The sequence below is a fragment of the Chryseobacterium lathyri genome, from assembly GCF_019970085.1.
GTDB classification, from domain to species: domain Bacteria; phylum Bacteroidota; class Bacteroidia; order Flavobacteriales; family Weeksellaceae; genus Chryseobacterium; species Chryseobacterium lathyri.
Map to the genome: position 1 here is coordinate 346,029 of NZ_JAHXYG010000001.1, position 115,343 is coordinate 461,371.

The following is a 115,343-nucleotide window of genomic DNA, read 5'->3' on the forward strand; positions in this document are numbered from 1 at the left end:
TGAGGAAACGGATAACCTGAGAAGATTCGCTCCAGCCGTCAACATAATCTCCCAGGAAAATAAGTCTATCTTCCTTTGTGATTTCCGCTCTTTCAAACACCTGTTTCAATGCTTTAAACCCTCCGTGGATGTCACCTATTACTAATGTTCTGCCCATCTTTACTTTGAAATATATTTGGCATCCACAAAATCTGTCAGCCACACTCCGTTTGCCGAAAGATAAAACGGTATTCCGTCTTCATGCATTGTATTTGTTCTTATAGTCAGAATCACAGGTTTTCCATGGCGCATTCCCACTTTTGCAGCTGTTTCCTTGTCTGAGCTTAAATGAACATGTTGGCGGCTCCTTTTATCAATTCCTTTTGCCAGAATAGAAGAAATATTGGTTTCTGCTGTTCCGTGATACAGAAAATCGGGTGGCTGTGCCGGTTTCAGGGCCAGGTCTATATCAATGGAATGTCCCTGACTGGCTCTGATCCTGGTTTTATCTTCATTAAAAGCAAAGCGTTTTTTATTATTGGTTTCCACCACTTCTTCCAGCTCTTCAAAACTGAAATGCATTCTGCCTTTTGCAGATTTTGTAATGAGTTCATCAACATCTGCCCATCCGTTTTCATCCAGTGTCAGCTGAATGGTCTCGGGCTGATGCCTCAGAATAAGGCTTAGAAATTTGCTTATTCTTTTGTTTTGTATTTCATTCATGATTTTTGTCTTTAATTCATTAATTTTTTCTGAAGCTTTTCACATAAAACTTCAATATCTCCTTTTCTTACAAGTTCGGAAACCCATTCTTCCGGAATATTTTCAAATCCGTAGTAAATGCCTGCAATTCCTCCTGTGATAGCTCCGGTTGTATCGGTATCTTCTCCCAGGTTCACTGCTTTTAATACAGCTTCGGAATAGGTTTCAGAGTTGAGAAAACACCAAAGCGAGGCTTCTAAACTATGGAGGACATAGCCGCCACTTTTGATCTCTTCTTCCGGATAGGCTGAAATATCATTTTTTAAAACTCTATAAAAAAGCCCTATCTCTTTAGGGTTAAAACCTTGAATTTCTGAATATTCCAAGGCTACCTTCTGCATATGCATATAAGCTTCTTTCCTTTTCTTTCCTTTGATTAGCTCAATGGCTAAAATAACATAAATGAAACATGCAAAAACAGAACGGAAATGCCCATGGGTAATGGCGGAAACCTCTTTTACCGTTTGATACAGTTTTTCGATATTTTCTTCATCTTTAAGATAAAAAGCTAAGGGAAGAATTCTCATCAAGGAACCATTCCCATTATCTTCCTCAAAAATATTTCCGGAAAACTTTGCACTTTCTCCTTTGATCAATCGTGCAATGGAGTATCTTGTGGTTCCACCAATATCAAAAAGTCTTCCGTGAGCTGTCCAGTGTCCATATTTGTTCCATTTTACAAAGCTTTGTCCAATTTTTTCTAAATCATAGCCTTTCGTGAGCTCTTCTGCAAGACAAAGAGTTAACGAACTGTCATCACTCCATGTTCCTTTGGGCTGGTTCCATGACATAAATTCCAGATAACCCGTAACGGGAAATCTTTTTAAATCCTCTCTTTTCTTAAATTCAACCGGAACTCCCAGCGCATCCCCAATGCACACTCCAAAAATTCCGGCTTTTACCATATTTTCCATCAGGCAAGGTTTACCAGTTTATCAAATAGCAGCTGCATACCTCTTGTTGCGGATTCTTTCATCACTACGGCTCTTTGTCCATATCCGAATCCTGTTTCGTTAGGATTGATAACTACCAGCAGACAGTCGTCTTTGATGTCATGGATCAGTCCGGCTGCCGGATACACCTGCAGAGAGGTTCCTATAACGACCAAAATATCGGCCTCTTTTACCTTTTCCTGCGCAGTCTTGTACAAAGGAACATCCTCCCCAAACCACACGATAAAAGGTCTTAACTGAGCTCCATCTTCAGCTTTGTCGCCAATTCGTATATCTCCTTTCTGTTCGTAGATCAGGTTTTTATTATTACAAGAGCAAGATTTGAACAATTCTCCGTGAATATGAAGAATATTGGTTGATCCGGCTCTTTCATGCAGATCATCTATATTTTGGGTAATAATCTGAACGTCAAAATGTTTTTCCAGTTCTGCAACCAATAGATGGGCTTCATTAGGTTCAACTTCATGAAGCTGTCTTCTTCTCTGGTTGTAAAATTCCAGAACCAACTCCCTGTCTTTTCTCCATCCTTCAGGACTTGCCACATCGGTTATATTATGATTTTCCCAGAGACCATCCCCGTCTCTGAATGTTTTTATTCCGCTTTCGGCGCTGATTCCCGCACCGCTTAATATGGTTAGTTTTTTCATGTTTTTAAAATTTCAGAATTTTTACCATAAATGATTTTGATAATTGAATTTTCATATTGAGTGTTTTGTTCTTCATTAAAAGGATAGATATCTAGTAAAGGCAAGATTTCTTTATTATTAAACAGATATAAAGTGTTTTCTTTAAAGCAATACTTCTCTTTAAAAGCTTCAATAAATTCGTTTATTTCAAATTCGTTATTGCTATTTCCTTTGTAATATATATCAAAAATTTGTTCCCATTGATTTTCTCTTGGTGACCTGAGCATTTCAAAGTCAAACTTATTTAGATCAAATTTCAGCTTTCTTTTTGTTTCATAAATGAGCTTATAATCTAGCTTGAAATTGGATGGAAATATTTCATAGAATTTTACGTCTTCATTTTGAAAATGATTATAAAAAGCTTCCTTTACAATTTCTTCAGTTTTATGTCCAAAGTATATTCCCGTAATTGCTGATGGATGAAATTTTTTAAATCCATAATCATTAAAAATTAATCTTATTTCATCTTCATGTTTCCAATTTGATTTTTTTACAGCATACATTTTTCTAATTAAACTATTTTGATTTTTTATATCTCCAATGTCTATTATTGGAATAACATCCTCATAATTAATCTCCAATTTATATTCAAAATCTGAGTTTTGGCTTTTATCAACTAATTTATCCAAATCATATTCAATACAATAACCTGAATACGAACTTGCATAATATGCCCAAAGTTGTTCATTTAAAAAATCTTTACTTAAACAATAAATACCTACTTTTTCTTTATAATTTAAAACCGTTTTGAGTTGTTTTTCAAAATTTGATGAATCATTACTAGGAAACATTTTGTTTAAATTTTTTATTAAAGGTGATATTTGTTCACTAAAATAAATGTCAAATGGATCATTAAGTGTAGTGTAATTAGGAGAATAAAAAGTATTGTTAACTAGTGTTTTAAAATCTCTTTTAAAAAGATTCTCTTCAATCGATCTATACTTGTATGCTTTCATATGATTATTTTGGATTTTTTATACTAATTTATAATCTCCTCAAATGGCTTTAGCATTTCTTCTTTCTTCGTCAAAATTGCAAAAACCACTCTTTTAAATTTATTTTTATATTTCCCATGAAGATGCTTTTTAAATAACCCTGCAATCTCTTCTGGATCATTTCTGAAGACTCCACATCCCCAGGCACCTAAAATTAGGGTTTCATTTGCATGATTCAGGGCCAAAGCAAGCATTTTATCCATTCTAATATCCATGGCATCACATATCTCATCTGCTCTTTCCGGTTCCTGCCGCTTTACCACTCCGGCATTGACCGCAGGAGAAGTAATAAAATTACACAAAACAGGTTTCGGTAATAATTCTCCTTTATCTTTTCTGAAAACAGGAACTTTAGGACTGTAAATCATCATGTCGGTATAAAAACAAGACTCCATTGCTCTGTGAATCTTATAATAATCTTCCGCCTGAAGCTGAGTTTCATACAATGCTGATGTTCTGGCCAGACTTTCTTCCTGTGCTTCAGCACCGTTGATAAATCCACCGCCCGGATTTTTGGCTGACGCAAAATTCAGACACATTAATTTTTTCTGATTTTCTTCATCTGCTAATTTTAATATTGCTTTCAAGGAACTGCAATTCCAAATTTCAATCTTTGTTTCAAAATCGAGTTCCGGAAGTTCATTTTTTGCCATTTCAGCAAGTTCTTCGGGTGAAAATAAAACGGTTTCTTTTTTACAGATTTCAAGTTATTTTTCTATCGTTATTTTTTCGTTTTCTTCGTTTATATAATATGTCTTGGCTAAGATCTCTAAGGTATCTTTTGCCATCCCTTTATTTGTCATGGTAATTTTTTAATATTTAATATCAGGCTTTCCAATTCAGGACTTGTCTCTTTTGTAAACTCGTCTCCTATGAATACTTTAATCACCTCAATATTCCCAACAATCGCATCATTAAAGCTTTCCAGCTCTTCCGCCGGAACCCACAATTCATTATGGTTTCTCGCACCCACATTCTGAGCTGGATATTGATTCATGATTTCTTCCGGAACCTCAAATTTTGTAACAAATCCGAGATAATTTCCAGCTTCATCCCTTGTATTCCATTTTTCAGCAATTTCTGAAGCATAGCTTTCATCTAGTACAGGGTAAAATATAGGCTGCCATTCCAGTCTTGGTGGAAATTTTTTATATCCGCTTTCTACAATCAGGATCATTTCTTTTTCTCCTACCGGTCTGTAAAGACTTATTGTTTTCATTTCTTTTGTTTTTTTTAAATACTTGCCCCTATTGTAAGAGCAAGCTCAGCCGGCAACGGATACAATTTTTCAATGGGTAACAGCTTTTTTGCCTTATCATATTCTCCCAACTTTGTAAGGTTTAAGATCTTTTTTATCAAAGGCGTATAATCTTCTATTTTAACGATCCATTCATTATTAAATTCTTCAATCAGGTACCGGCTGATTCCAACCTGAATAGAACGGTACGCCAGTTTGTTACCTTTAATATTCCTTTCCGGATCCCACTGCACATGGACTTCTGCTTTTTTAAATTCTTTTTCCCAGGTTCCCGGATTAGGATATGCCCTTTTTTCGGGAGAAGTTAAAACCGCTTTACTCAATGCTTTTTCCCAGGCCTCTCTCTTAATATGGATGGCTAAAGTACATTCCTGCCCGGATTTTTGTCCGTAATTACTCCTTTCCATCATCCAGAGGAAAGAAGGTTTGATCCATGTCATCCTGTTGAATGAAAAAGGAGCAGAAAACTTCTGATTCATCACGGCAGGTTTTGCAATCTGCTCATTGTATGACTGGTATATCACAATCGTATCTCTGCCGTAATCTGCTCTTATTTCAAATTCTTTCATCATTGTATTGTATTCGGCTCTGTTTTTATCACTAAATATAAAGCCATTATTTGGTTTATAAAATTTGTTTAAAGTCTTTTGAATATGGGGAATATGATCCGTAGACTTCATCAAATTTCACTTTTAAATTCTCTGTTTTAATTTGTTCATCTGTTTGATCAAGACACGTCACAATCAAGTTTTTTTTGCTTGCTGAAACATAAGCTCCATCCAAAAGAAGGGCATAATTCAGCAGATCATAATCCAGTTCTCCAAAACGGAGTTCCTTCTGATAATCATTAAAGACACATGTTTCCTCTTCATTATTTTTCAGCACCAATTCTTTTTCATTACTCATCCAGCCATTTCCGTGACGTGTGGAATAAATCCTTGTCACGTAATACATTTCAATATCCTCAATGTTCAACAGCTTGCAGATCTCAAAAGCATTTTTTGAAGTGGTATGGGCATAGGTTACATTGGGAAATACTCCGTGATCCATATCCAATAAAATTCCTTGGCTTCCCTCAAAAATTAAGTTTTCAAATGAATTCAGATAAGTATAATCATCTATTTTCCAATCGATCCGGTCTACGGCACCCAGAAAATCCTGAAGCGCTTTTTCCAGCTGATCCTCTTCCATAAAACCATAATAATAGGCTATTCCTTTTAACTTTTCGATCAGCATTCCTCTTGGAGCTATTAAATCCGCGGCAAATAGTTTGTAAGGACTTTCCTGTCTTTTCATCGTTGCTCCAATACCTTTTCCGCAGGTTCCGTGTTCCAGGTTTTTTACATTGGTTCTGTTTTGCCAGACATCAAACGGAGTGGTTACTTTTGCCAATGGGTGAATATGCAGTTCAATATTTCCGTTTTTCTCCAATAATTCCTTTCTTTCATTCAGTAAAAATACCGGATGAATCGTACAATGTTCTGTAAAATAAGAGGGCAGACCCCGAAGTGCTCCACTTGCAAAACTGGAATGGATATGCTTTTTACCATCAATCATTACGGTATGTGCGGCCTGCTGGCCTCCGGAAAACCTGATGACAACAGACTCCGGGTTTTGTTGTGCCAGAAAATCAGTAGTGATCCCCTTTCCTTCATCACCAAAACCCAGACCTATTACTATTTGTGCCTTTTTCATGACTTAAAACATTTGAATATCATCAAAACCGTGTTTATCTGCAGATCTGAACGTTTTATTTTTAAATGTGTTACAGATAACTTCTTTAATTACATTCGGAATTTCTCTGTGATCGGCTATTGATAAACAGTTTTGTCCTAATAATTCCTTCCAGCCTCTATCTGCTCTCATAGCCTGATCAGAATGCAGAACATTAATGTGATACACTTCATATCTCTTTTTCGCTTCTTCCAGTAATTCGTGATGCGTATAAGTCTGCTGCCCTGTCCCCATAATTTCCCTGATTGCTGATGCCGGAAGCGTTTTTAAGCAAGGTTCGTCACCTACTGTAAACAAAATCCCTTTCTGATTTCTCTTTTCAAACGCATCGGTTCTCGTATGGAAAGCGGCAAAGTACCACGCCAACAGATAACTTTCTCCAGCATTTCCGCCACCTCCGGATTCAATATAAGTACGTGTCAGCCACATATCCAGCTCCTCATCTCCGGATTCAAACTGGCCAATCTGTAAAGGGTACGCGTCACATTCATGATCACCTATTCCCAGAAATAATAATGCCGGATCCGGAACGCTGCCCTGGATAATTCCGCCCATTAATTTTGGAAGTCCTTCTTTAATGAGCTCGTGCGGAATATGTCCCATACTGCCCGTTACATCCAGTCCCAAAATAATGGGAACAGAGTTCGGGTGCACTTCAGAATCTCTGGATTCTCTGAAAGAAATACCTTTGGGATTCATAGATTCATGAGCCATTCTTTTGGCATTCTGAGTGAAAATTTCACCTGCGGATTTAGATCCGTAACCTGCTTTTCTTGCCCTGTCAAAACGAGCATCTATATCGTATTTTGTACTTCCCATAACTAAAATGTTTTACCGAATAAATATTCAAATCTCTTTACGGCGACTTCTAACTGAATATTTAAATTTCTGATTGTTAATGAATATTCTATATCTTTCTGAACAAACGCTTCCGGCTGAAAGTCTGCAAATGTGAGGCTGTTCCTGTCTAAAGGACTGATATCAATGAGGCCTTCCTGTTCTCTCTCCAGTCTCTTTATTTTCAGTTCTATATCCTCAACCCTGCGCCTGTAGATCAATTCGGAATCTGCTCCGATGGTGCGTGCACGGTCTTCTCTTATCTGGTCATTATTTCTCTGTAACGACTCTATGAATCTTGGTTTTAGTCCGCTTTCCATTTTTTATTTATTTTGTGTTGTTTTTACGCTAAATAGAACGGGCATAGTAATGCATATCCTATTACATATTGTCAATTATTGGAATACATTACATCAGTTCTCAAAACATATTTCTGCCCGCTGATCAGGGTTTTCCCTTCGTGTCTCAGCGGATGGTAAAAAACCAGAGCAGATCCTTTCTTTGGGGCTACTGTGAACAAACTTTCAAATTCTGTTTCTCCTCCTTCAAAATCATCATTCAGATAGATTAGAAAAGTATAGAAACTTTTTTCTTTTTCATTCCGGATGTAGCTTCCGTCCCGATGCATTTTGAATCGCTGCCCCGGAGAATATTTATAAACTCTGAACATTTCATTAAAATTCTGAAGCTTATAATTTTCATGTTCCTGAGGAAGAAATTCTGCTGCTTTTCTGAAAAGATCTTCTGCCAAATCGTTATCAAAAATCATCAGTCGGTCGTTATTCCTGATGCCTTTGCTCATCATCTGGCGCCCATTCATATTGATTTTCGCTTCTTCAAATACTTTTCCCTGTGCCATAACAATATATTCATCACATTCATCGGAGGTCAGGAAATCTTCAATTAGAAATATCTGCGGGTGAAGTTCTGTTTTTTCCATGATATTATTTTGTGTTTGGTAATTGTGTTATTCTTACACAAATGTAAAACAATATAATTCTATGAACAAAATTTATTTGTGTTATTTTAACGCTAAATATTTAACTTATTGATTATCAATATTAAAAATTAAGAATTTTAAACACAAATGACACTAATGTTTTCACGAAATATAACAAAAATACATCAAACTAAAATTTAAGTTTAATGATTTTAAAATGGTAAATGATAAGTTTTTTATGTAAATTCGTACTTGATTCGTCTGAAGTAAAGATTATTTGAGTTCGAAATAGAAGCCTTCTTTTTCAAGTTCTTCATACTTCTCCTTATTGAAAGTAAAAAGTTTTCCGGGCCTGCCGCTGCCTTCTTTTTTAACATTATTGGTTTCGTTAAGCAGACCATAGCTCATGATCTTTTTGCGAAAATTTCTGCGGTCTATCTCACGCCCAACAATAGTTCTGTAAAGATTTTCAAGGTCAGAAAAAGGAAATTCTTCATTCAAGAGATTAAAACCAATAGGCTGATACTGAAGCTTGGTACGGAGTCTGTTTAACGCAATATCAATAATGGATTTATGATCGAAGGCAAGTGATGGAAGTTTATTTACGCTGAACCACTGGGCATCTTCTGCATCAGAATCTGCAAACAGTTCATGATAGGATGGGTTGACAAGGCCTAAATAAGCCACAGAAATTACTCTATTCCGTGGATCGCGGCCAACGTTACCAAAAGTATAGAGTTGTTCCAAAAAATCGGGCTTTATGCCTGCTTCTTCGTGAAGTTCTCTTTTCACTGCATCATCCAGGTTTTCATCATCCAGAACAAGACCGCCCGGAAGCGCCCAGCCTCCTTTGAAAGGGTCAATTTTTCTTTTGATCAAAAGAAGCTGAAGATCCTGCTTATCAAAGTATCCGAAAATAACGGCATCAACAGCCACTTTAATATCCTGAATTTTTTTTGAAGATCCCATAATTCTAATTTGCGTTACCAATACACAAAGGTAAGATTAATAAACGAAATCAAAAAAGAATTGACAGAATAATAAAATTAACTAACTTTATTTTATAATAACCCACTTAAAATTAACTGATTATGAAAAATCTATTGTTATTATTTGCAATAGTCTTTCTTTTGACCGCTTGTGAAAAAGGAAAGCCTGTAACTGAAAAAGGCTTAGCTAAAACAGATTCTGCAGAATGGAAACCCGTAGATTCTGCTGCTGCGACAAAAGCCTGGATGGACTACGCCACACCCGGTGAGATGCACAAAACGCTGGCATTATATGACGGAAACTGGACCGGAGCAACTACTTCCTGGATGGAGAAAGATTCAAAACCTGTAACCAGCCAATCTGAATGTACTAATAAAATGATCTTTGAAGGAAGATATCAGCACAGTACTTACAAAGGAAACTTTATGGGAATGCCGTTTGAAGGAATGAGCATAATGGGCTACGACAACGCTAAGAAAAAGTTTGTAAGTACCTGGGTCGATAACATGGGAACGGGAATCATGCATGCGGAAGGAGACTGGAACCCTTCCAAGAAATCTATTGAACTTAAAGGTAAGATGACTGATCCGGCAAGACCTGGACAAGATTGTGATTTCAGAGAGGTTTACACATTTACGGATGCCAACAATCACACCATGGAAATGTATGGTCCTGATTCTAAGACAGGGAAAGAATATAAAACCATGGAAATAAAATTCACCAGAAAGAAATAAAAACAAGTGAAATCACCGCAGTGAAACAGTGATTTTCCTTATAAATTTCATGACAGATATGCTCAACTTTGGTATAGAAAATAAAAAATTATACCATCATGAAAACATTATTAAGAGCCTTTATCGTGGTCATTATTATCATAGGAGGAGTTTTGATCATTGTTGTAGGGAAAAAACCTTTCCCGGAACCTGAATGTCTCGTATGCGGGATCAATCTTGTAAGAACTTTGGGAATTGCTGAAGTCATCCTCGGCCTAGGTGCTTTGGTAATACAGGCCAACCTTATCGAAAAACAGCGAAATTTCTAAAAAAATAAAAGACCGGTAAAATTACCGGTCTTTTTATATTAATCGTTTAGTTTTAATACAGCCATGAAAGCTGATTGCGGTACTTCTACTCTACCAATCTGCTTCATTTTCTTCTTACCTTCCTTCTGTTTTTCAAGAAGCTTACGTTTTCTGGAAATATCTCCTCCGTAACATTTTGCGGTAACGTCTTTTCTTAATGCTTTAATGGTTTCCCTGGCAATAACTTTCGCTCCCAGCGCTGCCTGAACTGCAATGTCAAACTGCTGTCTAGGGATCAGCTCACGAAGCTTTTCACACATCTTTTTACCGATATAATAAGCGTTGCTATCGTGAATCAGCGAAGAAAGAGCGTCTACCATATCCCCATTGATCAGAATATCCATTTTAACCAATTTAGAGGAACGCATTCCTATTGGTGAATAATCGAATGACGCATATCCTTTGGAAATAGATTTCAGTCTGTCATAAAAGTCAAAAACAACCTCTGCCAAAGGCATATTAAATGTTAATTCTACCCTGTCTGCCGTTAAATAACTTTGGTTGACAATCTCCCCTCTCTTTTCAATACAAAGCGTCATTACAGCACCCACAAAATCGGATTTAGTAATGATAGAAGCTTTTATATACGGTTCTTCAACTCTATCTAAAAGATTGGGATCAATCATTTCTGATGGGTTGTTGATTAAAATTGCAGTTTCAGGATCTTTTTTAGAAAACCCGTGATATGAAACGTTGGGAACCGTAGTAATTACGTTCATATCAAACTCTCTCTCAAGACGTTCCTGTACGATTTCCATATGAAGCATTCCTAAGAATCCGCAACGGAAACCAAAACCAAGTGCTGCAGAACTTTCAGGTTCGAAAACCAAAGAAGCATCATTCAGTCTTAATTTTTCTAATGAAAATCTTAACTCTTCAAAATCTTCCGATTCAATAGGATAAATCCCTGCAAATACCATTGGCTTTACTTCTTCAAAACCGTCAATCGCAGCAGCGGCTGGGTTTACGAAAGAGGTAATGGTATCACCTACTTTTACTTCTCTTGCATCTTTAATTCCGGAAATAATGTAGCCTACATCACCGCATTCAATAGTCTTTTTCGGAACCTGCTTTAGTTTTAATGTTCCTACTTCATCAGCACCATATTCTTTTCCCGTAGCGAAAAATTTGATTTTCTCGTTTTTAGAAATACTTCCGTTTACTACTTTGAAATAAGCCTCAATCCCTCTGAACGGGTTGTAAACAGAGTCAAAGATCAGTGCCTGTAACGGAGCATTCGGGTCTCCAACCGGGGCAGGAATTCTATTGACAATCTGTTCGAGCAAATCATGAACTCCCTCTCCTGTCTTTCCGGAAACCCTAAGGACATCTTCATATTTACAGCCCAAAAGTCCCATAATTTCATCGGTTACTTCTTCAGGGTTTGCTGACGGAAGATCTATTTTATTAAGAATTGGAATAATTTCCAAATCATTTTCTAATGCCAGATAAAGATTACTGATGGTCTGAGCCTGAATACTCTGTGCCGCATCTACTATAAGAAGGGCACCTTCGCAGGCAGCAATAGAACGGGAAACTTCATAAGAAAAGTCTACGTGTCCCGGGGTATCAATAAGATTTAAGATATATTTTTCTCCTTTATACTCATAATCCATCTGGATCGCGTGAGACTTGATCGTAATCCCGCGTTCTTTCTCCAAATCCATATCATCCAGCGTCTGAGACTGCAGTTCTCTCTGAGTAACTGTATTGGTATACTCCAAAAGACGGTCTGCCAAAGTACTTTTACCGTGGTCAATATGAGCGATTATGCAAAAATTTCGTATGTTTTTCATTTAAGAACGTTGTAATTTGCAAAGATAAAAAAATGCAGGAGAAATTCATTTTTAATTTTTAGTCGCCTCTCTATGTATTATTTAGATTTACCAAAATTTTCAGGCAATATATAATTGCCGGTCAAAGGATCAAGTGAGACTTCCGTTCCCGCCATTGCTTTTCTTTTTTTCGCTGCATTGGCATCAATCGCTACAATAGCTGCATTGGCTACTATACTTCCTATCAAACCACCTATACCGCCGCCTAACATTATCATCGTAGAATTAGATTCAGGAAAAAGCTCTTCTTTCTTAACTTCAATGAAAAGTCCCATTTCATCTCTGAAAATTTCAACATAACCCACCGGAATTATTTTATATGGAACTCCGTTATGAACAAATGCATAAAAATTTCTGATTGGCTTTTTATCATCGCCCTTCGCTGCTTTTGTTGCAACACCTTTGCTGTTGGTTTCAATCGTATAACCTGGTTCTGGATTGTGGGTAAAAAAACTGTAGGAATCTTTATAAACCCCTTCTTTTAATGTATCTGATTTTAAAATATCAAGCTTATCCATCAAAATAGAATTATAGCTGGCAAGATCATTTTCCGAAATACCAAATTCCCAAGTAGTTTTACTGTAAGAATCTTTCAGCAAATCTGCTAAAGACAATGTAATTTTCTTTGCTAAACTTTGTGATAAATAAGGTGTATTTCGTGATGAAATTGTTGTAACGGTATCTATTCTGTTAACAAAATGATAACCGTCATCTTTCTTTTTAAAAGTACTCGCCCGTAATTCAAGCTTTCCGATAGAATATTTTTCTTTTATATCTTCAGAAATAACTATATTTTCCAATAAAAGTACTAATTCATCATTTCCTCTAGCCGTATTGTATTTATAAAACCAATCTGAAATGTCTTTACTCGGGTCATTTTCAAAAACAATATTCACTTGATTTTTATGAAATAATATGCTTCCAATTTCTTTATTGGGTCGCTGATCAATTACACTGAAGCTTTTGTACGTATTTTTACTGTCTTTTATAGACTTTGACAGGTCAATTACTTCCGTTTTCTGCGCGAAAAATAAGCCGGAAAATAATAGAAAGAAAAATATTTTTTTCATACTGATAATTTTACGAACCTGGGATCTGTTTTAAACAAAAACTTTGAATTTAATTGAACTTACTTCACAAAAATAAGAATTAGCTCACTATGTATTGAAATTAAATCATTTTATACATCTTTTAAAACTAAACGGCTCTCACAAACAATTGTCTGTAAGAGCCGTCCAACATTAAAAAAATAAACTATTATGGGTTTTGTTTGGGCTTTGCCATACTATTATTGCGTCCGCTGTGAGGTTTTCTCTCATTCATTTTATCTCTCATCATTCCTTCAGACTGGAACAGCTTCAATACTTTCTGGCAAGGAATCACCTGCTGCATCTTGTCAGCATATTTCTTTCTGTTATCAAGCAGTTTCTGTCCTACTTCGAAACTCTGCTGAAGCTTTGCTTTGGCTTCATCGTCAGATAATGTTTCAGGGTTGAAGTCAGGGTTAAACTGGCTTTTTATCTGCTTCTGGTTATCTAAATACTCATTATAAAGCTGAGTAAATTCTGTTTTATCGCTGGCATCAATTTCGAGATTTTCTACCACCATATTATTCCTAAACTTTTTAAGAAGTTCTTTTCTCTCTTCAGGAGAAAGATTGTTTATTACCTCTTTTCGTTGTTTAGGGTCCATTTTTTTCCAGTCATAATCTGTAGTCTGTGCATTTTGTGCATTCAGGCCAAAACCATAAATAATAAAAAGTGTAAATAATATCTTTTTCATCTTTCTTAATTATATAAATCTAAATAAACGTCCTGAGTCGAATTGCTTGCCAGTTCTGATATTTCGGAATTGGAAAAAGAATCCAGATATTCATTCATTTTAATTTCTTCTTTTTTAGTGGCAGCTTTTACAGGCTGCGAAGCTGTTGCGCTTTCAACATCCTTTTTAGGAGTGTATGAAATAGCTTTAGTTCCCTGACTACTAACTGTTTGATTATTATTTTCAACAGAAGTTAAATCTGCTTCCAAAGTTTCATAAGCCCGTTCGCTTTCTGTTTTTGGTTCCTGAATGTTGACTGCTAATGTTTTTGAATTCGCCACATCTGCCGCCGTATCATTGTCAGAATTAAAAACATACGTTGCTCCGAATATTAAAGCAAGCGATGCCGCAGCAGCATACATCCAGTTTAATTTGAAAACCGGTGCTTTTTTATTCGCTTTCACTTCGTTCATTACATTATCCTGGATATTTTCAAATAAATGATCCGGAATTTTGTAAATATTCTTACGTTCTAGTTTTTCTATGTCGAACTCTTTCATCTTTGTTTGTTCAAAAAATTATCTCTCGTAATTTTCTTTAATATACTCTTCTATTTTCTGTTTGGCATAATGATAATTCGTCTTTAAAGTCCCCACAGACATATCTACAATTTTAGAAATCTCTTCATAGGGTAAATCATCATAATACCGCATCATAAATACCAGTTTCTGCTTTTCGGGCAGGCTTTGTATGGCGTTCTGGAGCAGCAGCTGTATTTCTTCCGCATCTCCTTCCGTATTGTCGGCCACCAGGTTCTGCATATAATACTCAGGATCTTCATCCGTTTTCTGCATTTTTTTCAACTTGTTGACCTGCTGTAATGCTTCGTTGGTAGCAATCCTGTAAAGCCAGGTATACAGCTGACTGTCATTTTTGAACTGGTGAAAATTCTGGTAAGCTTTAATAAAAGTCTCCTGTAGCGTATCCTGAGCAAGATCTCCATCCACAATAATTCTTCTGATATGCCAGTACAATCTGCTTTGATAAGCATCCATCAAGGCACGGACTCCTTTTTCCTGGGTCCGTGGATTCTGCATCAACGAAATAATTTCCGCGTCCTTAATCTTCATAAGATGCTTTCACTGTTTTGGATTACAAAAATAGCCGAAAGTTAAATTACTTATTCAATTTTCGGTCCAAATATTTAAAATAATATCAGATCATTACTTCATGTGCCTTACATAATAGGAACAGAGATATTCCACCATAAACTTCAGGGAGCTCTGCCTCCGTCTTCCTTTAAAATCTTATCTTTGTTAGATGCAAACTGTAATTATAGGTTCCGGAAATGTGGCTTATCACATGGCAAAGGCGTTTAGCCTGAAAAATATTCCATTAATGCAAGTTTTTGGAAGGAACGACGAAGAATTAAAGAAGATTTCCGGGGAATTGAATGTTCCTTATTCTACGGAGCAACTTCAAGATGCAGACCTGTATATCATCTGTGTAAGCGATAACTCCGTTGAAAATGTTTCTCAGCTTATCACCAAAAAAGACTGTCTGGTTGCCCATACTTCGGGATCTCTTCCCAAAGAAATTCTGAAAGGCGCGTACCGAAAAGCGAGTTTTTATCCTTTGCAGACATTTTCAAAATCAAAAGAACTGGATTATGAGAAGATTCCGTTATTTATTGAAGCTGAAAATGAACAGGATAAACAGCTTCTTTTTGAAATTGCTTCCAAAATCTCAGAAAATGTGATGGAAAGCAGCCACGAGAAAAGAAAATATATCCACCTTACCGCAGTTTTTGCCTGCAATTTTGTCAATCATCTTTTCGCAAAGGCAAAGGAGATTTCAGATTCGCAGGAAATTCCATTTAATTATTTTCTGCCTTTGATTGATGAAACAGTACAGAAAATTCATGAGATCGAGCCTAAAGCCGCCCAAACCGGCCCAGCCGTAAGAAATGATGTGAGGATACTGGAATTACATGAACGGTTATTAAAAGACGAAAGTCTTGAAATTTATAAAACAATGAATCATTCTATTCAAAAAATGTATGAGCTATAAAGAGAAATTAAAAGATATTAAGGCATTTGTATTTGATGTAGACGGAGTTTTTACAGATGGAAGTGTTTATCTGATGCCCGGTGGAAATATGTGCAGGGTAATGAATGTTCTGGATGGTTATGCAGTAGTTAAAGCACTAAAAAACAATTATTTAATCGGTGTAATCACTGGCGGAAATGATGAAATGGTAAAGCACAGGATCAATTATCTTGGAATAGAGGACTATTATCCAAAGTCACACGATAAAATGGTTGACTTTGAAGATTTTAAAAAGAAATACAATCTTAAAAATGAGGAGATCCTGACAATGGGAGATGATCTTCCTGATATTCACATTATGGAAAATTCTGCTATTTCAGCCTGTCCTGAAAATGCCGTTCCTGAAGTAAAGGGAATATCTGATTATATTTCTGCCAAAAAAGGAGGAAGCGGGGCAGTACGTGATGTAATAGAGCAGGTCATGAAGGTTCAGGGGAACTGGCATGATGATAATACGCAATCTGTATAAAAACTTATGAAATTACTTTTAGCATCCCAGTCACCAAGAAGAAAAGAACTGCTTTCAAGCTTAGGCTTCGATTTCGAAGTTGTAAAAATAGATTGTGAAGAAATTCTTCCCAAGGATATCAAAATAGGAGAGGCAGCAGCTTATCTGTCTGAATTAAAGGCAGCAGCATTCAGAAAACTGTCTGATGATGAAGTACTGTTAACTGCTGATACTGTAGTTGCAATAGATAATAAGGTCCTTGGAAAACCGAAAGACGGGAATGAAGCAAAGCATATGCTGCGGTTGCTTTCTGGAAAAACTCATCAGGTTTATACGGGAATTACCATAAAATCCGTTAATAAAACATGGACTGAAACTGATGTTGCGGATGTAGAATTTGATGAAATTACCGATGATGAAATAGAATATTACGTTCAAAATTTCAAACCTTTCGACAAAGCAGGCAGCTATGGCATCCAGGAATGGCTGGGCATGGCCAAGATCAACAGGATGAATGGAAGCTTTTATACGATCATGGGACTTCCTACTCATTTGGTTTATAAAATTTTGAAAGAAATATAAATATTATTCATTACAAAATTTTGTTATTTTTACAAAATCATCAGCTGCTCATAATAAAAAGCAGATAAGAGAGTTATATTGAATAATGAAAAAGAATATATTATTCCTTTTAATCATGTGCATCGTTGCTTCCTGTGCTACCAAGACCAAAAAGCCGGAACAGCGATCAAAATTCATGAAAGGATTCAACACATATTACAATACCCTTTTTAATGCAAAAGATGCGTTAAACAGCGAATTCACGAGCAGAGACAAGGGACACAAGGACAATTTTTATGCGCCTTATATTCCTATTCTTACTATTGAAGATCAGCCTTTGGGAAGTGATCTGGGCCAATCTGCCGCCTTCGCTGAAAATTCCATGAAAATGGCTGAAGTAAACAGACCTTCTTCTGAAAGAGGAGCTCCGGGGATGCCATCCGGAATGCCCGATGCACAGGGAAATACAACTCCCGGAATGCCTGATGAGCTCCAGAACAAGGGAGCAACTACGTTAGAAATTGCTGAAGCAAAGGCTCAGAAAGCCATCAACAAATATTCTGTTATCAGAAACGGTGAAGAAAAGAATAAAAAGATTTTTGACGCTTACATGATTCTTGTACAGTCCAGAATCTACCAGAACAAGGCTGTACAGGCCCTGGATGCCCTGAACTATGTTTTCACCCACATGAAGGATGATAAAAGGCTTCCTCTCGCGAGAATCTACCAGGGTGTAGCCTATGCGCAGATCAAAGATTATCATAAAGCCAACGAAACTTTTGCCAAACTACAGGGTGAGGATATTAATAAAAGCTATGCTAAACTGCTGAGCATTTATCATTCTGAGGCTCTTTTGGACGCAGGAAAGCTGGAGGAAGCCGGAGCCGAACTGGACAGGGCTTTTGAACTGAATTCTGACAGAAAACTGAAAAGCAGGATAGCCTATCTGAGAGGACAGGTTTCTGAAAACCTGGGACAAAATGATAAAGCCCGTGAAAGCTTTACCCAGGCTTATAAATATGCCAATGATTTTGAGTTTGAAGTAAAATCCCAAATTGCCATTGCTAAAACCTTCAATGGAAAAGGGGATTATAACGGAGCCAAAAACTATCTGGAAGGGATCAGTAAGAAAGGAACTTACGGCTCCAGAAAGAATGAATTTTACTATGCTTTAGGTTTAATGGCCAACAAAGCCGGAAAGAAAGACGAAGCTCAGGAATTCTTTAAAAAATCTCTTTTTGAAAAGGTCTCAGATCCACAGGTAAGAGGTCTTACGTATTATGAAATAGGGAAGAGCTACCTGGAAAAAAATGATTATATCGGCGCCGGAACTTATTATGATTCTGCCCTTACGGTAATGACTTACGAGCCTTCTAAGGTCCTTTTAAAAGACCAGTCTGAATATATTAAGAAGATCTCTAAAAACTATTATCTGATCAAGAAAAACGACAGTATTCTTTCTTTAGCGAAGATGAATGATGCTCAGAAAACAGATTTTTTCTCGAAGTATATCGCCAAACTGAAAGTTAAGGAAGAAAAAGAAGAACAGGAGAGAAGACGTGCAGAAAGAAGCAAAGGTTTTGATTCGGGGGATTATAGCGCTAATTCAATTTTTGCCAATAACACCAATTCTTTTGAAGATTTTGGGGTTACCACCAAAGGTTTTTATTTCAGCAATACAGGAACAATAAGCAAAGGATCATCTTCCTTTAAGCAGATCTGGGGAGACAGGGCATTAGCTGATAACTGGCGTTATTCTAAAAAGATGGCGACTATTGAAGATATGAAAAATGAAGCTCTTGGCGTGACTTCGGCACCTAATCCAAGACGTTTTGAGCCGACTTACTATATTGAGCAGATTCCTACTGATCAGGAAAAACTGAGCCAGTTAAAGAAAGACAGAGACACCGCTTCATTAGGTTTGGGCGTCATGTATCAGAATTATTTTACGAATACCCCTTTGGCAACAAAGACATTATATGATCTCGTAGATGTAAAACCTGAGGAAAAAGTAATGCTTCAGGCTCTTTATGAAATCTTTGCAATGAATTACCAAAAGAATCCTCAGGTCTCTGAAAGAGCAAAACAGATTCTTTTGACCGATTATCCTTATACTTCTTATGCTGAATTTGCAAGAAACCCTAAGAATAATTCATTTGTGAAATCATCAGCAGATGTTGAAAATGAATACAAAAAGGCTTACGCTCTTTATGAAGCTGAAAAGTTCGGGGAAAGCCGTGACATCATAGATCAGACGATACAGAAGTATCCCAAAGATGCCCTTGTTCCGAAATTCCACCTATTGAATGCATTCAACACCGGGAAAATGAGCGGAAAAGAGGTAATGATTCTGCAGCTTGAACAGATCGCACTGAACTATTCTAAAACTCCGGAAGGCATAAAAGCGAAAGAAATGCTAAATTATCTGAAAAGTGAGCTTTCTTTCCAGGCAACGGATAATAAAGGAAATTCTCTTCCACAGCAGCCACAAATGCCGGCACAACCTGTACAGAATATGAATAATGGTATTCCTCAGAATCCAGCCGGAAATGATAAAAACAGCCAGCTTCAGCAGGTTGTACAGGACGCAGATACAGAGCCCAAAAAGCCTAAACAGAAACTGAAAAAGGATAGAGATAAGGATAAAGAAAAAAATCCTGATGGTATTCCGGAAATGCCCAAATAAATAAAAAGCGAAGAATTACTCTTCGCTTTTTTATGTAACTGCTTATTTTTTTATAGTCATACAGAATCTGAAGATTTCTTTTTCTTCACCCCATGGAAATCTTTGAGATAGAACGGTTCAAAGTAGGCAATATCTTCAAACTCTTTTTTATCTATCATTTCTATGGTCTTTCTGATCAGGTATTGTGCAGAAGGGTAGATATCATTCCTAAATTCTGCATCCGGAAGGTTCAGAATTTCTTCGGCCTTCTTAGCACCGTCGCCTACAAAAATCACCCTTTTATCTTTAAATTCCCCGAAAGAGGTTTCATCTAAAATTTTGGCTTCGGTCGGTGAAAGTTCTTTTCCTGTTTTGCCGTCATAAGCAGCCGTATAAACCTCCATTCTCCTCGCATCGACTAATGGCACTATATAATCGTAGTTTTTGCCTAAAAAAGGCTCTATCATGCTTTCTAGAGAATTTACTGCGATTAAGGGAACCTTCAGTCCATAGCAGAAACCTTTTGCAGAGGCAGCCCCAATCCTTAATCCGGTGTAGGAACCAGGCCCTTTACCTAATGAAACGGCTTCTATATCTTTCATGGTAAGCCCTGCTCCTTCCAGCGCCCACTCCACAAAGCTATGTAGGCTTTCAGATTGTTTATAGTTTTCAGAAACTTCTTCGCACAGGCATAGGAGCTTTTCATCGTCTGAAATAGCTACCGAACAGTTTTTGGAAGAGGTTTCGAGGTATAATACTCTCATTTTCTTAATTTAAAAATTGCAGAAAGCGAAATTGCTTTAATTTATGCAAATTTATGGCTTTATTTCTATCTATGCCAGCTCCATAGTTTTTGCCCATTCCAAAAAAGTAAATGAGAAAAGGAGGATAAAAAGTGATATTTTTTCACCTTATTTTCTGTAAATCGTTCTCGGCTCGCTCTGTGCACTAGGATAAATGGTCATATCCGAAACCATCACATGTTTTGGAGCATTAATGCAGTAAGCAATAGCATCAGCAATATCTTCCGCCTTTAAAGCTTCATATCCTGCATATACAGTAGAAGCTCTTTCACTGTCTCCTTTAAACCTTACGAGAGAGAAGTCTGTTTCCACAGCACCCGGCTGGATATTGGTCACTTTGATCCCGAATTCAGTAAGTTCCAGACGCATTCCTTCAGAAATCACATCAACTGCTTTTTTAGTTGCACAGTAAACAGTTCCGTTGGCATAAGTCTGTCTTGCCGCCACTGAACTAATGTTTACAATATGTCCTGAATTACGGTCTTTCATGGAAGGGATGATCATTTTGGAAACATATAAAAGCCCTTTTACATTCCCATCGATCATAGAATCCCAATCATCTGTCTTTCCGGCAGAAAGAGGATCTAAACCGTGTGCATTTCCTGCATTATTAATAAGAACATCAATAGCTTTCCATTCTTCAGGCAGTGAACTTATTGCTTTTTCAACTTCTTCAAGATTCCTTACATCAAAACTTAAACTAAATATTTCGGTAAATTGAGAAAGCTCAGTCCTTAAAGATTCCAAAACTTCATTTCTTCTTCCACAGATAATAATTCTGTTTCCCTGTCTGGCCAAAAGCTCTGCAGTAGATTTTCCTATTCCGGAAGTAGCTCCGGTGATGAGTATTGTTTTCATTGTATTGTAAAATGTATAGTTGTATAGTGTGCAAAGTATTTAGTGACTTTAATTTGCATCTAATGCTTCAAAAGCACTTTCAATATGTTCTATATCTAAATTTCCTTTTCCGTCGGCAAGAACAGAAATAATATCAAATCTTACTTCACTGCTTTTGTTAAATTCTTCAAGATAATGATTGGCCGCAATAACTATGGATTTGATTTTTGTTTTGGTTACCGCCTCCTGAGGCAGCATAAAGGCATCTGTGGAACGTGCTTTTACTTCTACGATGATAATTAAACCTTCTTTTTCAGCAATAATATCGATTTCAGCTTTCTGAAACCGGAAATTTCTGGTAACAATCTTATAGCCGTTCTTCTGCAGATATTCTGCTGCAAGGTCTTCCGCTATTTTACCAAAATCATTATGTGTTGCCATTATTTAAAAGATAATTTATGGTGTGTTGATATCCACACTTCTCTGTTTTTGCAGTCCCAGTAAAATCGTTTTGAAAACAAATCAAACTCACTTTTTTCTGAGGGTTTGAACAGGGTATCATTCAATTTATAAAAATCAATATTTTCAAGCTTATCAAGTGTAAAACCCATTCTGTTCTTGAGTTTAAATGTTTTAAAATCGGGTTTAGAAGCATAGTTCCTTCTTTCCCAAATCTTTCCTCTCTGATCATACTGAGAAAGGGTGTACTCAGCATTACAGGGACATTTCTCTTTATATTCAAACTTTAGTCCTTTGTAAAAGAATAGAAAATAAGAGACTACACTAACTAAAAACAGAATATAAAGCATGCTTTTCACCAGATCCGGAGTGATTTTTATGGGCTCAAAATTTTCAGTAAGCTTCATCCGGAATCATCTTTTTTCTAAAACTCAATCTTAACCTTATCTCCGACCTTCATATTAACTTTCCCTCCAATGATTAAAGGTCTGTTATCTTTAATATGTCCATTCGGAAATCCGAAAACAGTTGGGAATTTATATTTTGAAATTCTGTCAGAAATTAGCTTGTAGGCAAATTCATCGAAGCTTTCTTCGTAGCTTTTATTTTCTTTTTCATCGCCCATATTGGTCATCCCACCAACGATTAATCCTTTTATTTTATTGAAAACTCCGGCTAATTCCAGGGTCATGATCATTCTATCCAAAGCGTAAAAATTTTCCCCTATATCTTCAATGAATAAAATCTTATCCCTGAAGTCAAAAGAATACTTGGTTCCTAAAAGCGCATAGATCAAAGCTAAATTACCTCCGACCAGCTCTCCTTCAATATTCCCTGCCTTATTAAACTTATGTGATTTTAAAGCATATTCAGGCCTTTTCCCTTTTAAAATATCAAAAACCAGATCATAGCTTTCATCTGTAACTCCAAAGCTGGAAGTTTTAATGGTTTGTCCATGAATAGATGCAAAACCTTTTTTCAATAAATAGCTTTGAATAACAGTATTATCGGAATAACCGATATACCATTTCGGATTATTTGTAAAGTTTTTCAGCTTTAAGTGCTGAACCAGATGCTGGCAGCCATAACCTCCTCGAGAGGCCCAGATTGCTGAAATATCCTGATCATTTAAAGCCCAGTTGATGTCTTTAATTCTTTCCTGTTCTGTACCGGCGTAATTATAGCCGTTTGAATATTTAGTATAAAGGTGTTCGCCCAGAACGGGTTCAAAACCTTTGTTTTTAATCATTTCTATTCCCTTTTCGAGCTGAGAAACATCTACAGCTCCGGCAGGGGAAATAACAGCTATTTTAGAACCCTTTTTAAGGGCCTTGGGAAATATTATTTTTTTCATTCTGTTTTTTGATACTTGATTTCTTTTTTCTCAGCTTCTTCTAAACGCCTGTCGAACTGATTAAATTTCTTAAAGCTCTGCAGAAAGATGAAGAAACTGAAAACAATAAGAATCCCACCAACGATTCTTCTGATCTGGTTGGCAAGCTTCTGGGTAAGTTTATCGTGAAATTGTTTTGCTAAGAATATTTTGGCCAGGTCGATACACAAATAGGTACCAATAACGATACTCACATACAGTATAAAACTGCTGGTATCAGGGTACTGGTTTCTTACAGAGATTACTGTAACCAGCCAGAAAAGAATAACCCCCACATTTAAAAGATTGAAGAAAAAACCATTGAAAAACGTTTTAAAATAGTTCTGGCCAATGATTTTTTCTTCACCGGGCATATGCATTTTGGTCCTGGTGACCATCATGACAATCCCATATACAAAAATAAGTATGGAAGTGATCCTGTAAAATCCGGGATGCTTATCTATTAATGTTACAATATCCGCACTTGCATAATATGCAGCAACAATGCATAATAAATCTGCCGTAATGACTCCGAGATCCAGTGCCAGAGCATGTCTTGGCCCTCTGGTGAAGCTGGTCTCAATTAAAAGGAAAAAAATAGGTCCTATAAAAACCAGGCTCAGCATAAATCCTAAGACAATAGCAGATAGTACAAGTTCAAACATTCAATAGTATTTTAAATGAAAAAAAATTTCATCCCATTAATACAAAGTTAGACTTTATGATTTAATTAATCAACAATCTTAAAGTCTAACTGTTTTTGAATAAGGTTGGCTTTTACCACTTTGATCTGAACCTGATCTCCTAACTGATATTTTTTACCGGTCCTGTTGCCATACACTGCATGAGTCTTCGCGTCGTAAGAATATGAATCATCTACCAGATCCCTTAATTTGATTAATCCTTCAGCTCCGTTTTCAGGAATTTCAACCCAGAAACCGAATTCTGCAACACCTGAAATAACTCCTGTAAATGTTTCTCCAAGATGTTTTTCCATAAACTTCACCTGCATGAACTTGATGGAATCTCTTTCTGCGTCGGCAGCCAGTCTTTCCATAGAACTGCAGTGTTTTGCTTTGTCTTCCAGCTCCTGCTTGCTTGGAGATTTTCCTCCGTCAAGATAGTGCTGTAAAAGGCGGTGGGCAAGAAGGTCTGGATAACGTCGGATAGGAGAGGTAAAGTGGCTGTAGTATTCGAAGCCTAGACCGTAATGGCCGATAGACTCTGTAGAGTATACCGCTTTGCTCATACTTCTCATGGCCAACGTTTCGATCATATTTTCTTCTCCTTTTCCTTTGACATCGGAAAGAAGCTTGTTTAAAGATTCTGCAACTTTCTTGGTATTGTCAAGATTCATTTTGTACCCGAAAGTAGAAACAAAATCTCTCAATGCTTCCAGTTTTGCAGGATTCGGATCATCGTGGACCCTGTAAATAAAGGTATTGTTTGTTACTCCACCTTTACTGTTCAATGATACAAATTCAGATACTTTTTTATTGGCTAAAAGCATGAATTCTTCGATCAGGTGATTGGAATCTTTACTTATTTTAAAGTATACCCCGATAGGCGAGTTGTTTTCATCCAGATTGAATCTTACTTCACTTCTGTCAAATGTAATAGCTCCGTTTCTTACACGTTCGTCACGCATGATTTTGGCTAACCTGTCAAGGGTATTGATTTCCTCTGCAAGGTCTCCCTGGCCTGTTTCTATACGTTCCTGAGCTTCTTCGTAAGTAAATCTTCTATCTGAATGAATCACTGTTCTTCCAAACCATTGTTTCTTGATCTCAGCTTTATCATTCAACTCGAAAACTGCAGAGAATGTATATTTATCTTCATTAGGACGAAGTGAACATACATCGTTACTCAAAACTTCGGGAAGCATTGGAACCACACGGTCTACAAGGTATACTGAAGTTGCCCTTTTGTAAGCCTCATCATCCAGGATAGTTCCCGGAACTACATAATGTGAAACGTCTGCAATATGCACACCGATCTCCCAGTTTCCGTTTTCCAATTTTCTTATTGAAAGCGCATCATCAAAGTCTTTTGCATCCTTAGGGTCAATGGTGAAGGTACAGATATCACGCATATCCCAACGCTTTGCAGCTTCTTCATCGGTAATCCTTCTGTCAATTTTATCCGCATCGATCTCAACTTCCTGTGGAAAATCGTAGGGAAGGCCATATTCCGCAAGAATAGAGTGGATCTCAGTTTCATGCTCACCCGGTGCTCCCAATACCTGGATGATTTCTCCTTCAGGATTCTTATCACCTGGCTTCCATTCTATCATTTTTACCACAACTTTATCGCCATTTTCAGCACCTCCGAATTTAGATCTTGGAATAAAGATATCTGTATGGATGGATTTTTTATCACAAACCACAAATCCAAAATCTTTATGGGCAACCACCTGGAATGTTCCTACAAATTCAGTTCTTGCTCTTTCCAGAACTTCCAGTACGGAACCTTCCAGTTTTTTTCCTTTGAAATGATACGTCACGATCAGGACTTTATCGCCCTGTAATGCATCTTTCACATTTTTGGAATGAATAAAGATATCATCTTCCACACCTTCTACATTAACATAGGCATTTCCGGATTGGTTAAAATCAATAACTCCTGTCAAAGTTCCTGCAATCTTCAGATTAACGATATATTTTCCTTTTTCTACTTCTTTGATCTTTTCAGAGCCCTGAAGTTTGTGAAGGGCCTGGATCACCAGCTCTCTCTGGCGGGGATTTTTATACTCTATTCCGTCTGCAATCTGCTTATAATTATAGATCTTCGATGAATTGGTATTCATGAAACGCAGGATCAGTCTTCCGATCTCTATGAGTTTCTGTTCGTTTTTATGGCTTATATATTTACCTTTTCTTGGCATTTTTAATATTATTTAATTGTTATTATTGTAATAATCCGTTTTTGAAATCTCTGAACTGCAGAGTTTTTAAATTCAAAATAAATAAGATTACGAATTAAAACTTTCTATTTATTACTTTTTTCCTCCATAATAAGAGACATTTCAATAAAATCACTTTCAGGAATTATTACCTCTTTATGGATACTGTTTTTATATTTTCTTATTAATTCAACAGCATCAATTTTCTTTCCAATTTATTTACAATGGAACTTAGTCTGTTAAAATTACTACAAATATGGAGAAGAGGGGAGAAAAACCTGTGAATAAATATCTTTTAGGTATCAGGTTTGGGATGGAAATAATAGACTGGTAATTTCTATTAACTGCTGCAAAGATACAAAATAAAAAATAAATAAGGCCTGCAATTTGATTTACAGGCCTTTATATATTTTAGCAAACAGCAATTTTATCTACTCTGTTCTGGTGTCTTCCTCCTTCAAATTCTGTAGAAAGAAATTTTTCAGCAATTTCTATGGCTAATTCTTTAGAGATAAACCTTGCCGGTATTGAGATCATATTGGCATCATTATGCTGTCTTGCCAGCACTGCAATCTCCGGCATCCAGCAAAGTGCGCATCTGATCTTCTGGTGTTTGTTCGCTGTGATCTGAACTCCGTTTCCGCTTCCGCAGATCAATATTCCCAATTCGTTCTCACCATTTTCAACAGATGTTGCGGCAGGGTGAACAAAGTCCGGATAATCCACACTGTCTGTGGAAAACGTGCCAAAATCCTGAACATCAAATTGTTCTGAAAGATAGTTCTTAACAATCTCCTTGTATTCATAGCCTGCATGGTCTGCAGCAATAGCTATTTTTCTTTTCATAATACCTGTATTAAGTCTTTTTAGATTTTATTTCATGACAAAGGTAAGAATAATAACAAAGTCTGTTAGTTAATCCATGGTAATTTGTGAAAAGGTATGTGAATAACTGTGGAAAACTTTTTCCAACTTTCTGTTTTTAAAGATGGATTTATTTCGTAATGGGAAATGTATTTGAAAATTTTAACCACAACTTTCAAAATGTTTTCTCCACTTAATCCAAAGTTTTTCCATAATCAAATAACTAATAATGGATTTGTGGCAAACTTACTCACATCTGTTAATAAGTCTGTGAAAAGACAGATTTACAAGATATTACAATGTGAATTAAATATGAATTGAATAAAAATTATTTGTTACCAATTATTTTGATAAAACTTATCCCCGAAACTAACAATACTCAACAACAACTACATTATTCTTTTCTTTTAAAGAGAAAAAATTGTTGATTAGTGGGTGATTGGGTTGGGGGAAAGTTTTCAAAAAGTTTTGTTTTATTGGTTCTCTTGAAAATGTTTAAAAGCTTACATTTGTGAAACGAAAATTCAAAGATACTTATGAAAACAATCAATGATTTCAATTTTAAAGACAAGAAAGCTCTGGTAAGAGTGGACTTCAATGTTCCGCAGGATGATCAGTTAAAAGTAACAGATAATACAAGAATCGTAGCTGTAAAACCTACAGTAGAAAAAATTATTAATGACGGGGGCTCTGTAATCTTAATGACCCATCTTGGGAGACCTAAAGGCGAAGTAAAAGATGAATTCTCTCTTAAGCATATCGTAGATGAAGTTTCTGCTGTTCTTGGAAAGGAAGTTAAGTTTGTGGATGAATGTATCGGGGAAAAGGCTGAAAAGGCTGCTTCTGAGCTTCAGCCTGGTGAGATCTTATTGTTGGAAAATCTTCGTTTTCATAGTGAAGAGGAAAAGGGGGATGCAGGATTCGCTGAAAAGCTTTCAAAACTTGGAGATGCATTTGTAAATGATGCATTCGGGACAGCTCACAGAGCACATGCTTCTACAGCAGTTATTGCTCAATATTTTGAATCAACTAAGTTTTTCGGTTTATTAATGGCTAAAGAACTTCAGGCTATTGATAAAGTGTTGAGAAAAGGAGAGAAGCCTGTAACTGCAATACTTGGAGGTTCTAAGGTTTCAACTAAAATTACCATTATAGAAAATATACTTCCGGCAATTGATAATCTGATCATTGGAGGAGGTATGGCATTTACTTTTATTAAAGCTTTAGGCGGAAAAATAGGAAACTCATTAGTAGAAGAGGATAAACTTCCTTTAGCTCTTGAGATTTTAGGAAAAGCCAAGGAAAATAAAGTTAAAGTATATCTTCCTTCTGATGTTATTATTGCGGAAGCTTTTAATAATGATGCGGAAAGAAAAGAAGCAGATATCTATGCAATTCCTGAAGGGTGGATGGGACTTGATGCAGGTCATAAATCAAGAGACCAGTTCAATGATGTATTGCTGAATTCAAGAACAATCCTTTGGAACGGGCCGATCGGAGTTTTTGAAATGTCAAATTTTGCGGGCGGGACAGTTGCTTTGGGAGACAGCATTGCTGAAGCTACAAAATTAGGAGCTTTCTCTTTAGTGGGAGGAGGTGACAGTGTTGCTTTTGTGAAGCAGTTCGGTTATGATGATAAAGTGAGCTATGTTTCTACAGGTGGAGGAGCGATGCTGGAAAGTCTGGAAGGTTTGGAACTTCCTGGAGTTGCTGCTATCAATAAATAATATTTTATTTTTATATATAGGAGACCGTCAGATATGGCGGTCTTTTTTTGTTTTGCTTTTAAATTAAGAGTGAGTTGAGGCTAGTTTTCGAAAATGAGTGGTAAATTTCCAATTTTGTTAAAAAGATGTGGATATCTACATCTTTTTATAAAATTTATTTTCTGATGAAAATATGCTATTGGCGAATATTTTTTAAGGTTATTTTTTTTCACATGATCAAATTTTTAACCTTCATTCAAAATTTTGTAAAATAATTTGTTAGCTCAATTTTATTTTCAACAGCTTTTTTATTTGGATAATTTTTCTAACCTGAAATTGGTCAATCAATAATCTTTAGAAATTTACAGCTTGCTATAAATTGATATACTCCTTTTTTACATTTTCTAAATTGTTAAAGGAATCGAGTAGGGGAGTTTTTAAATTTACTTTTTAATTTGACTTATATATTGATCAAAAAATAAACCCGGAATATTCTCCAGGTTTTGTTTTTTTTGTTGAAATTGGTGAAAATTGACCTTCAGAAATGGCTCAAAAATCGATTTTCTGTCTTTTTTCGATAATGTATATCAAACTTGAAAATTCGTTCGAAAAAAGAGCCTTTACGTTAGAAATCGTTCCGTAAATAACTGCTTTTAGCCAAAAAAGAGGTGATTTTTTGTATTTTTCGCTCAGCATGGAGATGTAAAAAGAGTCAAGGACCAAAGGTTTGATTTTTCTCATTTTCCAGTTTGGTTTCTTGGAAATTAAATTTTCCATACCATTTTTGGAGAAATGATAAATATGTCTCGGTACATCATAAGCTGCCCAATATTCTTTGTAATGTTTTGCATCATAAGAAGTAGGGTTGGGAACAGCTATAATGAGGAGTCCTTTATCTTTTAGTTTTCTGTGAAAAATTTCAAGCATCTCATCCTGGTTCTCTACATGTTCAAAAACGTGCCATAATGTAATAGCATCTAAACTGTAGTCCTGAATAATATTGATATTATCAATTACCGTTGCTTTGGATATTTTATTAAGTGCAGCTTTTCTGGCATCGGCATCAGGTTCAAAACCGAAAGTTTCAAAATCGTTTTCTATATATTTTACAAATTCTCCGGCACCGCAACCGTAATCAAGAACTTTAGATCCCTTTTTTATCCTGTCTGCGAGGATATTTTTTTTGTATTGTAGATTAAAAGACTGTAAGAATTTATAAAGCTTTTCTTTAAAACTTCCTGAATCCTGATGATGGGAAATATAATCTTCGCTTTCATAATATTTGGAAATATTGGATGGAATAGGAGAGGTCTTGAAAACCCCTTTTGTTTCTGTTTCTTTTATTTCAAATATTTCCTGTGAAAGAAAATGATCCTTTATTCTCATTGAATTAATTACTTGATATTTAAAAATAAGGTATTTACTGCTTGAAAACTTAAAGGCTATAAATACCTTAATTTTTGCTTTTAATTTATAAATGTTTCACGTGAAACATTTTTGCTTTAACGTCCTAAATAGACCAGTAAAACGTTTATATCGGCTGGAGAAACACCACTGATTCTGCCTGCCTGTGCAATAGTTTTCGGTCTTACATTTGACATTTTCTGTTTTGCTTCTGAAGAAAGGCTGGAAAGGCTTTTATAATCAAAATCTTCCGGAATTTTTATATTTTCCAGACGGTTAAGTTTCGCTACATTTTCTTTTTCCTTTTCAATATAACCTTTGTATTTGATATTAATTTCAGCCTGTTCTCTTACTTCATCATCATATTTTGATGAAAATTCTTTAATAACATCAATAGTATCAAGCTTTTCCAGTGTAATATTAGGTCTGGTAAGAAACTGCGATGCTCTGTAAGCCTGATCTACGGGATTACTTTCAATAGTTTCTAGTATTGGATTAATAATACCTGGCTTTAAAGAAGTTTCTCTTAAGAACTCTTCAAGTTCCTGACTCTTAGCTACTTTTGTTTCAACTTTTCTTAACCGGTCTTCTTTAGCAAGACCTAGATGGTAAGCTTTTTCAGTCAATCTGATATCAGCATTATCTTGTCTTAATAAAAGTCTGTATTCTGCACGGGAAGTGAACATTCTGTATGGTTCTTCCGTTCCTTTTGTGATCAAATCATCAATTAATACTCCGATATAAGCTTCATCTCTGTTCAGAATAAAATCTTCTTTTCCGTGTACTTTATTGTGGGCATTAATACCAGCGATTAATCCTTGTCCTGCAGCTTCTTCATATCCTGTGGTTCCGTTGATCTGGCCCGCAAAATATAAATTGTCGATTAGTTTTGTTTCTAATGTATGCTTTAATTGGGTAGGAGGGAAGTAGTCATACTCAATAGCATAGCCGGGACGGAATACTTTTACATTTTCAAAACCGGGAATATGCTTCATGGCTTTGATCTGTACGTCTTCCGGAAGAGAAGAGCTGAATCCATTTACATAGATTTCAACCGTTTTCCATCCTTCCGGTTCTACGAAAAGCTGGTGTCTGGTTCTTTCCGCAAAACGGTTGATCTTATCCTCAATACTTGGACAATATCTTGGGCCTAAACTTTGAATTGTACCATTAAACATTGGGCTTCTGTCAAAACCTTCACGTAAAATATCATGTACTGTCTCGTTGGTGTAAACGATATGACAGCTTAATTGTTTTGTTAATTTCGGAGTATCTGTGTAGCTGAACTTTTGAGGATTTTCATCGCCTTTCTGCTCTTCCATTTTAGAATAATCAAGGCTTCTTCCGTCTACTCGGGGAGGAGTACCTGTTTTCATTCTACCCGCTTCGAAACCTAAGCTTACCAATTGCTCGGTAATACCGAATGCTCTAGGTTCGCCCATTCTTCCACCGCCTAATTGTTTGTCTCCAACGTGAATCAATCCGTTAAGGAATGTTCCGTTGGTAAGAACTACAGATTTACTTTTTATCTCAATTCCTAAAGAAGTAATAACTCCGGTTACCTTATTGTTTTCTACAATAAGCTGTTTTACCATATCCTGAAAGAAATCAAGATTGGGTGTGTTTTCTAATGCTAATCTCCATTCTTCTGCAAAAAGCATTCTGTCATTTTGCGTTCTTGGAGACCACATCGCAGGGCCTTTTGAAAGGTTCAGCATTTTAAACTGTATCGCGGATTTATCTGCTACGATTCCGGAGTATCCTCCCATAGCATCAATCTCTCTTACGATCTGTCCTTTTGCGATTCCTCCCATGGCCGGGTTGCAGCTCATCTGTCCGATGGTCTGCATATTCATTGTAACAAGCAGGGTTTTTGAACCTAGGTTCGCTGCAGCGGCTGCAGCTTCACAACCTGCATGTCCGGCGCCTACTACGATTACGTCATATGTATCTGAAATCATTTTTATATTGCTTATTTAAAGCCTTTAATTTTACTGTTTTCTATGAATGTTTCACGTGAAACATTTTTAGAGAATGTGCTCCAGGTGAGCTTTTATTGTGGCTATAATTGAACACTTTACGGATTATTCTTTAAGTGATTCTTCAATTTATTAAGGATTTAATTCCTTAAACTTAGCCAGGTATAAATCTTCCATTCTCCGCATTTCTTTCTCTTCTTCTTCTGTCTTATCCTTGTATCCCGCAAGATGAAGGATGCCATGAGCCAAAACCCTTTTTAATTCTTCTTCGTAATCTCTGGATAGGGCAGAAGCATTGTCTGAAATTCGCTGCAAAGATACGAAAATCTCTCCGCTTATTGTTTTCCCTTTTACATAATCAAAAGTGATGATGTCGGTATAATAATCATGCTGCAGATAATCCTGATTAATCTTAAGCAGATATTCATCATCGCAGAAAATATAATTGATTTCGCCTAGTTTTTTTCCTTCTGAAAGAATAATATCTTCCAGCCATTTTTGATAATCTGTATTTACAGATTCCTCTAAATTTTCGTAAAAGAATTGTATCATTGTATTAAAACCAGTGTCCTAAAATAACACTGAATATGCCTTTTTGATTGTTTTTAAGTGAGTGGCTAAAATTGACCTTAATTTGTCCAAACGGAGATTTATATCCGGCAGTAAGTCCTACTGAACTATAATTTACTTTAACTGCATCTTCAAAATTGATATCATCCGAAAGATTGGCAAAGCTAAAATTCCCACTTAAGAAATAGTTTTTATTGAATTTGAACTGAAGATCATTGGAAATAAGAATGACATTATTGGTATTGAGCTGAGCAAAATAAAATCCTCCGAAGCTTCTGAAATTGATCATATTCTGTTCAAAAATTCCGCCAAGTCTATATTGGTAAAATTCCGGAAGATTATCGCCGATGGTAATTCCGCCATACAAATTAAGACGGTAGGAAAATTGCTTTGAAATTGGAACATTAATCCTGATATCTGCTTTAACCTGTATAATTCTCTTTTCAACCTCGGATTTCAAAAGATCAATTACTTTACCTTCTGCGTTGATATAAATGCCTCTAGAAGGGAAGTCTTTGTCGTTCTGGGTATCACTTTTCAGGAAAACATAAGGATTTAAAAAACGCATATACCTTTCATGTTCACCATTTATTTCAGCTCCGAAATAATCATGACTGATTCCGCCTCCGATTGCAAATTTATCCTTCCATACAGACTGTATAAAGGCTTCATTCCTGAACCATTCCCATTTATCCACTACATTATTGTCAATATTCTTTAGATCAAAGCTCATTCCGGAAGAGTAGATACCGAAGCCAGGGATATATCCGTTATCAATAAAATAGTTTAGATAATATCTTGGTTTATCGCCTACGATAACATCAAGGGACAAATTTGAATTTTTAAATAGAAGACGTTTTCCTGAATAATTCAGAAGAAGACCGGTTTTGAAGACTTCATCATAATGCAGTCCAACTTTTAAAAAATGGCGGGCTTCATCCTCTGTAACGTAAAGCTTAAGATAATTGGCATCATTTTCTGGAATAATATCATAATTGATGAAACGGTAGTTATTGGTAGCAACCAGTTTATCGATTTTTTTGTTGATAGAACCATAGGTTTGCATGGATGGCAGACGTAGGCCCATTTTACCTAAGACGTAGTTTTTACCATAAATACGGCCTCCATCCAGCGAAATACTGTCAATCTTATACACATTGGAATAGATTGGGTTTACACGCTCTCTAAGGCGGTCAAACTCTCGTTTGGGAAGCTGATCCAACACTGCGGTGTATTTCATACCTTCCGCATAGCCACTGTCGAGAATTTTTTTCTTCTCATCATAACTGGTGGCAGTCATTCCTTTCAGATTGGGCTTGATATTAATATCTGTGTATTTATATTGTTTTCTGGTATCTCTTTTAATTCCGAAATCAATAACCTGATTAAGGATTGATATAATATTGTTTAAATCTTCTCTTTTCGATAAATCCTGGTTTAGGTCCACACCGATTACGATATCGATTCCTTTGTCCTTTAATGGCTTTGAAGGATAATTTACCGTCATCGCTCCGTCTATATAAATGCTGTCACCAATTTTTACAGGATCCATGAGAGAAGGAAAGGCAGAACTGGCCATTATTGACTGTACAAGATCGCCTTTTTCGAAAATTTCCATATTGCCGCTTTCCAGATTGGTAGCAACACACATAAAAGGAATTGGCAGTTTGGAAAAATCATCAATATTGGAAACATTTTTAAAAAGTTCCTTAAGTAGGTAAACATTTCTCTGTCCTGAGCTTATGGAGGAGGGAAGGGATATCTTCCCGTTTTTTAAAGGAATGGATAAAAGGTATTTATCGACGGATTTATTAAAGAAAGAAGTTTCCTGTCTGGATTTAGGATCCATTATAAGAGAATAGAAATCGGTGTCCATTACAATCTTTTCTATTTCTTTCCCGGAATATCCCGAGGCATATAGGCCTCCAACAATGGCTCCCATACTGGTTCCGGAAATATAATCGACCTTTACTCCTAGTGAATCCAGTACTTTCAGTACTCCGACGTGTGAAAAACCTTTGGCACCACCACCGGCAAGCGAAAGGCCGATTCTTGGATTTTTTGGTATGACCAGATCCTTTTTCACTTGAGAATGGATCATCAGGAGTTGGAATGCGAAGAGAAGGATCAGGAGTTTTCTCATAACTAGTCTTTTATATAAATCCGTTTCACCCGGGGCGAAATGGAGGTTAACACTTCATAGGTTATTGTTTTGCAGTAGCCTGCAAATTCTTTTAAACTTGGTTTTGCATTAAAAACGGTGACTGTATCACCTTCTTTTACATTGGGAATCTGATCTACATTAATCATCATCATGTCCATGCAGATGTTTCCGACAATCGGAGCCAATATTTTGTTAACGCCTACATTTCCAACCTGGTTTCCAATCAGTCTTGGGATTCCATCGGCATAGCCGACAGGAATAGTAGCGATCTTTACTGCATGATCAGCCTTATATTTTCTGCTGTAGCCAACAGATTCACCGGTATCAACCGTTGATATCTGTGAAATTACGGTTTTAAAACTTACCACAGACTGAAGCTGTTTCTGTATTTCACTACAAGGTGATTCTCCAATCATTCCAATGCCAATTCTTACCATTTCATACTGATGTTCCGTATAACTTGTTATCCCGGAAGAATTCAGGATGTGTCTGAGAGGAGTGTAACCCAGTTTCTCGATCAGATAACTGGAATTCTTTTCAAAAACTTCAAGCTGTCTGAATGTAAATTGTTTTTCTTCAGGCAAATCAGAAGATGATAAATGGCTGAATAAGCTCTGGACCTTTACATTTTTATGACTTAAAGTTTCGCTTAGCTGATCCAGCTCAAAATCTTTAAAACCAAGGCGGTGCATTCCCGTCTCCAGTTTGATATGAATAGGATATTTTTTGTCGTAACCGGATTTCTGTACGGCATCGTAAAACAATTCCAATACTCTGAAACTGTAAATCTCAGGCTCAAGGTTATATTCAATGATGGTTTCGTAGCTGTGCTGTTCCGGATTCATGACCACAATAGGAGTGGTTATTCCTTTTTTTCGAAGCTCTACTCCTTCATCGGCATAAGCAACACCCAGATAATCAATATGATGATGCTGTAAAAATTCGGAAATTTCATAGCTGCCCAGCCCATAAGCATTTGCTTTTACCATCGCCATCATTTTCGTTCCCGGTTTTAGGAGGGATTTGTGATAGTTGATATTGTGAAGAATAGCATTCAGATTGATCTCTAGAACGGTATCATGCTTTCTGAGTTCAAGAATATCCTTAAGCTTTTCGATCTCAAATTTTCTTGCTCCCTTAAGCAGGATAATCTGGTTTTCAATTTCGGTAAGATGCTTGCTGTCAATTAATTCCTGAGTATTAACGAAAGTAGAAGTTTTAGATTTAAATAATTCACTAAATTTTGATATTTCGTCACCGATAAGAAATACAGAATCGAAATTCTGGTCATTCACCAGTTCAGAAACTTCTTCATAAAGTTCTTTGGAATTAGAATTAACCCCTACAATATCCGTTAAAACCAAAGATTTTTTAGTTTTTTTATATTCATTCAGGAACTGAAGGGCAGTTTTAAGGGAATCTAAATCCAGATTAAAAGAATCGTTAATAACGATATTATTTTTTATACCTTCAATAGCTTCCAGACGCATTTCCACTGCCTTTAAAGCGTTGATTTTTTCGACAATTTTCTGATTATCGATATTTAATTCTTTTAAAACGGTGATCAAAGCCAGAGCGTTCGTTAAGGTAGCTTCGTCTCTTTGATGGACAGGGAAGGAGATTTCTTCATCGAAATAAACAACCGTAATTTTTTCATCCTTGGAAATATTTTCTTTTATGAAAACCTGGTTGCCTTTCTTAAGGCCGTAGGAAATTAATTTTTTACTAGAATATAATTCCTTTATCTTTTTGTCAACCAATGTATTATCGCCATTATAGATAATGGTTTCAGAACCTTTAAAAAGTATGACCTTTTCATTGATCAGCTCTTCTTCGGATTCAAAATTGGCTGCATGAGCAGTTCCGATATGGGTAAGCAGCCCGATCTGGGGATGGAATATATTTTCCAGTTTTTCCATCTCGTGTGGCTTTGAAATTCCTACTTCAAAAATTCCAAGCTGATGGGAATTGTTGATCTGAAGTAAGGAAAGCGGAAGACCGATCTGGGAATTAAAACTCTTCGGACTTTTTACAGTCGGGAATTCATTCCACAGACATTGATAAAGCCATTCCTTCAAAATGGTTTTTCCATTACTTCCTGTAATTCCGATGGACTTAAGGTGAGAATTTTCGAAATGATATTTTGCCAGTTTCTGAAGGAATTCCACCGAATTTTCAACAATGACCCATGTTATAGTATCAAACTGCGGAAGCTGATGCTCAGAAATGATCACACCAATACCACGATCTATGGCAGCTTCAATGAATTTTTCACCGGAATTCTTATGCGTATTGATTGCTACAAATGCCGTATTCTTCGTTGAATAAATAATTCTGCTGTCGAACGCTATATTTCTGATCACTAAATCCTGATCTCCAATGATCTGTGCATTGGTGATGTCTGCAATTTGTTTTACTGTATAATTCATTGGTACCCCTTCTGCTATATTTTGAGCTAATAATGGTAAATGGAGGGAATTTGAAATATAGTTCAAACCAGGCTTTTATTTCAAAGTTTTGCTCTTTTACCTTTACAAGTTAATTTATTTTTTCTTTTTTAAAAGTACTTCATCAATAAAAACACGCCGGCTTACTGCTTCGTAACTTTCCGTTTCGCCAAGCTCCACAAGATCATTTCCCTGGGAAGTTCTCATAGAATAGTTGGCCAGATTACCCGTTCTCTTGCAAATAGCATGCACTTTAGTAACGTATTCTGCAGTAGCCATTAAATTGGGCATCGGTCCGAACGGACGTCCAAGGAAATCCATATCGAGACCTGCCACAACCACTCGTACGCCGCTGTTGGCAAGCTGGTTGGCAATATCAACAATGCTTTCATCAAAAAACTGAGCTTCATCTATTCCCACTACATCACAGTTAGAGGCCAGCAGAAGAATTTCATTGGGATTATCTACTGCTGTGCTGCGTATTTTATTCTGATTATGAGAAACAACGTCCTCGTCAGAATATCGTGTATCCAGTCTCGGTTTAAAAATTTCCACGTTCTGGCCCGCCATTTCTGCTCTTCGCAATCTTCGGATCAGCTCTTCGGTTTTTCCCGAAAACATAGAGCCACAAATAACTTCCATCCAACCACTTTGTTTGGAATGATTAATTGTATTTTCTAAAAACATTTGTTAAATTAGCCGTATATTTTTAAGATCAAAAGTAAGCAATTTTAATAAGATTCTTATTATGCAGAACATCCAAGATTTAAAGGAAAAAATTTTTTTTGAATCCAAGAATATCATTGATATTCTGGAGAAAATAAACAACGTAGATGAATTACTTTCCAAGCAGGATCTTGTAGATGAGCTTGCAAACAGGATCTCTTTTTTGAGACTTCTGGAAAAGAATATCGAATATTTTATTACAGATAATTCGCAGCAAAATTCAGAAAACCAATACACTTCATTAAACACTGATGATGTACATGAATCTCATCATGAGGTAACGGAAGAAGAAGCGATCTTCAATAATGAGTTTAATGAAATTGATGAAAATGAAGGAGAGGAATATGCAGTTGCCTCAGGAGATGAGGAGGAAAAATTTAACCATCAGCTTGATGATATCGCAGAAAATGAGTTCCATGAAAATATTGTAAGTTTTGTAGAAGAAAATTATAATCAGGATCCGGCTAAAAATGCTAATGAAAAACTTTCTCAAGGTGATCTTACAGAAGAGGAGGCTGTTTATAATAATCAGCTGAACGAAATCGATGAAAATGAAGCATTCAACGTTAACGAAAAAGTCTTTAGTTTTGTGGATGAGGAAAGAATCCTTGCTGATGCTGAACCGGATAATGATGAAGGTCTCAATGAGGATTTATTCATCAATGAAATTACAGAAGAGGAGGCTGTTTTCAACAATCAATTGAACGAAATTGACGAAGATGAAGACAATGTTTCACATGAAACGGATGCTTCAAATGACATTGGAAACAAAGAAGCAGATAATAATACTGAAGCTAAAGACAAAAAACAGACAGAAATAATTCCAAGCATCTTTGATACGGAAATGCTGGAAGACGAAATCCTGATTGAAGAAAACGAAGAACAGTTCAGTGTATCCAATGTAACTGTTGAACAGGGTGAAATGCTGACAGAAACTTCTAATGTCGAAAGTATTCTGAGTGAAATAAAAAATGATTTTCCTTCAGAAGAAAAAGAAGAAACTATCCTTGCAGAGGTGTATGACAGAAGGAAAATTGTTGAAATAGAAAAGCCTGTTCCCGGGACAGAAAAAACAAAACCGGCTTCTGATGAGAGCTTCGAAGATTTGGATGCCTATCAGCAGGAGAAAAAGATAAAACTGGCTAATATCAAAGGATTGAAGGCTGTGCAGACGCTTTTTGATGATGATCCTCTGGAAAGAGAAGTGCCGAAAGAAAAACCTTCTGAAAGAAAAGAAGATCAGGGAAGCATTCTTAAAACAAATATTCCGACTAACTTTATGGAGGCTGATAAGGTGAAGCCTGAATTCAGACTCGATCTGAACGATAGAATTGCCTTTTCAAAAATGCTTTTTAGCGGAAGCCAGACAGATCTGAATGAAACAGTAGCCCAACTGAACAGTTTCAGAAACCTGGAAGAAGCAAAAGAATATCTCAGCGATCTTTATTACGAAAGAAAGTGGAGTAAAGTAGATGAATATGCCCAGAGACTCTGGATATTGGTAGAAAATAAATTCTTATAATTTTGAGCGGAATCTTATATTTTGTTCCCACACCGGTCGGGAACTTAGAAGACATGACCTTCAGGGCTGTAAAAGTCCTTAAGGAAGTTGATTACATTTTATGTGAAGATACAAGGACATCAGGAATACTTTTAAAGCATTATGAGATTTCCAAGCCTTTAAAATCTTATCATCTTCATAACGAGCATCAGGCTACTGAAAAAGTGATTGCTGATCTTAAAAGCGGACAGAATATTGCCATTATTACCGATGCGGGAACCCCGGGAATTTCAGATCCCGGTTATCTGCTGGCAAAAGCAGGCTCAGACAATAATATCGAAATGATATGTCTGCCCGGAGCCACAGCTCTAATTCCGGCCCTTGTAGTGTCCGGACTTCCGAATAATGAATTTTTGTTTGCAGGATTTCTGCCTCAGAAAAAAGGAAGGCAGACGAAGCTGAAACAGCTTGCAGAAGAGAAAAAAACGATCGTTCTATACGAAAGCCCACATAAGATTAATACCACTCTGGAGCAGATCAAAGAATTTTTCGGAGAAGAAACAAAAGCCAGTCTAAGTAGAGAAATTTCGAAAAAATTTGAAGAAACCAAACGCGGGACAATCAATGAATTAATTGAATTTTCTAAAAGCAAAACTTTAAAAGGAGAGATCGTTCTTATTGTCAATAATTCTATTTAAATTCATTGAGAAATTTAGTTTTCGCACTGTGTTCGTCAATGTGTATGGCCCAGACCAATCAGTATACCAAAATTCTTTTATCAAAAAAGATCGGAAAAGAAGTCAATTCCTATTCCGGCGGATACGGAACCGTTTATGATTCAAAAACAAAGACCAGAAGCATCGTAGATTCATTAGGAAATATAACCTTTGAATCAAAACACAGCATTTCACATATATTCAAAAACAGGTTCATTCTTACTACTGAAGAATCCAATTATAAGACAAAATCTGCCATTATCGACGAAAAGGGAAATCAGTTGCTCTCTCTGGATGACCAGAGTTTTAATACTCCCTGGCTCAGCGAAAAATGCATCATTTCTTCAAAACAGGAGAAAGAAACCGTGTATGATTACAATGGAAAACAGATTATTCCTTATTCTGACAGGATCAGGTTCGTAGCAGAAGACCGACTTTTCGTATTGAAAGATAAAACTTGGTATTTATACGATCTGGAAGGGAAACAGGTCAGCAGCAGGGAGTTTAAAGAAGATTATCAGTTTGAAAATGATAAAGCGTTGATTATTAATGAAGATAATCAGAGTGAAATCATTGGAAAAGACGGGCAGACGCTGCACAAATTTTCGGCCCAGATCTACAGTTTTACTTCATACCCTTTTCTGATCACTAAAAACCGGGCTACAGGAAAATACGGCTTAATTGATATCGAAGGAAATATCCTCGCTGATGAGATCTTTGATGATGCTTCGCCGGAATATTTTGGAACAAAAGAATATGTTTATCTCAGAAAAAAAGGAAAAATAACTGTTTTTGATAAGAAAGACAAAAAGCTTTATCCTGGCAACTTTAAGTTTTTAACGCCATTGTTCAATGATCTCTTTAGTGTTTACAGTGATCAATCAAAGAAATCGGGAATTGTGAATCTTCAAGGAGATATTATTGCTCCTCAGGAATATGATTTTATACAGAGCTTCAGTATTTCAGGGAAAGATTTCATTTATCTTAAAAAAGGAAATGAAGACAAATTTCTGGATAAAGACCTGAAGAACATCTTAGAGGAAAATACCCGGATCATAGCTTTCTATCCGGATCAGCTCATCATTAAAAAACAGAACAGTTATTATAGATTCTCTGTGCTTGATAAGTCAGTTTCTGTTTTGAAAGACATTGATTTTATCAAAGAGCAGGAACCTGATTTTTTCAATATTTTTAATCTGTATTCAAAACCGGTAGTCTGCAGAAACAGCAATAATTTGTACGGAATAATTAATGAAAAAGGAAAAGAGATTGTTCCTTTTATCTACGATGATATCATTGTATTTGAAAATTCTGAGAATGAAATTGTCGTAAAAAAGCAGGATAAATATGGTGTTGTGAATTTTCAGAACGAGCCTTTGAAAGATGTTATTTATGATAAGTATTACTGGCAAAAGGAAGTTTTGAAACTGGAGAAAGATAAAAAAACAGATATTCTTTATTTTACAAGATTTAAAAACAGTGGCAGCCGTCTGTAGAATATGATAAAAAACAGCGAAAAAATTTCACTAATTTGATGATTTGAAATGCATTGAATAACAATTTATAATATCTTTGCGGACTGCTTAATTAGTATAAAATTAAATATGCTAAATTGCCGTTTTTTAAAAGACGGTAGTATTTACCAAGAATATAATTATCAAGAGATATGATGAAACTATTAGAAGGAAAGGTAGCACTAATTACCGGAGCTACAAGAGGAATCGGAAAAAAAATTGCTGAAATGTACGCTGAACAGGGTGCAAAAGTAGCATTTACCTATGCCGGTTCTGTAGACAAAGCTCAAGCATTAGAGGCGGCTTTAAGTTCTGTAACCCAGATCAAAGGATATCAGTCTGACGCATCAGATTACGATGCAGCTCAAAAATTAATCGACGATGTAATGGAAGAGTTCGGAAAGATCGATATTCTGATCAACAATGCCGGAATCACCAGAGATAACCTGCTGTTGAGAATGTCTAAAGAAGACTGGGACCAGGTAATGAGAATCAATCTGGATTCTGTATTTAACCTTACGAAAGCGGTGATTAAGCCGATGATGAAAGCTAAATCAGGATCTATTATCAATATGACTTCAGTAGTTGGAATCAGCGGAAATCCGGGACAGTCCAATTATGCAGCTTCTAAAGCCGGAGTAATAGGATTTACAAAATCTATCGCACTGGAGCTGGGATCAAGAAATATAAGATGTAACGCGGTTGCTCCAGGATTTACTGAAACTGAAATGACAGCAGATCTGGATGAGAAAACCCTTCAGGCATGGAGAGACAGAATTCCGATGAAGAGAGCAGGACAGACCAAAGATGTTGCCAATGCATGTGTATTCTTAGGAAGCGAAATGTCTTCTTATATCACAGGACAAACTTTAAACGTAGACGGCGGAATGCTGACTTAATACTAAAACAAACAAAACCGGCTGTACATCACTTATACAGCCGGTTTTTATTTCTACTGGGATCAAAAATAAAAAATCTGCTCCATCTGCAAAATCAGTGAGAGCTTATTTTCTTTTCAGATATCAGTCTTTAAATATCTGGTTCTCCTGTTCCTGAACCCTGATAAAAGTAGTCCTCTTAGACAATTCTTTCAGTTTGGAAGCTCCTACATAAGTACACGTAGAGCGTACGCCGCCTAAAATATCTTTCACCGTTTCCGAAACAGGGCCTTTATAAGCTGCTTTCACGGTTTTCCCTTCCGAAGCACGGTATTCTGCCACGCCTCCGGAATGCTTATCCATCGCTGTTTTGGAACTCATGCCATAGAACAAACGGTATTTTTTTCCGTTTTCTTCAATGATTTCGCCGCCGCTTTCATCATGACCGGCAAACATTCCGCCAAGCATTACAAAATCTGCACCTCCTCCGAAAGCTTTGGCTACATCCCCGGGAACTTTACAACCCCCGTCGGCGATAATATGCCCTCCAAGACCGTGAGCAGCATCAGAACACTCAATAATCGCAGAAAGTTGAGGATAGCCTACTCCTGTTTTCACCCTTGTTGTACATACTGAACCAGGTCCGATGCCGACTTTAATAATATCAGCGCCCACAAGAAGAAGCTCTTCCACCATTTCTCCGGTGACTACATTTCCTGCCATAATAATTTTATCAGGAAAATTGGCCCTTGCCTTCTTCACAAATCCAACGAAATGCTCGGAATACCCATTCGCTACATCGATGCACAGAAACTCAATTTTTGGGTGCTTTTCGAGGATCGTTTTAAGTTTTTCTTCATCAGCCTGGCCGGTACCGGTACTCAATGCGATATACTGGTAAATACTTTCGGGCTGGCTGTCCAGAAACTGGCTCCATTCCTCGGGAGTATAATGTTTGTGAACGGCAGTAATGATTTTGTCTTTGGCCAGCTCTACGGCCATTTCAAAAGTTCCTACCGTATCCATATTAGCTGCAATCAGGGGAACACCGCTCCATTTCTTTTTGGTATGTCTGAAAGTGAATTCCCTTTCGAGGCTCACTTCTGAACGGGATTTTAAAGTAGAGCGCTTTGGTCTGAACATCACATCTTTAAAACCCAGTTTTATATCATTTTCTATTCGCATTTTGATGAATTTATTTGTTGTTTAAAAATTAAAATTAGTAATTTACCTTAAATATACTACTTTTGACAGGATGGATTTTCCTGTTACTTTTCAGATTTTCGGTAAAACAGTTCTTGCACATCCTGTATTTGAAACCCTGGGTATTTTTCTCGGGATGCGTTTTTATTTTTATTTAAAAAGAAAATCAGCCGAAAAACTGTCTTTCAATACTTCCGCAGCGGTACTCATTGGGGCAACGGCAGGAGCTTTAATCGGTTCAAAGCTTATTGGTAACCTTGAAAATCCTTATGTTTTATTCGAAAATTTTAGCTTTAAAAGATTTTGGACCAATAACACCATTGTTGGTGGTTTAGCTTTTGGACTGATTGGAGTTGAATGGGCAAAAAAGATAGTCGGTCACAAAGAAAGTACCGGTGATTTGATTGTTTACCCTTTAATATTAGCTATAATCATCGGCAGAATCGGCTGTTTTCTCACGGGAGTTCACGAAGAGACTTACGGGTTACCCACTGATTCAATGTTCGGAATGCATCTTGGTGATGAATATTTAAGACATCCGGTAGCGCTTTATGAAATTGCTTTTCTGATTGTTTTATGGGCCTGTTTAAAAATAATTGAGAAAAAAAGAAAATATCCTTCAGGCTTTATTTTTCAGGCATTTATGCTCAGTTATTTTACATTCAGGTTCTTTTTAGATTTTATTAAACCTAAAATTGATATCATTGGAAATTTAGGAACCATTCAACTGGTCTGTCTTTCAGTAATAATTTATTACATTTATAAGATTAAAAACACCATAAAACTTAAATTATGAAAATGCTGACACTTCTGGAAGTTGGTAACCTTGGCGGCCTGGTCGTCATGATTATAGGAATAATCATAGTAATTGGCCTGGTAGTTTCACTAGTTATAACCTTGATCGCAAAAGTTATTTATGAGTGGAATAATGACAGGAAATTTACAAAAAAGCAGTTTTGGCAGACGATGCTGATTTCGTTGTTGATTTGTGGCCTGATCAGCGGCTTTGTGTGTGGAGGAATGTAAAAAATTGAAATTATGCCGGTAAGAAATTATAAGTACTACGATTATACCATCAGTCTTTGTCCAGAATGCCTGAAAAGGGTAGGCGCGAAGATCATTATTGAGGATGAGGCGGTCTTTATGACCAAAAGATGTCCGGACCATGGCTTTTTTAAGACCATGATTGCTTCAGATGTTCAGTATTATAAAAATATCAGGAACTACAATAAAGCCTCTGAAATGCCCGTTCATTTCGGAACTAATGTGGAATATGGCTGTCCTTACGATTGCGGTTTATGCGTAGATCATGAGCAGCACAGCTGTCTTTCTATTGTGGAAGTTACCGACCGCTGTAATTTGACTTGTCCTACCTGTTATGCAATGTCTTCACCGCATTATGGAAGTCACAGAACTTTGGAACAGATTGAAGCCATGTTTGATACTATCGTTAAAAACGAGGGTGAGCCGGATGTTGTACAGATCAGTGGTGGCGAGCCGACCATTCATCCCGAGTTTTTTAAGATTATGGATATCGCCAAATCCAAACCGATTAAACATCTGATGCTCAATACCAACGGAATCCGTATTGCCAATGATCCCGGTTTTGCAGAAAAACTGGCGACTTATGCTCCGGAATTTGAAATTTACCTTCAGTTTGATTCTTTTAAACCTGAAGTTTTGGAAGATTTCAGAGGAAAAGATTTGACGGATGTACGCATGAAAGCCTTGGAAAAATTAAATGAATTAAATCTTTCCACGACTTTGGTGATCGTTCTTCAGAAAGGAAAAAATATCGACGAGATCGGGAAATTGATTGATTTTGCCTTAAAACAGAAATGTGTCCGTGGAATTACCTTTCAGCCCGTTGAAGTAGCCGGAAGGAACAGGGAAGATTCTGCACACGAAAAAATTACCTTAACAGAAGTAAGACAGGAAATTTTAAATCAGTTTCCGCTTCTGAACGGTGATGATATTATTCCCGTTCCATGTAACCCTGATGCTTTGGCGATGGGCTATATTCTGAAGCTCGAAGGGGAAACCATACCTCTTACACGGTATATCAACCCTGCCGACTTGCTGAATAATGAAACGAAAAATACGATCGTTTACGAACAGGATAAGGGATTGCAAATGCAGCTTTTAGATATTTTCAGCACCGGGATTTCTGTAGATAAAGTTCAGCCTAAAGTAAACCAGCTATTATGCTGTCTTCCGGAAGTTTCGGCTCCGAATTTAGACTATGACAATCTCTTCAGAATTATCATTATGAATTTTATGGATGCCCACGATTTTGACGTGCGCGCCATCAAAAAATCTTGTGTTCACATCGTCAATAAAGATTTAAAAATGATTCCTTTCGAGACAATGAATTTGTTTTACAGGGATGATAAAATCAAATACCTTGAAGAGTTGAGAAAAGAGGATAAGGTTTTGTTTTAAAATGATTTACCGTAGATCCTCTCAGATCGTTCAAATTTTTATCTTAATCATCTGTTAAATTTGAAAAGCCTGTGGATAATAATAAAAGGGCGGGAAAATTATCTTTTCACGCCCCATAAGTTTATTTTTCCTCTATGCTTGAAGCCTAGCTTTTCATAAAGTATTTTGGCTCCTGTATTGCTTTCTGCAACATGCAGGAAAGGTGTTTTTCCATCTTCAAAGATCTTTCCGGAAACAAAAGTGACCAGCTGTTTGGCCAAACCTTTCCCCAGATGATCCGTATCTGTAATCACAGCGCTTACCTCCGTCATATCATTCATCTGCATCCTTTCGCCCGTTACAGCAACCAATTGATCATCTTTAAAAATTCCAAAATAGCGCCCTAATTCAGGGGTCCTTGCTTTAAAGTAATAAGGATAGAATTTCATTACAAATGCCAGAAGCTCGCCATAATGATCTTCTTTCAGTTCAATAATTTCCTCAGTCAGATCACTCTGAATGGGATTTTCCAGAACATACTGATCACAGACAAGTTGCGACAGATCCGTTTTTAAGTTTCCCAGATCAGGGCGGGTCCCGAAAATAAGAAAATCATCACAGATCTTTGCGTATTCTGTAATGTCTTCTGCTGTTGAAATCTCTGCTGCGCCACCAAAAGAGGCTACTTCAGGGTTGTAAAATTTCGTGTCCCCAAAATTAAAGCAGAACTTTTCGTGATATTCATTAAGTGAATGATAAACAGGATTATCTAGCTTTCCGTACATCAGTTGAAATTCATTACTTCTTCAAGGGTTTTCATGTATTCATAAGCCGTAAGGTCGAACTTTACAGGAACAATTGAAATATATCCGTTGGCCAATGCCGTTTCATCAGCATCTTCAGAATCATCCATATTGTTGAAATAACCCGTTAGCCAGTAATATTTCTTTCCGTGTGGATTCACTCTTTCGTCAAAGCTTTCTTCCCATTTGGCGTTGGCCTGTTTGCAGACCTTTATGCCTTTTATTTCTCCTGCAGTTAATTTCGGGATGTTGACGTTCAGTACAATTCCTCTTGGCATTGGGTTTTCAAGAGTTCTTCTTACTATATTCTGAATATATTCTTTAGCCTGGGTAAAATCAGCTTCCCAGCTGAAGTCTAGAAGCGAGAATCCAATAGCGGGAATACCTTCCACACCTGCTTCTACAGCGGCGGACATCGTTCCGGAATAGATCACATTGATTGAAGAATTGGCGCCATGATTGATTCCTGAAACTACAATATCCGGTCTTCTTGTAAGAATTTTATCAAGAGCCATTTTTACACAGTCTACAGGAGTTCCACTACAAGAATAATCTGTTTGTGGTCCTTCAAGTGTTACTTCTTCGTAGCTTAAGGTAGAATTAATTGTAATAGCGTGGCCTTTTCCACTTTGGGGAGAGTTGGGGGCAACAACAATAACTTCTCCAATTTCGTTCATGAATTGTATAAGGTTTCTGATACCAGGCGCTGTGATTCCGTCATCATTAGTTACCAGAATAAGTGGTCTTTCCATAAAAAAATTAAATTTTAACAAAAATACTCAAAACTATCCGATAATTATAAATAAGGTATTAAATTTGATAGTTTGTAACAGCGAATTAATTGCTGCTACTAATTGTAGTACATATTTTAAAAAAATTAATAAATAAAGACAGTTTATGTGGAAAAATTTCAAACTGAATAAATTTTTACTCCTAATTCCATTGACAAGTCTAATGTTTTGTTTCAACTCGCCAAAGAATGACGATGAAAAGATGCAGACGATTATGGTGAGCGTAAAGAATACCCTTTCTTATTTACATTACAGCCCGAAACCCATCAATGATGCCTATTCAAAGGACGTTTATAAACATTATTTCGAACTGGTAGACCCTGCTAAAAGATATTTTCTGCAGTCTGATATGGACGAATTCAGCAAGCATGAAGCAAAGCTGGACGATTATATCAGCCAGGGCGACCTGATCTTCTACAAACTTACCATCGACAGACTTTATCAGAGAGTGGATGAAATAGATAAGATTACTCAGGATATCTTCAGCAAGCCGATTAATCTTCAGGAAGATGAATCATTGACTCTTGAACCTAAGCTTAAGAAAGTACCTGTCAACAAACAGGAACAGTATAACGAGTGGAGAAAGTATATCAAATACAATATCCTTCAGGAGATTGAGTCTATGAACAGTAAAGAAGAAGCTCAGAAAGAGAAGAAAGACTCTGTTCAGAAGTACAAGCTGAAAGATACCATCAAATATCAGCCGCTTAATCAGGATCAGAAAATCAAAAAAGCGACCGATGAAGTGAAAGATCTTGTAAAAGATACCTTCACCAGATTCAAAAAGAGAAAGAAAATGGATTGGTTTACCGTGTATATGAATGCATATACTGAAGTATTCGATCCGCATACCAATTACTATTCTCCAAAAGATAAAGAAGATTTTGATACCCAGTTCACCGGAAAAGTGATCGGTATCGGAGCTCTTATCCAGGAGAAAAAAGGGAATCTTTTCCTTGGTGCTTTAACGATTGGTGCACCGGCCTGGAAGTCCAAGCAGCTTTCAGAAGGTGACAAGATCCTGAAAGTAAAATCTAAACCGAAAGAAGATGCAGTAAATGTAGTGGGAATGCTTTCTGATGAAGCCGTAAGACTCATCAGAGGTGAAAAAGGAACGCCGGTAACACTGACGGTTCAGAAAAAAGACGGAACGATTAAGGACGTAACGATGATCCGTGAAGAAGTAGCTATTGAAGATACATTCGCAAGAAGTATCGTAGTGAATTCTCCAAACGGAAAGAAATATGGATTCATTAACCTTCCAAGCTTTAATGCTGATTTTGAGGATGCTAAAGGAAGAAATGCTTCTGACGACATCAAAAATGAGATCCTCAAGCTTAAACAACAGAACATTGAAGGAATCGTTCTTGATCTTAGAAACAACGGTGGCGGATCATTAACTGAAGTAGGGGATATCATGGGACTTTTCATGGATGCAGGACCATACGTACAGGTGAAAGACGGAAACGGAAAGATCCAGACTTTAAAGAACAAAAATGAAACCCCAATCTGGACAGGTCCGTTAGTGATCATGCAGAACGAACTTTCGGCTTCGGCTTCCGAGATTTTGGCCGGTGTAATGCAGGATTACGGAAGAGCAATGATCATTGGTTCTCCACAGTCTTTCGGAAAAGGAACAGTACAGACTTTTGTAGACCTGAACAGATTCCTAAATACAGAAGATGATTTCGGATCTTTGAAACTGACCATCCAGAAATTCTACAGAATCACAGGAGAATCTACCCAGAGAAAAGGAATTGTTTCTGATATCCAGATGAAAGACTTTTTTACTTATGCTGAGGTAGGAGAGCGATATGATGATTATGCTTTGGCCTGGGATAAAATTCCAGGGACTAATTTCCAGAAACTGAATTATTTCAATATTCAGGCACTTGAAAAAGCAAGCGCAGACAGAATGGCTAAAAACAGCAACTACCAGTTGTTGCTTGAATCTGCCCAGTGGAGAGAGAAGCTGGATAAAGAAGAAAACATCACGCTTAATATCAACAAATTCAATGAACTGATGAAGCAAAGAAAAGCTCAGATCGAGAAATTCAAAGCTTTGAGCAAGTTCGAGAATGGTCTGAAGTTCATGATGTATCCAAGTGAAGTGGAAAGAGAGAAAAAAGACGAAGCATTCAAGAAAAAATCTGAAATGTGGATCAAAAATCTGAAAAAAGACCCATACTTACAGGAAGCAATGAATATCGTTTCCGATATGGGAGCTAAATCATAAAAACAAAAAAACCGCTGATGAAGATCAGCGGTTTTTTTATGGCAATAAAAGATTATTTAATTTCTACGCATCCCACTCTCCCTCCTGCATTTCCGGTAGGCTGAGTATGGAAATCGTCTGCAGCAGCATGTACAATAAGCCCTTTTCCGATGATATTTTTAGACTCATCCGTACAACCCAGACACCATTTGTTTGTTTTGAAAGTAAGGACAGCTTTTCCGCTTGCATCAGCAGTAAGGTTTCCTATATCTCCCATGTGGAAATGCTCGGCACCCCATTTTCCATGGTCGTCTTTAGCAGGATTCCAGTGTCCGCCTGTAGAAGTTCCATCGGCTGCAGAACAGTCGCCTTTTTCGTGAATGTGTACTGCATGAATACCTGGAGTAAGATTTGTAACCTCAAGTTTCATGGTCACTTCTTCTCCTTTCTGGGTGAACTTTGCCGTTCCACCCGTCTGTGTTCCGCTCTTAGCGTTAACGGCATACGTTTTTGTAGTGCAGCATGAAGCCGCTAAAAATGCCCACCCCGCCAGTAATGCTAATGTTTGTCCTTTCATTTTTAAATGATTTAAAGTGATTTTAACGATAAATTTATAAAACATTTTCCGAAAGACTTTATGATTTCAGTCCTTTTTTCAAAAACAGCAATATATGACAAGTGAAATTCGGTTCATCTTAATACCTTTACCTGTCAGTATTTGTTAAATGGAAGAACATAAAAAAAGAATCATTAAAGCAATAAAATACATAGACAGCAACCTTGATGCTGATCTTTCTCTGGAAAAAATTGCAGAAATAGCTACGTATTCCTCCTTCCATTTCCACAGGATATTTAAGCTTACTACAGGTGAAACCCTCCAGAACTATATTATCAGGAAGAAAATAGAAAAAAGTGCCCTTTATCTGGCTGTAAAGAAAGAAATACAACTTAAAGATATCTACCTTGATCTCGGATTCTCCAATCATTCTGTTTTCAGCAAGACCTTTAAAAAATACTACGGAATAGCTCCGTCCTCTTTTAGAAATTCTGCACCCGAAACTTTTCACAAGATTTTACAGATACAAAGCAAGAACGGACAAGTTGATACGGTTTTCAGCCAATACATTTGCACTATAGAAAACCTGTTAAACTGGACAAAAATGAATTTAAAAATCGAAGTAAAACAATTGCCGGAAATGGATCTGGCTGTAGTAATGAGCTTAGGAATTGCCAATGTGGAACCTTCTTATAATACACTCATAGAGTGGGCGAAAAAGAAACAGTTATTTCCCCGGGAGAATGTCAAAATGATCTCCGTTTAACATGACAGTTTCAAAGTAACACCGCCGGATAAAGTAAGAATCCATGCGGGTATGCTTTTGGATGAAAAGCTAGAGAAACAGGAAGGGCTGGTATTTTCAGAAACCATAGATGCCGGAAAGTTTATTGTAGGAAGTGGAGAAGTTACCCTTCAGGACTTTGAACAATGCTGGGTATCCCTGTTTTTATGGATGAATGAGCATCATTATACCATGAGAAAAGCTTTTCCTTTTGAGATCTATCATTCCAATTTCAAAGAACATCCGGAGGGCAAAATGGCCGTGGATTTCTGCATCCCGGTCCATTAATTTCCCATTCAGAAGCCAAAGTATGCCTTTCAGTAAAATTTATTTTAAAGAAAGGCATATTCCGTATTATTTTTGATCCGAAAATTAACCCCATGAAAACACAAGAAAACAAACTTTTACTGCTGATTGCTTTTCTATCCTTTTTCGCAGGATATTCACAGGTCAGGATCTCAGGAAAAGTTACTTTCAAAAGTAAAGGCATTAGCGAAATCAATGTCACATTAAAAGACACCTATGATGGTGCCACTACAGATGCTCAAGGGAATTTTTCCTTTGAAACTTCGGAAAAAGGAAATCATATCCTGACGTTTACCCATCCGAAGTATCAGGAAGTAGAAAAAGCTGTTGTCATTGATAACCAGGATATTTCAGTCAATGCAGAGCTTAAAGAGCAGATCAGTGAGATTGATGCTGTAGTGGTTTCTGCAGGTTCTATTGAAGCCAGCGATAAAAAGAGGGCCACGGCCTTGTTGACACCTATTGATATTTATACTACGGCAGGAGCAGACGGACAGATTTCTTCGGCTTTAAATTACCTCCCGGGTGTTCAGAAGGTCGGGGAAACAGAGGGACTTTTCATCAGGGGAGGCACAGGAACAGAATCCAAGATCTTTATGGATGGAAGTCTGATCAATAATTATTTCTCCAGCTCAGTTCCGGGAATTGCAGGAAGGGATCGTTTCAATACCTCTCTTTTTAAAGGAAATGTTTTTTCTAGCGGCGGGTATTCTGCATTATATGGTCAGGCATTTTCAGGTGCTCTGATGCTTGAAAGTGTGGATCTTCCGGGTCAAAGCTCTTATGATTTTGGGGTATCACCCATCTTTCTGAGTGCAGGATTTCAGAAACTGGGAGAAGATAAAAACCATTCTTTCGGGGCAACTTTAGGTTATTCGCTTTTAAGTGTTATGCAGAAAGTTTTTAATTTTAATACAGATTTCATTGATGCTCCCCAGGGCTTAAACGGTGATTTTAATTTTAGAATCAAAACAAAATCAGGCGGATTCCTGAAATATTACGGAATGTATGACTCCAATAAAATGGGCGTGAGAACTGAAAGCCTGGAACCGGAATACGATTTTGCACTGGTAAGACTTAAAGGGAAAAATACCTACCATAACCTGTCTTTTAAACAGAAATTCGGGAAATATCTTCTGAATGTCGGGACCTCTTATTCCTACAACAGATCCGATCTTCATTTTTCTACGGAAACCAATAATTCAGAATCAGGCAGATCCGAGCTTTTAACAGACGGAAATTACATCAACTTTAAAGCAGTTCTTGAAAGAAAGATCAATAAAATCAGTGCAGTGAGAGCAGGTTTTGAATTGAATAACACAAGTGAGAACCTGAATTTTGGAGAAGTACAGAAAAATTATAAAGACCTTATATCCGCTGCTTTTGCAGAAACAGACCTTGGATTCAGTAATGCACTGTCTGCAAAAATAGGGGTGAGGGCTGAAAACTCTTCTTATTTAGGGAAAAGCAATGTTGCACCACGCTTCGCATTGGCTTACCGCCTGGCAAAAGACTGGACGACCTCCTTTGCCTATGGATTATTCTACCAGAATCCCGAGAGTAAATATATCAACTGGCCTGCAGATCTTGATTTTCAGAAATCCCAGCATTATATTTTCCAGGTTCAGAGAGCATCAGACGGCAGAAGCCTTCGTTTTGAGGCTTTTTACAAGAAATATGACCAACTAATTAAAACATTCAATATCACACCGAACAAAGAACAGAACCAGCAGGTACAGACCGCTTTGAATAATAACGGCTATGGCTACGCAAAAGGACTTGAGCTGTTCTGGAGAGATAAAAAAACCTTTGAAAACATAGACTACTGGATCAGCTACTCATTCCTGGATTCAAAAAGAGACTTTATCAACTATCCTGTGAGCCTGAAACCGAATTTTGCTTCTGCACACACCCTTTCTGCTGTAGCTAAAAGATTTATCCCGGAATGGAAGCTGGGTGTCAATCTATCCTATACCTATTCCAAAGGCCGTCCTTATTATGATATTGCAGCGAAAGATGAAAACGGAAACATGGTCAATTATATCAGAAACGAAGGAAAGCTGAAAGATTATAATGCGCTGAACATCAGCTTTAATTATCTTCCGAATCTCGGAAAAAAAGATGCTAAAGCTTTTACCGTTTTTGTATTGAGTGTTTCCAATGTTTTAGGATCTAAAAATGTTTACGGGTACAATTTCTCAGTGGATGGTACCAGGAGCTCATCAGTAGTTCCGCCGGTCAATACCTTTGTGTTTGTGGGAGCTTTCATCAGTTTTGGAGTGGACAGAACGCAGGATGCGATTAATAATAATTTATAAAATAACAGCAACGGATATTATAATGATTACAAAATACATAACTTCGAAAATACAATTAACTAACTTTTAAAAAATTGATATAATGAAAAAATACCTATTAAGTTTTGCTTTAGCTTTTATGAGCTTAACCGCTTTTGCACAGGCAGATTATGAAAAAATAATGGCTGAAAAGATCGCGAAAACAGAAACATGTAAAACTCCCGAAGAGTTCCAGACTCTGGCTAATGATTTCCAGAGAATCGGAAGTAAGGAGAGCTCAAAATGGCTTCCACCGTACTATGCAGCATTCTCCCAGATTCAAAAGGGAAGGCTGATGATGAGAAACGGAAATATGCAGGAGCTGGATGAAACAGCAGCTCAGGCCGATAATTATCTGGCAAGTGCTCAGAATCTTGCCGGAGCAGACAATGCAGAGATCCATTTGCTGAGAAAAATGGCAGCTTCCCTAAGAATGATGGTCAATCCGGCTCAGCGTTATATGACAGACGGCGCCAAGGCTACTGAAGAAATGGGGATTGCAGAGAAGCTTGATCCTTCCAACCCAAGGATAGCTCTAATCAAAGCAGAGGATGTCTATTTTACACCTGAACAGTATGGCGGAAGCAAAACCAAAGGACTGGAGCTGTTTAAAGAAGCCATTGCGAAATTTAATGCTTACAAACCCAAAACAGCCTTAGATCCGAATTGGGGCAGGGCAGAAGCCGAATATTTTATCAATATGCCGGCAAAATAACAAAAAAAGAAAGCCTTCCTGATACGGAAGGTTTTTTTATTCCATTCGGAAAGGAAAATCTGCCTTTCAGTAAAAAATAATTTTTGATACCTTTATTAAAGACTAATTTTGAGCCAAGAAAACGGATCATGAAACGTAAAGGATTTATAATCTTACTTTGGGTATCGTTGGGAACAGCGCTATTTTTCTTCTTATTTTTTACAAAAGAGAAGAGTTTTCACAATTTTTTGATTACGCTGTTGATCTCTACCATGTACTCCTTTGTTTTGGGATGTGGAAACGCTTTTATCAATGACTTTCTCAATAAAAAGTTTCCATGGTCTGAAACAACCGGAATAAGAACAGCCTTAAGTGTAGTTTCTATCATTGCCGGTAATTTTATTCTGGTTTATTTCTGCAATTATATCAATTATGTTGAGATCCAGAAAGTGGCAACAACAGAAACCTTTTTTTCAAAAGAATATTCCACTACAAATTGGTTTATGATCAATATTGCGCTTCTTATTTCTGCCTTTCTGCATGCAAAAAGCTTCATGGAGGAGCTTAAGAAAACATCCAAAAAAGAGGTCGTGGAACAGAAGCTCATCGCAAAGTCTGCCAATGCGCAGTTTGAAAGCCTGAAAAACCAGCTGGACCCACATTTTCTTTTTAATTCTTTAAATGTTCTGAGCTCCCTGATCGATGAAAATCCGGCTCAGGCACAAAAGTTTACGGCCTCAATGTCAAAGATTTACCGCTATGTGCTGGAACAGAAAGACAAAGAACTGGTAACGGTAGAAGATGAGATCGAATTCGCAAAAACCTACTGCGATCTTTTAAAAACAAGGTTTGAAAACAGCGTAGATTTTATTTTTGATGTTAAAAAAGAAGATTACAGAAGATATGTTGTTCCGCTTTCACTTCAGCTTTTGCTGGAAAACTGCATCAAACACAATTTTGCGACCTCTTCAAAACCTTTGGTTATTAAAATATTTTCGGATAATGATACCTTATGCATAGAAAATAATCTCCAGGCAAGAGAGCAGATGAAAGAAAGTGCCGGAATCGGGTTAGCGAATATCGTTCAGCGGTATGCACTGCTTACCAAAAGGAACGTTTTCATTGAAAAGTCAGAAGATTATTTTAAAGTAAAAGTTCCGATACTGTCCAATAAACCAAATACAATCAGTGTAAAAACGGAAGATGAGAACGGATCTTATGAGAAGGCCAGAAAACGGGTAAAAGAACTCAAAAGCTTTTATGCCAATTTAATTTCCTATTGCACTGTGATTCCGTTTTTAGTGATTATCAACTTTATGACTTCTCCGAAAAACCTTTGGTTTTATTTTCCCATGCTGGGGTGGGGAATTGGTATCGTTTCCCACGCATTTCGGGTGTTTGGAGTCGGAGAATCCTGGAAAGAAAAGAAAATCCGGGAGATTATGGATAAGCAAAAAAATAGAAATAATGGAAACGTACGATGAAAATGATATCCGGTATCAGCAGGCTAAAAGGCAGGTTGAAAGATTAAGGGGATTTTATGGACATTTATTCTCGTATATCGCAGTAAATGCTATGATTGTAGTGTATAATATTAAGCATTTAGAACACGGAGAGAGTTATTTCCAGTTCAAAAACTTCTTTACGGCGACTTTCTGGGGAATTGGACTGGTGGCTCATGCTATTATCACCTTTTTGCCCAATATAAGCTTCGTTAAAAATTGGGAGGAAAAGAAAATCCGGAAGCTGATGGAGAAAAAGAAGAACTGAAAGAGTTCTGTAAATGAAGTTTTAAACTTATTTTTTAATCTTAATTTAAAAATATGCATTTACTCCAAGTTTTGTTCCCAATCTCAATGGTTGCCTGGTTTCTTACAGAGATCCTCTATAAAAATATGCTGAAATCCGGCAAAGAAGATAAGAAAGACAAAGATAAGTCCACCCTGAATATTTTATGGATGGCCATTCCGTTTTCCATTGCAGCTTCAGTAGCAGTATCTTATATGACAAAATTCCCAATGACGGGAGGTACCTGGATCTTATATGCGGGTGAAGCTTGTATTCTGATAGGAATTGTTTTTAGGTTTATAATCATCAGATCTTTAGGGAAATATTTTACGGTAGATGTTACAATAAAACAAGACCATAAGATAAAGAAAGAGGGTTTTTACAAATACTTGAGGCATCCGTCGTATGCATTCTCTTTGTTAACTTCTTTAGGATTAGGTATTTATCTTAATAATTGGGTTTCTTTACTCCTGGCTTTTCTGCCACCATTTATTGCTTTTGCTTACCGTATAAAAATTGAAGAAGAAGCTCTTGTAGAACAGTTCGGAGAAGAATATTTGGAATACCGGAAGGAGACCAAAAAGCTCATTCCTTTTATTTACTGATTTCCCTTTTTATTTTAAACATAATCATCTGCAATATCTGTGGAATGTGTGGAAGAAAAGAAGAAAGGTTTACATCCAAAGAAACAAAATTTACAGTCCAACCAATCTTTTTACGATTCAGAAAGCAAATCCTACGACTCAGTCATATAAAATTGATTAGAGCTCTGTTTCTGAGCTACCTTTGATTCAACAAAAAACAAATTACTTTTAAAATAAAAATTATGGAAACATTAGGATACACAAAAGAAACACTGGCTTACAAAAAAGCAGAAAAAAGAGTAAAAGAACTGAAAGGATTCTACGGAAATCTTACCTCATACTGTTTGGTTATTCCTTTCCTTATTGCGCTGAATTTGCTTACATCTCCGGATCATTTATGGTTCTATTGGCCAATGCTGGGATGGGGAATCGGAATTTCAGCCCATGCTGTGAATGTTTTCGGAATAGGGAAAGAATGGGAAGAAAAAAAGATCAGAGAATTGATGGAGCAGGACGCGAAAAACATAAAAACATTATAATTTAACCACATATTTTTAACGATCATGAATTACGATAACGCATACGAAAGAGTTACTCAATTGAAAAAGTTTTATAAAAGCCTTCTTTGGTTTGGAATAGTAGCTGGAATTATATTTTTTAACGATGTTTTTGAAAATGGAAAATTCGATTTTTCTTTATTCGACGGATCTGTTATTCTGTTGATCTGGGGAATTATCTTAACAGTAAAAGCTGTAAAGCTCTTCCTTTTAGATGATGAATGGGAAAGAGATATCATGGAAAAAGAGCTGAAGAAAAACAAAAAGAGCATACACTTTTAAGCTGTGCATTTTTTTCTCTAATTTTATTCCCGATTTAAACTAAAAACTATAGCTCAATGATTAAGACTGTCATTATTGAAGACGAAAAACCGGCTTCGCGGAAACTGGAAAGAATGCTGGGTAATTTTCCTGAAATAGAGATCGTTGGCAAAATAGAATCGGTAGAAGAGGGAGTTGCCTGGTTTTCTGAAAATGAACATCCGCAGCTTATTTTTTCAGATATTGTTCTTGGTGACGGCTTATCTTTCGATATTTTTGAAAAAATGCCTACAAAAGCATTTATCATTTATACGACGGCTTTTGATCAGTATACTTTGAAAGCATTTAAACTGAACAGTATTGACTATCTTTTAAAGCCTATTCTGGAAGAAGATCTTTCAGGAGCAGTAGAGAAGTTTAAATCATTTATTCCGGCCAGCAATACAACCGGTTCTGAGGATATCAAACAGTTGATCAGGAAAGAGAAATCTACTCTTTCAAGGATATTGGTGAAAATAGGATATAATCTGAAGATAGTTCAGACTCAGGAAATAAGCTGCTTTTTTAGTGAAAATAAAATCGTTTACCTTCAGACTGAAGAACGTGCTTATCCTTCAGATTTCACATTGGATGAGCTGGAAGATATTCTGGATGAAAAGAAATTTTTCCGTGTCAACAGACAGTTTATCATCAATTCAGACTATATAAAAAACATTCATACATCCCCGTACTACAAAGTTGACATGGAGTTTCAGCCACAGGAAGAAATCACGGTCAGCAGAGACAGGGTGAAGGATTTTAAGGAATGGCTGGTGAGGTAGACTGATTAGAAGCTAGATTTCAGACATCAGACATTAGATTTCAGACTGAGAATAAGGTTAAGGCTAGAACTGGGTATTTTAACTTTAAACCCAACCCCAATCCCTTAAACTTTGAACCGAAAACCTGAACTCTCCTTACACTAAAACCCTCAAACTCTCAAACGCACTGCAACTACCTGTAATCTATCCTGTTAGATTCAGTATCTTCAAGCTGTTTTATAATAGATTCGGGGATCTCATCACTGTCAATTGGAAAGCTGATGGAATCGGAAATGAAAGTCTTTCTGTCTGCTTTCTGAAATATCTCAAACAGGGCTATCGGCTCTTGGTTAAAACTGATACATGTACTTATAAAATGAACCTCATGGAGCTTATATTCTGGATTTTTGAGCTTTTCCTTGATATCTTTTATCCTTGAGATAAAGTGTCGCTGGCGGATGAATGTATTGCTGTTCATGATGATGAATACATAATCGGAGTAGGCCGTTACTTTTCCGAAATACTTATGGTGATCTCCGCCGCTTCTTTCGATGAAATATTCGCCCGTGGTTTCAGACTTGTAGATCTCCATCGCAGAACGCCAAATCCGCTCTTCCCGGGCCTGAAGAGGATTCTCAGGAAGGTTTCTGTTGTAAGAATACCAGCAACCAACCAGGCGATCCAAAAGAGCCATATTCTGATTCACATTATTCATATCGATCCTGAGATCATTGAAATTGAATGCCTCCGTGTTGGAATTAATGAAATCAATATAATTGGAATAGCCTAAAACGGTAACAATTTGACTTAATTTACTAAGGTTTGGCCTGCTCAGAACTGCATTGTTGTTTTGCTGGTATTTCTTTAATTTGTTGATAATCAAATGTTCATAGAGGTAGTTGGAGCCTAGGAGATCAGGTTCTTTTTTGATTTCTTTTTCAGAATGATCACTGATGATGAGGTCATTAAGTTCCGAACTGATGTACGACCATTCGGTTTTCGTCACATCTTCCCAATGATTCTTCTTTAAAAAATGAAGGCTTAAAAAATTCATTAATTTTTCAAGATGCAGAATATCTTCTTTTTTCATCAGTTCACTCTTTAAAATAATACCGTTTTAAATAAGGTTCAAATTATAAGACTAATATAAGATTTTTATACATCAGAATAAGTTTTTTGAAAGACTTTTATATTCTAAAATCAAATGATATTTGAGTAGAAAAACAAAAGTTAACACAATGGAAACAACAATGTTATTAAAAGACGAAACCCTTTGGAGCAGGATCCAGAGTTTTTCATTAGATGCTTCGGATGCTGATTCCCCTTTTTCGAAAAAACTGGCCAAAGAAGAACGATGGACCTTAGACTTTACCCAAAAAGCCATTCAGGAGTATAAAAAATTTGTTTATCTCTGCTGTATCCTTCCCAATGGAGCTTCTCCAAGCGAAACGGTAGATAAGGTATGGCATATGCACCTGATTTATACCCAGAATTATTGGGAAGATTTCTGCCCGAATATTTTAAAGAAAAAACTTCATCATCATCCTTCTAAAGGAGGAATTTCTGAGAAAAAGAAACACCAGGACTGGCATCATGACACTTTGCATCATTATAAGGAAATCTTTCAGCAGGAGGCACCGGAAGATATCTGGACAGGTCAGATAAAGAAAAATGATCAGAAGACATTCTGGAAAAAGGGACTTAAACTCCTTGCGTTGGGCTGCCTCTTATTTCCGGTGTATTCCTGCTCCGGAGGTATCTTTGCAGGGGTGATCGTTACTATTTCATGGATCATTGGCTTCTTCGTTTTCATGGGGTTTATTTCATGGATTTTCGGAGGAAATATCAATAAAGAGCAGGATAAAAATGTCAGCAGCAATTCCGATGGAAGTTCAGGCTGCAGCGGCGGCTCCAGTTATGGTGGCGGTGGCGGTTGTGGCGGCGGATGCGGAGGAGGTTGTGGCGGATGTGGCGGTTAAAAAAACAATAGCTATGAAAAGAATACTGCTCTACTCAGTCCCGGTAATGATAAGCATGATCTGGCTTATTCTTACACAGCAGACCTGTAATCCGATCTCAATAAAAGGTCCTGAATTTCTGAAGTTTTATTTGATGCTTGTGCTGGGTTTTTATGCTTCAGTAATGATTATCAAATCTTTTAAAGAAAACAGCTCAAAGACAACACTTTACTTTATGATTCTAATTCTTTTGCTGGGCATTGTAAAACTGATAAAAGGATTAATCATAGGAAAACCGGTCGGATATCTTGTTATGATATTGATTGTCGAAGGAATTATCTTGCTGTGTCAGCCAGGTTTATCATCCAATAACAAACATAAGCAGATTTAAAAACAATATCATGACCAGAAAATTCACGGAAGTTGAGAAAAACATATTATACAAAAATATTCCTTTGCAGAAGCAGGGGCATGCCGTAGGATGGGAACCGGTTTTGTTTATTATCCTGACCATACTCCTTTTTGTATTGGGAATCAAAATAATCCTGTTTGATTATAATCCGTTTTTGGATGATGAAAAAGAGACTTTGGGCTCTTTTCTCTATTTTATGGCGACGTTTATTCCTATTGGTGGAGTATCCTTCGTAAGCGTTGCCGTTTTATTTATGCTCGTAAAAAACATGATTTTGTATCCGAGGTATGGAAAATATGCAGAAGAAAAATCATTTGATGTGGCAGACATTGAAATTATCCAGGGGAAAGGATCCGAAGATTTTATCATCCGGATTTTCAATACCGCAGGCGGGAAAACAGAAATAAAAATCGACCTGAAAATAGACGTGGAATCCTCTTTAAAAGATAATTTTCTCAAAACAATTGAAAAATACAGAGCTAAAGATTCTGAAAACATCAATATTCCGTTTATGAAAGTCCTTCGTATTCTTGAAACGAAACCTTTTTCAGGAATGATACATCTAAGATTAAGTGATTTTTCTACCGATACGAAACTGGATTCCAGCCAGCTGATCTATTCTTATGATGTTTTTTTCAGGACAAAATATAATGTAATCTCCAGTTTAAAAACAAGAGAACCCCTTTTTATGAATTTCTACGGAGATAATTTTGAAAAAGAAATCAATTTTACGATGAATGATGTGGAACGTAAAATAACTTACTATTTTGTTGAAGATTATTTGCTTTAGATCGATGTGTATTTGGCTGATCAAGCTCGGGAAAGACAAAAAATAACCCCAAAACAAAGTGCTTCGGGGTTTTATTGATATCAATTAAGATGATTTAATTTTTCTGTTTCTCCTTTCCCGCTGCGTTGTTATATCTGCGGACTATAACCGAAGTTACTACAGCAAAAATAAGCGTTAACGCAATACTGGTAGTTTCCTGATGTACAATAGCCTGATAAAGATTAAAACCAAAAACAGCACCTACAACAGCGATTAAAATTTGATTCACAAAAGCATACTGGATTTTTGAAGTCGTTTTCATAATGATATTTTTTTATTGTTATTTACTGAGTAAGTCTAACAACTCAAAATTCGTTACAGAAAATTTTCAAAAAACTTTTCGTTATGCAATTACACCGCTTCCAATCAGCTCCTCACCAATATACCAGGCTGCAAACTGTCCCTCTGCAATCGCTGACTGAGGTTCTTCAAATTCGATATAAGCTGCATTTTCAAACTGATACAAAATGGCTTTCTGTAGCGATTGCCTGTATCTGAATCTTGCCATTACTTCCATAGATTCTCCATTTCCAAGCTTCATATCCTCACGAACCCAATGCATCTCCGAATTGTCAATTTTTAACGCTTTTTTGTGCAGTCCCGGAGAACTGTGACCTTCGCCCACAAAAATAATATTGTTTTCCATGTCTCTGGAGAGGATAAAACAGCTTTCTTTATGTCCGCCGATACCAAGCCCTTTGCTTTGTCCAATCGTGAAAAATTGAGCACCCTGATGCTTTCCGATCACTTTTCCGTCGGATTGTTTATAATCGATTTTTCTGGACAAAAATTCCAGTTCTTCTTCTTTTGAAGAAAATTCAGGTTTTTCCACTGAAAATAAAGGTGAATCTTTGAAAATTTCTACAATTTCCCCTTCTTTGGGAACCAGCTGCTGCTGTAAAAACTGGGGAAGGCTTACCTTTCCGATAAAGCATAATCCCTGAGAGTCCTTTTTGTCGGCAGTTACAAGCCCGATTTCTTTGGCAATTTCCCTTACTTCCGGCTTTGTGAGCTCTCCGATAGGGAACAACGCTTTTGATAGTTGATCCTGGCTTAGCTGGCACAGGAAATAAGACTGGTCTTTATTATTATCTTTTCCGGCTAAAAGATGGAAGATTTCCTTTCCATTTTCATCAAAAGTGGAATTCACCTGAGCATAATGTCCTGTTGCCACCTTATCGGCACCCAAAGACATAGCCGTCTTCATAAAAACATCAAATTTTACTTCTCTGTTGCACAGAACATCCGGATTCGGAGTTCTTCCTTTCTGGTATTCATCGAACATATAATCTACGATTCGCTCTTTGTAAAGCTCGCTCATATCGATGACCTGGAAAGGAATTCCCAATTTCTGAGCGACCATCAGGGCATCATTACTGTCTTCAATCCACGGGCATTCATCCTCCAGCGTTACCGAAGCATCATTCCAGTTTCTCATAAACAAAGCCACAACTTCATGACCTTGCTGCTGCAGCAAATATGCTGTAACACTGGAGTCTACACCTCCAGATAATCCTACGACTACTTTCATTTTATTTCAATTTTACGGAACTCTTAACGGGAGTCCTTAGTTTGACCCGGCAAAAATACAATTAAAAAAATTCGCAAAAAAACCATAATTTTAAACATTGATAAAAACGATATTAATATGAAAAAAATTATTATTCCCATAATGCTGATGATTTCAGGATCGGTATTTTCCCAGATTACCACCAGCGCACCTGTCGCAGAAACTAACCGCTGGACTTTCGGTGGAGGAATAGGGCTGGGTTTTGGAAGCAACAGCTCATTTTATCTTCAGGCTTCTCCCAGAGTGGGATACAGGCTTACCGATGATCTTGAGGCTGGAGTGGTAGGAAGTGTTTCATGGCAAACCTCCGATTATTACAAATCTACGATGTTTGGGGTGGGTCCTTTTGCCAATTATTATTTTGCCAGGTCCTTTTATGTAGGAGCCAATCTTCAGCAGTACTTCATCAACTATAAAGATAAGTTTTATGATTATAAAGTGAACGAACAGGAAACTGCCCTGTATCTGGGTGGTGGTTATATGCAGAGAATAGGCGGGAATTCTTTTATGCAGCTCGGGGTAATGTATAATGTACTGTGGAAAGAGAATTCAAGTGTTTTCTCTAGCGGTCTTGTCCCAAGTATTGGGTTTGTAGTAGGGCTCTAATCTTTGTTTTTATAAGAATTGTTTTTCACAATATTTTCTAACCACAGATTTCACGGATTTTCACAGATCATGCCTAATGGCTATCAAAATGTATGCTCTTTAAGTACTTTATTTGTTGATATTATTAAAGTAATACTTTCGAAAATATCTGTGAAAATCCGTGAAATCTGTGGGACTTTAGCCTGCTTAATTTTTACACATATATGAAAAGGCTTTAGCCAAAAGATATAAAAACGAAAAGCACCGGATTTTTCCGGTGCTTTTCAATATAATTACATTACTTCTATTAAGATTAAGAAGACTTTTCAGTTGTCTTTTTTGCTTTAGGAGCTTTCCCGATTAATGCATCTTTTGTATCATTAAGATCCAGGATCACCGTTTCACCTTCAGATAATTGCTTGTTTACCAGCATTTCTGCCAATAAATCTTCAATATATTTCTGGATGGCACGTTTCAATGGTCTTGCTCCAAAGTCTTTATCCCATCCTTTTTCAGAGATAAAGTCTTTCGCTTCTTCAGTTAACTCAACTTTATAGCCTAATTTTTCAAGTCTGCCATATAATTTATTAAGCTCGATATCGATAATTCGTTTAATATCATCCTGTACAAGAGAGTTGAAGATCACAATGTCATCAATTCTATTTAAGAATTCCGGAGCAAATGCTTTCTTAAGTGCATTTTCAATCGTACTTCTTGCTCTTGAATCTGTACTTGTTTTTTTAGCTGAAGTTCCGAATCCTACACCATCTCCGAAATCTTTAAGATCTCTTGTTCCGATATTTGAAGTAAGGATAATGATTGTATTTCTAAAATCGATTTTTCTGCCTAAACTATCGGTCACGTGACCTTCGTCCAGAATCTGCAACAGGATATTGAATACATCCGGGTGAGCTTTTTCAATCTCATCCAGAAGAACCACAGCATAAGGTTTTCTTCTTACCGCTTCCGTTAATTGTCCACCTTCTTCATATCCAACGTATCCCGGAGGCGCACCAACCAATCTTGAAACTGCAAATTTTTCCATGTACTCACTCATGTCAATTCGGATCAGAGATTCGTCAGACTCGAAAAGCTCTCTTGCCATTACTTTAGCAAGCTCGGTTTTACCAACCCCGGTGGTACCAAGGAAAATAAAAGTACCGATAGGACGGTTCGGATCTTTAAGTCCGGCTCTGTTTCTTTGAATTGCTTTCACAACTTTCTTCACAGCGTCTTCCTGACCAATCACTTTTCCGTTCAGTTTCTCATCCATCTGAGCTAATTTATCAAGCTCATTTTTGCCGACTTTCGTTACCGGAACACCACTCATCATAGAAACCACTTCGGCTACATTTTCTTCCGTTACGGTTTCTTTTTTCTCTTTTACATCCTTATCCCACTTCTCCTGAGCCGCATTCAGTTCCATCTGAAGACGTTCCTCTTCATCTTTAAGCTTTCTGGCCTCAAGATAATCCTGAGCCTTAACTGCTTTCTGCTTCATTTCTTTAATATCCTCGATTTTCTTTTCAAAATCAATGATTTCGGTCGGAACTTTCATGTTTTTAATATAAACACGTGAACCTGCTTCATCCATGGCATCAATAGCCTTGTCCGGTAAGAAACGGTCTGTAATATATCGTGATGTCAAATTGACACACGCCAGAATAGCCTCCGGAGTATATACTACATTATGGTGCTCTTCATATTTATCTTTAATCTGATTCAGGATCTGAATGGTTTCGTCAATGGAAGTAGGCTCTACCATTACCTTCTGGAATCTTCTTTCCAAGGCCCCGTCTTTCTCAATATACTGACGGTACTCATCCAGAGTTGTAGCCCCGATGCATTGAATTTCACCTCTTGCCAAAGCTGGTTTAAACATATTCGATGCATCTAAACTTCCTGTAGAGCTTCCTGCACCAACAATAGTGTGAAGCTCATCAATAAATAGGATGACATCTCTGTTTTTTTCCAGTTCGGTCATGATCGCCTTCATTCTTTCTTCAAACTGGCCACGGTATTTTGTTCCGGCCACTAAACTTGCCAGATCCAAAGTGATGACACGTTTTCCGTAAAGAACCCTGGAAACCTTTTTCTGTTGAATTCTTAAAGCTAACCCTTCCGCAATCGCAGATTTACCAACACCCGGCTCCCCGATAAGAAGCGGATTGTTTTTCTTTCTACGCGATAAGATCTGAGAAACACGCTCAATTTCTTTTTCACGCCCGATTACCGGGTCCAATTTTCCATCTCTAGCCAAAGAAGTTAAGTCTCTACCAAAGTTATCCAATGTAGGGGTTTTACTTTTTGCAGAGCCTAAATTTCCTGAAGGCTTTCTCATCTGCTCAAATTCCTCTCGGTCATCATCATCGTCATAAGCACTCATTTGTGGTGCCTGTCCGGAATTTTTAAGCATAGTCTGGTATTCTCTTGAAACTCCTTCATAATCGATGTCGTAAGCTCCCAGGATATTCGAAGTAGGGTCCTCATATTTGTAAAGAATGCCTAAAAGCAGATGAACGGTATTAATTTCATTGCTTTTATATTGTCTGCATTCCAGTTCAGCACGTTTGATCGCATGATCTGCCATCTTAGTGAAAGAAATATTAGTAACCTCCTCAGAAATAGGATTAAGACTTGCTGTATTTAGAGTTTCAATTTTTCTTCTGATTTGTGTTAAATCCGCATTAAGGTTTTGAAGGATTTCTTTTGCAGAGTTTTCTGTTTTTATAATACCTAAAAGTAGATGTTCTGTATTAAGAAATTCACTTTTGAGCCTTTTCGCTTCGCTCTTGCTTTGTTTGAACACTTGGCTCAAACCTTGTGAAAACTTATAATCCATAATATATCTCATTAGAATAATGGCAGCGGTGCCATTTATTCATTATCTAAATTACAAATATTTTACCAAAAATCAATTAATGACTTTATGGCAGAAAAAATTTTATTATCTTATTGAAAATGATTAAGTTTGTTATCCTTTAAAAATTCCCCATGAATCCTGAAATTACTACATATATTGGTTATTCTGCATCCATTTTTATAGTATTGAGTTTTATATTAAAAGATGTAAGAAAAATCAGAATAGTCAATATGATAGGCTGTATCTGCTTTGTCATTTATGGTATCTTCAATGGAATGCTCTGGCCGGTTATTATCCCCAATGGACTGATCTGCTTTATTCAGGTTTATCATTTACTGGCCGGAAACAAAAAGTAATGAAGAAAAAGATAATTATCTCTGCTTTCAGTAGTCTGTATACAGATCAGCGAATAGAAAAAGTATGCAGGACTTTACATGAGAACGGTTACCAGATGGAACTGATAGGGAATGACTGGAATGGAGCAGAACAAATGGAGCGGCCTTATCCGTTTTCAAGGATACATTTATCTTCCACAAGTTTAAAAACGGCTTACTTCGAATTTAACTGGAAACTGTATCATCAGCTAAAGAAAAAATCAGATCATAATACAATTCTTTATGCCAACGACGTTGACGCACTGCTGTCAAATTATCTTATTGCTAAAAAATTAAATATCCCATTGGTTTTTGATAGCCATGAAATTTTTTCAGAAATGCCTGCAATTCAGGGCAAAATGTCACAAAAAATCTGGAGATATCTGGAAAAGAAAGTCATTCCCAAGCTTAAATTTATGATTACGGCCAGTGGAAGCTATGCAAAATGGTTCCAAAAAAAGTATGGTGCCGATCCTGTGGTCATTCAAAATGCACCCAGACGGCAGGATTTTACAATGGAAATTCCTGAAAATAATCCTAAAATATTTTTATACCAGGGATCCATTAATCCCTTTCGGGGTATCGATAAAGCGATTCTGGCGATGCATCATCTTGACGGTGTTGTTTTTAAAATAGCAGGGGACGGCCCGAGAAAAAAAGAATACCAAGCTCTGGTTAGTAGAGAAAAGCTTGATCATAAAGTTCAGTTTTTAGGAAAATTAAAACCGGAAGATCTGAGAAAAATAACGGTAACAGCCGATGTAGGGATGAGTATCGAAGAAAATGGGGGCGAAAGCTACTTTTACTCTCTTCCGAATAAAGTTTTAGACTGTATTCAATCCCATGTTCCATTGGTATTATCTAACCTTCCCGAAATGCAGAATATCAAAAATCAGTTTGATGTGGGAGAAATTATTAAAGACCACCAGCCTGAAAATATTGCTGCTGCAGTACAGAAAATCCTTGATAACGGAAGGGAAAGCTATCAGGATGAACTTGAAAAGGCTTCTAAGGTATTCTGCTGGGAAAATGAAGAAATAAAACTGTTGAAAGTTTTTGAAAAAGCGTCAGAATAAATAATCTTTATAAAAAATGGTATCTTTGCATTAAAAATTTGTTAAATAAAATGACCATTAAAGAAAAACAGCAGGAAATCATTGAAGAGTTTGCGTTTCTTGATGACTGGGAGCAAAAGTACGAGTATATTATTGATCTCGGAAAAGAATTAAAAGGACTTCCTGAAGACCGCAAAACGGATGATAATCTAATCAAAGGATGCCAGAGTAAGGTATGGATTGATGCTGAATTTAAAGATGGTAAGCTTTTTTTCGATGCAGACTCCGACGGAATTCTTCCGAAAGGAATTGTTTCTCTTTTGGTAAGCATTTATAGCGGCCATACCACTCAGGAAATTTTAGATTCTGATTTTGAATTCATTTCAGAGATCGGGCTTCAGGAATTTCTCTCGCCGTCCAGAGCAAATGGACTAATGGCGATGACCAAGCAGATCAAATTTTACGCAGTTGCTTATCAGCTAAAATCGTAGCAGTGACCAGAATTCTAGCATATCGTTTTTCTGCTTTTGGCGATGTCGCGATGACGGCGCCGGTATTCCGGGAGTTTCTGGAACAGAATCCTGACGTAGAAATTATCATGGTTTCCAGAAAAAATTTTGAAAGCTTATTTACTGATATTCCGAATGTTACATTTAAAGGAATTAACCTTGATGACTATAAAGGCATCTTTGGATTAAGAAGGCTGGCCAATGAGCTCATTAAAGAATTCAATCCTGACTTTATAGGCAATCTTCATGATGTGATAAGAACCAAAATTCTTGATAGGATCTACAGAAGAAAAGGATTTAAAGTTTTTAAAATAAACAAAGGAAAAGAAGAAAAAGAAGAGCTTACAGATGTATGGAATTTAAATAAAGTTCAGCTAAAAAAGACCGTCGAGCGTTATGCAGATGTTTTCCGCGCGATGGGGTTTAAAGTAGAGCTTTCCCATAAGCTTAGACCGGCATCGGTACAAAAATCAGGAATTGGTTTGGCTCCTTTTGCACAGCACAGAGGAAAAATGCTTCCTTTGGAAAAATCATACGAACTGGCAAAAATCCTTTCAAAAAAGCAAACCATATATTTCTTTGGCGGTGGCAAAAAAGAAACGGAAACCCTTGAAAAATGGGAAAGTGAAATTCCGAACACCAAAAGTCTTTCAGGGAAACTAAGTCTTTCAGAAGAGCTTCAGAAAATTTCTGAACTGGAGCTGATGATTTCCATGGATTCCGCCAATATGCATCTTGCCAGCCTTATGGGAACGAGATGTATTTCCGTTTGGGGGGCGACACACCCGTATGCGGGATTTTTAGGCTTCGGACAGAGTGAAAATGATGTGGTCCAGGTAAAAGATCTTACCTGCAGACCCTGTTCTGTGTTTGGAGATAAAGAATGTTACCGTGGCGACTGGGCCTGTCTTGAAGAGCTTAACATCCAGAAAATAGTAGAGGCAGTCAATTCTTAAAAATTATTTTACTCATTTCTGCGGCCTTAGCATCATCAGAATAGTTCTTTTCCAGAACCTTACCTCTGATTTCATTTTCATTATAATTTTCAGCTGCTGTTTCAATTATCCGTTGGCGGATTTCATCCGAAGTAGCACCTAAACGGCATAAACTCATCAGGGCAGGATCATCTGTGATATTCTGATTGATAATAACGAATCTACTGTTGTATAATGCATTAAACAATTTCACCTTCGTACCGGAATTCTGATAGGAGAGAAGAACGTTAGTATGGGCGTTTTCAAAAAGGTGACGAAGATTCTCACTTGTTTCGATTGGGACAATGCTTATATTTCTAATGTTATTGATTTTCTTTCTCACATCATCACTGGCGCGGTCGGATGCTACTACAAGCCTGTGCTGAGGAAGGGCTTTAAACATCCTGATGGTTTCTTCCAATGCCTTTTTGTTGTCAGATATACTCAGGTCACCATGAAAAAGAAAATAATCACCCTTTCCGTTCAATTGCCTTACAGATTTGTTGCCATGAAAAATATGAATAAGACGGGCGTTTTTTGAATATGAATTTACTTCATTAAATTCTTTCCCGGAAAGACAGAATACACTTTCAAATTCCTTTAAAAGCTTTTTCTGATAATCAACAAATTTTAAAGATTCTATTTTGTAAATGATCTTTTTAAAAATATTTTTTTCTGAAGAGGAGAGCCCTTTGTAATACTCAGATTCATTATTGTGGAACCTCAGGTAGAATTTGTAACCTTTACTTTTTAATCTACGGATAATTTGAGTGGTTTGCAGCCCTTCAAACAATACTGGAGCCTCTACCCTCATAAGATTTTCAAAAAGAGCATCAGAAGTTCTTATTGCCGCCGCAAAGGGTACCGACGAAAGATAATGGAAGGGATTTTTCTTCTTTTTGTAAAAGAAAACATTTTCTGTAATGCTTTCTATCTCTTGATCAATAATTTCCGGAATATCATCAACAAAACAGTGGAGGTGTATCTTTATGCCTAATCCGGCCAATGCTTTAATCTTATAATAAACATCAATAATACCGCCGTAGGAGGGAGGATATGGATAATTGAATGATATAAGATGGAGTTCCTTCAAAAAAAGTGAATTTATGGCTGTAAGATCACAAAGGTAAGAATATCCCGAATGTTTTTAAACAAAAAAATCTCCCAATACATTGAGAGATTTTGTGGGCCCTGAGGGATTCGAGTTGTTTTAGCTTAAAGGTTGATATGTAATGTTTTACAGGTTTGTCTTAATGAGGGTATGCCTAAAAGTATGCCTTTTTTACTCTATAAGTATTCTCAAATATGGAAATGTAGTGGAGAAGTAAATTAGTCTAATTTCTCTACTAACAGGAAAATAGATATTCCAATAAACTACCTTTCTGGTTATAAACTTGTGTATAATCATGCCATCAGGTAGGATTTCAAGGTTTATTCTTGTTGCCCTATCTGATAAAGCCTTATTTATTCTGTTATAGTAATGTTCTGATTTCTTGTCAAATTCTAGTGTTACAACTTCCAATATATCCCAAAAGAATATTAATTCTGTTCTATGAGGTGTAAAGTTTAGAAACTTCTTTATTTCACTTCCTATCCATAAATAGCTACAATAAGCATTATCAGGTATGCTGTCTGCAATACTCATTAGGTTTAATTCCCAGTTGTCGTACTGATATCCAATTCTAAATGGTATTCTTGGTTTCATAGTTGGTAAATAAAAAACCACCTGAATTAGGTGGTTTAAAAAGTTTATTGGTACTTAATAATTTTAATCCTTTCTGAATTATAAGATTTAATTATTTCTACAACACCTATTATTTTTCCTTCCTTGAAATAAATTTGAAAGCCACGATACCCATAACTTTTAAATATGGTGCTATCATAGTTTACTGGTGTTATATCAGGCTCTAGTGTTACAACAAAAGGTTCTTCACTATCTTTTATATCTCTTAATTTCAGAGGATAATTGTGAATACTTAACCCATTATTGTGAAAAACAATAGGAGGTTTTCCTAAATCAAGAACTATTTCAGTAGAAGTATTATATACTTTTCCATCTAATTGATAATGTGTTGAATTAAAAGTGTGTTGTGCTTTTAATGCTAGAGGAAATAGTAAAACTAAAATAAGGGTTAGGATTTTCATGTTTGTTAGTTTAATATTTATGGAAGTTTTGTTTTAGGAATTTTATAAGAGTTTAGGAATTCTATTATCTCATCTGCATTAGCTTCTGTGAGCCCTACTTTATCATCTATTTGGAAGAAGTGCTTCTCTTGTATATCCAGTATATCATCTTCATCATCTATGATAGCATAGTTTTCTAAACCTCCTTTTAAAGTTTTGTGATAATCTCTAATCCATTTAAGAATTTCAAGACCTCTCGGAGCTAGTTCAAATGTGTCTTTATAATGAAGTGATTCTGTAACACTGATTATCTCAACATTCAGATTAACTTCTTTAAATAACTCATTGATTTCCTCTAAGCTTCTTATAAGCCTCCACGCAGAAGACAGAACCACTTTAGCATCGGTACTACTTATTATCCTGTTTAGCACAGTAACATTTCTTGGGTCAAAGTGAGAGTTCTCTTTATGATGGGAATTTAGGCTCTTATTCTTGTAATACTCTGCATTATTTAAGACACCATCGATGTCAAGATATATGATTTTCATTTCTTTTTGTTTTTAAGTTTGAATATCAAGAAGAGAAATCCTATTACTCCTAAACAGATTAATCCCCATTTAATAGCCTTTTTAGTTTCATATTCCTTCTTCATCTCTTGAAGAGTTATTTCATCAGGCATTTCATAAGGGCTAAGTCCATTAGCTTCTGCCATTTCTGCATATTCTTTTGGGAAAGTTTTTATACTTTGCCCCCCATTTCCATAAAACCCAGATTTATCTTCTCCATAGGTATTAGAAGTTTTAGGAATATGAGAGCTTTCTTTACTGTTAGCTTTTTTCCAGAATTCTTCCTTTGATAATTCTTGCTTAGGGTTTTTAGAAATATCTCCAATTCTCAATATTTCATTGTGGTTTCTAAAGCCTTTTATCTTACCATTCTTAAAAGTAATGGTAGCTATGCCTGTTTCTCCATATCTCCATATCTCCTCATCAACTATCTCATAAGATTCTATACTGACAGGCTCACCTTGTACTTTCTTTACTTCCTGTTTAGTAGAGCCTATATTGATATATTGTGCATACAGAGTATTTAAACTTGATAACACAAGAATAAATAAGGGTAAGATTAAGATCTTTCTCATTGTTGAGTTTATTTGGTTGTTAATTTATCTTTTAGTATTCCATATGCCTTACGGGAATCCATAAAACAATATTGTCATATATGGCATTAAACTCAACAAACTTAACTCATTCCTTTGATATTGCCAAATATGTCAAGTATGGAGAAGTTAGAATTATTAAAATCTATAGGTAAAAGAATACAGGAGATCAGGAATAATAAGGGTTTAACCCAAGTTGAGCTAGTAGGAAAAATTACTGGAGAAATTGATACAACCAATATTTCAAGAATTGAAGCAGGAAGAACCAATCCTACAATATTTACTCTTTATAGAATATCAGAGGCCTTAGAAGTAAAGCTTTCTGATTTGGTAGATATTGTCTTAATAGAAGAGTAGTCCTTTCAAAATTTGGCTATTATATTATATCTTGTAAAAGATGAGACTTATTTGTTTGATATTTACAGGGAATTAAAAACACCTGTGCGTTTGATTTGAGATATTTTATATATATGCTCCTTATAGAACAATAGAATATATCAGAGAATTCTCTGTTAATTTTAAAATGTAAATATTTTAAGATTAATATTTATAGTAGTCCTTCATCAGCAAAACTGTAATAAGATTCTTTATTGATAATTAAATGATCAAGTAATTTGATTTCTAAAAATTCACATGCTGTTTTTAATTTACTTGTAATATCCATATCAGCTTTACTTGGTCTCAGATTTGTGCTGGGATGATTATGTATTAATATAATATGAGTTGAAATAGACTTTAATGCAATAGAAAGAATTAACCTTATATCTTCTACACTAGAAGATATACCTCCTTTTGATAAGCTATAAATACCTATAACTTTAAGAGCATTGTTAAGAAACAAGACTTTAGCTTCTTCAAACATTTCAATTGTATCTAGATTCCAATTGTTGAGAGCTACTTTGTATGATGATTCACTAGTAGAGACTATAGTACCCATAATGTTAGGAGAATAAGAAACTTGTATTTCTGATACTTGATGATATTTCATAATAAAAAGGATTAAGTGAGGAATTATAGAATAAAAACTTCCAATCTCGTATTTGCACTATATAGCATAGAATACGAAAGTGGAAGTTTATGTAATAAGGTTCTATTTAAACTCTAAGATTAATCTGCTAAAACATGGTCATATTTTCCATTAGTAGAAAAAGTTTCCAGATCTGCTTCAAATCTTTCAGATGTTACCTTATTAGACTTTATTGAGCTAGAAGGAACAATACTTGCCGGAACATACACGAACCTATGTTGCATAATAATGGATTCTCCTGTCTCTTTGATAACATATTCATAAGGTTCACATTCTTTTTTCTGAACATTACCCTGAAGCTCAGTACCAATTAATGCCTTGCAGGTTTCTTCATCAAATGTAGATGAAATGAAAGTTTTCTTTGCAGTAGCATAATACTGATTGGTCTTTTGGCTTAATACCATTTCAATACCTCCTTGAACTTCTAGAGCACAAAATGTTGTACCATCCTCTCTTTGTCTTGCTTTGTAACTAACAATTCTTACCATTGTTTTTGATTTTTGAGTTAAAAAATGACCTCTCTGGTAAACAAACTTACAGTAAACCAAACTTTACTTTCAACTAAAGTTAATCTGCCTGAAAAACGTGTTCTTCTCATAAAAAGGTACGGGGGATGATCCCTCAAACATTAGTGGGGGGGCTTTGTTTTCCGGAGGGATGAGCTTTTGTAGAGCTCCAAAAAATTTTAAAAAATTTGTTTAATATTCCTTAATTTTGAATTATTCCTATAATAAATATTAATGATTGACATAAGAATCCAAAGAAGTTTGACTTCAAAAAAAATAAAAGCATTATACGATGATTATCTCTATGAGAAAAATTACAGTGGTGAGTTTAGAATAATACTTCCAAAAGAGATAGAAAAATATAGATTTGGTGTGTTTGCTGAATTGTTGCAATTCTTAATAACATTGAATAATGAATATATTGTAAAAGAAATTAAACTCTCAATTGATAGTGCTGAAGACTTAAATAAAGTTTATGAGCAGGAATTTATATACCCTATAGTATCATTATTTTGGAATTCTACAAAGTTTACAAATATCAAAGGAGATCTTATAAAGGATGAATTAAGAAGTTTGCAAAACGATTTTTTTATAAAAATGAATTCATTTCAAAGGCTAAAATCAAACAAATCATTATTGATTAATATTGATCATTTTTCAAATAGTAAAGGATTAATAAAGCTTTTTGAAAACGCTAATGGATTTAACGAAAATGAAGAACAGATAATAGATGTTATAAAAAAAATTCTCAAAAAGAATATTCTTACCTATAATTTTAATAATCTAATAGAATTTGAAAATATATTATCTGATATTGGTGCTATCATATATGAATTAATTAAAAATACTTTTGAATGGGGGAAATCTGATAAATATGATGTACCTATTAATCCAAGTATAAGAGGATTGTATTTAAGATTTCATAGTAATATGTATGAAAATGCAATTCAGGATTTTGAAAATACACCTATTGGATTTTTTTTAAATGATGAGGTAATTAAACAAAACTGTGTAACAGATTATGAAAAGATAGATTACTTAGAAATTACAGTTTTTGATTCAGGAATAGGCTTTATAGATAAGTTTCAAGATAAAAATGGATTAGATGATATTACAATATTAAAGAAATGTCTTATTAAAAATCAAACTTCTTCTACAACAAATCTAAAATCTAAAAAAGGATTAGGATTAGATAGAATTTTAAAAACAATTGATAAAAAAGGATTTTTAAAAATTAGTACTGATAAATATGTTGCTTATAGAAATATGATTAAAGATGAGTACTCACAAATAGATATTAATAATCTCGCTGATTTAATTATTGAAGATTGGAATAATAATGAATTTAACAGTAGCGATAATAAAAAATTATCAGGCACTTTTATCAGCATTTTATATCCTTTTAACTATTCATCATATCAAAATTAAGTAATGGGGCAATTCTATATATATAACGCTAATCTACCATCAAATGACTTCAAAAAAGTCACTGTAATCTTTAATCCAAGCAAAGATTTTAATTACTCTAATTTAAGGGAAGAACTATATAAATTTTTTAAGAACTCAAGTCAGTCAGATGGAATTATTTTCTTTTATGGAGAAGATAAAATTGATTTTGAAAATGAGGTACAGGAAAAGATTGACATAATATTTAAAAGTATTCCTAAAGTTGAAGAAGCAACTTTATCTAAAAATATATTCTTTATTAAGTATAATGAGAATAAAAATAATATTTCAACAAGTAGTAAGAAAAAAATTGAAAAGAATTTAAAAGAGATAATACGGCAGGGACTAGTAAATATTTTTGTAAAAAATGGAGGATTAGTAGAAAGTAAAGGAATTTCGCATCATTTCAAATTTCCTTCGGGAAAACATTCAGCAAAGTTTTTAAGAACTGCTAATGTTTTATTGAATAAAGCAGAAATTGATTTTATTGGTATTAATACTCTACATCTGATCTGCTCAAATAAATTCGAAAATATTTATTGTGATACATTATCTATTAATGTAATAGGATATTCTATAATAAATTTTTTAAAAAGATTTAACTCTGATAGAAATGTAAATATTGAATCATTTAAATCATATGATGGATTGTATAATAAAAATACCATTTTTAATGATAATTCTGTTTTTTTAATATCAGCTTCTACATCAGGAGGTATACTAGAATATATAAAGAAAAACCATAGTGAAATAAGTATAAAATCAATATGTTTCCTATTCTATTTACCATTAGAAAAAAAATCTAATGTGACAATAGAGCAAGTTTTATGTGACTTAACATTTAACAAGAATTTAAATTACGGAATTGAAGAATATGATATCTATAATACTAATATAAAACCTTGTGGATTTTGCGAAAATAGTTCTAAAGCAATTAATATTATTGGGGACTCTTTTAGTATTGATGAGCCAATCATTGAATCAAAGCAAATTACTGTTGGTTTTATAAAAAAAGAAATTAAAGATTTTGTGGAATTGTTCAAATTCAAAAATGCTAATGATATAGGTACAACACTAAAAGTTTCTTATGCTGAAGACACGGTAAACAGAAAAAAATATGACTTATATATTGATTATGAGAAAATAATAAATAATCTTAATGAGTATCCTAAACATCGAGAAAAACTGGATGCATATATTCAACAATATATACCAGCGTCTATAAAATATATTATCCATTTAAATGATAAAGGTTCTCAAAGATTAGCAGAATATATTGCTGAGTTTATTAATCCACAAATTGATGCTGCTCCTACAATTATTAATCATTCCGAACTTGCTAAATATGATATTCCTGAAAATGTTATTGGCTCAATTCTGATAGTAGGATCCTGTATAAGTAATGGGAAAAATTTATTGTATTTAAGTAGATATTTCAGAAATTATGCCTCATTAAGACTTATATACTTTATTGGAATTAATAGAGTTAATAATCAAAAACAATACGATGAATTAAGAACTAACATTAGATATGGGCTATATGGACCTGAAAACAGCACATTCATTGAAATAGAGAAAATTTTTTGTGATAATACAAATACAGAAACATCGTGGAGCAGGGAGAGTGATTTCTTAAAGCAAATTTTAGAAGAAAGCGATGAAATTTGCAATGTTATTAAGGAAAGAATAAGTACAATTGATTCGTTTTCCAGTTCACAAGTTAAAGGAGGAAGTAATAATATTTTTTATAATAGTATTGATGGAAAAGAACTAGAAATTAGGAAGAATTCTGCTTTTTTCAATGACAATAGCTACTATCAAAATATCTGTCAATCGGATATTTACTTTACAATTTCTTGTATTTTAAATAATATGAGGACTGACAGAAATAAAGTGCTTTATCAAACAAGTTTTGTAAGGAATCTACTTACTCCGTTAGTGTTCAATAGATTTAATGACGGAGTTATTCAAGCCTCAATTCTTAGAGCAACAAAAGATGAGGAATTAAATTATTCTATTAGCGAAAATACTTCTCTGGAAATGTTAAGTTTGCTACTAACTTTTTTAAAACATAAACATGAATATCAGGGAGAGGCTATTTATGAGTTTTTATATGCTCTTTCAATAGGAAAACTAAGACTATTTAAATCTCATTATTTAATATTGATAGGCGAATTAAAAAATCATCAAGATGAGGTAATAAATATTTTCGAGAAAAGTATAACAAAAATATATCAAGAAAGTATTTAAGCCTCTGGGAATATAAAAAATGCCTTAGCCTTATATATCAAAAGAATATCCAACTTGTCTTATCTATTATGGATGTTGCAAGAAAGATTTCATTTAAAATTGAAACTATGATTGATAATAAATTGATGACTTTAGATATTATAAATGATGAGATCAATTAAAGACAAAGAATTTATAAAGCTTATTGAGGACTTTGAGCCAGAAACTATTAGAATAGAAAATATACATGTACATATCGAAGAATCATTAAGTATTGACATGAGATGGCAGTCTTTCTACTTTGAGAACTGCATATTTACTGGGCAAAGAATAGACTTTTATATTTACCAATTAATAGAAGATTCATTTCAGTCATTACAGTTTATAAATTGCTCAATATCAAATGACCTATTCATAAAAGATTGTAAGCTTAATATAGTTGAGTTTAGAGATGTTGAAATAACATCTAAAAGCCTTCATATTACAACTTCTAGGATAGAATCCATTTCTATAACTGGAAGTTCAAATAAACACAATAAGATTAAATCCATAGTACTTAATCATTTAAAAGAAACAAATCTTAATCTTGACTTCAGATTAAATGACATTGCTGAACTTTACATACATGAATGCTCTTTTAATAAGGTAATGATGAATGCGAATGAAGTAAATAGACTAACATTTGAAGAAATAGATTGCAGTTCTTATTTTCAGTTTTGGAAAAATACACTTAAAGAAAACTCTATTATAAAGAAATCATCATTTGATGAATTCATAGGTAAGAATTCCACTTATGGAGCAGAGTTAAAGTTTGAACAAGTTACATTCAAAGATATTTGCCGTTTGGAACTTGTTCCTGACAAACCTATAAGTTCATTAAGTTTTAAAGAATGTACCTTTGATAAAAGTGCTTACTTTGATGATAGCAACTTTCATCAACTCTCTATAAATGGAACTTTCTTTAAAGATATTGTATCATTTAACTCAACTACTGTAAGCACTATCAAATTTAGAAGTGTTCATTTTGATAAAGTTGCATTCTTTAATGATTTTAAGATTCTATTAAAAACATTAGCAGATCTTGGAACTATCAGAATAATAAAAACCCAACTTTCTAAAACTGATAACAAGATTGATTATCTACAATATAATGCTCTAGAGCAGGAGCTTTTACTTAAAGATAAAAGAACTAGTACAAGTGATAAGATATTATTAAAGCTAAATAGAAAATCAAACTATTTTGGTAATGATTGGATAAGGGGCGTCTGGTTTACTCTAAGAATGAGTATTTATGGATTTATAATTCTTTTGATTTGGAATGGTTTTTTAAATAATAGTGGTTACAATTATCTAATAAGTTTCAACTCCAAATTACCTAATGCTACTTGTCAGGAAATATTAAGGGAATGGTTAAAATTTACATTTTCATTTGATTTAAGGAGCTACAGAAATTATGAATCTCATGGTGTACTTCTACTAATTTTTTTCTTTTTTAAAATCTTTATTGGTTATGGTGTATATCAAACAATTGCAGCTTTCAGAAAGCATAGTAAATAGTTAAATAGCATTAAATTATGTTTACATTATGAAAAAATTGTATTTTTGTATTAATGGATACTAATAAACTTCTGATAACTAAGTATATACTATATAAATTTTCAATATGGTATGAGGAAGCTTTTGGAGAAAATGAGAATAATGATTTAAGTATTTTAAAATCATTAAAATTAATATTCCTATTAGCTACAATCAATTCTGTTAAGCAAAATGAGAATTTGTTAGATATGGGTTTTGAATTTGCAGCAATGCCTTATGGTCCAGTTGAAAAAGAAATTTACGATTGTTATAAAAATGGATCATTAGATGACATTATTGATAAAAATGGTCTTAAAATTCATAATCTTGAAGCTTTTATTATCAACAATTCCATTCAACAAAAAGATAAGGCTGTTATTGATAATAATCTAATTATCTTAAAGTCGTATAACTATTATTTAATCTCAAAATCTGCTTCTTATTTGGTTGACTTAACTCATAAGTTCACTTCTTGGAAGGAAAATTATAAACTAGCAACTTCTGCGGGTAAATATTCACATGATATTCCTAAAATAGATATACAAGAAGATCATCTACACTATTCCTTGTAAAAAAGTATGGTCAACACAATTATAATAGGAATTGGAAACTTAAGAAGAACTCTTCCTAATGATGTATCTTTTAATCATCATACATTTTCATATATACCAATAGATAACTTTGTAAAAGAATCAATATATAGTATAAATCTCTCAATAATAGAAGGGAAATATATCATAGAAGATATAAAAAATGCATACTCATTAATAACATCTGAAATAAATCAGCTAGAATTTGATTATCCCCATCTTTTAAATATAAAAGATTATTTAGATGTAACAAGAAAATGTTTAAGTAAATATTTAGGCTTTTATGAAATGATAAGGAATATTTACGGTTTTCAACTTATTCATTTCACAAATCATGAAAAAGTAAAAAGGAATTATTACAATGAATTTAAACTACTCGATTTAAATATTAGACTTAGCATTATAGATAACAATTTTGCAGCCGATTTAACCATATTAAAGAAGCTGTTTATTATAAAAAGTGAATTAACTAACATAAACGTTTATGGTAATCTTTCTGAGATTCATAATGCGTTAGAAGTAAAAGTTAATTTCCTTTTATATAAATGGTATTTAAGAAGCGCTCAGAAAGAGAAAAATATAGAGTATGATTTAACTGTTGAAAATTATAAAAGAGCCCTTCCAAATACACTATTTGATGATTGGATAGAAAAAATGCTTAATCACTATGAAATTCTTGAAGAGAGCTGGAGAATTTACTTTTATCAACAGTATCAGAATATGATTAGTATTTCTAACGTAAATCTAACTTTTTCTCAGACACATAATAAAATAAAATATCTCAAAGACGTAGCTAAAAATGAAGTCGAGCTATATAAAATTGTTGTTGATCTTAATACTCGAATAAATCAACTAAATAATGTTAGTGAACTTGAAAAGTTATCTTATCACTTATTATTTAACTATTCAATTAATAATTATTTTTCAAGTTTCTGTGATAAACAATATCAAAAGTTTAAACTATTAAGAGATGCAAATCATCATAAAATAATTGAAAAATGTAAGATTATAATTGATGATTTGATGGATACTTATGAAAATATCCAAAACGATACAAAAGGAAATCTAAACAATTTCTTCTTAGATTATAAAGTTGCCTATTTCTGCATTAAAATTTTGAATGAAGCTTATGAAGTATGCACGGATAAGTTCTTATTTATAGAAACATTTAATAATGATACAAACTCTAAAATCAGTGCAATATTAAGTAACTACAAAAAAAAGAAGAAATGGTCATTACTAAATAATAACTATATTTTTAAGTTGGATTATGCAAGTTCAATTAAAAATCATAGTAACTTGAATGTTTACTATGCATCTTCGTTTACCTTAGCAAAGATTAATGATGATGTAGAAAACAGATTTGAAGAAGTAGACAATCTATATAAAGATTTACAATTAAGGTTTGCTTTAAAGTATGAAATAGAAACCATTCATACTTTAAATGAAGATTTTAAGAAGGATAACAAGAGAATAATTGAAGTTGTCACAATATTTACTGCTATTATTTCTTTTGTTGTTGGTACAGTAGGAGCATATAATTTTTTAAAATCGTTTGAACAGTTTTTATTGTTTTTAGTTTGCTATGGCATTACTATCTCAATTTTTGTTTTATTAATGTATTTTGCGAACAACAAGCTAAATAACTACAAAGAATCATATAGCTCAAGATCATTTAAGCTCTATAAGAACAGTAAATCAATCTATGAATTTAGATATCCTGTATTCAACTATAGATTGCTTAAAAACAGTATTATAATACTTATTGCATATGGTTGTGCATTTTCAGTTGTTCATCTTTTATTTAAAAACTACCAGAAGAGGATTGCTGTAGACGAATCTAAAAAAAGTGATAGCATAGGCAAGATTCAAAATTCTCAAAAAGCAAAACTTGACTCAATTATTAATATTCTAAATAATAAAGATGTAGAGTCTAGAAGTACTAAAAATGAAACTACGGTTAAACCAAAAGGAAATTAATAACGCACCACCCATTCTAGGAAACAATTAATGCTTTATTAAACACTAATTAAATAGCCTTCACAACCACAATCAATTATCAATTTTCTCCATTTTTTATCTTTAGTTACATATAGATCTCCAGGCTGAACATAGCTTAGCATAAAAAAATCAATTATATCATTAGTAGTGGATTTTAAATCACCAATCTCTAATCTCTTAAAGTAAAGATCAAGGGTTTTAACCAATAGTTCAATCTTGTTAAAATCCATTTGGCTAATATCTTTATCTGTAGCTAAATAAACTATTTGAGCTAAATACTCTTTGATGAAAATAGTCGAATCTTTCATTATATGCTTTTTATTATTTTTAATTCTATTCTGTACTTTTTTTGCTTCATCATTATACATGATTGACAGGTTTTCAAAATCAGCATTAACAGAATCAGCATAATTAAAGAATTCCTCAACTTTCTTAGGATCAATATAATCTCCTTTCTTGTATCTAATCAAAAAAAGAATATAATCTTCCAATTCCACTATGTTTTTATAGTGATAGAATTGATATTGTTTAGCAATGTAAACAAATGGAGGCTCAAATAAAATCTGAAACTCATCCATTTTATTAAATATCCATCTTGATCTTAAAGGATTGCTAACAACACTTCTTTTCTTAATGATTTCAAAATAGTTTAAAAAAGTGGGTGTGACTAAAGATTGATCTAAATCTTTTAATAGGTTGCGATTTTCAAATAACCCATACCAGATATTAGTGTCTAATATTATTTTCATTTTACAAAACCATATAAGGGATAAATATAGTCCAAAGTATTTATAAATCCACCCCGTAATATACAGGGGTGGAAAAACTCAACTCAAAAACCAATGATAATCAGAACTACCATTAAGTGCTTTTTGAATGCCTTTTGAGAACTCAAAAGCATTCAAATTTCTATTTAGAAAATTATCTATATATGAAGACTTATTAGCCTGCGTAAAGAGGTTGTAGACATCCCAGAGATTAATCCTGCCATCCTCTAGTCTACAGAAGTTATTGTCCTCATAATAATCTTTTGCCATAGTATTGATATGACTGTCATTAAAGTTCAGCAAGGGAATATTTTGTTTTTCAGATTTAGGTAAATGTTGGTATAATCTACTACGTCCTATAAGCTGTGCAAACTGATGTTCAGAAAGATAATGCTGTGTAAGTTCTTTCATTTCCATAAGATGTAATTCAGCATTATAGCTCTGAATAACTTCTATTACCTTTGAGTACAAATCTTGTGAACTTCCAACTCTCATATCTTCAACAAAACCATCACTTCTCACACAAAGGTTCATGCAAACCTGATTTTGAAAACCTATAAAGAATTTGAACTTTTCAAGAGATTTTTTATTGTAAAGATTTTCCAAGTTGTAACTGCGTACTCCACCAATTGTGAGAGAAAGCTCATTGCCATTTACTATATCAGTAATAGTGGGAACTTTAACAATAAAAGCCATCCTCTCATAATAGATGGTTTTTTCATGTTCCAATAGCTCTTTTACAGGCTTATGAATTGCACTTGGAATTCTACCTTTAATTTGATGAGAAACCCTGATTTCAGGTTCAGTAATGTTGTGATGTGGAAATATTTTCTGAACAGCATTGAGTACAACCTCAATAAATTCCTGATGTGCAATAGTTTTCTCATTGTCCTTACTGAATACAGGAATAATACAATCATTCTGTAGATGATGTAATGTAGCTTTTGATGTATTGGCTAGTATAAAAGGACTAGGCTCATTACACCTATTTTCAGCTAGTATAACAGGAGTATGAGGTAGACCTTGCGCATTAGAATTGGGTATTAAAAAAGCCTGAACAGGTTCTTTAGGTTCAGGCTCTTGTTTAAAATTTAATTCTACTTTATTAGTAATCCCATGCATTCTACTTGGATAGAATACTTCAGCATCCTCAAAATCATTATCTTGTAAGAATATATCTCTGATTGGCTTCCTAATTACATTCCTTAATTCCAGTCCATTATTTTTCCCTATTATGATAGTAGAATTTGAAATATCAAAAGCTTCTTCTAAAGTAGCGGGTTTAATGTTGTTTTGAGTGTCCATTTTGTGAAAAGTTATTTGGGTTAGTTAAATGAATAAGTATTGATTTTCTTGCTTCAAAATCTGGTTTTAAAGAGATGTGATATTGAGGAAATTGCTTATACAAGGCTAAGAGTTCAGCTAAAGAGTTACAATTTTGAATAGCATTATAAACCTCTTCTTCAGTAGCTTCTATTAGATTAGGAGACTGTTGTTGAGTAGAGATATTATTAGGCTTACTTCCTGAATTACACCACTCTAAAATCATTTTACCTATTTTAGAGGTTATAAGAAATTCAGGTTTATTCATAAATAATCCTGTCCTATCTTTAGAAGCCTTAGCAAGATGATTTTCATTTATAAGCTCGAAGTTTATGGTTAGCTCATACTCAAAACCTTCTCTGGTGATTTCCTTAGTTCCATGTTTTACAACTTGGGTTTTACCATTGCTACCTATATCAAGGGAATAATCTATTTTCCTTCTAGTAGTTGTAATGATATGACAACTTGATTGCAATATCTTATTTATAAATGCTTGGTGGCGAGGACTCACCTTTGCCCAATCTTGGAATCTACTTCCTAATTTCTCATGTATTTCTAAACATCCTCCTGTACCATTCCATTCATGACTTACAGAATCTATGATAATAACTTCAATTCCTGATTTCTCACATAGTTCAATAGCCTGAATATATCTTTCAGGACTATAAGGTGCTTGTAAGTCCAGTACATTGTAATTACCTAAGTCTGAATACAGAGAAGCTGAAGAGTTTTCTGTATCTATGACAGCTATTTTGCTCCAGTCATTTGTAATTCCATAGGCTAATTGTAAGGCAGAATAAGTCTTCCCAAATCCTGATGCTCCTGATAAACCAAGTCTTAACTTGACTTGTTGTCTTTGTGATTGTTTTAATTGCATAATAAATAGTTTGTAAAAAAATATTGAGTCAAAACACAATTTGGCTATTAGCTTCAAATTGTTAAAAAAGTTGTGTATGTGCTTGAAATTTAGTAGCTTTGTGCATCAAATCGATTTCAAAACTACTACTAAAGTAGTCCTCCTCTGAATTCGTGCGTTGTTAAATCAAAGATTTTCAGGATGGGGGAGATTTAAAAAGAACCCCCTATTCGTTAACTTGTAAAATTGTAAGTTCCTTCTGGAACTATAGAATATGGATGTAATGAAAATGTCCACTTTCCGTAGGAGTAATATTATACAATACGGAAAGTGGACATTTTTAGAATAAATCTTCTAGATTGGAATATACTTTTAAAGTAGTTAAGTTGATATAATTCTGAACTTCTATTAGGTTTAATCTAGCTTTGAAAGGAATTAGCTTTATGGATTTTACTGGCTTAACATTCCTCCTACTACCAAGAAAGTTTATTTTAGGATCAACAGTTCTTTCTTCTGTATCAAGAAAGTCTTCTCTTAAGATGAAATAAAATGTTTTTAATTTACTCCTCAAGGATTTACTTTCCTCAAACTTCCTTTTGAATTCAAAAACACCAATTTCTAATAGTTTATCAGCCTTATATAAGTTGAGCAACTTTCTAACTTTTACAATGTCTGCTGTTGTAAAGAATTCTTCATAATAACTAGAAGGAATAAAATGATAAGAATCACCACCTCTTCTATACTCATTAAGGGATGCTATCATTTTTTCTCTGAAATAATTGAGTGTTTGATAGAATTCAACTCTGTTTTTATAAGAAACATCATCTATAGAGTCAATATCTAAGTCTTTAGTATGAGCTATTGCATCACTAAAGTAATCTCCTCTTGAGTAATCCTCATCAGATATAGAATCTAATTTACCCTCTTTCAGTTTGGTAGTAAAAAGTAAAAGCTGTAATTCAAACTTCTTTGCTTGTGGTGTTCCTTCAACAATATTTTCAAAAGAATCTCCTCCTGCTTTCTTATAAAGTAGCTGATAATGCTTAAATAATGATGTTTTAAAGTCATTATAAAAAAGTGAGAAATTAGTAAATGGAGCTAATGATAATGCATAGTCTTCCCCATAAAACTGATTGAGTACTGTGTTTAGCATATCTTGGACTTTACCTTCCTCAAATTTGATAACAGGTCTAAAGCTTATTTCTTGCAATCTACAATTGATAAACTGATTAGCTAATGCACTATAAGTTACATAAGAGCTTATATCCCCTCCAAAGAAAGGAACTTCATTAGCAAGAAAATCTTCACCTGTTTCCAATTTAAACTCCTTAAAGGATGGGAAAAGTAGCCTTGGCAAAGTGTTACTTCTAGATAAGGAATCTATTGCTGTAATCTCATCTTTTACATTTCCTTTTAGCTTATTCTCATAGAACTCTCTTAAAAGAAAATCTTGTCTATTTAGTTTGATATATTTTACCTTGCTATCAGGAGCTTTGTAATGCTGAACTAGATTATAATACTGTTTAAAAACTTCCTTCTGTTCTGTTGTCATGCCAGAATGATCCAAACTATCATAGTGAAAATGGTCTGGTTTAGGCAAAACAATATGTATTTCTCCTTTAAATCTTTGTCTGGCTAATGCTTGAATTACAGAATTAATACCTCCTGAAAAGATGCCATATTTATTTCTAAAAGGTAATCTGGTACTTCTAGAAGGGAATATTATTACAAATGCGTGATTGTCTTTTTTTATACTAACACCTGTTTTGAAGTTAGTTCCTACATTACATTTCTCATTGTCATATTGATTAGTAGGTTCAGTATTTTCTTCTCTTTGATTAGTATTTAGCTCAGAAGTACAATCTTTGATCTCTTTATAAGTATCTAGAAGTAATTTCCCAATCTCATCCTTAGGATTAATCAGGCTTTTAGCTAGGTTTTTGGAATAACATAGTATGTCAATTTTTTTTCCACGAGCTACCAAACTTTTAATTAAGCTATTAATCTCTATAGTCTTAGAAGTAAAATTGTAAGCAGATGAGTAACATAAATGTAAAGTACTCTGTTTATCAGCAAATCTCACTCTTTCAGATTCAATAATCTGAATTTTATAGTCTGTAAGCTCAGCTAAATATTCTATTACAACCTTAGAAGCTTCATTATAAGTGGCACTTAGTATAAAATTCTTGTGAATAACATTCCTCCATTTCCAGAGATTAAAGATATATTCCTGCTGAAAATTATGGTAGGAATCATGGATTTCATCATAAATAAAAACTACTTTAATTCCTTCCTTTTCGCAATGTCTTATAAGTGTGTTGATATATTCTCTCTTAGTATCAGAGTTTTTGAACCCATCCTCTCCTGGGTTTCCTAATAATGTATTTGCTGTAATAACCTGAACTGCTCTTTTGGTATAATCAATATTAGATCTTCCTATATTATCATAACTATAAATCTGATCAGAAGGAATTCCTGCATCAGTAATAATGTCATTACAGTATTGCTTAACCAAACTTACAAAAGGACTTGCTACAAATATTAAATATTTATCAGTAGAGTCATAATATCTTTTTACAGTTTGAATTATAGCATATGATTTACCTTGTCCAACAGGAGCATTTATTACTACAGTGTTTTTATGTGCGAGTTCTAAATGGGTTTGTAAGGTATCATTTATATAGCCATTAGCATCAGGAGATATTAATATTTTATCTCCTCCATTTTCAATTTCAAAATCAGTTCTTGGAACTCTTGTTCCCGAAGCATCTAAAGTAAACAAGAAATCTTCAGGATTAATCTCTTTAAATTCTATAGGGAATGAATCAAATTGACTCAGCTTAGCATCTAGTAACATAAATTGAAAATTAACTCTCTGTAAAAATACAAAGAGTTAATAATACATAAGCTCACTTAAGCTTAGAATTTAGCTTACTCATCTCTTCACTAACCTTCTCCTTCACAATCTTAGCATAATGTTGTTGTGTAATCCCAATCTCAGAATGACCAAGTAGCTCAGAAACTATTTCCATTGGTACATTATTGAAGAGTAGAATAGTTGATGCAAAGGTCTTTCTTGCTATATGGTGTGTTAGGGTTTTATCAATCCCTACAATCTCTGCTATCTCCTTTAAATAAGAATTAAACCTTTGATTTGAAACCACAGGTAATAACTGATCTTCAGTTCTGTACTTATCTAAGATGTCAGAAGCTTTTGCTAATAAAGGGACTTCATAGCTCTTCTTAGTTTTCTGTCTTTTAATATAAAGCCATTTATTATCATCAAATCCAGTCTGAATATTACTTTCTTTTAATGTTGCCATTTCAGTATAAGCTAAACCTGTATAACAGCAGAAAATAAACATGTCAGCTACTTGTTGTAGTCTCTCAGATGCAAATTGATGTTGTTCCAGATTCCTTAACTCATCTTTAGATAAGAATACAATCTCTTTTTTAGGCTTCTTACCTTTATAGAGTAGGAAAGGGTCTTTGGGTAAGAAATCTAATGCTACAGACAGCTTAACAATCTGCCTAAACCTTTGTAAAGTCTTGTAGATTGTATTCTGCATAAATCTCTTTTCAGTTTTCAAGTAAAACTCAAACTCTGTAATAAATGCCATAGACATATCTTTTAACAGGTAATCTGATCTGTTGTATTTCTTCTTAATAAAAGATAATACATGAGCTTGTGTTTGATAGAACTTAGCCACAGATACTTTTGTTGTTGATATTCCTATTAGCTTTTCCTGTTTTGTTATGTGTAGATGAAACATTTCTTTTATGGATTTATCAAGCTTAACATTTTCTCCTTTGAACTGACTGTAAATATCATCTACACTAAATTCCTTTTCCTGAACTTGTAGGAACAAAAAAGCCTGATTAATTTCTTGTTTAATCAGGCTTAGTTGGGTGTTGACTTGGTTGTTTCCTTTGTTAGGAGGATGGGCTTTCTGTTTTGAAGCATTCCAATATTCTGGGTTGATAAAAATACCAGTTGAGAAAGGTTTTCTTTGTTTGTCTAAAGTGATTCTACATTCAATAGGACATAGACCTTTTATGTTAGCTTTGTTTCTTCTTAGTAGAAATAGTATTGAGAGTTTCATAGTATTCATGGGGGTTAAAATGGGTAACCTAGACTTGGAGTGGGTAACCTAATGGGTAACCTGAGTCTAATTTTTTTAGTGATTTTTAGGAGCAGAATTTTGCTCTTTTTAACCTAAATTTTAGGATTAAAATGAAAGTAGAATGTCTAAAAAATGAAATGGGTAACCTAGTGCAAAAGTGGGTAACCTAAAAGTATGCCTCAAAATCAACAAAAGAACTAATACGAATCCTTTTCAACAATTCAAACAAAATTTCAGAACCTCTGTAAACTCCCATGAATAAACATAAACAAAAAAATCTCCCAATACATTGAGAGATTTTGTGGGCCCTGAGGGATTCGAACCCCCGACCCTCTGGGTGTAAACCAGATGCTCTGAACCAACTGAGCTAAGAGCCCTGAACTTTTTTTGAAAGGCTTCAGTTACCTTTGTGTGGGCCCTGAGGGATTCGAACCCCCGACCCTCTGGGTGTAAACCAGATGCTCTGAACCAACTGAGCTAAGAGCCCCTATACTTGTTTCCTCGTTTAGAGTGGTGCAAATATACGACTTATTCAGAAATCTCCAAATTTTTTTCTAAAAATTCTCCTACAACAAAGTTGCTTCCACCGATGAAAATCATTTCTTCTTTTGTACATCGCTCTTTTGCAGAAAGATACGCTTCCTGTACGGAATCGAAAATTGTATAAGAAATTTTTGCCTCCTGCAAGAGATTTTCATAGTCTTCAGGGTGTCTTCCCCTGTTGATGGATGGTTTGGCAAAATAAAATTCAGAATTTTCAGGAAGAAGAGCCATTACTTCATCTATCTTTTTATCATTCACAAACCCTAAAATAACGTGTTTATGTTTGTTTATGGTGTTCAGTTGAGAAAATACATACTCAAGTCCGGCCTGGTTGTGTCCGGTATCACAGATCGTAAGCGGATCTTTTGAAAACTCAAACCAACGTCCGATGAAACCCGTATTTTGATGGACTTTAAGTAATCCTATCTCAATATTTTCTTCAGAAACGGGAATATTTATTTTTTTTAATTCTTCAATCAATGCAAGAACCACCCGGATATTTTTCTTCTGATAATTTCCTTTAAGATCAGAATTCAGATCAGAATGTATAATTGTAGCATCAATAAAAGGGGCATTTTCTTTATCCGCTGTCTGTTGGATAATGTTTTTAACGGTCTCATTTTCGTCTCCGGAAATTACCGGAATATTGGCCTTAATGATTCCTGCCTTTTCTGCAGCGATCTCTTCAATACTGTCTCCCAAAATATTCTGGTGATCCAGCTGTACATTAGTAATTGCAGCTACCAAAGGTTTAATGATATTTGTTGAATCCAGTCTTCCGCCAAGACCAACCTCAATAATGGCAAAATCTACCTTTTGCTGATAAAAATATTCAAATGCCATGATTGTTGTAAATTCAAAAAAAGAAGGGAGGATATCTTCAGGAAGGGTTTTTAGTTTTTGGATAAAATGATAGACAAACTCTTTACTGCAGTTTTTACCGTTCACTTTAATACGTTCCGTAAAATCAATAAGGTGCGGAGAATTGTATAAACCAACTTTGTATCCTGCTTCCTGCAGAACTGAAGCCAGCATGTTGCTGGTGGATCCTTTGCCGTTTGTGCCTCCGATGTGGATGCATCGTATCTTTTCCTGTGGGTTTCCAAAGAAAGTACAAAGCTTTGTAATGTTTTCTAACCCAGGCTTATAGGCTTTCAGTCCGTCAATTTGATAATTGGGAGCCTGTACGAAAAGCCAGTCGACAGATTCCTGATATTGTTCGGTTGTCATGATGCAAAATTCTCAAAAGTTTTATTAAAATGAAACAATAATTTTTTTAAACTGTAACTTTTTTATATTTGGCTCGTCTAATATGGAAAATTCTTAATATGAAAAAAGTTTGGATTATCGTTTTTGGATTAAGTTGTCTGGGGCTAAGCGCTCAGAAGAAATGGTCCTTAAGAGAATGTGTAGACTATGCTGTTGAGCATAATCTCCAGGTTATCCAAAATCAATATTCTAAACAGATCCAGGATTCTAACCTTAAAATGGCTAAAAAGGAATACCTGCCTTCTGTATCCGCAGGAATGTCCAATTCAGTGGGTTTCGGGCAGCTTCCATTGGGTACAGGTAGTATCAGAAATGACAGATTCAACAACAGCGCGAACCTGGGTGCGGATGTTCTGCTTTACAATAATGGCAGATTAGAGAAAAACATCAGAAAAATACAGTTTGATGTAGAAGCCAGCCAATATGATATAGAAACCATTAAAAATGATATTTCTCTGCAGATTGCACAGCAGTATCTTACTGTCCTCCTGAACAAGGAAATTGTTAAAATCTCCCAGAGTGCGGTAGAGAATGCTCAGAAACAATATGACAGAGCCAAAATAACAACCCAGGTAGGAACAACTGCACAAACTATCCTGGCAGAGGCAGAAGCAGCCTTAGCGAGAGAAAAGCAGAATCTTAAAACTGCGGAAATAAATGTAGGAAGAGCTTTGTTTGCCATTGTTCAGCTTTTACAGCTTCCCGAATATAAAGGTTTTGATGTGGAAGATGTAACTGTTTCTGATACACTGCCGTCCCAGCTTACCTCTGTGGATGACGTTCTTACTACCGCCTATGAAAACCAACCGCAGATAAAAGCTGCAGAAAGCAGAATCAGGTCTGCTGAAGCACAGACGGAAGTAACCAAAACTGGGTTTTGGCCAACACTGACAGCGAATGCCGGTGTTTCTTCGTTCTATAATAATATGTTAAGTAAAAACTACGACCAGCTTGGGAATCTTGTTAATGATCCTTCTTTTTTCCAGCAGTATAAAGATAATTTCGGTCAGAATATAGGACTTTCCCTGAATATTCCTATTTTCAACAAAGGAATTACCAAGCTGCAGGTAGAGCAGTCTGTAATTAACCAGAGTATCGCTAAAAATACCCTGGAACAACAGAAGCAGACGGTAAGACAGAATGTACAGAAGGCTCAGTTTGATGTGGATGCCAATTACGAAACTTTCCTTTCGGCAGTGGAAACGGAGAAAAGTACAAAGCTGGCTTTAGAATTTGCGGATAAAAGTTATGCGGCAGGAAGATCGACAATTTATGATGTGAATGTAGCCAGGAATAACTATGCCAATGCCCAGGGATCTGTTGCCCAGGCAAAATATAATTATCTTTTCAGTCTTAAACTGCTGAATTTCTATTCAGGAATTCCATTAACTTTGTAAAATGTCTATTCAGTCATTAGAAAAATATTTACCTCAAAACACCCATAAATATTTAAGAGTCTGGTTTTCGGATTATTATATTCATATAAAAGTGACGCGAGGCAGAAACTCTAAGTTGGGAGATTACAGAAAGCTTCCTGATAACTCCCATGAAATAACTGTCAATTCAACACTAACGCCACCGCTTTTTTTCTTTGTCCTTACCCACGAGCTGGCTCATCTGATTGCCTTTGAAAAATACGGACGAAGAATATCGCCGCATGGTAACGAATGGAAAGAAACATTTAGAAATATGCTTCTTGAAAGTCTTGAGATTTACGACGAAGATCTTAGGCCTATTATCATAAGATTTTCAAAATCCCCAAAGGCCAATTTCATGGCCAGCCCGGATCTTGTAAGATATTTTCATACTGAGAAACAGGATGATAGATTGCATTTCATTGAAGAGCTTCAAAAAGGAGAATTTTTTATATATCGCAACGAAAAGTATTTATTAGAAGGTCTGATTAAAAAAAACTATCTTTGTAAGAATCTGGCTACAGGAAGAAAGTATTCTTTCAAGCCTCTGGCTAGGGTTGAAAAATGTAGGCAAGAATGTTAAAATCAGATAGATACTGTGTCATCATGGCGGGAGGAATCGGGAGCCGGTTCTGGCCAATGAGTACACAGAAATTTCCAAAGCAGTTTCAGGATATTTTAGGAACAGGGCGTACCATGATTCAGCAGACTTATGACAGAATCAGCCGGATCATTCCTAAAGAACAGATATTCGTGATAACGAATAAAGAATATGTTACGCTTTCCCATCAGCAGCTTCCGGAGATTCCTGAAGAAAATATTGTGGGCGAACCCCTGATGAAAAATACAGCGGCCTGTAATCTGTACATGGCCAACAAGATTGCTGAAATTAATCCGGATGCAACCATGATTGTTCTTCCGGCAGATCACCTGATCTTAAAAGAAGATATATTTCTGGAGAAAGTGGAGCTTGCTTTTGATCTTGCTGCCCAACATGATTATCTGGTAACTTTGGGTATTACCCCTACAAGACCGGATACCGGATACGGATATATCCAGTTTGTGGAAAAGAAAGGTTCAGATTATTTTAAAGTAAAAACCTTTACGGAAAAGCCTATTCTTGAAATTGCACAGAGCTTTTTAGAAAGCGGCGATTTCCTGTGGAATGCAGGGATTTTTATCTGGAATGTAAAGAGCATTCATCATGCATTTGAGCTGTATCTTCCTGAAATGATGCAGCATTTCATGGCATGTGAATATAATTCTGCGAAGGAAAACGGGTGTATTGAAACCATTTATCCGAAAGTTCAAAAAATTTCCATTGATAACGGAATCCTTGAGAAAGCAAAGAACGTGTATGTTATCCCTTCAGATCTTGGATGGAGCGATCTGGGCACATGGACTTCCGTATATGAAAACACTGAAAAGGATGAGAATGGAAATGCAGTAAAGCTAAGGCATTTCCTGAACTATAATTCAAAGGGAAACATTATTCGTCTTAAGAACAATAATAAAGCTGTGATCATTGATGGTCTTGAAGATTTTATTGTTGTAGACACAGATAAGGCGCTGCTGATCTGCCCCAGAGACAATGACCAGCTGATAAAAGACTATGTTCTTGATCTTAAAAGTTTTAAGAAAGGAGATAAATTCATGTAATATTGCTATCTTTCTGCTGATTTTTAAAATTATGATGAAAACTGCAATACGATCAATAGTTCTTATATTTCTGCTTTTGGGATTTCTAGGATATTCCCAAAACAAGAAAAACTTTTCAGGTATTCCCAATATTTTACAACAAATTATTCCAAATGACAGGATAGATTCCTGGGTGCTGGTTTATAACAGTTACGGAAAAAACCAGGAGATCAGAACATCTGGTGGAAAAACAGACTATACACCACAGTTTACCGGTTTTAATCTATTCCCTGAAGAAGACAGCTTTTATTATATTGCATACTCAGCAGGTGGAAAAATGAATTACATTACAGATCTGGAAAATCTGAAAAAGTTTGTTGGGAAAATTGATAATGCTGAAGAAGTCGCCATTGTTCTGACAGCTGACGGGTATATGGTGGATGAGGAGTTTAAAGATGTTGCCGGCAATTATTATGAAGATGCCGCCCATTATTATCTGGATCTTGGAAAGCTGACTTCAAAAGAATGTCCTTATCAAAAAACACATTATACGGTGACTGTCAATAAATCAACAGGTGTTGTAAGCAATGTAAAGGATAATGGAACTTATATTGAACTCTACAATAAAAAATGTGCTAATAACCCGAGACTTTTAAAAATCGAAAAAAAAGAAGAACCAAAGAAAGATGAGCCTAGAAAAACACCCAAACGCAAATAATACTTATGAGACCGAACGATTAATACTTCGTCCTATGTCTCGTGAAGACAAAGATTTTGTCTTTGAGCTTTATAACAGGCCAAAATTTATTCAACATATCGGCAACCGCAATGTGAATACCATTGAAGATGCAGAAAACTATATACTGAACAGATTTGCTCCACAGATTGAAAGACTGGGATATGGAAACTATCTCTTAGTAACTAAAGAAGGAAACGAAAAAGTAGGAGCAGTAGGAATTTTCGAAAGAGAAGGTCTTGATATTGTGGATATCGGGTATTCTCTACTGGAAGAATTTGAAGGAAAAGGATATGCCTTTGAAGCTGCTCAGAAGGTAAAATCTATCGGGATGGATGAATTTGGGTTAACAAAAATATCTGCTATCATTTCAAAAGATAATATTTCTTCCCAAAAACTGATCGAAAAATTGGGATTAAAATTCAAAAAACATGTCATTCTTCCTGGAGAAACCGAAGAATTAAACTATTACGAAACCGAATAATAAATCCATAAAAAATATTTTCACAAATAATACAGAGATGTAAATTGTATTATTTGTGAAAATAGTAGTGATATCTGTGTTTCAAAAGAAAATTATCCTTCCAGAATCTGCTCAGCAGCAGTCTTTGACGTTACTTTTTCAATCACTCTTGTACAAACGCCATTTTCATCAAAAATAAAAGTGGTTCTTACAATTCCCATATATGTTTTCCCAAACGTTTTTTTCTCCTGCCAAACCCCGAATTTTTCGATGACATCATGGTTTTCATCAGCAATAAGATCATATGGAAAAGCGAATTTACTGTGGAAATTCTTTTGCTTTTTTACCGTATCGCCGCTCACGCCCAGAAGTTGATATCCGGCTTTTTCAAGCTTCGAATAATTGTCGCTCAGGTTACAGGCTTCCACAGTACATGTAGGAGTGTTGGCCTGAGGATAAAAGAAAAGGACTAATTTCTTTCCAAGCAATTTGGATGAGGTTATTGTTTCGCCATCCTGATTTGTTCCTTCAAATTCAGGTAATTTATCTCCTACTTTCAACATAATGAATTAATTTTGTTCAAATTTAATGGTTAAATGACAAAAAAGCAAAGAGCTGAGCTTGTTCAGAGAGAATTGGATAAATTATATCCCACAACACCGATTCCTTTAGATCACACCGATCCTTATACCCTGATGGTTGCTGTAGCGCTTTCTGCACAGACGACGGATAAAAAAGTAAATCAGGTAACGCCCCATCTTTTTGAAGTCGCCGGAACTCCGCAAAGGATGGCTAAACTGGAAGAATATCAGATCAAGGAACTGATCAAAGAAATAGGATTATCCAATACTAAAGCCAAAAACCTTAAAAGAATGGCGGAACTTTTACTGGAAAGACACAACGGTATCGTTCCTCAAACCTACGAAGAACTGGAAGCACTTCCCGGAGTAGGGCATAAAACCGCCTCTGTAGTCATGAGCCAGGCCTTCGGATTCCCGGCTTTTCCGGTTGATACCCATATCCACAGACTGATGACGCAATGGAAGCTTACCTCAGGGAAAAATGTAGTGGAAACTGAAAAAGATGCCAAGGCAATATTTCCGGAAGAGGTATGGAACAAGCTTCATCTGCAGATTATTTACTACGGAAGAGAATATTCCCCAGCCAGAGGAAAAGGGGAGAAGGATTTCATTACAAAAATGATGTTCGAAAAATAGAATTTATTTCTTTTATAGAATTTTTTGTATAAAATCCCGGTTTTTGATTTGTATAGACAGCTCTCTGTAGAGCACAGAAGCCAGGTCTATGCTAATATCTGTAAAAGGATCTTCATACATCATAGAAAGAGATCCGGTGCCATTTACTGAAATAACAACATGGCAGAAATCATCCTGCATAAAATTTTGAACTTCAATATTGAATTCCTGACAAAGATTAATGAAGCCGGCATAAATATCAGTATTCTTAATTTTCTCATCAATGGTACTGATAACCAGGGTACTGTTTCCTTCGTTTCCCTGTTTTTTCAAAATCAGTTCTTCAAAGCTTGAAGTATTAATGACAGGAGTAAATACTTTCTTCATATTTTATATATCCAGTAATCTTCTGTGATAATTGATCTGCCCCAAATGATAATCCAGATGGGTGAGCAAATGAATTAAAAAGTAGCCTGTAGTCATTGTATCTTCGAAAACAACAAGAGGATATTCCTTTTCAAGATCTTCAGCTGTTAATTTGCTGAGCACGTCATTTACCATCGCTATAGTTGCCGTTACTTTCTCAATAAGTTCAGCTTTCGGAACATCCTTTAATGAAAATTCCAGTTCCCTGTTCCTGATATAGCCGGTTTTACCAAGCTCTGCACCTATATAATTATTGAGGTTGCCTACCAGGTGAAGGCAGAGATTTCCTGCAGAATTTGAAATGTTTTTATCGGTTTTCCAAATTACGTTTTCATTCCTGTAGGACTCTATTTCTGTTTTTAATTTATTTAAATCTCTGTTGTAGAGAGATCTTAGGTTTTCTGTGATCATGGTAATTTTTATTTATTGACTCGTTAAACTTTTTCTCAAAAAAAGATGGGACATTAAAATTAATCATCCCATCTTAATATGATATGTTTAAGGCAATTTATTTCTGCTTTTTTGCCCAAAGTTCCATCTTTCTGTTTAGTACATCAAGGGGCAGGCATCCCTGGCTTAAGATCTCATCATGGAAGCTGGCCAGATTGAATTTACTCCCAAGTTCTTTCTGATACTTTTCTCTAAGCTCCCGGATACGAAGAGAACCAATCTTGTATCCTAATGCCTGGCCCGGCATCGCCATATATCTTTCCACTTCTGCAGTTGCGCTGGCTTCATCATAAGAAATATTACTCAGGAAATATTTAATAGCTTCCTCTCTTTTCATAGTTCCCGTATGAAGTCCCGTATCCACTACCAGTCTTACCGCTCTCAGCATCTGATCGCTCAGATAGCCCATTTTCTGGTAAGGATCCGTATACAGTCCGAATTCAGGACCCAGTGTTTCGCAATAGTGTGCCCAGCCTTCGCCATAAGCACCGAACCATCCGAATCTCATAAACTTAGGAAGCTTGGTGTTCTCCTGCTGAAGAGAAACCTGATAATGGTGCCCCGGAATAGCTTCGTGAAGGAAAAGAGATTCCATTCCAGATGTTACATTGAATTTGGCAGGATCAGGAAGCGGTATATAAAATATTCCCGGCCTTTTTCCGTCCGGAGTCCCCTGGATATATTCTGCACTGGCACTTGCTTCCCTGAATTTTTCCGTTTGTCTGATTTCAAACTTTGTTTTAGGCGTTATACCGAACATAGTCTTCAGCTTAGGTGTAATCTTCGCTAAAATACCGTTGAACCCATCCAAAACCTCTTTGGAAGTCTTATAAGGCATGGCTTTAGGATCTGTTTTTACAAAGTTGATAAACTCCTCCAGTGTTCCGGTAAAGCCTACCTGTTGCTTTACTTTTTCCATTTCTGCACGGAGCATTGCCACCTGCTGCAATCCTATTTTATTGATCTCTTCAGGAGTTTTTTTTGTCGTTGTCCAGCTTTTAGCATAATATCTGTATATCTCATTCCCGTTCGGAAGGCTGTTGTAGCCATCTGTATCCCGTGCTTTCGGAAGATACTCCTTTTCCAGAAATGCTCCCATTTTGGTATAGGCAGGAATAATTTTTTTGGTAATAGCATCAGCATAAAGAGCCGAATACTTATCTTTTTGAGCTTTTGTAAAGTTTTTCGGGAATTTTTTAACAGGTCCGTAGAAAATATTTTTTTCCATATCGGCTGTAGTGATTTCCTCAGCCTTCATCTGGGGAATCATTTTGACCACCAGTTTTTTAGGAAGAACAATCTTATTGTTGATTCCTTCACGGAAATTTTCTGCAGCAGCATTCATCCAGTCTGGGAATTTTTCCATTCTTTTCAGCCAGTCATCGTAATCTTTTTCTGTTTTGAAAGGCTGGCTTCCCTCTCCGCTTCCATACAAGGGGAAATTCAGGGGAAGGCCCCCAAACTGTGTGAACGGAATATATTCCGGATGATAGGCATATGCTTCTATTTTATCTTTTAAAGTATAATCCAGAACATCATAAACAACCTTTTCTTCATCCGAAAGGCCTTTATAATCAACGTTTTCCAATTGCTTCTGAACAGAATTGTAAAAAGCAATCTCTCCGGAAATAAAATCCCTGTCAATATTAATGGGAAGCTGGTCATTATATCTCGTATCTCCCTGGGAAGTTGCTTCTAAAGGATACAATTTAAGATACTGCTCATAATAATTGGATGCAATAGAATCCATATTGGTAGGTGTTACTTTCGTCAGCGGAGAATCAGATTTTTTGCAGGCTGCCAGGCTGATCACCAGTCCCAGTCCCAAAATACCTTTTGATAAAATGTTTTTCATTTTCAGAATCTTTATGAAGCAAAAGTAAGTATTATTGGCATATACGGAATAATTAATCATAATGATTTAAAAAAATAATTTTCAAAATATTTTCAACTTTGAATCAATTTTTTATCTTTGTCTAAAACGTTTTAACAATCATATTATTACAGCTCTTTTTTAAGAAATAATGAAAGGGATTTTAAAAATTTACCATCCGGAGGAGACCCTAAAATACAATATTAGAAACACTTATTGTAAAGCAGTCTACAGCAACCAACAACATTTATTAGAGGTTGAAATTATAACGGATGACAGTTTGGATCATGTAGATGATGATTCATTACAGTACAACTTTCCGCAGCTTTCACTTGAAATTTTTGATTTTCCGATCGAATCGAAGGAGATTGAAGGGAAAACCATTAAAATCAATGATTCTGATGAAGAAACTTATACAGAAGTGGATTTATTTGATGATGAAGATGCATTTATCTATGATAATGAACTTCAGTTTGAAAAAAATGAAGAGGGTGAGCTTCAGGTGATCTGGAAAGGAACTATTGACGATTTCTATACAGGATCCGATACACCAATCCCATTCCGTCTAAAATGCGAATTTAAGCAGGACGGTATTGTTATAGACGAGGACTAACCGTTTTCTCATCATTTTTACAGCAGATTTCTTTTCAAAATTTTCTTTTGGAAAGAAATTTGCTGTCTTTTAATCATAACAAATTTTAAGTTGTTTTTAAACAATTTTTAAGAGAGCAATTCATAATATTCCACTACATTTGTCGTTAAAATTTTATAAAAATTCACATTAATGCTGTTAACGGAACTTACTCAGATTTTATTTGCACAGATTACTGCTCCTGCAGTTGCAACAGACGATTTAGAATTTTCATTTTGGAAGATCATGTTCCACGGAGGGGCTTTCGCTAAAATTGTAATGTTTATCGTTCTGGCTTTAGGTGTATTTTCACTCTATCTGTTCTTTGAACGTTTTTTCTTTATTAAAAGGCTGACTTCAAAGACAGATGCCAACTTCATGGAGAATATTGAAGATTTTATCAAAGAAGGGAAAATTGAATCGGCTGCGGATTACTGTAAAAGACAGAATTCTCCGGAAGGCAGAATTTTGGAAAAGGGGATTTCAAGATTGGGACGCCCTGTTTCTGATATTGTAAGCGCCATGGAATCGCAGGCTCAGGTAGAAGTAGCGAATATGGAGAAGAATCTGAACCTTTTGGCTGTGGTACCGAGTATTGCACCGATGTTGGGGCTTTTAGGAACGGTTATCGGGATGATCATCGCTTTCTTTAACCTTTCTCATGCCACAGGATCTTTCTCGCCTAAAACATTGTCTGAAGGTATTTATACGGCATTGGGACAAACGGCAGTAGGTTTGGCTGTAGCTATTCCTGCTAACTTTTTTTACAATATACTTTTAACGAGAATTGATAAGTTTGTATTGAAAGCGCAGAATATGTCGGGAGAGTTTTTAGACCTTATCAACAAACCTTTATAAATCTTTCTTATGAAATCGCTTACAAAACATCTATCTTTAAAATAATAATGTATTAAGCGATTCCATCTGACCATTAAAAAAGTAAAAAGAAACAGATGAAAATTCAGAGAAGAAATAAAGCGAACCCCGAATTCAGTTTGGCAGCGATGACAGATGTTATCTTGCTGATGCTGATATTCTTTATGATAACTTCGTCAGCCGCCAATCAAAGCGCGATTGATGTAAAGTTACCAAAAGCGGGTGCGGTAGAAGATAATATTCCTAATCCTTTAACGGTAAGTATTAAACCGGACGGCTCTTATTTTGTTGATGATAATCCCGTTACAAGGGAACAACTGGAATCAGTAATTGTCAGTAAATTAACGGGGCAGGCGAATAAATCATTTACCATTCGTGCAGATGAAAATACCATGCATAAAGATGTTGTTTTTGTGATGGAAATTGCTGAAAAGAATAAATTTAATATTGCTATTGCAACCGTTAAAGATAAATAATACCTCCGGAAAGCCGGAAAGATCATTTAAAATGAAAAGTTACATTGTAAACAAAAACGAGCAAAATAGAGACAGGATAAAGAGTGCTATACTTTCCATCCTTATCTGGTCTGCGATTTTGCTTTTTGTTTTTCTTTATAAACTGAAGCCGGAGTTGGATAAACAACCGGATGAGGTGATGACAACAATGCTTGTTAATTTCGGAGACAACAGGAATGGAAACGGAATTGAAGAGCCTGCCGATCAGCCGGGAAGTTTGGCTGCGGCCACAGAAGAAGTAACTCCCGAGCCTGCTGAAACGCCCGTACCGGAAACAAAAACGGTCATAAAGCCAGAACCCGCACCTGAACCTAAAAAAACGGAGGTAAAGGAAAAGGTAATTACAGGAAACAATTCTAAGGTGAGCATTCCCAAAAAAGAAGAATCAAAAAAGACAGATAAAAAGACGTCAACAAGTTCAAGCGCTTCAAAGAATACTAAAAAGACGGGAGCAACAACGGCGAATTCCAAAACCGGAAGCGGTGACGGAAAAGGAAATGCAGCCATCGGAAACCTGATCAGGGGGAGAGGAACAAAAGCCGGAAGCCAGGGTACAGGCAGCGGAATAGGAAATGCGGGAGATCCTTTAGGCGGTGACGGAAGCGGAGACAGCAAAGTGGGGATTGACAGAAAACTGATCGGATACATCCCCGGAACTATGGGAAGGGGTGGAGAACAGCCTGCAAACAGCTGTAAAGCAAGTGGAACCATTACAGTTGCTTATACTGTGGATAAAGCCGGGAATGTGGTTTCAGCAAAAAGATCAGGCGGAACATCCGATCCCTGCATTACATCGAACGCGGTGGCATGGGTTAAGAAATATGTCAAAGCTGAAAAAGCAAGTACTTCCTCTACCGGAACTTATAAAATCACATTCTAAAATACAAAAGCACTTTATTCAAGTGCTTTTTTTATTTCATTGATCCTGTTTATCACAGGAAGGGCGAAAATTCCACTGGTCTGGAGATAAAGTTCATAAAATGTTTTTGACTTGTCTAAAAAGTCCTTATTATTCTCCTGTTTACCTTTAAAGTAAAAAAGATTCCCCAGCATTTCATAATAATCTTTATGGTCTCTTTCCTGTCTTTCATTGACAATTGCAATGATGTCTTCTTTTGTTTTTGAAGAAATTTCCGTAAAATCTATCTTGAAAATATCTTTCATCAAAGAATCAAAGTCTAATTCTTTCTGCATTAAGCTTTCTTCAGGTTTATCCAGAATCAGTTTTTCCAACGCTTGAGTTAACTGACGTATTAATCTTAATGTGAATTCTTTATCTGTGATCATAATGAATTTAAAATTTATAATTTAAAGTTATTGGTGGTTCAACCACCATTGCCTATTACGCGAAAAACAAATATGCCAGTGCAATTGCAGTAATTACCCCAACCAAATCCGCCAGAAGCATCGCAATTACCGTATATCTCGTATTCTTTACAGCTACGGCTCCAAAATAAACAGCAATGACGTAAAACGTCGTATCTGAGCTCCCCTGAAGAACCGCTGCCAATTTCCCCTGGAAGCTGTCTGCTCCGAACGTGGCCATAGTGTCTACCATCATTCCTCTGGCTCCTGATCCGGAAAGAGGTTTGATCAGTGCAGTCGGGAGTCCGTCCACAAATCTTGGATCAAAGCCGGCTGTGTTAGCTACCCATTTCATTCCGTCTATTATGACATCAAAAACGCCTGAAGTTCTTAAAAGGGAAATTGCAATCAACATTCCAACTAAATAAGGAATGATCTTGACGCAGGTCGTGAAGCCTTCTTTCGCACCTTCGATAAATGCATCAAAAACATTAATTTTTTTATAAACAGCCCCAAGAACAATTGCCAGGAAAATGAAGAGAATCAGCCCGTTACTTAATACTTTACTGAACGTATCCAATTCGTCTTTACTTAATTGAACCAAATAAACAACCAGAAGTGCAATAAGAGCTGAAATTCCACCTACATAAGCAAGAACGACTGGTTTTAATAAATTGATTTTCTGATATAAAGAAACAATAATCATCGCTGCCAATGTTGCTGCAAAAGTGGCGATCATACACGGGAGAAAAATATCGGTAGGAGTCTTCGATCCCATTGATGCTCTGATTGCGATGATAGAGACAGGGATAAGCGTCATTCCACCTGCGTGGAGACACAGAAACATAATCTGCGAATTGCTGGCGGTGTCTTTATTAGGATTTAAGGTATGGAGGCTTTCCATCGCTTTTAAACCAAATGGGGTAGCGGCGTTATCCAGTCCGAGAAGGTTGGCGCTGAAATTCATCAGCATATGTCCGAAAGCCGGATGGTTTTTAGGAATATCAGGAAATAGTTTCGAGAAAAAAGGCTGGATAAAACGGCTTAAAAGATTAATTCCGCCTGCTTTTTCCGCAATACTCATGAATCCCATGAACAGGGTCATGATCCCAATCAGGCCAATGCAGATCTTTACTGCGGTTTCAGAAGTTCCGATAACGCCGTCTGCTTCCTGAACTCTGTAAACTTTTACGTCCTGTTTTAGAGAGTCTGTCTTATAATGGATCCTGCTGTCTGCAAAATCATTTTTTTTCATCAGGCTGTCTCTGACAATCGGGGTGAGCGTATTCATTGGCTGTGAGGCAATCTGAACCGTGTCACCGCCTTTTCCTACCACCATATCATTGAAGATGGTTTTGTAGTGGCTAGACGAAACGTATTTTATACTGGCAATGGCAATGGCAACGATAATGAAAGCCGACCAAATTCTGCTGAGGACCATTTTAGTTTATTTTGGTCTTAAATGTAGCGAAAATTTGAGAAAAATGAATAAATCTAAAATGAAGCGGTTGGTTCACATTGATATATTGATCCGTAAACATATATGCAAAACTACGGAAGGCAATGTATTAAAAGAATAATACATATGCGGAATATAGTATTGATAATAAGCCCAGTAAGCAAATTACAAACCCCACTAATGTTAAGATTTTGGGAATATCACCTAATGTTTCACTTTTTTGCTTTTCCATGTTATTCTCCTAATTCTAGCTGATTTTTAATTAAAGAAAAATATTTTCCTTTTAAATTGATTAGTTCATCATGAGAGCCTGCCTCAATGATCGTTCCATTATCCAGAACGATTATTTGATCTGCATTTATAACGGTAGACAATCGGTGAGCAACCACTATCATTGTCCTGTTCCTGAAGAAACTATTTATATTATCTACAATTATTCTTTCATTTTCCGCATCCAGGGAATTGGTAGCTTCATCAAAAAAAATATAGTCGGGGTTTTTATAAATCGTTCTTGCAATTAATAGGCGCTGGCGCTGCCCATGGCTGATGCCGATCCCCTCGGCTCCAATAATTGTGTTTTCTTTTAGTAATAAAGAATTGACAAAAGTTTTTATATTGGCGAGTTCTAAAGCCTTATCCAGCATTTCAATATTGGGGTTATCCTCCAATGATACATTGTACTTGATGGTGTCTGAAAAAATTACACTATCCTGTAATATAACACCACATTTATTTCTCCATAACTGATTGTTAATAGTATCAATCTGATGATCCCCAACCTCAATAGTTCCCATTTGAGGAGTGTAAAATTTTAAAATCAATTTTAATAAAGATGTTTTACCGCTTCCGCTTACTCCTACAATTGCGGTGGTCTTATTTTTAGGGATGAGCAAATCAATATTTTTTAGAACGAAATTTTTATGATCATAAGAAAAACTTACGTTATTGAATTTGATATTCTCAGTTTCATGAAGACTATTAACGGTGCTTATGTTATCCTCATCTTTTTTGTTATGAATTTCGTTTAATCTTTCAAAACTGATTTTAACCAGTTGGTATTGCATCACAAAACTGATCAGTTGATTGATAGGTGCACTGATGCCGCCCAGAATAAACATTACGGATAACATTCCCCCAATTGTCATTTTAGAGTCTATAACCGCCATAGATGCAAAAAATATAACTAATATTGTCTGAAAGAAGCTTACAAAACGATAGCTCTGATATTTCTGATCTATTTTAAGTTTTTCCAGTCTGTTATAATATATGTTTTTCTGGATAGATTGCCATTGTCTTGTTTTTGATTCTTCAAGATTATTTAATTTTATTTCCTGAATGGAGTTGATCATTTCGTACATCTTGTTCTGATCCTTCGAGAGAAGTGAAAAATCCTTGTGATCATTTACTCTTATTTTTTCCAGGAAGCTAAAGATCCAGAGAAGTTCAACGATGGAGCATATGAGTACGGTTAAGAAAATATTAAGACTGAAATAAAGCAGTATTGCCGAGTATACAACGACACTGAAAATGGCAAATACAGTTTGAATCAATTGCTGAGACAGAAAACCTTCGACTCTTTTATGATCGTTAATCCGTTGTGTAAGATCACCGATGTTCTTGGAATTAAAATACTGAAAAGGCAACCTTGTCAGTTTTATCAGAAAATCTGAAATGATGGAAAAGCTGATCCGGCTGCTTATATGCATGAACAACCAGGAGCGGTAATATTCCAGCGATATTTTGCTTAGGAAAAGGATGATCTGTGCACTCAGTACAAGATATATGAAATTAATGTTTTTATGGATAATTCCTTTATCAACCACTTTTTGGGTGAAAAAAGGAAAAATAAGTTCTATAAAGGAAGACAATAAAAGAGTTAAAGCAATAAGAAAAAACTGTATTTTATGTTTTTTGAGGTACTGGGTAACATAATTCAGATTAATTGTTTTTGCCTTACCGTTATTTTTTTTAACTGACATTAATGATTCTGTCGGCTCCAAAACAAGTATAATTCCATCGTCTCCATTTTGTGTCCATCCTTTTATGAACTCTTCTTTTTTATACACTGTTTTTCCGAATCCGGGGTCTGCAACAAAAATTTTGGATTTTGTGATTTTGTATACAACAACATAATGATTTTGATTCCAGAAAAAAATAGAAGGCAGTTGAACATTCTTTATCATTTTTTGGAAATCCAATTTTACGGGAATAGGATTGAATCCCACTTCCTTTGAAATGGTTTTCAGGTCAGAAATAGATAAACCCTGTCTTGAAATATTGGAGTTGGTAATGATTTCATTTTCAAGATAAAAATTGTCATTGTAATATTTACCGATCATCCTCAAACAAGCGAAACCACAATCCTGACTGTCTAATTGCTTTATAAATGGAAAGTTTTTTTTAAGCATATTCAGTTTTTCGGAAGCTTTCTAAAAATTCTGTGTATTCAGGTTCCTGAATGGTAGGCAGGGTTTCATTGATGATTTCTAAGGCGTGTTCATAAGTCAGTTTCTGGACATTAGATCTTTCTCTTATTTCCGGAATCATGGCATCGACGACTTTATTCTGAAGATGGGTAATGAACTTTAGCATGTCATTGCAATATATGGTAGGATTATTAAATCCATTTTCTGCACTGTATCTATGGGGTATATATCCGCCTCCGCATATATCCTGAACCGGGCATGCAAGACATTTTTTAGGAAGAAAAAAATTGGAATGATAGTAGAGCCTGATCAGTTCTGAATCAAAAATATCATCAAGATCATTATCTATGATATTAAGGTTGTTTTTAGTGAAGCTTTCTCCACAGATCTTTAGTACATCCAGCGTTTCAATACTTCCGTTTGTTTCAATAATAATAGTTTTGTTATATCCTTTTCCATAAGCATCAGATTTTATATCTAATCCATAAATGCCATTAAGCATATTTACAAAGTAATTGATTGCGATGCCTTCCTTATTCGGATACCATTCATCAAAAATACTGATCAGCCAGTCGGCGGTTTCGAATTCTGCAGAATCATGGGCATCATGGTTTTTATCTAATAGCAATAAATCGTATCCTAAGATGCCAAGACTAGAGAAGTGTTTATAAGACTCTATTGGATTCAGTTTTGAATTGACAACGGACAGAATACCAAAATCCACAGAATGTTCAAGACATTTATTAACGCCATGAATTACTTTGTCATAAGTCCCTTTTCCTTTAAAATCTATTCTGTTTTGATCATTAATTTCTTTTACTCCATCAAGGCTTATTCCAATGCCCATTTTATATTTATTGAAAATCTCGCACCATTCATCATCTATTAATATGGCATTCGTCTGCAGACCTATAACGATTTTAAGGTTGTCATTCTCTATAGATTTTAGAATTTCTATGATCCGGATCATTTTAGCTTTCCCATAGAGTAAAGGTTCTCCTCCATGAAAAGTAATACTGAATTTTCTGAGATCATGCTGAATACAGTGCTTTTTTATTCTCTCCGCCAGAATTTGTACATTTTCAATACTTATAAACTTAGGCTGATGAATATATGAACTATCTCCCATGTTGTACATGTAACAGTAGGTACAGTTGATATTACATCTGCTGCAAATTTTTAATACTATTTGATCAATATTTCTCATGCTTTAATGGTTTTTATGGTTATTTACTACAAATGAAGCAGAACTGTTTTAAGCATCAGTTGATAGTGGAAGTAAAATCGAGCGCATTAAAAGCAACAGAAACATTTTCAAGAATCCGGTCTAAGTTTTCTTTAGTTATAAACTCATTAATGTATTGGATACTAGCTTCAGGATTAATGTTTTTAAGACGATTATATAAAGACTCAGCCTTATACATAGAAACCTCCTGATCAGTATAATTTTGCCGATTAAGGTTCGAAACGTCTATGATATCACCATCTATAAGGGTAATATTTTCAAATCCGAAACGTAAAGCACATTCGGCAATATTACTTCCGATTCCATTTCCAGCCAATAGTATAGGGTAATTTTTGATAATATGTTGCTCTTCAGGACTTACGTAAATCCTGTTTCTTGAATATCTATCGTTCATGATGTATTAGTTTTATGCAAATTATGATCCGGCAGCTCTATTTTTCACTCTCGGAATTACAAAATACACTCACAATATAATCATATCAATCCAAATAAACCAGATATCCCTCAAAATCATCATCCAGGCTTTTCAAAACTTTTGCATCAGCCATCTTCTTTTCCAGGCTATCAATAAAAAAGCCTTTCTCAAAAAACTGCCGGTGGATTCCCGGAAGCAGCTCCATGAAATAATCCATCCCGATTTTATTGTTATGAAGGTCCATTTTGGTTTCCAAAGGTTCATTGGGGAAAAGTTCCTCATGCATATCCGTTAATCTTTTGCAGAAATCCAATGCTTTTTGGGGTGAGGAGACCTTGCAGCAGTACATCATGATGAAACAGCACCATAATGCATGTCTGTAGGCATTTCCAATGCCATTGTTAGAAGCCGTTTCCGGGAATTTTTTCTGAGCAATGCTAAATGTTTGTACCGTTGCGTGAAAGCTTAATAAGGCAAAAAGAGGATGGGGAAGAAGGAGCGCTAAAAGCCGCATGACCTTTTTCAGGCTCATGCTGCGGATGGCATTAAAAAATATCTTAAAAGTCCTCATAAATAAAAATCTCTCCCTAATTAGAGAGAGATTGTATAGTGTTTGTTACAGATCTTAAGCATTCACAGCTAATAAATTGACTGTTTTAGCTACCGTGTCTTTAATTTCTGTTCTTTTTACGATAAAGTCTACAAATCCTTTTTCCTGTAAGAATTCAGAAGTCTGGAAACCTTCAGGAAGATCTCTTCCGATCGTCTCACGGATTACTCTAGGACCGGCAAAACCAATCAGTGCTCCCGGTTCAGCCATGATAATATCTGCTGTCATAGCGAAAGAAGCCGTAATTCCTCCAAAAGTAGGGTCACAAAGGTAAGCGATGTATAAAAGTCCTGCTTCAGAAAGCTGCGCAAGCTTGGCCTGTACTTTGGCAAGCTGCATCAGTGAGTAAGTAGCTTCCTGCATTCTTGCTCCCCCGGACTGGCAGATGATCATGTATGGAAGTTTGTTGGCGATACAGTAATCTACCGCTCTTCTGATCTTTTCACCCATTACAGAACCTAAAGATCCGCCGATAAAAGCAAAATCCATACAGGAAACTACCATTTCAGTTCCTTTTACGGTTCCTACTGCATTTCTGATGGAATCTGTAAGCTTTGTTTTTGCTTTTACTTCTTTTAAACGGTCTTTATAAGGTTTTGTATCCTTGAAATTTAAGATGTCAATACTTTCAACATTGGCATCCAGTTCAGTGAACTTACCTTCGTCAAAAAGGATCTCAAAAAATTCTGCACTTCCTATTCTTACATGAAATCCGTCTTCAGGAGAAACATAGTTATTTCTTCTCAGTTCATCATGCTCCACTACTTTTCCTGATGGAGTCTGATGCCAAAGGCCTTTGGGAACGTCCTTTTTTTCATCAGTAGAGGTGGTAATGTTTTTTGCTTTTCTTTTAAACCAGTCGAATGCCATTTTGATTGTATTAATGTATCATGTAAAAGGTAAAATGTATAAAGACAAAAGCATTAAATCTACTTTGTACTTTATACATCCTACTTTTACAAAAAATTATTTTAAAGTATTTACGTTATTTAAGTCTTCAAACGCTTTAACCAGTCTTGTTGAGAAAGTTTCTTCACCTTTTCTTACCCAAACTCTTGGGTCATAGAATTTCTTATTAGGTTTTTCTTCTCCTTCAGGATTTCCAATTTGAGATCTTAAATAATCAATATTGTTAACCATATAGTCTCTAACCCCTTCCGTGTAAGCGAACTGAAGGTCAGTGTCGATATTCATTTTGATAACTCCGTAGTCGATAGCTTCTCTGATTTCTTCTAAAGTAGACCCTGAACCTCCGTGGAATACAAAATTAACAGGTTTGGCAGCTGTTCCGAATTTCTCCTGAACATATTTCTGAGAGTTATCAAGGATTTTAGGCGTAAGAACCACGTTTCCTGGCTTGTAAACTCCGTGTACGTTACCAAAAGCAGCAGCAATGGTAAAGTTGTCAGAAATCGCTTTTAATTTTTCATAAGTATACGCTATATCTTCAGGTTGAGTATATAATTTAGAGTTGTCTACATCAGAATTGTCTACACCATCTTCCTCACCACCTGTAACACCGATCTCAACTTCTAAAGTCATCTGCATTTTAGCCATTCTTTCGAAATATTTAGCAGAGATTTCCAAGTTTTCCTCTAAAGGTTCTTCAGACAGATCCAGCATGTGAGAAGAATAAAGAGACTTTCCTGTCTGCTTGTAATGCTCTTCACTTGCATCTAATAATCCGTCGATCCAAGGCAATAATTTCTTTGCACAGTGGTCTGTATGTAAAATTACAGTAGCTCCGTAAGCTTCTGCAAGAGTATGAATATGTTTGGCGCCGGCAATAGATCCTAAAATTGCAGCTCTCTGACCGTCATTGTTTAGTCCTTTTCCTGCGTTGAACGCAGCTCCGCCGTTTGAAAACTGGATAATTACAGGAGAGTTTAATTTCGCTGCAGTTTCCATAACAGCATTTACATTGCTTGAACCAATTACGTTTACTGCAGGCAGTGCAAATTTGTTTTCTTTGGCATACTGAAAAATATCAGTAACTAATTGACCTGTGGCAACTCCTGCCGGAAAAATTCTGCTCATGTTTTACTTTTTATTTTAAATTATTAGGCGTTTTTAAAATTCCTGTAAAGGTAATCATTTTTGAGGAATTACTAATTTCTTTTGTCCCTGCCCCAAAGCAGCTTCTGACGGATTGTTTCGTAGAAACTTAAATGGTTCGGCTGTACCAGAAGGATTTGAAAATCTGCCTTTTTGATGATGATTTCTTTGTCGGTTTCTATATGGACCAGTCTGGAGTCCAGAGAAAGGGAATACTGTGGCACTCTGCTTTCCACTTTAAATTTTATTTCCACTCTATCATTTACAACCAAAGGTCTTACGTTGAGATTGTGCGGAGCGATAGGGGTAATGACAAAATTTTCGTTATTGGGAGAGATAATCGGCCCGCCGCAGCTTAAAGAATAAGCGGTAGATCCTGTAGGAGTGGAAACAATGACTCCATCACCCCAGAATACATTCAAAAACTCGTCATTGATATAAGAATCTACCGTAATCATGGAGGTGGTTTCTTTTCTGGACACGGTAACGTCATTCAGTGCATACGGGAAAAAATCACCGGATTTTGGGGAAACAACCTCAATTACAGCACGGCGGCTTGTCTTCACATCACCTTTCAAGATGGCATCAAGTTCTTTAAAAGCCTCTTCTTTTGTAAAGCTGGCTAAAAACCCTAATCTTCCGGTATTCACCCCAACAATCGGGATCTCCAGGTCTTCAATAAAGGTGAGGGAGTTCACAATAGTTCCGTCACCTCCGAAAGTAAAGAAAAGGTCTACTTCTTTGTCCAGAAGGTCCTGCTTGCTGTTAAATGTTTCAAATATCTTTGAGAACTGAAGTGCTTCAGCCATTTCGTCATACAGAACAGATTTTACGCCTCTGGTTTCAAGTTCTGAAATAAACTTGCTTAAATATAAAAAAGTATCGAGGTCTTTTTTCTGAGAATATATGGCTGCCTTCATGTTATATTTCTATGAATTTTTGGAAAAACCCGAATCTGTCCTTAAACAGGTCCGATTTTTCATCAGAATAGTATTTTTCAACAATTCTATAATCGTACCGGTCAAAAGTAGCGTCTATCGAAGACAGGTTTTCGTTGCTGATCTTAATGGTTACCTGGATTACTTCATCAGACATAAAAGAGATGAATCCGCCATAGAATTTCGAGTTGTTGCTTTCCACAATGTTAGCGATCTCCGTCATCGAATACTTTCTGGCCGGCGTTTCTATGGTAAGAATAGCTCCTGTTTCTGAAAACAGCGGATAGCGGGAAAGATTCTGGAAAATATCTTCACAGGTGATATACCCAAGATATTTTTCATTTTTATTGATCACCGGAATCACATTGGCACTGAACGTATAGAAAAGGCGGATGCTGTCCATGATATTATTGTCTTCCAGGATGGCAAAGCGCTCGATCTGATGTTCGAGGTCCTTCAATATCCCGTCATCTTCATAAAGAAAGTCTTCCGCAATAGCTCCGTAGAAATGATGGGATTTTTTAATGAAAATGTGGGAATATCCAAAATCCTCTAACATATTTCTTGCTGATTCTATTGAGTCAGTAAGGCTAAAACACGGAAAGTCTTTTGAGATATAATCCTTGATAAACATTGTGCTAATTTATAAAAAATTAAATGAAACTTTTTCTCAAAACATCACTTTTTTTCTGGGAAAATTAAAAAAATGATGTTAAAATTTGTTCGTAAAGAAAAAAAAAGTATCTTTGTCGCCTTTCATTTTTACTTTTTATTAGATTTATTTCAAACTGCACTGTCTTTTAAGGACATATGCAGTTTTTTTATTTAAGGGCTTTTGCAAACTCCCACATCACAATTCCGCCGCATACACTTACATTCAGAGAGTGCTTGGTTCCGAGCTGTGGAATTTCAAGAAATGTATCAATATTGGGGAGTGCTTCATCACTTATTCCTTCCACTTCGTTTCCTAAGATCAACGCATATTTTTTTGATTTGTCGATGCTGAAATCAGTGATCATAACACTGTCTGTTGTCTGTTCGATCCCTATAATTTGATATCCACGACTTTTATAATCGTTTATCGCTGTGTTAATGTCACTTTCGTGGGCCCAGTCCACACTTTCCGTAGCTCCAAGTGCGGCTTTATGAATCTCGCGGTGTGGCGGCTGCGGCGTAATACCACAAAGGATTATTTTTTCGATCAAAAAAGCATCTGCTGTTCTGAAAGATGCCCCTACATTATGCATGCTCCTCAAGTTGTCTAAAATAATGACCAATGGAATTTTCTCAACCTTCTTAAATGTTTCTACATCTATTCTGTTAAGTTCTTCCAGTTTTAATTTCTGTACCAATTGTTTTATTTTGTTGAGATTAATTTTCCTTCTCTGTATATTTCTGTTTTTTCAACGCTTCCGTCTTCACGGTAATGAACCCGGCTTCCATTCCATTTATCGTTGGCAAATTCTGTTTCACGTTGCAGTTTTCCTGATGGATAAAATGATTTCCATTTTCCGACAGCAAGCCCGTTCTCATACTGACCGATCTGTTTTACAGATTTTCCGTTTTCGTAGAAAACTTTGCTTTCACCGTGTAATTTAGCAAATTTATAATTGGAAATTTCCGCCACGACTCCCGAAGGGGTGTAAAAAGTAGCCGTAAAGCTGTTATCATAAATGTTTTTATCACCATTCCTAAAAACTTCTTTTGAAGTAAGAACACCATTTTTATCGTAATAAGCCCATTCTTTTACTTTATAGTCTTTCTTGTATTCTCCTTTAGCCTGAACTTTTCCGTTGTCATGATAATAAATGGCATCGCCTTCCACTTTTCCCTTCTTCCATTCAAGAATCTGTTTTACCTGTCCGTTATCATAGAAAGCTTTGCACGATCCCTCCTGAAGTCCGTCTTTGAATCCGCATGGTTTTTGTGCTATTGCCCACGATGATGTGGCCATTAACAGAAGAAAAAAGTATTTCATAGATATTTTTATTTCAAAAATAGCAAAATACTTATATTTGATTTAAAATATTAACATGAAAAAAATATCCACTTTACTGCTGTTGGTATTCGCTTTTCTATTTTCACAGGCACAGAACACCTATTATCCTCAGGCTTTTTTTGATAAAAAGCTAGCCAGGGAGATGCTTAGCTTTGGAAATTCTACGATAGAAGGAGTGGCTTCCACGAAACAGAAAAACAACTGGGGAATCAAACCTCTGCTTGGGGCAAAGCATTATGCTCCTAAAGGAACTGTAGTGATGCTTTTTCCTGTGACTCCCTATTTTGATGAGTTTTACAGCATGAGAAGAAAGTACGAGAGCAAGAAAACAACGGTCTACATGTCCGAAGATGCATTTAAATACAGGCTGGAAGCATTAACGGACGATCACGGGCGATTTAAGTTTGAAAAGTTAAAACCCGGAAAATATTACCTGGAAACGATTGTTAATTTTACAGCTACTGCAAGCTATCAGGAGCAGACAGGAAGATCAGATGCTTATAATGCCTATGGGGGGTATCTGTATTCTACTCCCATATACCAGACCTTTTTTTATGGTTATTCTGCAGCGAACCGCGAAAGTAAATTCGTAGAGATAAAAGCAGACGGAGAAATCAAAGAAATCAACCTTTAAGGTTGATTTTTAATTTTTAAGCCCCATAATCTGGTGTACACTCCTCTCAATATTTTGTGCCAATGCTTCCATAGGAATATCATTTTCATCATTATTGAAAGGGTCTTCAATTTCCTCAGCAATCAGTTCCAGACTCATCAGAACATAATAGACGAACACGGTAAGCGGGATCATCAGAAGTCCGATCGTTATTACATAGGCAACAGGCAACGCAAGGACATATAAGATGATAAATTTCTTAACAAACGAAGAATAAGAGTAGGGAATAGGGGTGTTTTTAATTCTCTCACAGCCTCCACAGACATCCAGAAATCCGGAAAGCTGGGTGTCAAGATACAACATCTCGATATCTGATATCTTTCCTTCTTTTTTCAGTTGATTCAGTTTATAGGTCAAAAGAATGACAATTTCACTGGGCCCATGATGTTTAAGGGATTTTTCAATTTCTGTATAATCTTCGTCTAAAGCCAGTCTTGTAGATTCTTGTGAAAGATGCTTGGCCAGAAAATGCGGAAAGTACTTTAAATATCTTGAAATTTGCTCTGCGTCTTGCCGGTTGTCACCCAAAATAGCATTAATCTTTACGGCGAAATTCCGGGTATCATTCACCAGCTTACCCCAAAGTTTCCTGCCTTCCCACCATCTGTCATAAGCCGTATTCGTTCTGAAAACCAGCAATAGCGATAATACAAAACCCAGTAGGGAATGGATCATTCCGACATTGCTTACTCCTGATTTTGCAGTAAGATGAAGGTATTCCACCTCCAGATACTGGATCCCCCACGAATAAAGCCCCACAAGAATCATCGTCGGAAAAAGAATCTTCATGGTATC

At 35.6% G+C, this 115,343-nt stretch carries 119 protein-coding genes, 2 tRNA genes and 1 pseudogene (2 of these 122 cut by a window edge); 50 read left to right on the forward strand and 72 right to left on the reverse strand.

The genetic code is table 11. The features are described 5' to 3' along the window. The 13 genes from LC418_RS01600 to LC418_RS01660 form a co-directional block, all read right to left on the reverse strand. A protein-coding gene (locus LC418_RS01600) for a metallophosphoesterase family protein (protein ID WP_223557862.1) crosses the window boundary here: on the reverse strand, nt 1-157 show its beginning. Its footprint begins 599 nt before the window's first position; the window shows 157 of its 756 coding nt (coding positions 1-157); its start codon is at nt 155-157; its stop codon lies beyond the left edge, outside the window. A gap of 2 nt (nt 158-159) precedes the next feature. Continuing rightward, on the reverse strand, nt 160-702 hold the full coding sequence (locus LC418_RS01605) for an RNA 2'-phosphotransferase (RefSeq protein WP_223557863.1): 543 nt from the start codon (nt 700-702) through the stop codon (nt 160-162). A gap of 11 nt (nt 703-713) precedes the next feature. After that, complete coding sequence (locus tag LC418_RS01610) at nt 714-1,655, reverse strand: ADP-ribosylglycohydrolase family protein (RefSeq protein ID WP_223557864.1); 942 nt, start codon at nt 1,653-1,655, stop codon at nt 714-716. Next, nucleotides 1,655-2,341 (reverse strand): SIR2 family NAD-dependent protein deacylase, encoded by a 687-nt coding sequence (locus LC418_RS01615; protein ID WP_223557865.1) that lies wholly within the window; start codon nt 2,339-2,341, stop codon nt 1,655-1,657. The genes LC418_RS01610 and LC418_RS01615 overlap by 1 nt, the downstream gene beginning before the upstream one ends. Next, nucleotides 2,338-3,336 (reverse strand): DUF2971 domain-containing protein, encoded by a 999-nt coding sequence (locus LC418_RS01620; RefSeq protein WP_223557866.1) that lies wholly within the window; start codon nt 3,334-3,336, stop codon nt 2,338-2,340. The genes LC418_RS01615 and LC418_RS01620 overlap by 4 nt, the downstream gene beginning before the upstream one ends. 23 nt (nt 3,337-3,359) lie before the next feature. Continuing rightward, nucleotides 3,360-4,076: a TIGR02452 family protein gene (locus LC418_RS01625; RefSeq protein WP_223558339.1), complete on the reverse strand. Its 717-nt coding sequence runs from the start codon at nt 4,074-4,076 to the stop codon at nt 3,360-3,362. A 98-nt stretch (nt 4,077-4,174) separates the two neighbouring features. Continuing rightward, nucleotides 4,175-4,594, reverse strand: coding sequence for an ADP-ribosylation/crystallin J1 (locus LC418_RS01630; RefSeq protein ID WP_223557867.1), 420 nt, complete (start codon nt 4,592-4,594; stop codon nt 4,175-4,177). Between the two features lie 14 nt (nt 4,595-4,608). Next, nucleotides 4,609-5,205 (reverse strand): DUF4291 domain-containing protein, encoded by a 597-nt coding sequence (locus LC418_RS01635; protein WP_223557868.1) that lies wholly within the window; start codon nt 5,203-5,205, stop codon nt 4,609-4,611. Between the two features lie 52 nt (nt 5,206-5,257). Beyond that, complete coding sequence (locus tag LC418_RS01640) at nt 5,258-6,328, reverse strand: adenylosuccinate synthetase (protein ID WP_223557869.1); 1,071 nt, start codon at nt 6,326-6,328, stop codon at nt 5,258-5,260. Between the two features lie 3 nt (nt 6,329-6,331). Continuing rightward, nucleotides 6,332-7,186: a hypothetical protein gene (locus LC418_RS01645; protein ID WP_223557870.1), complete on the reverse strand. Its 855-nt coding sequence runs from the start codon at nt 7,184-7,186 to the stop codon at nt 6,332-6,334. Nucleotides 7,187-7,188: 2 nt separating this feature from the next. Continuing rightward, nucleotides 7,189-7,524: a hypothetical protein gene (locus LC418_RS01650; RefSeq protein WP_223557871.1), complete on the reverse strand. Its 336-nt coding sequence runs from the start codon at nt 7,522-7,524 to the stop codon at nt 7,189-7,191. A gap of 71 nt (nt 7,525-7,595) precedes the next feature. Further along, nucleotides 7,596-8,144: a prolyl hydroxylase family protein gene (locus LC418_RS01655; RefSeq protein ID WP_223557872.1), complete on the reverse strand. Its 549-nt coding sequence runs from the start codon at nt 8,142-8,144 to the stop codon at nt 7,596-7,598. Between the two features lie 273 nt (nt 8,145-8,417). Continuing rightward, complete coding sequence (locus tag LC418_RS01660; RefSeq protein WP_262901758.1) at nt 8,418-9,113, reverse strand: NUDIX hydrolase; 696 nt, start codon at nt 9,111-9,113, stop codon at nt 8,418-8,420. 122 nt (nt 9,114-9,235) lie between these two features. Between LC418_RS01660 and LC418_RS01665 the strand changes: the two genes are divergently transcribed. Together LC418_RS01665 and LC418_RS01670 are read left to right on the forward strand one after the other, a co-directional pair. Continuing rightward, nucleotides 9,236-9,868 (forward strand): DUF1579 domain-containing protein, encoded by a 633-nt coding sequence (locus LC418_RS01665; protein WP_223557873.1) that lies wholly within the window; start codon nt 9,236-9,238, stop codon nt 9,866-9,868. 98 nt (nt 9,869-9,966) lie between these two features. Continuing rightward, nucleotides 9,967-10,176 (forward strand): hypothetical protein, encoded by a 210-nt coding sequence (locus LC418_RS01670; RefSeq protein ID WP_111953919.1) that lies wholly within the window; start codon nt 9,967-9,969, stop codon nt 10,174-10,176. Between the two features lie 38 nt (nt 10,177-10,214). Here LC418_RS01670 and lepA read toward each other — a convergent pair whose 3' ends face one another. The 5 genes from lepA to LC418_RS01695 form a co-directional block, all read right to left on the reverse strand. Beyond that, the gene (lepA, locus tag LC418_RS01675; protein ID WP_111953921.1) at nt 10,215-12,011 is read right to left on the reverse strand and encodes a translation elongation factor 4; all 1,797 of its coding nucleotides are present in this window, start codon (nt 12,009-12,011) and stop codon (nt 10,215-10,217) included. A 77-nt stretch (nt 12,012-12,088) separates the two neighbouring features. After that, nucleotides 12,089-13,120, reverse strand: coding sequence for a hypothetical protein (locus LC418_RS01680; protein WP_223557874.1), 1,032 nt, complete (start codon nt 13,118-13,120; stop codon nt 12,089-12,091). 187 nt (nt 13,121-13,307) lie between these two features. After that, the gene (locus LC418_RS01685; RefSeq protein ID WP_223557875.1) at nt 13,308-13,832 is read right to left on the reverse strand and encodes a hypothetical protein; all 525 of its coding nucleotides are present in this window, start codon (nt 13,830-13,832) and stop codon (nt 13,308-13,310) included. A 5-nt stretch (nt 13,833-13,837) separates the two neighbouring features. Continuing rightward, nucleotides 13,838-14,371 carry a hypothetical protein gene (locus tag LC418_RS01690; protein WP_223557876.1) on the reverse strand — a complete coding sequence of 178 codons (534 nt, stop codon included), beginning with the start codon at nt 14,369-14,371 and terminating at the stop codon, nt 13,838-13,840. An 18-nt stretch (nt 14,372-14,389) separates the two neighbouring features. Beyond that, entirely contained in the window at nt 14,390-14,941 is a 552-nt protein-coding gene (locus LC418_RS01695) for an RNA polymerase sigma factor (protein ID WP_034701130.1), read from the reverse strand. A gap of 190 nt (nt 14,942-15,131) precedes the next feature. Between LC418_RS01695 and LC418_RS01700 the strand changes: the two genes are divergently transcribed. The 4 genes from LC418_RS01700 to porW all read left to right on the forward strand — a co-directional run bounded on the left by LC418_RS01700 (nt 15,132) and on the right by porW (nt 19,615). Beyond that, nucleotides 15,132-15,881 (forward strand): Rossmann-like and DUF2520 domain-containing protein, encoded by a 750-nt coding sequence (locus LC418_RS01700; protein ID WP_223557877.1) that lies wholly within the window; start codon nt 15,132-15,134, stop codon nt 15,879-15,881. Beyond that, nucleotides 15,871-16,389: a KdsC family phosphatase gene (locus LC418_RS01705; RefSeq protein ID WP_111953931.1), complete on the forward strand. Its 519-nt coding sequence runs from the start codon at nt 15,871-15,873 to the stop codon at nt 16,387-16,389. Before LC418_RS01700 ends, LC418_RS01705 begins: the two co-directional genes overlap by 11 nt. Nucleotides 16,390-16,395: 6 nt before the next feature. Continuing rightward, nucleotides 16,396-16,950, forward strand: a complete 555-nt coding sequence (locus LC418_RS01710) for a Maf family protein (protein WP_111953933.1) — start codon at nt 16,396-16,398, stop codon at nt 16,948-16,950. Between the two features lie 85 nt (nt 16,951-17,035). Continuing rightward, complete coding sequence (porW, locus tag LC418_RS01715) at nt 17,036-19,615, forward strand: type IX secretion system periplasmic lipoprotein PorW/SprE (protein WP_223557878.1); 2,580 nt, start codon at nt 17,036-17,038, stop codon at nt 19,613-19,615. Nucleotides 19,616-19,671: 56 nt separating this feature from the next. On the opposite strand, the gene tsaB is transcribed toward porW, so the two are convergent. From tsaB to rpiB, 8 genes are all read right to left on the reverse strand, one after another. Continuing rightward, nucleotides 19,672-20,358 carry a tRNA (adenosine(37)-N6)-threonylcarbamoyltransferase complex dimerization subunit type 1 TsaB gene (tsaB, locus tag LC418_RS01720; RefSeq protein WP_223557879.1) on the reverse strand — a complete coding sequence of 229 codons (687 nt, stop codon included), beginning with the start codon at nt 20,356-20,358 and terminating at the stop codon, nt 19,672-19,674. Between the two features lie 147 nt (nt 20,359-20,505). Further along, on the reverse strand, nt 20,506-21,255 hold the full coding sequence (locus LC418_RS01725; protein WP_223557880.1) for an SDR family NAD(P)-dependent oxidoreductase: 750 nt from the start codon (nt 21,253-21,255) through the stop codon (nt 20,506-20,508). 48 nt (nt 21,256-21,303) lie between these two features. Beyond that, nucleotides 21,304-21,675, reverse strand: a complete 372-nt coding sequence (locus LC418_RS01730) for a YraN family protein (protein WP_223557881.1) — start codon at nt 21,673-21,675, stop codon at nt 21,304-21,306. Then, complete coding sequence (locus LC418_RS01735) at nt 21,675-22,100, reverse strand: hypothetical protein (protein WP_223557882.1); 426 nt, start codon at nt 22,098-22,100, stop codon at nt 21,675-21,677. The genes LC418_RS01730 and LC418_RS01735 overlap by 1 nt, the downstream gene beginning before the upstream one ends. A 17-nt stretch (nt 22,101-22,117) precedes the next feature. Beyond that, a complete protein-coding gene (locus LC418_RS01740; protein WP_223557883.1) occupies nt 22,118-23,047 on the reverse strand; it encodes a S66 peptidase family protein in 930 nt (309 codons plus the stop codon). After that, nucleotides 23,044-23,730 (reverse strand): LysE family translocator, encoded by a 687-nt coding sequence (locus LC418_RS01745; RefSeq protein WP_111953945.1) that lies wholly within the window; start codon nt 23,728-23,730, stop codon nt 23,044-23,046. The genes LC418_RS01740 and LC418_RS01745 overlap by 4 nt, the downstream gene beginning before the upstream one ends. A 65-nt stretch (nt 23,731-23,795) precedes the next feature. Next, nucleotides 23,796-25,949, reverse strand: coding sequence for a ribonuclease R (gene rnr, locus LC418_RS01750; protein ID WP_223557884.1), 2,154 nt, complete (start codon nt 25,947-25,949; stop codon nt 23,796-23,798). A 429-nt stretch (nt 25,950-26,378) separates the two neighbouring features. Then, nucleotides 26,379-26,813, reverse strand: coding sequence for a ribose 5-phosphate isomerase B (gene rpiB, locus LC418_RS01755; RefSeq protein WP_111953949.1), 435 nt, complete (start codon nt 26,811-26,813; stop codon nt 26,379-26,381). 554 nt (nt 26,814-27,367) lie between these two features. On the opposite strand from rpiB, the gene LC418_RS01760 reads away from it, so the two are divergent. After that, nucleotides 27,368-28,558 (forward strand): phosphoglycerate kinase, encoded by a 1,191-nt coding sequence (locus LC418_RS01760; protein ID WP_111953951.1) that lies wholly within the window; start codon nt 27,368-27,370, stop codon nt 28,556-28,558. Between the two features lie 528 nt (nt 28,559-29,086). Here the strand turns inward: LC418_RS01760 and LC418_RS01765 are convergent. From LC418_RS01765 to LC418_RS01790, 6 genes are all read right to left on the reverse strand, one after another. Then, nucleotides 29,087-29,923 carry a class I SAM-dependent methyltransferase gene (locus LC418_RS01765; RefSeq protein WP_223557885.1) on the reverse strand — a complete coding sequence of 279 codons (837 nt, stop codon included), beginning with the start codon at nt 29,921-29,923 and terminating at the stop codon, nt 29,087-29,089. Between the two features lie 116 nt (nt 29,924-30,039). Further along, entirely contained in the window at nt 30,040-31,902 is a 1,863-nt protein-coding gene (mnmG, locus tag LC418_RS01770; protein ID WP_223557886.1) for a tRNA uridine-5-carboxymethylaminomethyl(34) synthesis enzyme MnmG, read from the reverse strand. 150 nt (nt 31,903-32,052) lie between these two features. Further along, on the reverse strand, nt 32,053-32,472 hold the full coding sequence (gene ybeY, locus LC418_RS01775; protein WP_111953957.1) for an rRNA maturation RNase YbeY: 420 nt from the start codon (nt 32,470-32,472) through the stop codon (nt 32,053-32,055). Between the two features lie 4 nt (nt 32,473-32,476). Continuing rightward, a complete protein-coding gene (locus tag LC418_RS01780) occupies nt 32,477-34,633 on the reverse strand; it encodes a patatin-like phospholipase family protein (RefSeq protein WP_223557887.1) in 2,157 nt (718 codons plus the stop codon). Between the two features lie 2 nt (nt 34,634-34,635). After that, nucleotides 34,636-37,083 carry a bifunctional UDP-N-acetylmuramoyl-tripeptide:D-alanyl-D-alanine ligase/alanine racemase gene (locus LC418_RS01785; RefSeq protein ID WP_223557888.1) on the reverse strand — a complete coding sequence of 816 codons (2,448 nt, stop codon included), beginning with the start codon at nt 37,081-37,083 and terminating at the stop codon, nt 34,636-34,638. A gap of 114 nt (nt 37,084-37,197) precedes the next feature. After that, a complete protein-coding gene (locus tag LC418_RS01790) occupies nt 37,198-37,788 on the reverse strand; it encodes a thymidine kinase (protein WP_223557889.1) in 591 nt (196 codons plus the stop codon). A gap of 61 nt (nt 37,789-37,849) precedes the next feature. Here LC418_RS01790 and LC418_RS01795 point away from each other — a divergent pair, with 61 nt between their 5' ends. From LC418_RS01795 to fabG, 4 genes are all read left to right on the forward strand, one after another. Further along, nucleotides 37,850-39,349: a ring-infected erythrocyte surface antigen domain-containing protein gene (locus LC418_RS01795; RefSeq protein WP_223557890.1), complete on the forward strand. Its 1,500-nt coding sequence runs from the start codon at nt 37,850-37,852 to the stop codon at nt 39,347-39,349. Between the two features lie 2 nt (nt 39,350-39,351). Continuing rightward, nucleotides 39,352-40,026, forward strand: coding sequence for a 16S rRNA (cytidine(1402)-2'-O)-methyltransferase (rsmI, locus tag LC418_RS01800; protein ID WP_223557891.1), 675 nt, complete (start codon nt 39,352-39,354; stop codon nt 40,024-40,026). Between the two features lie 5 nt (nt 40,027-40,031). Further along, entirely contained in the window at nt 40,032-41,540 is a 1,509-nt protein-coding gene (locus LC418_RS01805; protein WP_223557892.1) for a WG repeat-containing protein, read from the forward strand. A 173-nt stretch (nt 41,541-41,713) separates the two neighbouring features. Next, nucleotides 41,714-42,457 (forward strand): 3-oxoacyl-[acyl-carrier-protein] reductase, encoded by a 744-nt coding sequence (gene fabG, locus LC418_RS01810; RefSeq protein ID WP_111953971.1) that lies wholly within the window; start codon nt 41,714-41,716, stop codon nt 42,455-42,457. A 123-nt stretch (nt 42,458-42,580) separates the two neighbouring features. On the opposite strand, the gene LC418_RS01815 is transcribed toward fabG, so the two are convergent. Beyond that, the gene (locus LC418_RS01815; protein ID WP_223557893.1) at nt 42,581-43,621 is read right to left on the reverse strand and encodes a GMP reductase; all 1,041 of its coding nucleotides are present in this window, start codon (nt 43,619-43,621) and stop codon (nt 42,581-42,583) included. A 70-nt stretch (nt 43,622-43,691) separates the two neighbouring features. On the opposite strand from LC418_RS01815, the gene LC418_RS01820 reads away from it, so the two are divergent. From LC418_RS01820 to LC418_RS01830, 3 genes are read left to right on the forward strand one after another with little or no spacing between them, the layout of a single operon-like run. Continuing rightward, nucleotides 43,692-44,435: a prolipoprotein diacylglyceryl transferase gene (locus tag LC418_RS01820; protein WP_223557894.1), complete on the forward strand. Its 744-nt coding sequence runs from the start codon at nt 43,692-43,694 to the stop codon at nt 44,433-44,435. Next, nucleotides 44,432-44,665 carry a hypothetical protein gene (locus LC418_RS01825; RefSeq protein ID WP_174772311.1) on the forward strand — a complete coding sequence of 78 codons (234 nt, stop codon included), beginning with the start codon at nt 44,432-44,434 and terminating at the stop codon, nt 44,663-44,665. The genes LC418_RS01820 and LC418_RS01825 overlap by 4 nt, the downstream gene beginning before the upstream one ends. A gap of 12 nt (nt 44,666-44,677) precedes the next feature. Next, nucleotides 44,678-46,081, forward strand: a complete 1,404-nt coding sequence (locus LC418_RS01830) for a radical SAM protein (protein WP_223557895.1) — start codon at nt 44,678-44,680, stop codon at nt 46,079-46,081. Nucleotides 46,082-46,179: 98 nt separating this feature from the next. On the opposite strand, the gene LC418_RS01835 is transcribed toward LC418_RS01830, so the two are convergent. Continuing rightward, nucleotides 46,180-46,845 (reverse strand): GNAT family N-acetyltransferase, encoded by a 666-nt coding sequence (locus LC418_RS01835; RefSeq protein ID WP_223557896.1) that lies wholly within the window; start codon nt 46,843-46,845, stop codon nt 46,180-46,182. Further along, nucleotides 46,845-47,615: a 5'/3'-nucleotidase SurE gene (gene surE, locus LC418_RS01840; RefSeq protein ID WP_111953983.1), complete on the reverse strand. Its 771-nt coding sequence runs from the start codon at nt 47,613-47,615 to the stop codon at nt 46,845-46,847. The genes LC418_RS01835 and surE overlap by 1 nt, the downstream gene beginning before the upstream one ends. 145 nt (nt 47,616-47,760) lie before the next feature. Here surE and LC418_RS01845 point away from each other — a divergent pair, with 145 nt between their 5' ends. Further along, a complete protein-coding gene (locus LC418_RS01845) occupies nt 47,761-49,890 on the forward strand; it encodes a carboxy terminal-processing peptidase (RefSeq protein ID WP_223557897.1) in 2,130 nt (709 codons plus the stop codon). 52 nt (nt 49,891-49,942) lie between these two features. On the opposite strand, the gene LC418_RS01850 is transcribed toward LC418_RS01845, so the two are convergent. Beyond that, nucleotides 49,943-50,446, reverse strand: a complete 504-nt coding sequence (locus LC418_RS01850) for a superoxide dismutase family protein (RefSeq protein WP_223557898.1) — start codon at nt 50,444-50,446, stop codon at nt 49,943-49,945. Between the two features lie 148 nt (nt 50,447-50,594). Here LC418_RS01850 and LC418_RS01855 point away from each other — a divergent pair, with 148 nt between their 5' ends. The 10 genes and pseudogenes from LC418_RS01855 (at nt 50,595) to LC418_RS01900 (ending at nt 58,556) form a co-directional block, all read left to right on the forward strand. Further along, entirely contained in the window at nt 50,595-51,191 is a 597-nt protein-coding gene (locus tag LC418_RS01855) for a helix-turn-helix domain-containing protein (RefSeq protein WP_223557899.1), read from the forward strand. 15 nt (nt 51,192-51,206) lie between these two features. Beyond that, a pseudogene (locus LC418_RS01860) lies at nt 51,207-51,497 on the forward strand (GyrI-like domain-containing protein); the annotation flags it as partial. A 92-nt stretch (nt 51,498-51,589) separates the two neighbouring features. After that, nucleotides 51,590-53,833: a TonB-dependent receptor gene (locus tag LC418_RS01865; RefSeq protein ID WP_223557900.1), complete on the forward strand. Its 2,244-nt coding sequence runs from the start codon at nt 51,590-51,592 to the stop codon at nt 53,831-53,833. An 82-nt stretch (nt 53,834-53,915) separates the two neighbouring features. After that, the gene (locus LC418_RS01870; protein ID WP_223557901.1) at nt 53,916-54,566 is read left to right on the forward strand and encodes a hypothetical protein; all 651 of its coding nucleotides are present in this window, start codon (nt 53,916-53,918) and stop codon (nt 54,564-54,566) included. Nucleotides 54,567-54,694: 128 nt separating this feature from the next. Continuing rightward, a complete protein-coding gene (locus LC418_RS01875) occupies nt 54,695-56,029 on the forward strand; it encodes a 2TM domain-containing protein (RefSeq protein WP_223557902.1) in 1,335 nt (444 codons plus the stop codon). Continuing rightward, nucleotides 56,013-56,315, forward strand: coding sequence for a 2TM domain-containing protein (locus LC418_RS01880; RefSeq protein WP_111953995.1), 303 nt, complete (start codon nt 56,013-56,015; stop codon nt 56,313-56,315). Before LC418_RS01875 ends, LC418_RS01880 begins: the two co-directional genes overlap by 17 nt. 53 nt (nt 56,316-56,368) lie before the next feature. After that, complete coding sequence (locus tag LC418_RS01885) at nt 56,369-56,938, forward strand: methyltransferase family protein (protein WP_223557903.1); 570 nt, start codon at nt 56,369-56,371, stop codon at nt 56,936-56,938. A gap of 221 nt (nt 56,939-57,159) precedes the next feature. Continuing rightward, nucleotides 57,160-57,456, forward strand: a complete 297-nt coding sequence (locus LC418_RS01890; protein WP_111953999.1) for a 2TM domain-containing protein — start codon at nt 57,160-57,162, stop codon at nt 57,454-57,456. Nucleotides 57,457-57,480: 24 nt separating this feature from the next. Then, the gene (locus LC418_RS01895) at nt 57,481-57,756 is read left to right on the forward strand and encodes a 2TM domain-containing protein (RefSeq protein WP_223557904.1); all 276 of its coding nucleotides are present in this window, start codon (nt 57,481-57,483) and stop codon (nt 57,754-57,756) included. Between the two features lie 56 nt (nt 57,757-57,812). Beyond that, nucleotides 57,813-58,556: a LytR/AlgR family response regulator transcription factor gene (locus LC418_RS01900; RefSeq protein WP_111954003.1), complete on the forward strand. Its 744-nt coding sequence runs from the start codon at nt 57,813-57,815 to the stop codon at nt 58,554-58,556. Nucleotides 58,557-58,728: 172 nt separating this feature from the next. Here the strand turns inward: LC418_RS01900 and LC418_RS01905 are convergent, their stop codons facing one another. Next, a complete protein-coding gene (locus tag LC418_RS01905; protein WP_223557905.1) occupies nt 58,729-59,625 on the reverse strand; it encodes a hypothetical protein in 897 nt (298 codons plus the stop codon). A gap of 148 nt (nt 59,626-59,773) precedes the next feature. Between LC418_RS01905 and LC418_RS01910 the strand changes: the two genes are divergently transcribed. The 3 genes from LC418_RS01910 to LC418_RS01920 are packed head-to-tail and all read left to right on the forward strand — an operon-like array spanning nt 59,774 to nt 61,695. Next, the gene (locus LC418_RS01910; RefSeq protein ID WP_223557906.1) at nt 59,774-60,514 is read left to right on the forward strand and encodes a glycine-rich domain-containing protein; all 741 of its coding nucleotides are present in this window, start codon (nt 59,774-59,776) and stop codon (nt 60,512-60,514) included. A 13-nt stretch (nt 60,515-60,527) separates the two neighbouring features. Continuing rightward, the gene (locus tag LC418_RS01915; protein ID WP_223557907.1) at nt 60,528-60,884 is read left to right on the forward strand and encodes a hypothetical protein; all 357 of its coding nucleotides are present in this window, start codon (nt 60,528-60,530) and stop codon (nt 60,882-60,884) included. Nucleotides 60,885-60,894: 10 nt separating this feature from the next. Further along, a complete protein-coding gene (locus LC418_RS01920; protein WP_223557908.1) occupies nt 60,895-61,695 on the forward strand; it encodes a hypothetical protein in 801 nt (266 codons plus the stop codon). Between the two features lie 94 nt (nt 61,696-61,789). Here the strand turns inward: LC418_RS01920 and LC418_RS01925 are convergent, their stop codons facing one another. Continuing rightward, on the reverse strand, nt 61,790-61,996 hold the full coding sequence (locus tag LC418_RS01925) for a hypothetical protein (protein WP_111954013.1): 207 nt from the start codon (nt 61,994-61,996) through the stop codon (nt 61,790-61,792). A gap of 81 nt (nt 61,997-62,077) precedes the next feature. Then, the gene (gene mnmA, locus LC418_RS01930; protein ID WP_223557909.1) at nt 62,078-63,265 is read right to left on the reverse strand and encodes a tRNA 2-thiouridine(34) synthase MnmA; all 1,188 of its coding nucleotides are present in this window, start codon (nt 63,263-63,265) and stop codon (nt 62,078-62,080) included. A 117-nt stretch (nt 63,266-63,382) separates the two neighbouring features. Here mnmA and LC418_RS01935 point away from each other — a divergent pair, with 117 nt between their 5' ends. Then, nucleotides 63,383-63,910, forward strand: coding sequence for a hypothetical protein (locus tag LC418_RS01935; RefSeq protein WP_111954017.1), 528 nt, complete (start codon nt 63,383-63,385; stop codon nt 63,908-63,910). Nucleotides 63,911-64,202: 292 nt separating this feature from the next. On the opposite strand, the gene LC418_RS01940 is transcribed toward LC418_RS01935, so the two are convergent. Further along, nucleotides 64,203-66,731 (reverse strand): ATP-dependent Clp protease ATP-binding subunit, encoded by a 2,529-nt coding sequence (locus tag LC418_RS01940; protein WP_111954396.1) that lies wholly within the window; start codon nt 66,729-66,731, stop codon nt 64,203-64,205. A 152-nt stretch (nt 66,732-66,883) separates the two neighbouring features. On the opposite strand from LC418_RS01940, the gene LC418_RS01945 reads away from it, so the two are divergent. Genes LC418_RS01945 through LC418_RS01960 form a run of 4 tightly spaced genes read left to right on the forward strand, consistent with a single transcriptional unit; the run spans nt 66,884 to nt 69,646 of the window. Next, a complete protein-coding gene (locus LC418_RS01945) occupies nt 66,884-67,108 on the forward strand; it encodes a uroporphyrinogen decarboxylase (protein WP_111954019.1) in 225 nt (74 codons plus the stop codon). After that, complete coding sequence (locus LC418_RS01950) at nt 67,108-68,202, forward strand: glycosyltransferase (RefSeq protein WP_223557910.1); 1,095 nt, start codon at nt 67,108-67,110, stop codon at nt 68,200-68,202. Before LC418_RS01945 ends, LC418_RS01950 begins: the two co-directional genes overlap by 1 nt. 50 nt (nt 68,203-68,252) lie before the next feature. Further along, nucleotides 68,253-68,672: a SufE family protein gene (locus tag LC418_RS01955; RefSeq protein ID WP_111954023.1), complete on the forward strand. Its 420-nt coding sequence runs from the start codon at nt 68,253-68,255 to the stop codon at nt 68,670-68,672. A gap of 2 nt (nt 68,673-68,674) precedes the next feature. Then, a complete protein-coding gene (locus LC418_RS01960; protein ID WP_223557911.1) occupies nt 68,675-69,646 on the forward strand; it encodes a glycosyltransferase family 9 protein in 972 nt (323 codons plus the stop codon). Here the strand turns inward: LC418_RS01960 and LC418_RS01965 are convergent. The 5 genes from LC418_RS01965 to LC418_RS01985 form a co-directional block, all read right to left on the reverse strand. After that, a complete protein-coding gene (locus LC418_RS01965; RefSeq protein ID WP_223557912.1) occupies nt 69,636-70,757 on the reverse strand; it encodes a hypothetical protein in 1,122 nt (373 codons plus the stop codon). The genes LC418_RS01960 and LC418_RS01965 overlap by 11 nt on opposite strands. Nucleotides 70,758-70,946: 189 nt before the next feature. Then, complete coding sequence (locus tag LC418_RS01970; protein WP_223557913.1) at nt 70,947-71,369, reverse strand: hypothetical protein; 423 nt, start codon at nt 71,367-71,369, stop codon at nt 70,947-70,949. A 44-nt stretch (nt 71,370-71,413) separates the two neighbouring features. Next, nucleotides 71,414-71,809: a hypothetical protein gene (locus LC418_RS01975; RefSeq protein ID WP_223557914.1), complete on the reverse strand. Its 396-nt coding sequence runs from the start codon at nt 71,807-71,809 to the stop codon at nt 71,414-71,416. 17 nt (nt 71,810-71,826) lie between these two features. Beyond that, the gene (locus tag LC418_RS01980) at nt 71,827-72,336 is read right to left on the reverse strand and encodes an HAD domain-containing protein (protein ID WP_223557915.1); all 510 of its coding nucleotides are present in this window, start codon (nt 72,334-72,336) and stop codon (nt 71,827-71,829) included. Next, on the reverse strand, nt 72,333-72,929 hold the full coding sequence (locus LC418_RS01985; protein ID WP_223557916.1) for a hypothetical protein: 597 nt from the start codon (nt 72,927-72,929) through the stop codon (nt 72,333-72,335). Before LC418_RS01985 ends, LC418_RS01980 begins: the two co-directional genes overlap by 4 nt. 138 nt (nt 72,930-73,067) lie before the next feature. Between LC418_RS01985 and LC418_RS01990 the strand changes: the two genes are divergently transcribed. After that, entirely contained in the window at nt 73,068-73,304 is a 237-nt protein-coding gene (locus tag LC418_RS01990) for a helix-turn-helix domain-containing protein (RefSeq protein WP_223557917.1), read from the forward strand. Between the two features lie 190 nt (nt 73,305-73,494). Here the strand turns inward: LC418_RS01990 and LC418_RS01995 are convergent, their stop codons facing one another. Next, the gene (locus tag LC418_RS01995; protein ID WP_223557918.1) at nt 73,495-73,935 is read right to left on the reverse strand and encodes a JAB domain-containing protein; all 441 of its coding nucleotides are present in this window, start codon (nt 73,933-73,935) and stop codon (nt 73,495-73,497) included. Nucleotides 73,936-74,054: 119 nt separating this feature from the next. Continuing rightward, the gene (locus tag LC418_RS02000) at nt 74,055-74,462 is read right to left on the reverse strand and encodes a hypothetical protein (RefSeq protein WP_223557919.1); all 408 of its coding nucleotides are present in this window, start codon (nt 74,460-74,462) and stop codon (nt 74,055-74,057) included. 252 nt (nt 74,463-74,714) lie between these two features. On the opposite strand from LC418_RS02000, the gene LC418_RS02005 reads away from it, so the two are divergent. From LC418_RS02005 to LC418_RS02025, 5 genes are all read left to right on the forward strand, one after another. Beyond that, nucleotides 74,715-75,908, forward strand: coding sequence for a hypothetical protein (locus LC418_RS02005; protein ID WP_223557920.1), 1,194 nt, complete (start codon nt 74,715-74,717; stop codon nt 75,906-75,908). 3 nt (nt 75,909-75,911) lie between these two features. Continuing rightward, the gene (locus tag LC418_RS02010) at nt 75,912-78,176 is read left to right on the forward strand and encodes a hypothetical protein (RefSeq protein WP_223557921.1); all 2,265 of its coding nucleotides are present in this window, start codon (nt 75,912-75,914) and stop codon (nt 78,174-78,176) included. 144 nt (nt 78,177-78,320) lie between these two features. Then, complete coding sequence (locus tag LC418_RS02015; protein WP_223557922.1) at nt 78,321-79,712, forward strand: pentapeptide repeat-containing protein; 1,392 nt, start codon at nt 78,321-78,323, stop codon at nt 79,710-79,712. 53 nt (nt 79,713-79,765) lie between these two features. Then, nucleotides 79,766-80,302 carry a SocA family protein gene (locus LC418_RS02020; RefSeq protein ID WP_223557923.1) on the forward strand — a complete coding sequence of 179 codons (537 nt, stop codon included), beginning with the start codon at nt 79,766-79,768 and terminating at the stop codon, nt 80,300-80,302. A 6-nt stretch (nt 80,303-80,308) separates the two neighbouring features. Further along, nucleotides 80,309-82,300, forward strand: coding sequence for a hypothetical protein (locus tag LC418_RS02025; RefSeq protein WP_223557924.1), 1,992 nt, complete (start codon nt 80,309-80,311; stop codon nt 82,298-82,300). A 38-nt stretch (nt 82,301-82,338) separates the two neighbouring features. Here LC418_RS02025 and LC418_RS02030 read toward each other — a convergent pair whose 3' ends face one another. The 8 genes from LC418_RS02030 to LC418_RS02065 all read right to left on the reverse strand — a co-directional run bounded on the left by LC418_RS02030 (nt 82,339) and on the right by LC418_RS02065 (nt 91,164). Next, nucleotides 82,339-83,070: a hypothetical protein gene (locus tag LC418_RS02030; protein ID WP_223557925.1), complete on the reverse strand. Its 732-nt coding sequence runs from the start codon at nt 83,068-83,070 to the stop codon at nt 82,339-82,341. A gap of 78 nt (nt 83,071-83,148) precedes the next feature. Continuing rightward, the gene (locus LC418_RS02035; RefSeq protein WP_223557926.1) at nt 83,149-84,393 is read right to left on the reverse strand and encodes a DUF3871 family protein; all 1,245 of its coding nucleotides are present in this window, start codon (nt 84,391-84,393) and stop codon (nt 83,149-83,151) included. Next, nucleotides 84,371-85,288, reverse strand: coding sequence for an AAA family ATPase (locus tag LC418_RS02040; RefSeq protein ID WP_223557927.1), 918 nt, complete (start codon nt 85,286-85,288; stop codon nt 84,371-84,373). Before LC418_RS02040 ends, LC418_RS02035 begins: the two co-directional genes overlap by 23 nt. A 319-nt stretch (nt 85,289-85,607) precedes the next feature. Continuing rightward, nucleotides 85,608-88,124, reverse strand: a complete 2,517-nt coding sequence (locus LC418_RS02045) for a DEAD/DEAH box helicase family protein (protein ID WP_223557928.1) — start codon at nt 88,122-88,124, stop codon at nt 85,608-85,610. A 52-nt stretch (nt 88,125-88,176) separates the two neighbouring features. Continuing rightward, nucleotides 88,177-89,379, reverse strand: a complete 1,203-nt coding sequence (locus tag LC418_RS02050; RefSeq protein ID WP_223557929.1) for a site-specific integrase — start codon at nt 89,377-89,379, stop codon at nt 88,177-88,179. A gap of 314 nt (nt 89,380-89,693) precedes the next feature. After that, a tRNA-Val gene (locus LC418_RS02055) sits at nt 89,694-89,768 on the reverse strand. A 35-nt stretch (nt 89,769-89,803) separates the two neighbouring features. Next, nucleotides 89,804-89,878: transfer RNA gene (locus LC418_RS02060), tRNA-Val, on the reverse strand. 41 nt (nt 89,879-89,919) lie between these two features. Further along, nucleotides 89,920-91,164 carry a bifunctional folylpolyglutamate synthase/dihydrofolate synthase gene (locus LC418_RS02065; RefSeq protein ID WP_223557930.1) on the reverse strand — a complete coding sequence of 415 codons (1,245 nt, stop codon included), beginning with the start codon at nt 91,162-91,164 and terminating at the stop codon, nt 89,920-89,922. Nucleotides 91,165-91,262: 98 nt separating this feature from the next. Here LC418_RS02065 and LC418_RS02070 point away from each other — a divergent pair, with 98 nt between their 5' ends. From LC418_RS02070 to LC418_RS02090, 5 genes are read left to right on the forward strand one after another with little or no spacing between them, the layout of a single operon-like run. Next, nucleotides 91,263-92,600: a TolC family protein gene (locus LC418_RS02070; RefSeq protein ID WP_223557931.1), complete on the forward strand. Its 1,338-nt coding sequence runs from the start codon at nt 91,263-91,265 to the stop codon at nt 92,598-92,600. Between the two features lies 1 nt (nt 92,601). Beyond that, complete coding sequence (locus LC418_RS02075; protein WP_111954033.1) at nt 92,602-93,201, forward strand: SprT-like domain-containing protein; 600 nt, start codon at nt 92,602-92,604, stop codon at nt 93,199-93,201. Further along, a complete protein-coding gene (locus tag LC418_RS02080; protein WP_223557932.1) occupies nt 93,195-94,277 on the forward strand; it encodes a mannose-1-phosphate guanylyltransferase in 1,083 nt (360 codons plus the stop codon). Before LC418_RS02075 ends, LC418_RS02080 begins: the two co-directional genes overlap by 7 nt. A gap of 31 nt (nt 94,278-94,308) precedes the next feature. Beyond that, nucleotides 94,309-94,974 carry a hypothetical protein gene (locus LC418_RS02085; protein WP_223557933.1) on the forward strand — a complete coding sequence of 222 codons (666 nt, stop codon included), beginning with the start codon at nt 94,309-94,311 and terminating at the stop codon, nt 94,972-94,974. After that, a complete protein-coding gene (locus LC418_RS02090) occupies nt 94,943-95,476 on the forward strand; it encodes a GNAT family N-acetyltransferase (protein WP_111954035.1) in 534 nt (177 codons plus the stop codon). The genes LC418_RS02085 and LC418_RS02090 overlap by 32 nt, the downstream gene beginning before the upstream one ends. 92 nt (nt 95,477-95,568) lie before the next feature. On the opposite strand, the gene bcp is transcribed toward LC418_RS02090, so the two are convergent. Further along, on the reverse strand, nt 95,569-96,018 hold the full coding sequence (gene bcp / locus LC418_RS02095; protein ID WP_111954037.1) for a thioredoxin-dependent thiol peroxidase: 450 nt from the start codon (nt 96,016-96,018) through the stop codon (nt 95,569-95,571). Between the two features lie 33 nt (nt 96,019-96,051). Between bcp and nth the strand changes: the two genes are divergently transcribed. After that, entirely contained in the window at nt 96,052-96,672 is a 621-nt protein-coding gene (nth, locus tag LC418_RS02100) for an endonuclease III (protein ID WP_111954039.1), read from the forward strand. Nucleotides 96,673-96,684: 12 nt separating this feature from the next. On the opposite strand, the gene LC418_RS02105 is transcribed toward nth, so the two are convergent. From LC418_RS02105 to LC418_RS02115, 3 genes are all read right to left on the reverse strand, one after another. Continuing rightward, nucleotides 96,685-97,038 (reverse strand): hypothetical protein, encoded by a 354-nt coding sequence (locus tag LC418_RS02105; protein ID WP_111954041.1) that lies wholly within the window; start codon nt 97,036-97,038, stop codon nt 96,685-96,687. Nucleotides 97,039-97,041: 3 nt separating this feature from the next. After that, a complete protein-coding gene (locus LC418_RS02110; protein ID WP_223557934.1) occupies nt 97,042-97,488 on the reverse strand; it encodes a DinB family protein in 447 nt (148 codons plus the stop codon). A gap of 97 nt (nt 97,489-97,585) precedes the next feature. Further along, nucleotides 97,586-99,382 (reverse strand): DUF885 domain-containing protein, encoded by a 1,797-nt coding sequence (locus LC418_RS02115; RefSeq protein ID WP_223557935.1) that lies wholly within the window; start codon nt 99,380-99,382, stop codon nt 97,586-97,588. Nucleotides 99,383-99,551: 169 nt separating this feature from the next. On the opposite strand from LC418_RS02115, the gene LC418_RS02120 reads away from it, so the two are divergent. From LC418_RS02120 to LC418_RS02135, 4 genes are all read left to right on the forward strand, one after another. Continuing rightward, entirely contained in the window at nt 99,552-100,013 is a 462-nt protein-coding gene (locus LC418_RS02120; protein ID WP_111954045.1) for a hypothetical protein, read from the forward strand. A 171-nt stretch (nt 100,014-100,184) separates the two neighbouring features. Continuing rightward, nucleotides 100,185-100,889: a MotA/TolQ/ExbB proton channel family protein gene (locus tag LC418_RS02125; RefSeq protein ID WP_111954047.1), complete on the forward strand. Its 705-nt coding sequence runs from the start codon at nt 100,185-100,187 to the stop codon at nt 100,887-100,889. A gap of 95 nt (nt 100,890-100,984) precedes the next feature. Next, complete coding sequence (locus LC418_RS02130) at nt 100,985-101,383, forward strand: ExbD/TolR family protein (protein WP_111954049.1); 399 nt, start codon at nt 100,985-100,987, stop codon at nt 101,381-101,383. A gap of 31 nt (nt 101,384-101,414) precedes the next feature. Further along, nucleotides 101,415-102,302 carry a ferric siderophore ABC transporter substrate-binding protein gene (locus LC418_RS02135; protein ID WP_223557936.1) on the forward strand — a complete coding sequence of 296 codons (888 nt, stop codon included), beginning with the start codon at nt 101,415-101,417 and terminating at the stop codon, nt 102,300-102,302. A gap of 14 nt (nt 102,303-102,316) precedes the next feature. On the opposite strand, the gene LC418_RS02140 is transcribed toward LC418_RS02135, so the two are convergent. The 12 genes from LC418_RS02140 to LC418_RS02195 all read right to left on the reverse strand — a co-directional run bounded on the left by LC418_RS02140 (nt 102,317) and on the right by LC418_RS02195 (nt 113,854). Further along, nucleotides 102,317-102,709: a hypothetical protein gene (locus LC418_RS02140; RefSeq protein ID WP_111954051.1), complete on the reverse strand. Its 393-nt coding sequence runs from the start codon at nt 102,707-102,709 to the stop codon at nt 102,317-102,319. Nucleotides 102,710-102,764: 55 nt separating this feature from the next. Then, the gene (locus tag LC418_RS02145; RefSeq protein ID WP_223557937.1) at nt 102,765-104,168 is read right to left on the reverse strand and encodes a nucleoside recognition domain-containing protein; all 1,404 of its coding nucleotides are present in this window, start codon (nt 104,166-104,168) and stop codon (nt 102,765-102,767) included. 251 nt (nt 104,169-104,419) lie between these two features. After that, on the reverse strand, nt 104,420-106,594 hold the full coding sequence (locus LC418_RS02150; RefSeq protein WP_111954055.1) for a peptidase domain-containing ABC transporter: 2,175 nt from the start codon (nt 106,592-106,594) through the stop codon (nt 104,420-104,422). After that, nucleotides 106,587-107,819: a radical SAM protein gene (locus tag LC418_RS02155; protein WP_111954057.1), complete on the reverse strand. Its 1,233-nt coding sequence runs from the start codon at nt 107,817-107,819 to the stop codon at nt 106,587-106,589. The genes LC418_RS02150 and LC418_RS02155 overlap by 8 nt, the downstream gene beginning before the upstream one ends. A gap of 55 nt (nt 107,820-107,874) precedes the next feature. After that, nucleotides 107,875-108,252 carry a ThiF family adenylyltransferase gene (locus LC418_RS02160; protein WP_223557938.1) on the reverse strand — a complete coding sequence of 126 codons (378 nt, stop codon included), beginning with the start codon at nt 108,250-108,252 and terminating at the stop codon, nt 107,875-107,877. A gap of 85 nt (nt 108,253-108,337) precedes the next feature. Further along, a complete protein-coding gene (locus LC418_RS02165) occupies nt 108,338-108,844 on the reverse strand; it encodes a DUF6973 domain-containing protein (protein ID WP_111954069.1) in 507 nt (168 codons plus the stop codon). Between the two features lie 54 nt (nt 108,845-108,898). Next, nucleotides 108,899-109,753, reverse strand: coding sequence for an acetyl-CoA carboxylase, carboxyltransferase subunit beta (accD, locus tag LC418_RS02170; RefSeq protein ID WP_111954071.1), 855 nt, complete (start codon nt 109,751-109,753; stop codon nt 108,899-108,901). Between the two features lie 96 nt (nt 109,754-109,849). Beyond that, nucleotides 109,850-110,920, reverse strand: a complete 1,071-nt coding sequence (fbaA, locus tag LC418_RS02175; protein ID WP_111954073.1) for a class II fructose-bisphosphate aldolase — start codon at nt 110,918-110,920, stop codon at nt 109,850-109,852. A 71-nt stretch (nt 110,921-110,991) separates the two neighbouring features. After that, nucleotides 110,992-111,858: an NAD kinase gene (locus LC418_RS02180; protein WP_111954075.1), complete on the reverse strand. Its 867-nt coding sequence runs from the start codon at nt 111,856-111,858 to the stop codon at nt 110,992-110,994. Between the two features lies 1 nt (nt 111,859). Then, nucleotides 111,860-112,435 (reverse strand): CBS domain-containing protein, encoded by a 576-nt coding sequence (locus tag LC418_RS02185; protein ID WP_223557939.1) that lies wholly within the window; start codon nt 112,433-112,435, stop codon nt 111,860-111,862. A 262-nt stretch (nt 112,436-112,697) separates the two neighbouring features. Then, entirely contained in the window at nt 112,698-113,228 is a 531-nt protein-coding gene (locus LC418_RS02190) for an RNA methyltransferase (RefSeq protein ID WP_111954079.1), read from the reverse strand. A gap of 5 nt (nt 113,229-113,233) precedes the next feature. Continuing rightward, the gene (locus LC418_RS02195; protein WP_223557940.1) at nt 113,234-113,854 is read right to left on the reverse strand and encodes a toxin-antitoxin system YwqK family antitoxin; all 621 of its coding nucleotides are present in this window, start codon (nt 113,852-113,854) and stop codon (nt 113,234-113,236) included. A gap of 55 nt (nt 113,855-113,909) precedes the next feature. On the opposite strand from LC418_RS02195, the gene LC418_RS02200 reads away from it, so the two are divergent. Further along, the gene (locus LC418_RS02200) at nt 113,910-114,509 is read left to right on the forward strand and encodes a hypothetical protein (RefSeq protein ID WP_111954083.1); all 600 of its coding nucleotides are present in this window, start codon (nt 113,910-113,912) and stop codon (nt 114,507-114,509) included. A gap of 9 nt (nt 114,510-114,518) precedes the next feature. On the opposite strand, the gene LC418_RS02205 is transcribed toward LC418_RS02200, so the two are convergent. Then, nucleotides 114,519-115,343, reverse strand: the 3' portion of a protein-coding gene (locus LC418_RS02205; protein ID WP_111954085.1) for a bestrophin family protein. Its footprint extends 57 nt past the window's final position; 825 of the gene's 882 nt are visible here — the last part of the coding sequence; the start codon falls outside the window, past its right edge — the gene reads right to left on this strand; its stop codon occupies nt 114,519-114,521.

Excerpts from the sequence above, each read along its gene's own strand:
- LC418_RS01685 (WP_223557875.1), bottom strand. The coding sequence starts at position 13,832 with ATGAAAAAGATATTATTTACACTTTTTATTATTTATGGTTTTGGCCTG.
- LC418_RS02070 (WP_223557931.1), top strand. The coding sequence starts at position 91,263 with ATGAAAAAAGTTTGGATTATCGTTTTTGGATTAAGTTGTCTGGGGCTA.
- LC418_RS02125 (WP_111954047.1), top strand. The coding sequence starts at position 100,185 with ATGCTGTTAACGGAACTTACTCAGATTTTATTTGCACAGATTACTGCT.
- LC418_RS02155 (WP_111954057.1), bottom strand. The coding sequence starts at position 107,819 with ATGAGAAATATTGATCAAATAGTATTAAAAATTTGCAGCAGATGTAAT.
- LC418_RS01740 (WP_223557883.1), bottom strand. The coding sequence starts at position 23,047 with ATGAAAAAAATAATATTTCCCAAGGCCCTTAAAAAGGGTTCTAAAATA.
- LC418_RS01975 (WP_223557914.1), bottom strand. The coding sequence starts at position 71,809 with ATGAAAATCCTAACCCTTATTTTAGTTTTACTATTTCCTCTAGCATTA.
- LC418_RS02130 (WP_111954049.1), top strand. The coding sequence starts at position 100,985 with ATGAAAATTCAGAGAAGAAATAAAGCGAACCCCGAATTCAGTTTGGCA.
- rpiB (WP_111953949.1), bottom strand. The coding sequence starts at position 26,813 with ATGAAAAGAAAAATAGCTATTGCTGCAGACCATGCAGGCTATGAATAC.
- LC418_RS02000 (WP_223557919.1), bottom strand. The coding sequence starts at position 74,462 with ATGGTAAGAATTGTTAGTTACAAAGCAAGACAAAGAGAGGATGGTACA.
- LC418_RS01985 (WP_223557916.1), bottom strand. The coding sequence starts at position 72,929 with ATGAGAAAGATCTTAATCTTACCCTTATTTATTCTTGTGTTATCAAGT.
- LC418_RS02140 (WP_111954051.1), bottom strand. The coding sequence starts at position 102,709 with ATGATCACAGATAAAGAATTCACATTAAGATTAATACGTCAGTTAACT.
- LC418_RS01785 (WP_223557888.1), bottom strand. The coding sequence starts at position 37,083 with ATGAATTATACAGTAAAACAAATTGCAGACATCACCAATGCACAGATC.
- LC418_RS01900 (WP_111954003.1), top strand. The coding sequence starts at position 57,813 with ATGATTAAGACTGTCATTATTGAAGACGAAAAACCGGCTTCGCGGAAA.
- LC418_RS01760 (WP_111953951.1), top strand. The coding sequence starts at position 27,368 with ATGAAAACAATCAATGATTTCAATTTTAAAGACAAGAAAGCTCTGGTA.
- LC418_RS01905 (WP_223557905.1), bottom strand. The coding sequence starts at position 59,625 with ATGAAAAAAGAAGATATTCTGCATCTTGAAAAATTAATGAATTTTTTA.
- LC418_RS01920 (WP_223557908.1), top strand. The coding sequence starts at position 60,895 with ATGACCAGAAAATTCACGGAAGTTGAGAAAAACATATTATACAAAAAT.
- LC418_RS02075 (WP_111954033.1), top strand. The coding sequence starts at position 92,602 with ATGTCTATTCAGTCATTAGAAAAATATTTACCTCAAAACACCCATAAA.
- LC418_RS02200 (WP_111954083.1), top strand. The coding sequence starts at position 113,910 with ATGAAAAAAATATCCACTTTACTGCTGTTGGTATTCGCTTTTCTATTT.
- LC418_RS01700 (WP_223557877.1), top strand. The coding sequence starts at position 15,132 with ATGCAAACTGTAATTATAGGTTCCGGAAATGTGGCTTATCACATGGCA.
- LC418_RS01730 (WP_223557881.1), bottom strand. The coding sequence starts at position 21,675 with ATGGCAACACATAATGATTTTGGTAAAATAGCGGAAGACCTTGCAGCA.
- LC418_RS02040 (WP_223557927.1), bottom strand. The coding sequence starts at position 85,288 with ATGCAATTAAAACAATCACAAAGACAACAAGTCAAGTTAAGACTTGGT.
- LC418_RS01940 (WP_111954396.1), bottom strand. The coding sequence starts at position 66,731 with ATGGATTATAAGTTTTCACAAGGTTTGAGCCAAGTGTTCAAACAAAGC.
- LC418_RS01735 (WP_223557882.1), bottom strand. The coding sequence starts at position 22,100 with ATGAAGCTTACTGAAAATTTTGAGCCCATAAAAATCACTCCGGATCTG.
- LC418_RS02080 (WP_223557932.1), top strand. The coding sequence starts at position 93,195 with ATGTTAAAATCAGATAGATACTGTGTCATCATGGCGGGAGGAATCGGG.
- LC418_RS02135 (WP_223557936.1), top strand. The coding sequence starts at position 101,415 with ATGAAAAGTTACATTGTAAACAAAAACGAGCAAAATAGAGACAGGATA.
- LC418_RS01665 (WP_223557873.1), top strand. The coding sequence starts at position 9,236 with ATGAAAAATCTATTGTTATTATTTGCAATAGTCTTTCTTTTGACCGCT.
- LC418_RS01825 (WP_174772311.1), top strand. The coding sequence starts at position 44,432 with ATGAAAATGCTGACACTTCTGGAAGTTGGTAACCTTGGCGGCCTGGTC.
- LC418_RS01925 (WP_111954013.1), bottom strand. The coding sequence starts at position 61,996 with ATGAAAACGACTTCAAAAATCCAGTATGCTTTTGTGAATCAAATTTTA.
- LC418_RS02180 (WP_111954075.1), bottom strand. The coding sequence starts at position 111,858 with ATGAAGGCAGCCATATATTCTCAGAAAAAAGACCTCGATACTTTTTTA.
- fabG (WP_111953971.1), top strand. The coding sequence starts at position 41,714 with ATGAAACTATTAGAAGGAAAGGTAGCACTAATTACCGGAGCTACAAGA.
- LC418_RS02065 (WP_223557930.1), bottom strand. The coding sequence starts at position 91,164 with ATGACAACCGAACAATATCAGGAATCTGTCGACTGGCTTTTCGTACAG.
- LC418_RS01690 (WP_223557876.1), bottom strand. The coding sequence starts at position 14,371 with ATGAAAGAGTTCGACATAGAAAAACTAGAACGTAAGAATATTTACAAA.
- LC418_RS01680 (WP_223557874.1), bottom strand. The coding sequence starts at position 13,120 with ATGAAAAAAATATTTTTCTTTCTATTATTTTCCGGCTTATTTTTCGCG.
- LC418_RS02145 (WP_223557937.1), bottom strand. The coding sequence starts at position 104,168 with ATGGTCCTCAGCAGAATTTGGTCGGCTTTCATTATCGTTGCCATTGCC.
- LC418_RS01955 (WP_111954023.1), top strand. The coding sequence starts at position 68,253 with ATGACCATTAAAGAAAAACAGCAGGAAATCATTGAAGAGTTTGCGTTT.
- LC418_RS02120 (WP_111954045.1), top strand. The coding sequence starts at position 99,552 with ATGAAAGGGATTTTAAAAATTTACCATCCGGAGGAGACCCTAAAATAC.
- surE (WP_111953983.1), bottom strand. The coding sequence starts at position 47,615 with ATGGAAAGACCACTTATTCTGGTAACTAATGATGACGGAATCACAGCG.
- LC418_RS01890 (WP_111953999.1), top strand. The coding sequence starts at position 57,160 with ATGGAAACATTAGGATACACAAAAGAAACACTGGCTTACAAAAAAGCA.
- LC418_RS02015 (WP_223557922.1), top strand. The coding sequence starts at position 78,321 with ATGATGAGATCAATTAAAGACAAAGAATTTATAAAGCTTATTGAGGAC.
- LC418_RS01820 (WP_223557894.1), top strand. The coding sequence starts at position 43,692 with ATGGATTTTCCTGTTACTTTTCAGATTTTCGGTAAAACAGTTCTTGCA.
- LC418_RS01705 (WP_111953931.1), top strand. The coding sequence starts at position 15,871 with ATGAGCTATAAAGAGAAATTAAAAGATATTAAGGCATTTGTATTTGAT.
- LC418_RS01640 (WP_223557869.1), bottom strand. The coding sequence starts at position 6,328 with ATGAAAAAGGCACAAATAGTAATAGGTCTGGGTTTTGGTGATGAAGGA.
- LC418_RS02010 (WP_223557921.1), top strand. The coding sequence starts at position 75,912 with ATGGGGCAATTCTATATATATAACGCTAATCTACCATCAAATGACTTC.
- LC418_RS01605 (WP_223557863.1), bottom strand. The coding sequence starts at position 702 with ATGAATGAAATACAAAACAAAAGAATAAGCAAATTTCTAAGCCTTATT.
- LC418_RS02195 (WP_223557940.1), bottom strand. The coding sequence starts at position 113,854 with ATGAAATACTTTTTTCTTCTGTTAATGGCCACATCATCGTGGGCAATA.
- LC418_RS01745 (WP_111953945.1), bottom strand. The coding sequence starts at position 23,730 with ATGTTTGAACTTGTACTATCTGCTATTGTCTTAGGATTTATGCTGAGC.
- LC418_RS02150 (WP_111954055.1), bottom strand. The coding sequence starts at position 106,594 with ATGCTTAAAAAAAACTTTCCATTTATAAAGCAATTAGACAGTCAGGAT.
- LC418_RS02045 (WP_223557928.1), bottom strand. The coding sequence starts at position 88,124 with ATGTTACTAGATGCTAAGCTGAGTCAATTTGATTCATTCCCTATAGAA.
- LC418_RS01970 (WP_223557913.1), bottom strand. The coding sequence starts at position 71,369 with ATGAAACCAAGAATACCATTTAGAATTGGATATCAGTACGACAACTGG.
- LC418_RS01780 (WP_223557887.1), bottom strand. The coding sequence starts at position 34,633 with ATGAGAAAACTCCTGATCCTTCTCTTCGCATTCCAACTCCTGATGATC.
- LC418_RS01895 (WP_223557904.1), top strand. The coding sequence starts at position 57,481 with ATGAATTACGATAACGCATACGAAAGAGTTACTCAATTGAAAAAGTTT.
- LC418_RS01870 (WP_223557901.1), top strand. The coding sequence starts at position 53,916 with ATGAAAAAATACCTATTAAGTTTTGCTTTAGCTTTTATGAGCTTAACC.
- LC418_RS01980 (WP_223557915.1), bottom strand. The coding sequence starts at position 72,336 with ATGAAAATCATATATCTTGACATCGATGGTGTCTTAAATAATGCAGAG.
- LC418_RS01875 (WP_223557902.1), top strand. The coding sequence starts at position 54,695 with ATGAAACGTAAAGGATTTATAATCTTACTTTGGGTATCGTTGGGAACA.
- LC418_RS02025 (WP_223557924.1), top strand. The coding sequence starts at position 80,309 with ATGGTCAACACAATTATAATAGGAATTGGAAACTTAAGAAGAACTCTT.
- LC418_RS01885 (WP_223557903.1), top strand. The coding sequence starts at position 56,369 with ATGCATTTACTCCAAGTTTTGTTCCCAATCTCAATGGTTGCCTGGTTT.
- LC418_RS01910 (WP_223557906.1), top strand. The coding sequence starts at position 59,774 with ATGGAAACAACAATGTTATTAAAAGACGAAACCCTTTGGAGCAGGATC.
- bcp (WP_111954037.1), bottom strand. The coding sequence starts at position 96,018 with ATGTTGAAAGTAGGAGATAAATTACCTGAATTTGAAGGAACAAATCAG.
- LC418_RS02030 (WP_223557925.1), bottom strand. The coding sequence starts at position 83,070 with ATGAAAATAATATTAGACACTAATATCTGGTATGGGTTATTTGAAAAT.
- mnmG (WP_223557886.1), bottom strand. The coding sequence starts at position 31,902 with ATGATTTCAGATACATATGACGTAATCGTAGTAGGCGCCGGACATGCA.
- LC418_RS01725 (WP_223557880.1), bottom strand. The coding sequence starts at position 21,255 with ATGAAAACAATACTCATCACCGGAGCTACTTCCGGAATAGGAAAATCT.
- LC418_RS01855 (WP_223557899.1), top strand. The coding sequence starts at position 50,595 with ATGGAAGAACATAAAAAAAGAATCATTAAAGCAATAAAATACATAGAC.
- LC418_RS02185 (WP_223557939.1), bottom strand. The coding sequence starts at position 112,435 with ATGTTAGAGGATTTTGGATATTCCCACATTTTCATTAAAAAATCCCAT.
- LC418_RS02035 (WP_223557926.1), bottom strand. The coding sequence starts at position 84,393 with ATGGACACTCAAAACAACATTAAACCCGCTACTTTAGAAGAAGCTTTT.
- LC418_RS01645 (WP_223557870.1), bottom strand. The coding sequence starts at position 7,186 with ATGGGAAGTACAAAATACGATATAGATGCTCGTTTTGACAGGGCAAGA.
- LC418_RS01865 (WP_223557900.1), top strand. The coding sequence starts at position 51,590 with ATGAAAACACAAGAAAACAAACTTTTACTGCTGATTGCTTTTCTATCC.
- LC418_RS02050 (WP_223557929.1), bottom strand. The coding sequence starts at position 89,379 with ATGAATACTATGAAACTCTCAATACTATTTCTACTAAGAAGAAACAAA.
- LC418_RS01630 (WP_223557867.1), bottom strand. The coding sequence starts at position 4,594 with ATGAAAACAATAAGTCTTTACAGACCGGTAGGAGAAAAAGAAATGATC.
- mnmA (WP_223557909.1), bottom strand. The coding sequence starts at position 63,265 with ATGAAAGTAGTCGTAGGATTATCTGGAGGTGTAGACTCCAGTGTTACA.
- LC418_RS02115 (WP_223557935.1), bottom strand. The coding sequence starts at position 99,382 with ATGAAAAACATTTTATCAAAAGGTATTTTGGGACTGGGACTGGTGATC.
- LC418_RS02020 (WP_223557923.1), top strand. The coding sequence starts at position 79,766 with ATGGATACTAATAAACTTCTGATAACTAAGTATATACTATATAAATTT.
- porW (WP_223557878.1), top strand. The coding sequence starts at position 17,036 with ATGAAAAAGAATATATTATTCCTTTTAATCATGTGCATCGTTGCTTCC.
- LC418_RS01790 (WP_223557889.1), bottom strand. The coding sequence starts at position 37,788 with ATGTTTTTAGAAAATACAATTAATCATTCCAAACAAAGTGGTTGGATG.
- LC418_RS01765 (WP_223557885.1), bottom strand. The coding sequence starts at position 29,923 with ATGAGAATAAAGGATCATTTTCTTTCACAGGAAATATTTGAAATAAAA.
- LC418_RS01695 (WP_034701130.1), bottom strand. The coding sequence starts at position 14,941 with ATGAAGATTAAGGACGCGGAAATTATTTCGTTGATGCAGAATCCACGG.
- LC418_RS02160 (WP_223557938.1), bottom strand. The coding sequence starts at position 108,252 with ATGAACGATAGATATTCAAGAAACAGGATTTACGTAAGTCCTGAAGAG.
- LC418_RS01620 (WP_223557866.1), bottom strand. The coding sequence starts at position 3,336 with ATGAAAGCATACAAGTATAGATCGATTGAAGAGAATCTTTTTAAAAGA.
- LC418_RS01660 (WP_262901758.1), bottom strand. The coding sequence starts at position 9,113 with ATGGGATCTTCAAAAAAAATTCAGGATATTAAAGTGGCTGTTGATGCC.
- ybeY (WP_111953957.1), bottom strand. The coding sequence starts at position 32,472 with ATGATACAATTCTTTTACGAAAATTTAGAGGAATCTGTAAATACAGAT.
- LC418_RS01815 (WP_223557893.1), bottom strand. The coding sequence starts at position 43,621 with ATGCGAATAGAAAATGATATAAAACTGGGTTTTAAAGATGTGATGTTC.
- LC418_RS02105 (WP_111954041.1), bottom strand. The coding sequence starts at position 97,038 with ATGAAGAAAGTATTTACTCCTGTCATTAATACTTCAAGCTTTGAAGAA.
- LC418_RS01710 (WP_111953933.1), top strand. The coding sequence starts at position 16,396 with ATGAAATTACTTTTAGCATCCCAGTCACCAAGAAGAAAAGAACTGCTT.
- LC418_RS01990 (WP_223557917.1), top strand. The coding sequence starts at position 73,068 with ATGGAGAAGTTAGAATTATTAAAATCTATAGGTAAAAGAATACAGGAG.
- tsaB (WP_223557879.1), bottom strand. The coding sequence starts at position 20,358 with ATGAGAGTATTATACCTCGAAACCTCTTCCAAAAACTGTTCGGTAGCT.
- LC418_RS01945 (WP_111954019.1), top strand. The coding sequence starts at position 66,884 with ATGAATCCTGAAATTACTACATATATTGGTTATTCTGCATCCATTTTT.
- LC418_RS01880 (WP_111953995.1), top strand. The coding sequence starts at position 56,013 with ATGGAAACGTACGATGAAAATGATATCCGGTATCAGCAGGCTAAAAGG.
- LC418_RS01915 (WP_223557907.1), top strand. The coding sequence starts at position 60,528 with ATGAAAAGAATACTGCTCTACTCAGTCCCGGTAATGATAAGCATGATC.
- LC418_RS01830 (WP_223557895.1), top strand. The coding sequence starts at position 44,678 with ATGCCGGTAAGAAATTATAAGTACTACGATTATACCATCAGTCTTTGT.
- LC418_RS02085 (WP_223557933.1), top strand. The coding sequence starts at position 94,309 with ATGATGAAAACTGCAATACGATCAATAGTTCTTATATTTCTGCTTTTG.
- lepA (WP_111953921.1), bottom strand. The coding sequence starts at position 12,011 with ATGAAAAACATACGAAATTTTTGCATAATCGCTCATATTGACCACGGT.
- LC418_RS01650 (WP_223557871.1), bottom strand. The coding sequence starts at position 7,524 with ATGGAAAGCGGACTAAAACCAAGATTCATAGAGTCGTTACAGAGAAAT.
- LC418_RS01845 (WP_223557897.1), top strand. The coding sequence starts at position 47,761 with ATGTGGAAAAATTTCAAACTGAATAAATTTTTACTCCTAATTCCATTG.
- LC418_RS01670 (WP_111953919.1), top strand. The coding sequence starts at position 9,967 with ATGAAAACATTATTAAGAGCCTTTATCGTGGTCATTATTATCATAGGA.
- LC418_RS02090 (WP_111954035.1), top strand. The coding sequence starts at position 94,943 with ATGAGCCTAGAAAAACACCCAAACGCAAATAATACTTATGAGACCGAA.
- LC418_RS01835 (WP_223557896.1), bottom strand. The coding sequence starts at position 46,845 with ATGTACGGAAAGCTAGATAATCCTGTTTATCATTCACTTAATGAATAT.
- LC418_RS01795 (WP_223557890.1), top strand. The coding sequence starts at position 37,850 with ATGCAGAACATCCAAGATTTAAAGGAAAAAATTTTTTTTGAATCCAAG.
- LC418_RS01995 (WP_223557918.1), bottom strand. The coding sequence starts at position 73,935 with ATGAAATATCATCAAGTATCAGAAATACAAGTTTCTTATTCTCCTAAC.
- LC418_RS02110 (WP_223557934.1), bottom strand. The coding sequence starts at position 97,488 with ATGATCACAGAAAACCTAAGATCTCTCTACAACAGAGATTTAAATAAA.
- LC418_RS01615 (WP_223557865.1), bottom strand. The coding sequence starts at position 2,341 with ATGAAAAAACTAACCATATTAAGCGGTGCGGGAATCAGCGCCGAAAGC.
- LC418_RS01950 (WP_223557910.1), top strand. The coding sequence starts at position 67,108 with ATGAAGAAAAAGATAATTATCTCTGCTTTCAGTAGTCTGTATACAGAT.
- LC418_RS01850 (WP_223557898.1), bottom strand. The coding sequence starts at position 50,446 with ATGAAAGGACAAACATTAGCATTACTGGCGGGGTGGGCATTTTTAGCG.
- LC418_RS01610 (WP_223557864.1), bottom strand. The coding sequence starts at position 1,655 with ATGGAAAATATGGTAAAAGCCGGAATTTTTGGAGTGTGCATTGGGGAT.
- LC418_RS01935 (WP_111954017.1), top strand. The coding sequence starts at position 63,383 with ATGAAAAAAATTATTATTCCCATAATGCTGATGATTTCAGGATCGGTA.
- LC418_RS01635 (WP_223557868.1), bottom strand. The coding sequence starts at position 5,205 with ATGATGAAAGAATTTGAAATAAGAGCAGATTACGGCAGAGATACGATT.
- nth (WP_111954039.1), top strand. The coding sequence starts at position 96,052 with ATGACAAAAAAGCAAAGAGCTGAGCTTGTTCAGAGAGAATTGGATAAA.
- rnr (WP_223557884.1), bottom strand. The coding sequence starts at position 25,949 with ATGCCAAGAAAAGGTAAATATATAAGCCATAAAAACGAACAGAAACTC.
- LC418_RS02165 (WP_111954069.1), bottom strand. The coding sequence starts at position 108,844 with ATGAGGACTTTTAAGATATTTTTTAATGCCATCCGCAGCATGAGCCTG.
- accD (WP_111954071.1), bottom strand. The coding sequence starts at position 109,753 with ATGGCATTCGACTGGTTTAAAAGAAAAGCAAAAAACATTACCACCTCT.
- LC418_RS02005 (WP_223557920.1), top strand. The coding sequence starts at position 74,715 with ATGATTGACATAAGAATCCAAAGAAGTTTGACTTCAAAAAAAATAAAA.
- fbaA (WP_111954073.1), bottom strand. The coding sequence starts at position 110,920 with ATGAGCAGAATTTTTCCGGCAGGAGTTGCCACAGGTCAATTAGTTACT.
- LC418_RS01655 (WP_223557872.1), bottom strand. The coding sequence starts at position 8,144 with ATGGAAAAAACAGAACTTCACCCGCAGATATTTCTAATTGAAGATTTC.